125 protein-coding genes, 1 tRNA gene and 1 pseudogene (1 of these 127 running past the window's edge) are annotated in these 113858 nt (G+C 29.3%); 73 read left to right on the top strand and 54 right to left on the bottom strand.

Annotation, left to right across the window (positions count from 1 at the left end):
- Position 1: 1 nt before the first annotated feature.
- Genes metK through AC5SL3_RS06800 form a run of 7 tightly spaced genes read right to left on the bottom strand, consistent with a single transcriptional unit; the run spans position 2 to position 6319 of the window.
- Positions 2-1171 (bottom strand): methionine adenosyltransferase, encoded by a 1170-nt coding sequence (metK, locus tag AC5SL3_RS06830; RefSeq protein ID WP_494578098.1) that lies wholly within the window; start codon positions 1169-1171, stop codon positions 2-4.
- The gene (gene lnt, locus AC5SL3_RS06825) at positions 1164-2708 is read right to left on the bottom strand and encodes an apolipoprotein N-acyltransferase (protein WP_494578096.1); all 1545 of its coding nucleotides are present in this window, start codon (positions 2706-2708) and stop codon (positions 1164-1166) included. The genes metK and lnt overlap by 8 nt, the downstream gene beginning before the upstream one ends.
- Position 2709: 1 nt before the next feature.
- Positions 2710-3171, bottom strand: a complete 462-nt coding sequence (ybeY, locus tag AC5SL3_RS06820) for an rRNA maturation RNase YbeY (RefSeq protein ID WP_271563952.1) — start codon at positions 3169-3171, stop codon at positions 2710-2712.
- Positions 3164-4165, bottom strand: a complete 1002-nt coding sequence (locus AC5SL3_RS06815) for a PhoH family protein (protein WP_494578093.1) — start codon at positions 4163-4165, stop codon at positions 3164-3166. The genes ybeY and AC5SL3_RS06815 overlap by 8 nt, the downstream gene beginning before the upstream one ends.
- A gap of 2 nt (positions 4166-4167) precedes the next feature.
- The gene (miaB, locus tag AC5SL3_RS06810; RefSeq protein WP_020168990.1) at positions 4168-5535 is read right to left on the bottom strand and encodes a tRNA (N6-isopentenyl adenosine(37)-C2)-methylthiotransferase MiaB; all 1368 of its coding nucleotides are present in this window, start codon (positions 5533-5535) and stop codon (positions 4168-4170) included.
- Positions 5513-5923 (bottom strand): Fur family transcriptional regulator, encoded by a 411-nt coding sequence (locus tag AC5SL3_RS06805; protein ID WP_006997525.1) that lies wholly within the window; start codon positions 5921-5923, stop codon positions 5513-5515. The genes miaB and AC5SL3_RS06805 overlap by 23 nt, the downstream gene beginning before the upstream one ends.
- 9 nt (positions 5924-5932) lie before the next feature.
- The gene (locus tag AC5SL3_RS06800; protein ID WP_006997526.1) at positions 5933-6319 is read right to left on the bottom strand and encodes a peptidase M22; all 387 of its coding nucleotides are present in this window, start codon (positions 6317-6319) and stop codon (positions 5933-5935) included.
- A 7-nt stretch (positions 6320-6326) separates the two neighbouring features.
- Between AC5SL3_RS06800 and AC5SL3_RS06795 the strand changes: the two genes are divergently transcribed.
- The gene (locus tag AC5SL3_RS06795; RefSeq protein WP_494578090.1) at positions 6327-7325 is read left to right on the top strand and encodes a polysaccharide deacetylase family protein; all 999 of its coding nucleotides are present in this window, start codon (positions 6327-6329) and stop codon (positions 7323-7325) included.
- Here AC5SL3_RS06795 and AC5SL3_RS06790 read toward each other — a convergent pair.
- The 4 genes from AC5SL3_RS06790 to murJ are packed head-to-tail and all read right to left on the bottom strand — an operon-like array spanning position 7322 to position 11565.
- Entirely contained in the window at positions 7322-8437 is a 1116-nt protein-coding gene (locus AC5SL3_RS06790; protein WP_494578089.1) for a glucosaminidase domain-containing protein, read from the bottom strand. The genes AC5SL3_RS06795 and AC5SL3_RS06790 overlap by 4 nt on opposite strands.
- 2 nt (positions 8438-8439) lie before the next feature.
- On the bottom strand, positions 8440-8982 hold the full coding sequence (locus tag AC5SL3_RS06785; protein WP_494576907.1) for a NifU family protein: 543 nt from the start codon (positions 8980-8982) through the stop codon (positions 8440-8442).
- Positions 8983-9035: 53 nt separating this feature from the next.
- Complete coding sequence (trpS, locus tag AC5SL3_RS06780; protein WP_494578087.1) at positions 9036-10037, bottom strand: tryptophan--tRNA ligase; 1002 nt, start codon at positions 10035-10037, stop codon at positions 9036-9038.
- Position 10038: 1 nt separating this feature from the next.
- Entirely contained in the window at positions 10039-11565 is a 1527-nt protein-coding gene (murJ, locus tag AC5SL3_RS06775) for a murein biosynthesis integral membrane protein MurJ (protein ID WP_494578085.1), read from the bottom strand.
- Between the two features lie 50 nt (positions 11566-11615).
- Here murJ and AC5SL3_RS06770 point away from each other — a divergent pair, with 50 nt between their 5' ends.
- Positions 11616-13904, top strand: coding sequence for an NADP-dependent malic enzyme (locus AC5SL3_RS06770; RefSeq protein WP_494578083.1), 2289 nt, complete (start codon positions 11616-11618; stop codon positions 13902-13904).
- Here the strand turns inward: AC5SL3_RS06770 and AC5SL3_RS06765 are convergent.
- Together AC5SL3_RS06765 and rsmI are read right to left on the bottom strand one after the other, a co-directional pair.
- Positions 13901-14494: a BON domain-containing protein gene (locus AC5SL3_RS06765; protein ID WP_494578081.1), complete on the bottom strand. Its 594-nt coding sequence runs from the start codon at positions 14492-14494 to the stop codon at positions 13901-13903. The two genes, AC5SL3_RS06770 and AC5SL3_RS06765, sit on opposite strands and share 4 nt — an antisense overlap.
- A complete protein-coding gene (gene rsmI, locus AC5SL3_RS06760; RefSeq protein ID WP_494578079.1) occupies positions 14484-15347 on the bottom strand; it encodes a 16S rRNA (cytidine(1402)-2'-O)-methyltransferase in 864 nt (287 codons plus the stop codon). Before rsmI ends, AC5SL3_RS06765 begins: the two co-directional genes overlap by 11 nt.
- A gap of 32 nt (positions 15348-15379) precedes the next feature.
- Here rsmI and AC5SL3_RS06755 point away from each other — a divergent pair, with 32 nt between their 5' ends.
- Entirely contained in the window at positions 15380-16531 is a 1152-nt protein-coding gene (locus tag AC5SL3_RS06755; protein ID WP_494578077.1) for an ABC transporter substrate-binding protein, read from the top strand.
- On the opposite strand, the gene rdgB is transcribed toward AC5SL3_RS06755, so the two are convergent.
- The gene (gene rdgB / locus AC5SL3_RS06750) at positions 16515-17117 is read right to left on the bottom strand and encodes an RdgB/HAM1 family non-canonical purine NTP pyrophosphatase (protein ID WP_494578075.1); all 603 of its coding nucleotides are present in this window, start codon (positions 17115-17117) and stop codon (positions 16515-16517) included. The genes AC5SL3_RS06755 and rdgB overlap by 17 nt on opposite strands.
- Before the next feature lie 36 nt (positions 17118-17153).
- On the opposite strand from rdgB, the gene AC5SL3_RS06745 reads away from it, so the two are divergent.
- From AC5SL3_RS06745 to AC5SL3_RS06720, 6 genes are all read left to right on the top strand, one after another.
- Complete coding sequence (locus AC5SL3_RS06745; RefSeq protein ID WP_494578073.1) at positions 17154-17771, top strand: nucleotide exchange factor GrpE; 618 nt, start codon at positions 17154-17156, stop codon at positions 17769-17771.
- A gap of 80 nt (positions 17772-17851) precedes the next feature.
- Positions 17852-19795, top strand: a complete 1944-nt coding sequence (gene dnaK / locus AC5SL3_RS06740) for a molecular chaperone DnaK (RefSeq protein ID WP_494578071.1) — start codon at positions 17852-17854, stop codon at positions 19793-19795.
- Positions 19796-19827: 32 nt separating this feature from the next.
- Positions 19828-20958 (top strand): molecular chaperone DnaJ, encoded by a 1131-nt coding sequence (dnaJ, locus tag AC5SL3_RS06735; protein ID WP_271499210.1) that lies wholly within the window; start codon positions 19828-19830, stop codon positions 20956-20958.
- Between the two features lie 36 nt (positions 20959-20994).
- Entirely contained in the window at positions 20995-21771 is a 777-nt protein-coding gene (gene dapB / locus AC5SL3_RS06730; protein ID WP_494578069.1) for a 4-hydroxy-tetrahydrodipicolinate reductase, read from the top strand.
- Complete coding sequence (nth, locus tag AC5SL3_RS06725) at positions 21771-22424, top strand: endonuclease III (protein ID WP_494578068.1); 654 nt, start codon at positions 21771-21773, stop codon at positions 22422-22424. The genes dapB and nth overlap by 1 nt, the downstream gene beginning before the upstream one ends.
- A gap of 1 nt (position 22425) precedes the next feature.
- A complete protein-coding gene (locus tag AC5SL3_RS06720) occupies positions 22426-23355 on the top strand; it encodes an adenosine kinase (RefSeq protein WP_494578066.1) in 930 nt (309 codons plus the stop codon).
- Positions 23356-23361: 6 nt separating this feature from the next.
- Here AC5SL3_RS06720 and AC5SL3_RS06715 read toward each other — a convergent pair whose 3' ends face one another.
- Positions 23362-23943, bottom strand: coding sequence for a helix-turn-helix domain-containing protein (locus AC5SL3_RS06715; RefSeq protein ID WP_494578065.1), 582 nt, complete (start codon positions 23941-23943; stop codon positions 23362-23364).
- Between the two features lie 20 nt (positions 23944-23963).
- Here AC5SL3_RS06715 and AC5SL3_RS06710 point away from each other — a divergent pair, with 20 nt between their 5' ends.
- Positions 23964-24452 (top strand): L,D-transpeptidase family protein, encoded by a 489-nt coding sequence (locus AC5SL3_RS06710; RefSeq protein WP_494578063.1) that lies wholly within the window; start codon positions 23964-23966, stop codon positions 24450-24452.
- On the opposite strand, the gene AC5SL3_RS06705 is transcribed toward AC5SL3_RS06710, so the two are convergent.
- The gene (locus AC5SL3_RS06705) at positions 24449-25114 is read right to left on the bottom strand and encodes a YggS family pyridoxal phosphate-dependent enzyme (RefSeq protein WP_494578062.1); all 666 of its coding nucleotides are present in this window, start codon (positions 25112-25114) and stop codon (positions 24449-24451) included. The genes AC5SL3_RS06710 and AC5SL3_RS06705 overlap by 4 nt on opposite strands.
- Between AC5SL3_RS06705 and AC5SL3_RS06700 the strand changes: the two genes are divergently transcribed.
- Positions 25106-25654 (top strand): thiamine phosphate synthase, encoded by a 549-nt coding sequence (locus AC5SL3_RS06700; protein ID WP_494578061.1) that lies wholly within the window; start codon positions 25106-25108, stop codon positions 25652-25654. The genes AC5SL3_RS06705 and AC5SL3_RS06700 overlap by 9 nt on opposite strands.
- Positions 25651-27225 carry a tetratricopeptide repeat-containing sulfotransferase family protein gene (locus AC5SL3_RS06695; RefSeq protein ID WP_494578059.1) on the top strand — a complete coding sequence of 525 codons (1575 nt, stop codon included), beginning with the start codon at positions 25651-25653 and terminating at the stop codon, positions 27223-27225. Before AC5SL3_RS06700 ends, AC5SL3_RS06695 begins: the two co-directional genes overlap by 4 nt.
- Before the next feature lie 52 nt (positions 27226-27277).
- On the opposite strand, the gene AC5SL3_RS06690 is transcribed toward AC5SL3_RS06695, so the two are convergent.
- The gene (locus AC5SL3_RS06690) at positions 27278-28270 is read right to left on the bottom strand and encodes a porin (protein WP_494578058.1); all 993 of its coding nucleotides are present in this window, start codon (positions 28268-28270) and stop codon (positions 27278-27280) included.
- A gap of 229 nt (positions 28271-28499) precedes the next feature.
- Here AC5SL3_RS06690 and AC5SL3_RS06685 point away from each other — a divergent pair, with 229 nt between their 5' ends.
- The 4 genes and pseudogenes from AC5SL3_RS06685 (at position 28500) to holA (ending at position 33081) form a co-directional block, all read left to right on the top strand.
- The gene (locus AC5SL3_RS06685) at positions 28500-29039 is read left to right on the top strand and encodes a DUF3576 domain-containing protein (RefSeq protein WP_494578056.1); all 540 of its coding nucleotides are present in this window, start codon (positions 28500-28502) and stop codon (positions 29037-29039) included.
- A 45-nt stretch (positions 29040-29084) separates the two neighbouring features.
- A pseudogene (leuS, locus tag AC5SL3_RS06680) lies at positions 29085-31630 on the top strand (leucine--tRNA ligase).
- On the top strand, positions 31630-32082 hold the full coding sequence (locus tag AC5SL3_RS06675) for a hypothetical protein (RefSeq protein WP_494578054.1): 453 nt from the start codon (positions 31630-31632) through the stop codon (positions 32080-32082). The pseudogene leuS and the gene AC5SL3_RS06675 overlap by 1 nt, the downstream one beginning before the upstream one ends.
- A gap of 3 nt (positions 32083-32085) precedes the next feature.
- Positions 32086-33081: a DNA polymerase III subunit delta gene (gene holA, locus AC5SL3_RS06670; RefSeq protein ID WP_494578053.1), complete on the top strand. Its 996-nt coding sequence runs from the start codon at positions 32086-32088 to the stop codon at positions 33079-33081.
- On the opposite strand, the gene AC5SL3_RS06665 is transcribed toward holA, so the two are convergent.
- From AC5SL3_RS06665 to mnmE, 5 genes are all read right to left on the bottom strand, one after another.
- Positions 33071-33919, bottom strand: coding sequence for a ParB/RepB/Spo0J family partition protein (locus AC5SL3_RS06665; protein ID WP_494578052.1), 849 nt, complete (start codon positions 33917-33919; stop codon positions 33071-33073). The two genes, holA and AC5SL3_RS06665, sit on opposite strands and share 11 nt — an antisense overlap.
- The gene (locus AC5SL3_RS06660) at positions 33919-34713 is read right to left on the bottom strand and encodes a ParA family protein (RefSeq protein WP_494578050.1); all 795 of its coding nucleotides are present in this window, start codon (positions 34711-34713) and stop codon (positions 33919-33921) included. Before AC5SL3_RS06660 ends, AC5SL3_RS06665 begins: the two co-directional genes overlap by 1 nt.
- Positions 34714-34721: 8 nt before the next feature.
- Positions 34722-35363: a 16S rRNA (guanine(527)-N(7))-methyltransferase RsmG gene (locus AC5SL3_RS06655; RefSeq protein WP_494578049.1), complete on the bottom strand. Its 642-nt coding sequence runs from the start codon at positions 35361-35363 to the stop codon at positions 34722-34724.
- Positions 35363-37234: a tRNA uridine-5-carboxymethylaminomethyl(34) synthesis enzyme MnmG gene (gene mnmG, locus AC5SL3_RS06650; protein WP_494578047.1), complete on the bottom strand. Its 1872-nt coding sequence runs from the start codon at positions 37232-37234 to the stop codon at positions 35363-35365. The genes AC5SL3_RS06655 and mnmG overlap by 1 nt, the downstream gene beginning before the upstream one ends.
- A gap of 165 nt (positions 37235-37399) precedes the next feature.
- Positions 37400-38731: a tRNA uridine-5-carboxymethylaminomethyl(34) synthesis GTPase MnmE gene (gene mnmE, locus AC5SL3_RS06645; RefSeq protein ID WP_494578046.1), complete on the bottom strand. Its 1332-nt coding sequence runs from the start codon at positions 38729-38731 to the stop codon at positions 37400-37402.
- A gap of 90 nt (positions 38732-38821) precedes the next feature.
- Here mnmE and AC5SL3_RS06640 point away from each other — a divergent pair, with 90 nt between their 5' ends.
- Positions 38822-39655, top strand: a complete 834-nt coding sequence (locus AC5SL3_RS06640) for a sulfotransferase domain-containing protein (protein WP_494578044.1) — start codon at positions 38822-38824, stop codon at positions 39653-39655.
- Positions 39656-39659: 4 nt separating this feature from the next.
- On the opposite strand, the gene rho is transcribed toward AC5SL3_RS06640, so the two are convergent.
- The 4 genes from rho to hemE all read right to left on the bottom strand — a co-directional run bounded on the left by rho (position 39660) and on the right by hemE (position 43458).
- Positions 39660-40928 (bottom strand): transcription termination factor Rho, encoded by a 1269-nt coding sequence (gene rho / locus AC5SL3_RS06635; RefSeq protein WP_006997560.1) that lies wholly within the window; start codon positions 40926-40928, stop codon positions 39660-39662.
- A gap of 66 nt (positions 40929-40994) precedes the next feature.
- Positions 40995-41429 (bottom strand): protoporphyrinogen oxidase HemJ, encoded by a 435-nt coding sequence (gene hemJ / locus AC5SL3_RS06630; RefSeq protein WP_494578042.1) that lies wholly within the window; start codon positions 41427-41429, stop codon positions 40995-40997.
- Positions 41422-42456, bottom strand: a complete 1035-nt coding sequence (gene hemH, locus AC5SL3_RS06625) for a ferrochelatase (protein WP_494578040.1) — start codon at positions 42454-42456, stop codon at positions 41422-41424. The genes hemJ and hemH overlap by 8 nt, the downstream gene beginning before the upstream one ends.
- Positions 42457-43458 (bottom strand): uroporphyrinogen decarboxylase, encoded by a 1002-nt coding sequence (hemE, locus tag AC5SL3_RS06620; protein ID WP_494578039.1) that lies wholly within the window; start codon positions 43456-43458, stop codon positions 42457-42459. It lies immediately after the preceding gene.
- Between the two features lie 284 nt (positions 43459-43742).
- On the opposite strand from hemE, the gene AC5SL3_RS06615 reads away from it, so the two are divergent.
- From AC5SL3_RS06615 to dnaQ, 5 genes are read left to right on the top strand one after another with little or no spacing between them, the layout of a single operon-like run.
- Positions 43743-44567, top strand: a complete 825-nt coding sequence (locus tag AC5SL3_RS06615) for a pyruvate, water dikinase regulatory protein (RefSeq protein ID WP_271564388.1) — start codon at positions 43743-43745, stop codon at positions 44565-44567.
- Positions 44560-45147: a Maf family protein gene (locus AC5SL3_RS06610; RefSeq protein ID WP_494578037.1), complete on the top strand. Its 588-nt coding sequence runs from the start codon at positions 44560-44562 to the stop codon at positions 45145-45147. Before AC5SL3_RS06615 ends, AC5SL3_RS06610 begins: the two co-directional genes overlap by 8 nt.
- Positions 45144-45941 (top strand): shikimate dehydrogenase, encoded by a 798-nt coding sequence (aroE, locus tag AC5SL3_RS06605; protein WP_494578035.1) that lies wholly within the window; start codon positions 45144-45146, stop codon positions 45939-45941. Before AC5SL3_RS06610 ends, aroE begins: the two co-directional genes overlap by 4 nt.
- Positions 45938-46507 (top strand): dephospho-CoA kinase, encoded by a 570-nt coding sequence (gene coaE / locus AC5SL3_RS06600; RefSeq protein ID WP_494578034.1) that lies wholly within the window; start codon positions 45938-45940, stop codon positions 46505-46507. The genes aroE and coaE overlap by 4 nt, the downstream gene beginning before the upstream one ends.
- Before the next feature lies 1 nt (position 46508).
- A complete protein-coding gene (gene dnaQ, locus AC5SL3_RS06595) occupies positions 46509-47180 on the top strand; it encodes a DNA polymerase III subunit epsilon (RefSeq protein WP_494578033.1) in 672 nt (223 codons plus the stop codon).
- On the opposite strand, the gene AC5SL3_RS06590 is transcribed toward dnaQ, so the two are convergent.
- Entirely contained in the window at positions 47173-47595 is a 423-nt protein-coding gene (locus AC5SL3_RS06590; RefSeq protein WP_494578031.1) for a protein-export chaperone SecB, read from the bottom strand. The genes dnaQ and AC5SL3_RS06590 overlap by 8 nt on opposite strands.
- Entirely contained in the window at positions 47579-48001 is a 423-nt protein-coding gene (locus tag AC5SL3_RS06585; RefSeq protein ID WP_494578029.1) for an FxsA family protein, read from the bottom strand. The genes AC5SL3_RS06590 and AC5SL3_RS06585 overlap by 17 nt, the downstream gene beginning before the upstream one ends.
- Before the next feature lie 58 nt (positions 48002-48059).
- Between AC5SL3_RS06585 and AC5SL3_RS06580 the strand changes: the two genes are divergently transcribed.
- Positions 48060-48653 (top strand): Tim44/TimA family putative adaptor protein, encoded by a 594-nt coding sequence (locus AC5SL3_RS06580; protein ID WP_494578027.1) that lies wholly within the window; start codon positions 48060-48062, stop codon positions 48651-48653.
- Positions 48654-49175: a Smr/MutS family protein gene (locus AC5SL3_RS06575; protein ID WP_494578025.1), complete on the top strand. Its 522-nt coding sequence runs from the start codon at positions 48654-48656 to the stop codon at positions 49173-49175.
- Here the strand turns inward: AC5SL3_RS06575 and hslU are convergent.
- Both hslU and hslV read right to left on the bottom strand, forming a co-directional pair.
- Entirely contained in the window at positions 49165-50532 is a 1368-nt protein-coding gene (hslU, locus tag AC5SL3_RS06570; protein ID WP_494578023.1) for an ATP-dependent protease ATPase subunit HslU, read from the bottom strand. The genes AC5SL3_RS06575 and hslU overlap by 11 nt on opposite strands.
- Positions 50532-51047, bottom strand: a complete 516-nt coding sequence (gene hslV / locus AC5SL3_RS06565; protein WP_006997574.1) for an ATP-dependent protease subunit HslV — start codon at positions 51045-51047, stop codon at positions 50532-50534. The genes hslU and hslV overlap by 1 nt, the downstream gene beginning before the upstream one ends.
- Before the next feature lie 91 nt (positions 51048-51138).
- Between hslV and hisB the strand changes: the two genes are divergently transcribed.
- From hisB to AC5SL3_RS06530, 7 genes are read left to right on the top strand one after another with little or no spacing between them, the layout of a single operon-like run.
- Complete coding sequence (hisB, locus tag AC5SL3_RS06560; RefSeq protein WP_494578021.1) at positions 51139-51729, top strand: imidazoleglycerol-phosphate dehydratase HisB; 591 nt, start codon at positions 51139-51141, stop codon at positions 51727-51729.
- Positions 51730-51734: 5 nt separating this feature from the next.
- Positions 51735-52361 (top strand): imidazole glycerol phosphate synthase subunit HisH, encoded by a 627-nt coding sequence (gene hisH / locus AC5SL3_RS06555; protein ID WP_494578019.1) that lies wholly within the window; start codon positions 51735-51737, stop codon positions 52359-52361.
- A gap of 2 nt (positions 52362-52363) precedes the next feature.
- Positions 52364-53083 (top strand): 1-(5-phosphoribosyl)-5-[(5-phosphoribosylamino)methylideneamino]imidazole-4-carboxamide isomerase, encoded by a 720-nt coding sequence (gene hisA / locus AC5SL3_RS06550; protein ID WP_494578017.1) that lies wholly within the window; start codon positions 52364-52366, stop codon positions 53081-53083.
- Positions 53076-53831: an imidazole glycerol phosphate synthase subunit HisF gene (gene hisF / locus AC5SL3_RS06545; RefSeq protein ID WP_494578015.1), complete on the top strand. Its 756-nt coding sequence runs from the start codon at positions 53076-53078 to the stop codon at positions 53829-53831. Before hisA ends, hisF begins: the two co-directional genes overlap by 8 nt.
- Positions 53832-53833: 2 nt before the next feature.
- Positions 53834-54139 (top strand): phosphoribosyl-ATP diphosphatase, encoded by a 306-nt coding sequence (gene hisE / locus AC5SL3_RS06540; RefSeq protein ID WP_271564050.1) that lies wholly within the window; start codon positions 53834-53836, stop codon positions 54137-54139.
- Positions 54139-54504 (top strand): HIT domain-containing protein, encoded by a 366-nt coding sequence (locus AC5SL3_RS06535; RefSeq protein WP_494578013.1) that lies wholly within the window; start codon positions 54139-54141, stop codon positions 54502-54504. The genes hisE and AC5SL3_RS06535 overlap by 1 nt, the downstream gene beginning before the upstream one ends.
- Positions 54501-55004, top strand: coding sequence for a GNAT family N-acetyltransferase (locus AC5SL3_RS06530; RefSeq protein ID WP_494578012.1), 504 nt, complete (start codon positions 54501-54503; stop codon positions 55002-55004). The genes AC5SL3_RS06535 and AC5SL3_RS06530 overlap by 4 nt, the downstream gene beginning before the upstream one ends.
- On the opposite strand, the gene AC5SL3_RS06525 is transcribed toward AC5SL3_RS06530, so the two are convergent.
- Complete coding sequence (locus tag AC5SL3_RS06525; RefSeq protein ID WP_494578010.1) at positions 55005-55559, bottom strand: LolA family protein; 555 nt, start codon at positions 55557-55559, stop codon at positions 55005-55007.
- Complete coding sequence (locus tag AC5SL3_RS06520; protein ID WP_494578008.1) at positions 55559-57649, bottom strand: FtsK/SpoIIIE family DNA translocase; 2091 nt, start codon at positions 57647-57649, stop codon at positions 55559-55561. Before AC5SL3_RS06520 ends, AC5SL3_RS06525 begins: the two co-directional genes overlap by 1 nt.
- A gap of 64 nt (positions 57650-57713) precedes the next feature.
- Here AC5SL3_RS06520 and AC5SL3_RS06515 point away from each other — a divergent pair, with 64 nt between their 5' ends.
- Entirely contained in the window at positions 57714-58808 is a 1095-nt protein-coding gene (locus tag AC5SL3_RS06515; protein WP_494578006.1) for an FAD-dependent monooxygenase, read from the top strand.
- Between the two features lie 2 nt (positions 58809-58810).
- Here the strand turns inward: AC5SL3_RS06515 and AC5SL3_RS06510 are convergent, their stop codons facing one another.
- Positions 58811-59452, bottom strand: a complete 642-nt coding sequence (locus tag AC5SL3_RS06510; protein ID WP_494578005.1) for an LON peptidase substrate-binding domain-containing protein — start codon at positions 59450-59452, stop codon at positions 58811-58813.
- 97 nt (positions 59453-59549) lie between these two features.
- On the opposite strand from AC5SL3_RS06510, the gene AC5SL3_RS06505 reads away from it, so the two are divergent.
- Both AC5SL3_RS06505 and AC5SL3_RS06500 read left to right on the top strand, forming a co-directional pair.
- Positions 59550-59624, top strand: a tRNA-Gly gene (locus AC5SL3_RS06505).
- Between the two features lie 22 nt (positions 59625-59646).
- The gene (locus AC5SL3_RS06500) at positions 59647-59991 is read left to right on the top strand and encodes a 4a-hydroxytetrahydrobiopterin dehydratase (RefSeq protein ID WP_494578003.1); all 345 of its coding nucleotides are present in this window, start codon (positions 59647-59649) and stop codon (positions 59989-59991) included.
- On the opposite strand, the gene purH is transcribed toward AC5SL3_RS06500, so the two are convergent.
- From purH to AC5SL3_RS06470, 6 genes are all read right to left on the bottom strand, one after another.
- The gene (gene purH / locus AC5SL3_RS06495; protein WP_494578001.1) at positions 59981-61537 is read right to left on the bottom strand and encodes a bifunctional phosphoribosylaminoimidazolecarboxamide formyltransferase/IMP cyclohydrolase; all 1557 of its coding nucleotides are present in this window, start codon (positions 61535-61537) and stop codon (positions 59981-59983) included. The genes AC5SL3_RS06500 and purH overlap by 11 nt on opposite strands.
- Positions 61516-63126, bottom strand: coding sequence for a heparinase II/III family protein (locus AC5SL3_RS06490; protein WP_494577999.1), 1611 nt, complete (start codon positions 63124-63126; stop codon positions 61516-61518). Before AC5SL3_RS06490 ends, purH begins: the two co-directional genes overlap by 22 nt.
- Positions 63127-63130: 4 nt before the next feature.
- Positions 63131-63790, bottom strand: a complete 660-nt coding sequence (gene rpe / locus AC5SL3_RS06485; protein ID WP_018413669.1) for a ribulose-phosphate 3-epimerase — start codon at positions 63788-63790, stop codon at positions 63131-63133.
- A gap of 28 nt (positions 63791-63818) precedes the next feature.
- Positions 63819-64175, bottom strand: coding sequence for a hypothetical protein (locus AC5SL3_RS06480; protein ID WP_018413668.1), 357 nt, complete (start codon positions 64173-64175; stop codon positions 63819-63821).
- 75 nt (positions 64176-64250) lie between these two features.
- Positions 64251-66059, bottom strand: a complete 1809-nt coding sequence (locus tag AC5SL3_RS06475) for a sodium:solute symporter family protein (protein WP_018413667.1) — start codon at positions 66057-66059, stop codon at positions 64251-64253.
- Positions 66059-66319: a DUF4212 domain-containing protein gene (locus AC5SL3_RS06470; protein WP_018413666.1), complete on the bottom strand. Its 261-nt coding sequence runs from the start codon at positions 66317-66319 to the stop codon at positions 66059-66061. Before AC5SL3_RS06470 ends, AC5SL3_RS06475 begins: the two co-directional genes overlap by 1 nt.
- Positions 66320-66454: 135 nt before the next feature.
- Here AC5SL3_RS06470 and AC5SL3_RS06465 point away from each other — a divergent pair, with 135 nt between their 5' ends.
- Positions 66455-67078, top strand: coding sequence for an esterase (locus AC5SL3_RS06465; RefSeq protein ID WP_271480159.1), 624 nt, complete (start codon positions 66455-66457; stop codon positions 67076-67078).
- Here the strand turns inward: AC5SL3_RS06465 and acs are convergent.
- The 3 genes from acs to tsaD are packed head-to-tail and all read right to left on the bottom strand — an operon-like array spanning position 67075 to position 70620.
- Positions 67075-69120 (bottom strand): acetate--CoA ligase, encoded by a 2046-nt coding sequence (acs, locus tag AC5SL3_RS06460; RefSeq protein WP_494577997.1) that lies wholly within the window; start codon positions 69118-69120, stop codon positions 67075-67077. The two genes, AC5SL3_RS06465 and acs, sit on opposite strands and share 4 nt — an antisense overlap.
- A 13-nt stretch (positions 69121-69133) precedes the next feature.
- Positions 69134-69547 carry an EVE domain-containing protein gene (locus AC5SL3_RS06455; RefSeq protein ID WP_494577995.1) on the bottom strand — a complete coding sequence of 138 codons (414 nt, stop codon included), beginning with the start codon at positions 69545-69547 and terminating at the stop codon, positions 69134-69136.
- Positions 69547-70620, bottom strand: a complete 1074-nt coding sequence (tsaD, locus tag AC5SL3_RS06450) for a tRNA (adenosine(37)-N6)-threonylcarbamoyltransferase complex transferase subunit TsaD (RefSeq protein ID WP_494577994.1) — start codon at positions 70618-70620, stop codon at positions 69547-69549. Before tsaD ends, AC5SL3_RS06455 begins: the two co-directional genes overlap by 1 nt.
- Before the next feature lie 59 nt (positions 70621-70679).
- Between tsaD and hemC the strand changes: the two genes are divergently transcribed.
- From hemC to AC5SL3_RS06410, 8 genes are read left to right on the top strand one after another with little or no spacing between them, the layout of a single operon-like run.
- Positions 70680-71603 (top strand): hydroxymethylbilane synthase, encoded by a 924-nt coding sequence (hemC, locus tag AC5SL3_RS06445; protein WP_494577992.1) that lies wholly within the window; start codon positions 70680-70682, stop codon positions 71601-71603.
- 1 nt (position 71604) lies between these two features.
- Positions 71605-72303, top strand: coding sequence for a uroporphyrinogen-III synthase (locus AC5SL3_RS06440; protein ID WP_494577991.1), 699 nt, complete (start codon positions 71605-71607; stop codon positions 72301-72303).
- A gap of 2 nt (positions 72304-72305) precedes the next feature.
- Entirely contained in the window at positions 72306-73391 is a 1086-nt protein-coding gene (locus AC5SL3_RS06435; protein WP_006997600.1) for a mechanosensitive ion channel family protein, read from the top strand.
- A complete protein-coding gene (locus AC5SL3_RS06430; RefSeq protein WP_494577989.1) occupies positions 73388-73678 on the top strand; it encodes a YggT family protein in 291 nt (96 codons plus the stop codon). Before AC5SL3_RS06435 ends, AC5SL3_RS06430 begins: the two co-directional genes overlap by 4 nt.
- 8 nt (positions 73679-73686) lie before the next feature.
- On the top strand, positions 73687-74532 hold the full coding sequence (locus AC5SL3_RS06425; RefSeq protein ID WP_494577988.1) for a bifunctional 5,10-methylenetetrahydrofolate dehydrogenase/5,10-methenyltetrahydrofolate cyclohydrolase: 846 nt from the start codon (positions 73687-73689) through the stop codon (positions 74530-74532).
- Positions 74533-75207 (top strand): FkbM family methyltransferase, encoded by a 675-nt coding sequence (locus tag AC5SL3_RS06420; RefSeq protein ID WP_494577986.1) that lies wholly within the window; start codon positions 74533-74535, stop codon positions 75205-75207. It abuts the gene before it with no gap.
- A 16-nt stretch (positions 75208-75223) separates the two neighbouring features.
- Positions 75224-76279: an MBL fold metallo-hydrolase gene (locus AC5SL3_RS06415; protein WP_494577985.1), complete on the top strand. Its 1056-nt coding sequence runs from the start codon at positions 75224-75226 to the stop codon at positions 76277-76279.
- 44 nt (positions 76280-76323) lie between these two features.
- Positions 76324-77988 carry a tetratricopeptide repeat protein gene (locus AC5SL3_RS06410; protein WP_494577984.1) on the top strand — a complete coding sequence of 555 codons (1665 nt, stop codon included), beginning with the start codon at positions 76324-76326 and terminating at the stop codon, positions 77986-77988.
- A 52-nt stretch (positions 77989-78040) separates the two neighbouring features.
- Here the strand turns inward: AC5SL3_RS06410 and AC5SL3_RS06405 are convergent, their stop codons facing one another.
- Both AC5SL3_RS06405 and AC5SL3_RS06400 read right to left on the bottom strand, forming a co-directional pair.
- Positions 78041-79150: a PQQ-dependent sugar dehydrogenase gene (locus AC5SL3_RS06405; RefSeq protein ID WP_494577982.1), complete on the bottom strand. Its 1110-nt coding sequence runs from the start codon at positions 79148-79150 to the stop codon at positions 78041-78043.
- Positions 79125-79835 (bottom strand): SDR family NAD(P)-dependent oxidoreductase, encoded by a 711-nt coding sequence (locus AC5SL3_RS06400; protein WP_494577981.1) that lies wholly within the window; start codon positions 79833-79835, stop codon positions 79125-79127. The genes AC5SL3_RS06405 and AC5SL3_RS06400 overlap by 26 nt, the downstream gene beginning before the upstream one ends.
- 27 nt (positions 79836-79862) lie before the next feature.
- Here AC5SL3_RS06400 and AC5SL3_RS06395 point away from each other — a divergent pair, with 27 nt between their 5' ends.
- From AC5SL3_RS06395 to AC5SL3_RS06370, 6 genes are read left to right on the top strand one after another with little or no spacing between them, the layout of a single operon-like run.
- Positions 79863-81353 (top strand): cryptochrome/photolyase family protein, encoded by a 1491-nt coding sequence (locus AC5SL3_RS06395; RefSeq protein ID WP_494577980.1) that lies wholly within the window; start codon positions 79863-79865, stop codon positions 81351-81353.
- Entirely contained in the window at positions 81353-81475 is a 123-nt protein-coding gene (locus AC5SL3_RS06390; RefSeq protein WP_018413654.1) for a DUF2256 domain-containing protein, read from the top strand. The genes AC5SL3_RS06395 and AC5SL3_RS06390 overlap by 1 nt, the downstream gene beginning before the upstream one ends.
- Positions 81472-81885 (top strand): YqaA family protein, encoded by a 414-nt coding sequence (locus AC5SL3_RS06385; RefSeq protein ID WP_018413653.1) that lies wholly within the window; start codon positions 81472-81474, stop codon positions 81883-81885. Before AC5SL3_RS06390 ends, AC5SL3_RS06385 begins: the two co-directional genes overlap by 4 nt.
- A gap of 41 nt (positions 81886-81926) precedes the next feature.
- Positions 81927-82535, top strand: a complete 609-nt coding sequence (locus AC5SL3_RS06380; protein ID WP_018413652.1) for a MarC family protein — start codon at positions 81927-81929, stop codon at positions 82533-82535.
- Positions 82536-82578: 43 nt separating this feature from the next.
- Positions 82579-83298, top strand: a complete 720-nt coding sequence (locus tag AC5SL3_RS06375) for a type 1 glutamine amidotransferase (RefSeq protein WP_011281613.1) — start codon at positions 82579-82581, stop codon at positions 83296-83298.
- Entirely contained in the window at positions 83295-83516 is a 222-nt protein-coding gene (locus AC5SL3_RS06370) for a hypothetical protein (RefSeq protein ID WP_011281612.1), read from the top strand. The genes AC5SL3_RS06375 and AC5SL3_RS06370 overlap by 4 nt, the downstream gene beginning before the upstream one ends.
- Here the strand turns inward: AC5SL3_RS06370 and AC5SL3_RS06365 are convergent.
- From AC5SL3_RS06365 to AC5SL3_RS06335, 7 genes are read right to left on the bottom strand one after another with little or no spacing between them, the layout of a single operon-like run.
- The gene (locus AC5SL3_RS06365) at positions 83513-84655 is read right to left on the bottom strand and encodes an FAD-binding domain-containing protein (RefSeq protein ID WP_271616705.1); all 1143 of its coding nucleotides are present in this window, start codon (positions 84653-84655) and stop codon (positions 83513-83515) included. The two genes, AC5SL3_RS06370 and AC5SL3_RS06365, sit on opposite strands and share 4 nt — an antisense overlap.
- Before the next feature lie 6 nt (positions 84656-84661).
- Complete coding sequence (locus tag AC5SL3_RS06360) at positions 84662-85042, bottom strand: phosphate-starvation-inducible PsiE family protein (protein ID WP_011281610.1); 381 nt, start codon at positions 85040-85042, stop codon at positions 84662-84664.
- Positions 85042-85500 (bottom strand): membrane protein, encoded by a 459-nt coding sequence (locus AC5SL3_RS06355; protein WP_018413650.1) that lies wholly within the window; start codon positions 85498-85500, stop codon positions 85042-85044. Before AC5SL3_RS06355 ends, AC5SL3_RS06360 begins: the two co-directional genes overlap by 1 nt.
- Before the next feature lie 56 nt (positions 85501-85556).
- The gene (locus tag AC5SL3_RS06350; RefSeq protein ID WP_020168916.1) at positions 85557-86174 is read right to left on the bottom strand and encodes a DsbA family oxidoreductase; all 618 of its coding nucleotides are present in this window, start codon (positions 86172-86174) and stop codon (positions 85557-85559) included.
- A 4-nt stretch (positions 86175-86178) separates the two neighbouring features.
- Positions 86179-87366 (bottom strand): argininosuccinate synthase, encoded by a 1188-nt coding sequence (locus AC5SL3_RS06345; protein WP_018413648.1) that lies wholly within the window; start codon positions 87364-87366, stop codon positions 86179-86181.
- A gap of 4 nt (positions 87367-87370) precedes the next feature.
- Entirely contained in the window at positions 87371-87877 is a 507-nt protein-coding gene (locus tag AC5SL3_RS06340) for an invasion associated locus B family protein (protein WP_011281606.1), read from the bottom strand.
- The gene (locus tag AC5SL3_RS06335) at positions 87868-88905 is read right to left on the bottom strand and encodes an aldo/keto reductase (protein WP_011281605.1); all 1038 of its coding nucleotides are present in this window, start codon (positions 88903-88905) and stop codon (positions 87868-87870) included. Before AC5SL3_RS06335 ends, AC5SL3_RS06340 begins: the two co-directional genes overlap by 10 nt.
- A gap of 60 nt (positions 88906-88965) precedes the next feature.
- Here AC5SL3_RS06335 and AC5SL3_RS06330 point away from each other — a divergent pair, with 60 nt between their 5' ends.
- A complete protein-coding gene (locus tag AC5SL3_RS06330; RefSeq protein ID WP_018413646.1) occupies positions 88966-89727 on the top strand; it encodes a Bax inhibitor-1/YccA family protein in 762 nt (253 codons plus the stop codon).
- A 5-nt stretch (positions 89728-89732) separates the two neighbouring features.
- On the opposite strand, the gene AC5SL3_RS06325 is transcribed toward AC5SL3_RS06330, so the two are convergent.
- The gene (locus tag AC5SL3_RS06325; RefSeq protein ID WP_011281603.1) at positions 89733-90077 is read right to left on the bottom strand and encodes a DUF2794 domain-containing protein; all 345 of its coding nucleotides are present in this window, start codon (positions 90075-90077) and stop codon (positions 89733-89735) included.
- Entirely contained in the window at positions 90070-90621 is a 552-nt protein-coding gene (locus tag AC5SL3_RS06320) for a septation protein A (RefSeq protein WP_006997623.1), read from the bottom strand. Before AC5SL3_RS06320 ends, AC5SL3_RS06325 begins: the two co-directional genes overlap by 8 nt.
- 78 nt (positions 90622-90699) lie before the next feature.
- On the opposite strand from AC5SL3_RS06320, the gene hspQ reads away from it, so the two are divergent.
- From hspQ to AC5SL3_RS06245, 15 genes are all read left to right on the top strand, one after another.
- Positions 90700-91020 carry a heat shock protein HspQ gene (hspQ, locus tag AC5SL3_RS06315; protein WP_006997624.1) on the top strand — a complete coding sequence of 107 codons (321 nt, stop codon included), beginning with the start codon at positions 90700-90702 and terminating at the stop codon, positions 91018-91020.
- Positions 91021-91201: 181 nt separating this feature from the next.
- Positions 91202-91912, top strand: coding sequence for a heme ABC transporter permease CcmC (gene ccmC, locus AC5SL3_RS06310; protein WP_020168911.1), 711 nt, complete (start codon positions 91202-91204; stop codon positions 91910-91912).
- A complete protein-coding gene (locus AC5SL3_RS06305; RefSeq protein ID WP_011281601.1) occupies positions 91909-92136 on the top strand; it encodes a heme exporter protein CcmD in 228 nt (75 codons plus the stop codon). Before ccmC ends, AC5SL3_RS06305 begins: the two co-directional genes overlap by 4 nt.
- 10 nt (positions 92137-92146) lie before the next feature.
- The gene (ccmE, locus tag AC5SL3_RS06300; RefSeq protein ID WP_271481648.1) at positions 92147-92566 is read left to right on the top strand and encodes a cytochrome c maturation protein CcmE; all 420 of its coding nucleotides are present in this window, start codon (positions 92147-92149) and stop codon (positions 92564-92566) included.
- A 1-nt stretch (position 92567) separates the two neighbouring features.
- A complete protein-coding gene (locus AC5SL3_RS06295; protein ID WP_494577978.1) occupies positions 92568-94445 on the top strand; it encodes a heme lyase CcmF/NrfE family subunit in 1878 nt (625 codons plus the stop codon).
- Positions 94442-94963, top strand: a complete 522-nt coding sequence (locus AC5SL3_RS06290; protein WP_494577976.1) for a DsbE family thiol:disulfide interchange protein — start codon at positions 94442-94444, stop codon at positions 94961-94963. The genes AC5SL3_RS06295 and AC5SL3_RS06290 overlap by 4 nt, the downstream gene beginning before the upstream one ends.
- Positions 94960-95334, top strand: coding sequence for a cytochrome c-type biogenesis protein (locus AC5SL3_RS06285; protein ID WP_271486052.1), 375 nt, complete (start codon positions 94960-94962; stop codon positions 95332-95334). Before AC5SL3_RS06290 ends, AC5SL3_RS06285 begins: the two co-directional genes overlap by 4 nt.
- Positions 95324-95839, top strand: a complete 516-nt coding sequence (locus AC5SL3_RS06280; RefSeq protein ID WP_271486049.1) for an acyloxyacyl hydrolase — start codon at positions 95324-95326, stop codon at positions 95837-95839. Before AC5SL3_RS06285 ends, AC5SL3_RS06280 begins: the two co-directional genes overlap by 11 nt.
- 8 nt (positions 95840-95847) lie before the next feature.
- A complete protein-coding gene (locus tag AC5SL3_RS06275; protein ID WP_494577974.1) occupies positions 95848-96999 on the top strand; it encodes an alpha-hydroxy acid oxidase in 1152 nt (383 codons plus the stop codon).
- Between the two features lie 73 nt (positions 97000-97072).
- Complete coding sequence (locus AC5SL3_RS06270) at positions 97073-98236, top strand: pyridoxal phosphate-dependent aminotransferase (RefSeq protein ID WP_494577972.1); 1164 nt, start codon at positions 97073-97075, stop codon at positions 98234-98236.
- 5 nt (positions 98237-98241) lie between these two features.
- Entirely contained in the window at positions 98242-99738 is a 1497-nt protein-coding gene (locus tag AC5SL3_RS06265) for an FAD-linked oxidase C-terminal domain-containing protein (protein ID WP_011281593.1), read from the top strand.
- Positions 99704-100972, top strand: a complete 1269-nt coding sequence (locus AC5SL3_RS06260; RefSeq protein ID WP_020168906.1) for an FAD-binding protein — start codon at positions 99704-99706, stop codon at positions 100970-100972. Before AC5SL3_RS06265 ends, AC5SL3_RS06260 begins: the two co-directional genes overlap by 35 nt.
- Entirely contained in the window at positions 100972-102267 is a 1296-nt protein-coding gene (gene glcF, locus AC5SL3_RS06255; RefSeq protein WP_271626899.1) for a glycolate oxidase subunit GlcF, read from the top strand. The genes AC5SL3_RS06260 and glcF overlap by 1 nt, the downstream gene beginning before the upstream one ends.
- Before the next feature lie 2 nt (positions 102268-102269).
- The gene (locus AC5SL3_RS06250; protein ID WP_494577970.1) at positions 102270-103223 is read left to right on the top strand and encodes a 2-hydroxyacid dehydrogenase; all 954 of its coding nucleotides are present in this window, start codon (positions 102270-102272) and stop codon (positions 103221-103223) included.
- A 20-nt stretch (positions 103224-103243) separates the two neighbouring features.
- A complete protein-coding gene (locus AC5SL3_RS06245) occupies positions 103244-104461 on the top strand; it encodes an MFS transporter (protein WP_011281589.1) in 1218 nt (405 codons plus the stop codon).
- A gap of 2 nt (positions 104462-104463) precedes the next feature.
- Here the strand turns inward: AC5SL3_RS06245 and AC5SL3_RS06240 are convergent, their stop codons facing one another.
- Positions 104464-105546 carry a GAF domain-containing protein gene (locus tag AC5SL3_RS06240; RefSeq protein WP_494577969.1) on the bottom strand — a complete coding sequence of 361 codons (1083 nt, stop codon included), beginning with the start codon at positions 105544-105546 and terminating at the stop codon, positions 104464-104466.
- Between the two features lie 160 nt (positions 105547-105706).
- Between AC5SL3_RS06240 and AC5SL3_RS06235 the strand changes: the two genes are divergently transcribed.
- From AC5SL3_RS06235 to AC5SL3_RS06200, 8 genes are all read left to right on the top strand, one after another.
- A complete protein-coding gene (locus AC5SL3_RS06235) occupies positions 105707-106768 on the top strand; it encodes an NAD(P)-dependent alcohol dehydrogenase (RefSeq protein ID WP_011281587.1) in 1062 nt (353 codons plus the stop codon).
- A 21-nt stretch (positions 106769-106789) separates the two neighbouring features.
- The gene (locus AC5SL3_RS06230) at positions 106790-108325 is read left to right on the top strand and encodes a type 2 periplasmic-binding domain-containing protein (protein ID WP_271520219.1); all 1536 of its coding nucleotides are present in this window, start codon (positions 106790-106792) and stop codon (positions 108323-108325) included.
- A gap of 74 nt (positions 108326-108399) precedes the next feature.
- Complete coding sequence (locus tag AC5SL3_RS06225; RefSeq protein WP_011281585.1) at positions 108400-109260, top strand: carbohydrate ABC transporter permease; 861 nt, start codon at positions 108400-108402, stop codon at positions 109258-109260.
- A 2-nt stretch (positions 109261-109262) separates the two neighbouring features.
- A complete protein-coding gene (locus tag AC5SL3_RS06220) occupies positions 109263-110111 on the top strand; it encodes a carbohydrate ABC transporter permease (protein ID WP_168606993.1) in 849 nt (282 codons plus the stop codon).
- Positions 110111-111190: an ABC transporter ATP-binding protein gene (locus AC5SL3_RS06215; RefSeq protein WP_494577967.1), complete on the top strand. Its 1080-nt coding sequence runs from the start codon at positions 110111-110113 to the stop codon at positions 111188-111190. Before AC5SL3_RS06220 ends, AC5SL3_RS06215 begins: the two co-directional genes overlap by 1 nt.
- Positions 111183-112256 carry an ABC transporter ATP-binding protein gene (locus AC5SL3_RS06210; protein WP_494577965.1) on the top strand — a complete coding sequence of 358 codons (1074 nt, stop codon included), beginning with the start codon at positions 111183-111185 and terminating at the stop codon, positions 112254-112256. The genes AC5SL3_RS06215 and AC5SL3_RS06210 overlap by 8 nt, the downstream gene beginning before the upstream one ends.
- Positions 112257-112383: 127 nt before the next feature.
- Positions 112384-113541, top strand: a complete 1158-nt coding sequence (locus tag AC5SL3_RS06205; RefSeq protein WP_494576746.1) for a TRAP transporter substrate-binding protein — start codon at positions 112384-112386, stop codon at positions 113539-113541.
- A 92-nt stretch (positions 113542-113633) separates the two neighbouring features.
- Positions 113634-113858, top strand: partial view of a TRAP transporter small permease subunit gene (locus tag AC5SL3_RS06200; protein WP_494578795.1) — the 5' portion only. It continues 360 nt past the right edge of the window; only the first 225 of its 585 coding nucleotides appear in the window; its start codon is at positions 113634-113636; its stop codon lies beyond the right edge, outside the window.

Raw genomic sequence — 113858 nt, 5'->3', positions numbered from 1 at the left:
ACTATTTAGAAAAAACGTCTTTTTTATCAGTTTTTTCCCATGAAAATGAGCCGTTAGCTTCAGGCACTCTTCCAAAATGACCATAAGCTGCTGTTTTTTCATAAATAGGTTTATTTAAGCCAAGCATTTCTCTTATACCTCTTGGGCTTAAATCAAAATTTTCTGAGATCTTTTCTGTTACAAATTTATTTTTTTCTAAATCATTATCAAATAAATCTACATAAATTGATAAAGGTTTAGAAACTCCAATTGCGTATGCTAGTTGAATTAAACATTTTTCAGCAATGTTAGATGCAACAATGTTTTTAGCAATATATCTTGCTGCATAAGCAGCTGATCTATCAACTTTAGTTGGATCTTTACCAGAGAAAGCTCCTCCACCATGAGGTGCTGCTCCACCATAAGTATCTACAATAATTTTTCTACCTGTTAAACCACAATCACCATCTGGGCCACCAATTACAAAATTTCCAGTTGGATTTATATATAATTCCTCTTCATTAAAATCTTTCAAAAACTTTTCTGGAATTGATTTTAATAAATAAGGTTTTAATAATTCTCTAACTTTTGCTTGATCTACATCTGCTGAGTGTTGTGAAGATATAACAACTGATTTTACTTTGGTTGGTTTTCCATCTACATACTCAAACGTGACTTGACTTTTTGAATCTGGCTCAATATTTTTTAATTTTCCAGATTTTCGATCTTCCGCCATTAATCTCAAAATCTTATGAGAATAATGAATTGGTGCTGGCATTAATTCTTCAGTTTCGTTACAGGCATAACCAAACATTATTCCTTGGTCACCTGCTCCCTCATCTTTATTACTTGATGAGTCCACACCCATGGCTATATCAGCAGATTGTGCGTGAAGGTGGCTTTCTATTTTTGTAGCTTCTCTCCAAGAAAAACCATCTTGATCGTACCCAATATCCTTAATGCATTCTCTTACTTTTTGAATAAGATCTTCTTCTTTGATGCTCGGTCCTCTTACTTCTCCAGCTAAAACAACTTTATTTGTAGTGGTTAAAGTTTCACATGCTACTCTTGAAAAAGGATCACCTGAAAGAAAGCTATCCACAACCATATCAGAAATACGATCTGACACTTTGTCTGGATGTCCTTCAGAAACAGACTCGCTTGTAAATAAAAAATTTTTTAAATTACTCATGTGTAATTTTCTTAAATGAAAAAATTAAAAAAATATATAATAAAATAAGTATAAAAAATATCTTATCCCCATAATTCATATAAGGTGTAGATTTAAGGATTTTACTCTCTTTAAAATCAACATATCCAGTAGTGCCAAACTCAACTTTTTTTTCTATAATACCTATTGGATTAACAATGGCAGATATTCCATTGTTTGCTGATCTAATTACATATTTTCCACTTTCAATTGATCTAAAGATACTGTGTGCAAAATGTTGCTTTGGGCCAATAGAATTTCCAAACCACCCGTCTTCTGAAATATTAATTATATAATCAAAATTTTTGTCTTTAAATAGTCTATTTGAATAAATAATTTCATAACAAATTAAGGGAAGTAATTTTAATTCTATCTTGTCATTTTTTATTAAAAGTGCTTTTTGGTTCTCACCTTTTGAAAAAGATTGGTAATCATTGGTTACTGTTTTAAGTCCTATTAAACCAAGAAATGATTCAAATGGAGTAAACTCTCCAAATGGCACTAAATTAATTTTGTTATAACTATGAATTAAATCCAATTTATTGTTAAAAATCGCCATTGAATTAAAAAATAAATTTTCACTATTTTCAGTCTTTATACTATTTAAACCCATGATAATTAAATCATCACTCGAAAAGCTATTTGAAAATAATTCCTTATATATATCCATATCTCTTAAATAACTGTCTGGAATAATTCCTTCAGGCCATAAAAAAATCATTGGCTCTTTTTTTTCTGGATTACTCAAGGTAATTAATTCTTGTATTATCTTTAATTCATCCTGCTTTGAATAAAATCGATCTAAACTAATATTGGGTGATACAGCTCTTATTGTAAAATTATTTTTAATATCAGCTATAGTATTAAATTGATTATATTTTAAATTGCCAAAAACTAAAAAACCTACAGAAATTATTATAAAGAAAAAAAAGACAATAATTTCTTTTCTGGTTTTTCTTAAGATAAATACAGCTGGAACAGTAAACAAAGATATACAAATTAAATTGAAAGAATAAGTCCCAATTACTGAAAGAATTTGAATAAAATAAATACTTTCTGAAAAACTAAAAGCAATTAAATTCCATGGAAAACCAGTAAGAATGGACCCTCTAATAAATTCAATAGATCCAAATAAAATTGAAAAAATAAAAAATGTACTAACAACATCTCTAGAATAAAAAACAGAAAACAAATAAGTTATAAATCCATAAAATAATGCAAGAAAAGCAGGAAATAAAATTATAGCTATTGGTATTAAAAATTTAAAGCTTTCATCAAAAGTTAATGAAATTGCAATCCAATATAAACTACATAAAAAATAACCAAAACCAAAAAACCATCCATATTTAAAGAAAGACTTATTATTTTGATTAGTTTTTTTTTGTGTAAAAAGAAAAATAAAGAATAACGAAAAAGTAAAAAAATTAATTATAAAATAATTATAAGGTGGCAAGCTGTAAGAGCTGATCGCACCTAAAAAAAATACATATAATATATTTAAAAAATTTTTTTTAAGCAAGTTAAGCAACTTTTGTTTTAATGAATTTATAAATTAAATCTTCTTCTTTAATCATTTTTTTAAAGTCTTTTAGTTTTATATGATCGTGTCCTAATAAATGAAGAAATCCATGAATAAAAATTTTAATGACTTTTTGTTTAAACTCTAAAATGCTTATATTTTTTGGTTTATTCATAAACTCATAGCTAATTACTATATCACCAAGATAATTTGATTTTTTTGGGTTAAATTTTTTTTCAAATGGAAATGATAATACATCTGTAGGTTTATTTTTATTTCTAAAATCTTTATTTAGCTTTTTAATATTCTTATTATTTGAAAGTAAAATTGTAAGATTTATTTTTTTACCTATAAATTTATACTTTTTTGGAAAAAATTTTAGAATAGAATTAAAAAAAGTTTTATTTCTTTTGATTTTTTTGCTCCAGAGAGTGCACTCCGAAACTACATCAATTTTAATCATTTTCTTGGTCAGAGTACGCTTTTACAATCTTAGATACCAAAGGATGTCTCACCACATCTGAATGATCAAAATCTACAACTGAAATTTCTTTTAAGTGTCCAAGTAATTTCTTAGATCTACTTAGGCCTGACATGTTTTTATTTGGTAAATCTATTTGAGAAGGATCACCATTTATAACAATTTTAGAATTCTCACCTATACGTGTTAAAAACATCTTAATTTGAGTATCTGTTGCATTTTGGGCTTCATCTAAAATTGCAAAAGAATTCTTTAACGTTCTTCCTCTCATGAAAGCAAGTGGTGCTATTTCAATATCACCAATTTCAATCATTCTCTGTATTTTTTCAAAATCAAATAAATCATAGAGAGAATCATATAGAGGCCTTAAATAAGGATCTACTTTCTCCTTCATATCTCCTGGTAAAAAACCAAGTCTCTCACCAGCTTCTACTGCTGGTCTTGATAGAATAATTCTTTCAATCTTTTTATCAAGCAACATAGTTAATCCAACTGCTACTGCTAAAAAAGTTTTACCTGTCCCTGCAGGGCCTGCGGATATGACAATATCACTTTGTCTTAAAGCTCTAACATATTCTTTTTGCCTCTCTGATCTAGGGATAACAGATTTTTTTGGTGTTTTAATTATGTCAGAAACATTTTGATTTTTTACTTTTTCTTCAATCATAAATTTATCTATAGATGAGATTATATCTTTTTTCTCAATACTGCCATTATTAATAAATTGATTTGCAAGAAATTGAATAGCATTTTTTGTAATTTCGTTTTGTTCTGAGGTTGATTTTATTAAAATAGAATTTCCCCTTGAATAAAGATTTGTATTAGTAATTTTTTCAAGTTCTTTTAAATTTTCATTAAACTCACCAACAACTCCCATTAATAAATCATTATCATGAAAGATAACGCTTAAAGAGTTATTATCAGAGTATACAAATTTTAATGTTGAATTAATTTTTTTTGAAACTGTATTATTCAATTTTAAGCTACCTTTTTTTTAGAGCTTTCAGTTAATTTTCCAAAAAGACTATTTTGATTACTACTTGTTATTTCGACTTGCACAAGTTTTCCAATATTTTCTATATTGCCATCAAAAATTACTGATGTCATATATTCTGTTCTTCCAAATAACTTAATCCCGTCTTTCATTTTATTTTCTACTAGAACATTTAAAATTTTATTTTCTAGAGATTTATTTTTTTGTATTTGGTTATTAAATAATTTCTCCTGAATTATCTCTAATCTTTGTTTAGATTTTTTTTGATCCACGAGTGTTAAATTTGCAGCAACGGTTCCTGGTCTTGGGCTAAAAATAAACGAATAAGAGTTGATAAATTTTATTTTTTCAATTAGTTCCATTGTCATTTTAAAATCTTGCTCATCTTCTTCTGGGTATCCAATAATAAAGTCACTAGAAAACTCAATTTTTGGGTTAATTTTCCTAAGTTTTTCATAAACTAGCAGGTATTCTTCAATGGTGTGTTTTCTATTCATTAGATTTAAAATTTTATTTGATCCACTTTGTACTGGTAAATGTACAAGAGGCATCAGTTTAGATGATGTCTTATAAACGTTAATCAAATCATCTGTCATATCCTTAGGATGAGATGTTGTGTATCGAATTCTTTCAAGTTTATCAAAGCTATCAAGTTTGATTAGCAAATCTGATAGTCTATATTCTTTACCTTCCTCATCATAACTGTATGCGTTTACATTTTGACCTAACAAGATAATTTCTTTTGCACCACTTTGAACCAATTCTTTTGCTTCATTTATGATTTGGTCAAAAGGCCTGGAGTATTCTGGTCCACGAGTATAAGGCACTACACAAAAATGACAGAATTTATCACAACCTTCTTGGATTGTTAAAAATGAAGAGACTTTACTGTCTTTATTTTTAATCTGACTTAAATAATTAAATTTAGAAATTGTATCAAATTCTGTTTCTTCCTCTTTTTTTTTGTTTTTTAAATGATTTAATATTGCCTCATTTATTTTATGGTAAGACTGTGGACCAATTACAATATCAATATAAGGTTCTCTTTTTAACATTTCTTGATTTTCAGCTTGAGCGACACAACCAGCAACAATTACAATTGGTTTTTTTTTCTCTCTAAAAATTTTTTTGACTCTTCCTATTTCATGGTAAACCTTTTCTTTTGCTTTATCACGAATATGACAGGTGTTTAAAAGATAACAATTTGCATCCTCATATTTTTCAGTTTTTTCAAAGCCTATTTTTTTTACAGTATCAAATATACGATTTGAATCGTATTCATTCATTTGACAACCGAAAGTTTTAATAAAAATTTTTTTTAACATTGTGTTAGGATTTTTTTTTAACCCCATATAATTCTAATTTGTGATCAACCAATCGATAACCGTATTTATCAGCAATTTTTTCTTGTAGCTTTTCTATCTCTTCATCCACAAATTCAATAATTTCTCCTGATTTAACATCAATTAAATGATCATGATGTCCTTCATTTAATTCCTCGTATCTAGCTTTGCCTCCTTTAAAATCATGTTTAGCTAAAATTCCAGACTCCTCAAAAAGTTTTACTGTTCTATATACTGTGGCAATACTTATTTTTGGATCAATCTTTGAAACTCTATTATATAGTTCATCTACATCTGGATGGTCATTAGACTCTGACATTACTTTTGCGATAATTTTTCTTTGATCCGTTAGTTTAACTCCTTTAGCTAAACATTTTTGTTCAATATTTTCTGACATTTTTTAATTTTAACTTAAATAAATAGGATTAATCAAATTCTTTTTAATTTTAAATTTTTCACATAAACTAGGGACTTCTTCATACTTAACTTCTTTAAATCCTTTAAAATCTTCAAAACTAAAACAATAATAATTGATTTTTTTTGTTAGAAATAAAGCTTTAATTGTCGCTAATGAATTTCTAATTCCTGCAAAACTACCAGGTCCTCTATTAACATAAATAATATCAATTTGATCTAAAGTAGAGGAATTTACCTTTAAAAAATCATTAATTAAGATCATTAATTTTTCAAAATTAATTTTACTATTTTCATGAGTACAAGTATAAATATTTTCACTAACTATGAGTGTTAAAAAAATTTTATCTCTTGTGGCATCTACTATTAAATTTTTCATTATAATAATGTTATTTGCTATCAATTCTAAAGCAGAAGAAAATAATATCAAATATTATTCTGAAGATAGTGGCATTCTTTCTTTGATGTATCACCGATTTGATGAAAATAAGTATCCTTCAACAAATGTACAAATGGATATTTTCAAAGAACAAATGTCTATAATCAATACCTCAAATTATAAATTTTTTGATCCACAATATTTACAAAAAGAATTTAATTTTCCAAAAAATAAAAAAGAAATACTTATCACTGTAGATGATGCGTTCTTATCTTTTTATAAAATTGCGTGGCCATATTTGAAAAGAGAGAAAATTCCTTTTATTTTATTTGTTTCAACTGAAACCGTAGGTAAAACTGGCTATATGAGTTGGCAACAAATACAAGAAGTAGAAAAAGAGCCATATGCTTACATTGGCAATCATTCACATTCTCATAATTACCTAGTTGATCTAGAAACGAAAAATTTTTTGGCTGATATTAATACTTCAATTGAAATTTTTAATCAGAACTTAGGTTATAACCCAATTTTTTTTTCATACCCATTTGGTGAGTATAGCAAAACTATTAAAGATTTTATTTCCAAAAATTTTGATTTTGCTTTTGGACAACATTCTGGTGTCATTGATATTAATAAAGATCCCCATGAATTACCCAGATTCCCAATTAATGAGAAATATGGTGACTTAGAAAGATTCAAATTTTTAATTAATCTTGGTCCACTTCAGTACAAATCTTTAAACCCTGAAGACAAGTATATTATCAATAACAATCCACCAAAACTATCTGTTGAATTTTTTGAAAATCAAAAAAATATAGAAAATATTAATTGTTTCTCTGATGAAGGTAGTGGATGGGATAGGTCAAATATTACTTTTAATAAAAATATACTAAACATAAATTTTAGAGAAAAATTTACATTCAGAAGAGGTAGAGTTAATTGTTCACTTAATGATGATGGAATATGGAGATGGTTCGGCGTTCAATTTTCAGTGAATCAAAATTAAATTAAACTTTCTAAATCTTTGCTAGATGGTAATAACTTTGCATCATCAAAATCTGTTAAATCATTTTGTCTAATAATTTGTTGTAAAATTTTAACATACTCTTTTCCAGTCTCTGCATATTTGTCTAAGTATTCAGTAAGAAACATGCTGTCTAATTCTTTTCCTTCATCTCTCAATTCTGCTCTTGCACTTCTGAAATCTTTATAAGACGAGTGTGTGTTTAAATTTCTTTGATAAGCTTTTACGGACGCCTGCAAAACCTTAAATCTCATAACTTTATGTGTACTGTCATCTTCTGCATCGGCTGGTTTTATTCCTTTACCACTCCACGTCCACTGACCAAACAATGCATTTCCCTCTTGAGCAAACCTTGATGTTCCCCAACCAGTTTCCTTTGCAGCTTGTGCAATTGCCATTGAAACAGGCACTTCATCCATTCTAATTTTCAATGTTGATAAATCTTTATTTACAACTCCATATTGTTTAAATTTTATGTTTAACCACTCTTGTTCTGTCTTTGTGTTTTTGCTTTTATTTAAAATACTAAAGAGCTTTATTCTATCTAGTTTAATACTATTGTTTTCATCAATGATTAAAGGCAAAATTATCTGAATGAATAAGTCTTTTCTTTTTTTAGTATTTTCTATTTTTCCAATTTCTTTTGGTAATAGATCTAAATTTATAGGCTTTACTAATTTATTTTCTCTAACATCTTTTAAATTATAATCTGTTGATTTAAAAAGTTCTTCAATTGTTGCAGCACTTAATAGTATGGCTTCTGATGGCTGCTCATCGAATGTTAAAACATCTTCATATAAAAACTTTTTATTTAATTGCTCATCTAGTTTTGTTGTTTTATTTTCTAATAATTTTTTTAAATTATTCTTTGAATTATTTTCATAGTCCTTAGAAAATATCATTTTTTCTTTTGTAAGATTAATGACTAATGGAGCTATAAAAAAAATTGATATAATGATTAAACTTGATAAAAAAGTTCTTGAAAGATTATCTAGTCCACTTTTTTGTGCTTTTAGTTTATTTTTTTTTTTTAAATCTTTTGCAGTTTCAAAAAACGATGTAAGTTTTTTTCTAATAATTATTTTTTTTCTCATAACTATATTGCAACCACTTCTTTAACCTCAGGCAAATAGTGACACAAAAGATTTTGCACTCCTTGTTTTAAGGTCATTGTCGAGCTGGGACAGCCAGAACAGCTTCCTTGCAATTCTACCTTAACAATTCCATCTTTAAATTCTTTAAATTTAATATCACCACCATCTTTTGCAACAGCAGGTCTAATCTTTGATTCTAAGATACTTATAATTTGCTTTTCGATTTCAGTGTGTTCCTCTTTTTTTTCTCCAAGTAACTCATTGGCAATTACAAATTCTTTTCCTGTAGAATAAAAATCATTAATCAGTGAAATAGCTATATGTTTAATATCTTCCCAAATTACTTCTTCATTTTTATTTATAGATATAAAATCTTCTCCTAAAAATACGCCTGTTACCCCATTAATTGATAAAATATTTCTTACTAATTCGTTATCTGTTTCTTCTTTTTTTATCACTTCAAATGAGCCATTATTGGAAACTGTTTTTCCAGGCAAAAACTTTAGTGAATTAGGGTTTGGCGTTACTTCAGTTTGAATAAACATCTTTTTATATATAGTGATTACTGAGAAAATTTAAACTAATTAATATAATCTTATTAAAAACCTACTAAATCTTTAATTTCTTTTATTTTTTTTGAAGCAATTTTATTAGCTTTATTTGCGCCTTCTAAAAGAATTTTATCTAAATAACTTTCATCATTTAATAATTTTTTTATTTCTTTTGAAATTGGATCAATTGTTTCAATTAAAGTCTCTGATAACTTTTCCTTAAACTCTGAAAAATTTTTTCCTTTAAATTCGATAATAGATTTTTCTAAATTTTGATTTTTTAAACTTGAATAAATTCCTAATAAATTTTCAGCTTCTGGTCTTTCGTTTAAATCTTTAATATCTGAAGGAAGTGGCAAAGGATCCGTTTTTGCTTTTTTAATTTTATTTAATATCTCTTCGTTATTATCTGTAAGATTAATTCTGCTCAAATCTGAAGGATCTGATTTGCTCATTTTTTTTAAACCATCTTTAAGACTCATTATTCTAGAAAACTCTTTCTGTATTAAGGGCTCTGGAACTTTTAAAAAATCTGTTGCATTAAAATCGTTATTAAATTTTTGTGCTATATCTCTACAAAGTTCTAAGTGTTGTTTTTGATCATCACCAACAGGAACATGGGTTGCGTCATACAGCAGGATATCAGCAGCCATTAATACAGGATAGGAGTAAAGCCCAATGCTAGCTTTTTCCTTATCTTTTCCAGCTTTTTCCTTAAACTGAGTCATTCTATTAAGCCAACCAATTCTTGAAACACAACTTAATATCCATGCAGCTTCAGAGTGAGCTGGAACCATTGATTGATTAAAAATTATACTTTTGTTAGGATCTATTCCACTTGCAATAAATGTTGCTGCAGTTTCTCTTATATTCTTTTTTAGTTCCTTAGGATCTTGTTTTACCGTAATTGCATGAAGGTCAACTACACAAAAAATACACTCATTTTCTTTTTCATTTTGGAGTTTTACAAAATTTTTAATTGCTCCAAGATAGTTTCCTAAATGTAGGTTACCAGTAGGTTGTACTCCAGAAAAAATTTTTTTAATCATATCAATAGTTTAAATTAATATCTGTTCTTTTAAAAGCCTTGATTAAAACTGCAACGAAGAAATAAAATATAAGACCAGCAATAACAGCACCCAGCAAATAGATCACTTTAAAATTTTCTTGATAGGACAATTCATTATTAAAAAAATAAATTATATAATTAAAAAATATTCCCATAATCACTGATGTTGTTAAAATTTTAATTAATCTATCTATAAAGATAAGATTAAAATTGAAAAAACTTTCTTTTTTTAAAAAGATAAACAATAGCAATGCATTAAACCAAGATGAAATGGTAGTTGCGATTGGTATGATTATAAAACCAATTTGTTTAAAAAAGATAACACTTATAAATATATTTAATAAAACAGATAATAATGAAATATAAAATGGTATTTTTGTATTATGTCTCGCAAAAAAAAATGTCGAAAAAACTTTTATTAATGAAAAAGCAGGCAAACCAATTGCAAAATAAAATAGCGCTTTTGCTGAATTCTTAACACTTAACTCATCAAAGGAACCATAGCCAAATAATGAAGAAATAATCTCTTCTGAGGCAATTAATAATGCAACTGTCGCTGGGATACTCAGGAATAGACTAAGTTCTAAAGCTTTATTTTGAATTAAATTTATTTTATTTTTATTTTGACTTTTAACATATTTGGATAGTTGGGGTAAAATAACTGTACCAATTGCAATTCCAGCAATGGCTAAATTTATTTGATAAACTCTATCAGCATAATAAAGATATGAAACCGCACCAGCTTGAAAAGATGCAATAATTGTTCCTACTAAAATATTTATTTGAGTAACACCTGATGAAAAAATACTAGGTAACAGTTTTTTAAAAAAGTTTTTAATTTTTTTATCAATGTTAATTTTAAATTTAATCTTAGGTGAAAAATTTTTTTTTACAAAAAAGTATAGAAAAATAAATTGTACAACACCTGAAATGGTTACTGCATAAGATAAATAATAAACAAGATTATCGTCTAATATTTTTGCAAATAACAAAACTCCAATTAAAAGTATATTTAAAATAATTGGAGCGGCGGACGCTATTGCAAATTTATTATGTGAATTTAAAATTGCAGAAAAAAATGATGCCAAACTTATGAAAATTAAAAATGGTAAAGTAATTCTTGTTAAGGTTATAGCTAGTTCCATTTTTTCATAATCGCCTTCAAAACCTGGTGCAATTAGATAAACAAATAAAGGCATCAATATCTCTATAATCAGAACTAAAACTATTAGGCCTAGGGTGAGTAGATTAAAAATACTATTAGCAAAGTTTTGTGCTTTTTTTTTATTATTCAATAATGATGAGTAGCTTGGAACAAAAGCTGCATTAAATGTTCCTTCAGAAAATAATCTTCTAAAAGTATTAGGAATTCTAAACGCCACAAAGAAAGCATCTGCCAAAATTCCAGTTCCAAGGAATACTGCTATTAAAATATCTCTTAAATAGCCCAGTAACCTACTAATTATTGTAAAAAAGCTAAACGTGCTTGTTGACTTAATAAGGTTCATAAATCATATTAGTCTTAAATTTGCTCCATTTGTATATCTAATTAACATAAATGAAAAAAACTAAAATAGATCATTATACTGATAAAGAAGCTCTAGAATTCCACAGCTTAAATAAGCCAGGAAAAATAGAAATAAATTCTTCAAAACCAATGACAACTAAGAGGGATTTGGCATTAGCTTATTCTCCTGGTGTTGCAGTCCCAGTTCAAGCAATCGCTGACGATCCAGAGACAGCGTACGATTATACATCTAAAGGAAATTTAGTTGCAGTGATAAGTAATGGATCAGCTATTTTAGGAATGGGTAATTTAGGAGCACTTGCATCTAAACCTGTCATGGAGGGAAAGGCAGTTTTATTTAAAAGATTTGCTGATATAGATTCTATTGACTTAGAAATTAACTCTCAAGATTCCGATGAAATTATTAATAGTATTAAAAACTTTGCATGCAGTTTTGGTGGTATTAACTTAGAAGATATCGCATCTCCTGATTGTTTTATAATTGAAGAAAAATTAAAGGAAATTTTAGATATTCCAGTTTTTCATGATGATCAACATGGAACAGCAATTATAACTACAGCTGCATTAATTAACGCTCTAGATATTAGTGGTAAATCAATAAAAGACATTAAAGTTGTTGTAAATGGAGCAGGTGCATCAGCAATTGCTTGTACAAATTTATTTAAAAATAGTGGCGTACCTGGTGAAAATGTAATCATGCTTGACCGTAAAGGAGTGGTCTATAGAGGTAGAACTGAGGGAATGGACCAGTGGAAATCTGCCCATGCAGTAGAAACTAAAAAAAGAACTTTAGAAGAAGCTATAAATGGAGCTGACGTATTTTTAGGATTATCTGCCAAAGGAGCTTTGAAAAAAGAGTTAGTAAAAACTATGGCTAAGAACCCAATAATTTTTGCCTGCGCAAACCCTGATCCTGAAATAACACCTGAAGAAATAATGGAAGTTAGAGATGATGCCATTATTGCAACTGGAAGATCTGATTATCCCAATCAAGTAAACAATTTAATTGGTTTTCCTTATATTTTTAGAGGAGCATTAGACGTAAGAGCTACAACTATTAATGAAGAAATGAAGGTTGCAGCTGCAAACGCAATTGCAAAATTAGCAAGAGAAGATGTTCCAGATGAAGTTGTTGCCGCAATGGGAGGAGATCGTCCTAAATATGGAAAAGATTATATAATTCCATCCACGTTTGATCCAAGACTGATTAGTGTAATTCCTGCAGCAGTTGCAAAGGCTGCTATGGATAGTGGTGTTGCAAAAAAACCTATAAAAGATTTTGAGGCTTATAGAGACCAACTCAAACAAAGGCTAGATCCCTCAGTAACTATTATGCAAGGTATTAACTCTCATATCAAAAAAAATCAAAAGAGAATTGTTTTTGCGGATGGAGAAGACGAAAACACTCTTAAGGCGGCAATTGCATTTAAAAATTCTAAATTAGGTACACCAATTTTAATTGGTAAAAAAAATAAAATTAAAGAAAGAATAAAAGAAATTGGCTACAATAAAAATTTTGATATCGAAATAGTTAATTCTGAAGACACAACAAAAAGAGAGAAGTACGTAAACTTTTTATTTGAAAAATTGCAAAGAGAGAAAGGTCTTTTGGAAAGAGATTGTGATAGATTAGTTAGAAATGATAGGGTTGTATGGGCATCTTGTATGGTTGCTTGTGGTGATGCAGATGGTGCTGTCACTGGAAATACTAGAAGATTTGGAGCTTCTTTTGATAAAGTTACACAAGTTGTAGATGCTAGACCAGGTGAAATCATGTTTGGATTAAATATGGTTGTTGCTAAAGGAAAAACTATTTTTGTTGGAGACACGAGTGTAAATGAATATCCAAGTTCAGAGGAGCTTGCAGAAATTGCAATTTCATCAGCTAGAGTAGTTAAAATGTTTGGCTTTGTTCCAAAAGTTGCTTTTGTTTCTCACTCTACTTTTGGTCAACCTCTAACAAGTAGAACTAAACATATAAAAAAAGCTGTTGAAATTTTAAAAGATAAAAATGTAGATTTTGATTTTGATGGGGACATGCAGCCAGATGTTGCCTTAAATGAAGAATACAAAGAATTATATCCTTTCTCAAGTATTGTAGGAAATGCAAATATATTAATAATGCCGGGCCAACACAGTGCTGCTATCTCTTATAAAATGATGAAAAGCTTAGGTGATACAAAAGTTATTGGCCCTCTTTTAATTGGATTGGGTCAACCCATTGAAATAGCTCCTTTAAGGTCATCTACTTCAGAAATCATAAATTTAGCATCAGTAGCTGCCTACTCTGCTGATGTAATTGATTATAAAAAAAGTTAATTTTTTTGAATTCTTAAATCTTCAACCAAGACAATACTTGCAATAACATCTTCTACATCTAGTATTTCTTTTGCTTCATTTATTACTTTTTTTCTTTCTTCTGCGGTTAAAGAAATCCCATAAATAAATATTTTTTTCTTATAAGTATCAATTTGATAATTGGTTGCTTTAATTTTTTTGTTAAATATTAAAGCAGTACGAAGTTGGGATGTAATTAACAAATCTTTAGCTGATTGTTTAAAATTAAAATCTTCTTTTATTTTAATATCGTTTTTAACTGACCTAACACCTTTTGTTTCCCATGCAAGTTTAGTAATTTGAAGTTTTTCTTCAGGATCATCTACTTTTCCTGTTACAAAAATTTTTCCATCTAAAACTTTTGTGCTAACAGCTAAGATATAGCTCTTGTCTCTTAGGGCTAATCTTGCACCTAAACTTTTTTGCATCACAGAATCGTCTATTTGGGTTCCTAAAGATCTTGGATCAAACGCAATACTAACACCTGTTCCAAAAACTCCTTTTGAGCTAATCCCAACACATCCTGTTAAGATTAAAAAAATTAAACTTATTAAAAATATTTTATTTTTCATTTTTTATTTTTAGACAATAATTGTAAATTTCTTTTTTTGATACATTCGTATTTTGGCTAATTAAATCTGTAATATCTTTTATGCTTAGTTTTTTAATTAATTTTTGAATAATTATTTTATCAGATTCTTTTAATATTATCGATGAATTTTTTTCTTTTACCTTTTCAGAAATAACAATTGTTAACTCTCCTTTGGGATCAGATTTAAATGGTTCAAGTGTCTCCACATCTGTTCTTATATATTCCTCATAAAATTTCGTCATTTCTCTACAAACCAAAATTTTTCTATTTGAAAAGTAACGTTTTAAATCTTTTATCGATCTATTAAATTTTCGTGGAGAAATAAAAAAAACAATACAGCCCTCTAAATTTGCAAGCCTTTCGAAATCTTCTTTTAATTTGCTATTTTTATCTGGAAAAAAACCATAAAAAAAATATTTTTCATTAAATCCACTTATGGAAACTGCAGAAGAAACAGCTGACGCACCTGGAATTGGAAAGATATCTATTTCGTTAATAGCACATTCATTGACTAATATAGCTCCTGGATCTGAGATAGATGGAGTTCCAGCGTCAGAAATCAAAGAAACGACCGATCCTGATTTTAAAATATCAATTACTTTCGATAAATTTTTTTTTTCATTAAATTTATGATTTGCAATAAGTTTTGATTTAATTTCATACCGTTCTAATAAATTTTTTGAAATACGTGTATCCTCACACAGTACATAATCCGATTTTTTTAATACTTCTAGGGCTCTTAAAGTGATGTCGCTTAAATTCCCAATAGGAGTAGATACAATATAAAGTCCACTTTTAACTTTATTATTTATATTTTCAGTATGTAGAATCATCAAATTATAATAGTTATAATAATAACATTAAAATGAACAAAATTATTAAAATTATACTTTTTTTAGCTTTTGGTTTCTTAATTACTCCAGTAGCACTCTTGGCAAATGAGAAAATTAGGATTGGTCTTCTTGTCCCTTTAACTGGAAAGAACTCTGAAATAGGACAATCTATAATTAAATCTACACGTCTTGCAATTAACACAATAAACAATGCATCAATTGAGATTATACCAAAAGATACACAATCAAACCCTGAGGTAACTTTAGTGGCAGCCAAAGAGTTGGCTAATTCAGGAATAAAAATTGTTGTTGGTCCAGTTTTTAACGAAAATCTAATTTACCTAGGTGAGTTAAGTGAATTAACATTCTTGGCTCTAACGAATAAAAATGATAATTTTTCTAAAAACATTATTAACGCTGGAATTAATGCAACTTCACAACTAAATGCAATTAAGAAGTTTATAGAATTAAACGAAATAAAAAAAACTATCTTTCTTACTCCAGATATAAGTTTTAAAAATGAAATTGAAAAAGCTATTTCTAATTCTAAAATAAAAATATTAGAAAATTATATTTATAATACTGACCCAACTAAACTTACCAAACAAATTGAAAAAATTACACGTTATGAAATTAGAAAACAAAACCTTGAAGATGAAATAAATAGACTAGAGAAATCGGAACAAAGCAATAAAGAGCTCTTAATTGAAAGGTTAAAAAAGAGAGATACTCTTGGTAGTGTAAAATTTGACTCAGTGGTAATTTCTGATTTTGATGAAAGTTTAAAAAGTGTAACAACTTCCCTGCTTTATACGGATATAACTCCTAAAGAAAAATATTTTATTACTCTTAATCAATGGTTTGATGAATCTCTTTTAAAAGAGACAAGCTCACAACCCTTGTATTTTCCCTCTGCAAATAAAGATAATTATGATGAATTTTCTAATGAATATTTTGAAAAATATAATCAATACCCTAACCAATTGTCATTTTTAAGTTATGACTTGGTTGGGCTTGTATATTATTTAATTCTTCAAAACGAATCTGTTATTGATAAAAAAATGTTTACCAAAAAAACTTTGTTTAAAGGAAAGGTTGGAGTTTTTGAAATTAAAAACAATAAAATTAATCATATTTTAAATTTTTATAAAGCTGAAGATGGAGAGTTTAAAAAAGTTTTTTAATTTTTTTAAAAGCTTTAAATCTATGATCTATTTTATATTTCTGTGATGCTCTCATTTCAGCAAATGTAATTTTTTTTCCAAGTGGTATGAAAATAGGATCATAACCAAAACCATTTTTACCTTTTATAACTGGTGAAATAAAACCCTCAACCTTTCCAATAGAATTTATTATTTCTTTATTTTTATTATAAATGGTTAGAGCACAAATAAACCTGGCCTTAATTTTTTTCTCTCGCCAATTTTTGTCTTTTTTATCTAACTCCTTAAAAACTCTATACATTGCTTTTTTAAAATCACCTTTTTTACCTCCCCATCTAGCTGAATAAATTCCAGGATCTCCATCTAAAATATCTATTTCTAAACCTGAGTCATCAGACAGACATGTCATTTTTGATTTTTTAGAAAAAAATTTAGCTTTGATTAAAGAGTTTTCCTTAAATGTCTTGCCATTTTCAGGAGGGCTTTTTATTTTAAAGTCCTGTGGAGAGTATATTTCAACATTTTTAGGCAATAAATCCTTAATTTCTTTTAATTTTCCTTTATTATTAGTGCCTATCAACAATTTTATAATTTTATTCTTTAACATCTAGCAATTATCAAATTTCATACCATATAAGTTGTCATGGAAAAAGATCAAAACATTAATTCTGAAAACCAAAATGAAGAAATTAAAGAGAATGAAGCTGATGAGCAAAAACAAGTAGAACAAGAAATTTCAACTGATAAAACAGAAGAGGCAAAAGAGATTACACCTGAAGAAAAAATTAAGGAGTTAGAAGATAAGCTTACTAGAACTTTTGCTGAAATGGAAAATCAAAGAAGAAGATTTGAAAAAGAAAAAGATGATGCTTTTGATTATGGTGGATTTTCTTTTGCAAAAGAAGCTTTAAATTTAATTGATAATCTTGAGAGATCAAAACAAATTTTAGAAAGTGATGAAGTATTAAAAGATACCGAAGCTTTAAAAAAAACTTTAGAGCATTTTGAAATTATTAGTAAAGATATGGTATCAATTTTTTCAAAAAATGGAATTACACCTGTTGTTTCTATTGGTAAAAAATTGGATCCCAATCAACACCAAGCTATGATGGAAATTGATGATGATCAAAAAGAACCTGGAACAATAGTTCAAGAAATTCAAAAAGGTTTTATGATGAAAGATAGACTTTTAAGGCCAGCATTAGTTGGAGTTTCAAAAAAAACTAAAACTCCAGATGATCAAAAAAGCGAGGAAAATTAAGAAAATTCAGACAATTAATTATGATTGTAAGAACTTGTAGATTGAAAATTAACACTTATATGAAGGAAAGGAATTAAATTATGAGCAAAATTATAGGAATAGATTTAGGAACAACAAATTCATGCGTGTCTATCATGGAAGGTAGTCAGCCTAAGGTTTTAGAAAATGCTGAGGGTGCAAGAACAACTCCTTCAGTTGTAGCTTTTACTGAGGATGGGGAAAAACTCGTAGGTCAACCTGCAAAAAGACAAGCTGTTACTAACCCTGAAAATACTATTTTTGCCGTAAAAAGATTAATCGGAAGAAGCTTTGAAGACCCTACTGTAAAAAAAGATATTGCAGCTGCGCCTTTTAAAATTGTGAATTCAGAAAAAGGAGATGCTTGGATTGAGGCTAAAGGGGAAAAATATTCACCTTCTCAAATTTCAGCTTTTATTCTTCAAAAGATGAAAGAAACAGCTGAAAAATATTTAGGCCAAGAAGTAACGAAAGCTGTAATTACGGTTCCTGCATATTTTAATGATGCTCAAAGACAGGCAACAAAAGATGCTGGTAAAATTGCTGGCCTTGAAGTTTTAAGAATTATTAACGAACCAACAGCCGCTTCTCTTGCTTACGGTTTAGATAAAAAACAAAATAAAAAAATAGCTGTTTATGACTTAGGTGGTGGAACTTTTGATGTTTCTATCCTTGAGTTGGGTGATGGTGTATTTGAAGTTAAATCTACAAATGGAGATACATTTTTAGGTGGTGAAGACTTTGACAATACAATCGTTGATTATTTAATTGGTGAATTTAAAAAAGATTCTGGAATTGATTTAAGATCAGATAAATTGGCTCTTCAAAGATTAAAAGAGGCTGCTGAAAAAGCAAAAATTGAATTATCTTCTGCAGAGCAAACAGATGTTAATTTACCCTTTATAACAGCTGATAAAACTGGTCCAAAACATATCAATCTAAAAATGACTAGAGCAAAATTAGAAGCTTTGGTTGAAGATTTAATCTCAAGAACATTACCACCATGTAAAACCGCTCTTAAAGATGCAGGGCTTACTGCAAGTGAAATTGATGAAATTGTAATGGTTGGTGGAATGACAAGAATGCCTAAAGTTCTATCTGAAGTTAAGAGCTTTTTTGGTAAAGAACCCAATAAAAGTGTAAACCCTGATGAAGTTGTTGCAATGGGTGCTGCAATCCAAGCTGGTGTTCTTCAAGGAGACGTTAAAGATGTCCTTCTTTTAGATGTAACACCTTTATCGCTTGGAATTGAAACATTAGGTGGAGTTTCAACAAAATTAATTGAAAAAAATACAACAATACCAACAAAAAAAAGCCAAGTATTTTCAACAGCTGATGACAACCAACCTGCTGTATCAATCAGAGTGCTTCAAGGTGAAAGAGAAATGGCATCTGACAACAAAATGTTAGGAAATTTTGAGCTAGTTGGAATTGCACCTGCTCCAAGAGGAGTGCCTCAAATAGAAGTAACTTTTGATATTGATGCAAATGGAATTGTGAGTGTTTCTGCTAAAGATAAAGGAACTGGAAAAGAACAAAAAATCCAAATCCAGGCCTCTGGTGGCTTAAGTGATGAAGAGATTGAAAAAATGGTAAAAGATGCTGAAGCAAATAAAGAAGAGGACAAAAAGAAAAGAGAATCTGTTGATGTTAGAAATCAAGCAGACACTCTTTTACACTCTACTGAAAAAAATCTAAAAGAGCATGGGGCCAAAGTTTCTGATGCTGATAAAAAAGCAATTGAAGATGCCTCAACTGACTTAAAAGAAACTATTAAAGGAACTGATACCGAAGAAATTAAAAAGAAAACTGAAACTTTAGTTCAAGCCTCTATGAAATTAGGTGAAGCAATTTATAAATCTCAAGAAAAAAAAGAAGGCTCACCAAAAGAAGGTGATAAAAATGATGAAGGAAAAAAAGACGATAATGTAGTTGATGCTGACTTTGAAGAAGTTAAGGAAGAAAGCAAAGAAGGCAAAGAAGAAGATAAAGAAAAAAGCGCCTAAGACTTACAGCAACTATCATCTTAAAGTAACTTATGGCTAAAAGAGATTTTTATGACGTCTTAGGGGTTAGCAAAAGTGCAAGCCCTGAAGAATTAAAATCCGCTTATCGTAAATTAGCTGTAAAATATCACCCAGATAAAAACCCAGGTGATAAAGCCTCAGAAGATAAATTTAAAGAAGCTGGTGAAGCTTACGGTATCCTTTCAGATAAAGAAAAAAAACAAAACTATGATAACTTTGGCCACGCTGCCTTTGAGGGTGGTGGAGGTAGACAAGGAGGAGGCTTTGGTGGTGGTTTTGGTGGAGCTGATTTTTCAGATATATTTGAAGATTTTTTTGGAGATTTTGGTGGTGGACAATCAAGGGGAAGAAGAAAAACCAATAATAGAGGTTCTGATCTTCGATATGATTTATCTATTACCCTTGAAGAAGCATATGAGGGTAAAAAACAAGATATAAAATTCTCAACTACAGAAAAATGTAATACTTGTAGGGGTAATGGCTCTAAACCTGGTCATTCTCCAGACAGATGTACCGTTTGTGGTGGAAATGGTAAAGTAAGATCTAACCAAGGTTTTTTTACTGTTCAACAAACTTGTCCTCAATGTGCAGGCTCTGGTGAAGAAATAACAAACCCATGCACAGATTGTAATGGTCAAGGCAACAAACAGGCTTCAAAAAAAATATCAGTAACAATACCCAAAGGTGTTGATGATGGAACTAGAATTAGATTGGCTGGCAAAGGTGAAGCAGGATCCAAAGGTGGGGCAAGCGGTGATCTTTATCTTTTTGTAAATGTACATTCACATGATTTATTTAAAAGATCTGATGAAAACCTATTTTTTGAATTTCCAATATCCATTGCTGATGCAGCATTAGGAACCACAATAGAGATACCAACAATTGATGGTGGAAAAGCTAAAATTAAAATACCTGATGGAACTCAAAATGGAAAACAATTTAGATTAAAGGGTAAAGGCATGCCCTATATGAGAGGTAGTGGAAATGGAGACCTTTATGTCCAAGTAAATACTGAAGTTCCTATTTCTTTAAATAAAGAACAAAAAGCGTTACTTGAAAAATTTAGAGAAATTGAAAACGAAAAGTCCAATCCAAGTATCAAACAATTCTTTCAAAAAGCTAAGAGTTTTTGGAAAAACTAAAGACTAATTAAGTAAAAAAGGTTAATATTTTCCTAGATGAAAAAAATTAATTTAGCTATTTCTGGTTGTCTAGGGAGAATGGGTCAACAACTTATTAAGTCATCAAAAAAAAATAAAAACTTTAGATTAGTTTCTCTTACCGAAAATAAAGCCATCAGTAAAAAAATTGCTGGTATCAAAATTGATGTAAATACTGAAGAAGCTTTTAAAAAGACTGATGTAATAATAGATTTTACAGTTCCAAACTGTACTTTAGATATTTTAAAAATTGCATCTAAGTTAAAAAAAAGAGTAGTAATTGGAACAACTGGATTTACCCAAAAAGAAGAAGTTCTAATTAAAAAATTGTCTAAAAAAATCCCCATATTAAAAGCTGGTAATATGAGCCTTGGTGTTAATTTATTAATGTATTTAACTGAAATTGCCTCAAAATCATTAAATGATGAATATTTAAGCAAAGTTTTTGAAGTTCATCACAAACACAAAAAAGATTACCCATCAGGAACAGCTTTAATGCTGGGAAAAGGAATTGCAGATGGGAAAAATAAAAATCTTTATAACTTAATGGGTAAAAAATTTTTTAATAAAAAATCTTTTCCATATGGAAAAAAAATTAATTTTAATTCAATTAGAAAAGGTGAAATTATTGGTGAACATGAAGTTACATTTTCTAGTGGGAAAGAAATAATAAAATTAAATCATGAGGCTTTTGATAGAGCGCTTTATTCAGATGGGGCTCTAACTGCTGCAAAATGGTTGATTAACAAAAAACCAGGACTTTATTCAATGAGAGATTTATTGAACTTTAAATAATGGATGAAAAAGAAAAAGCTAAAAAAATACTAAAAATTTTAAATAAACTTTATCCAACAACCCCTATTCCACTAGATCATACTAGTAACTTTACCCTCTTAATGTCAGTTCTTTTATCAGCACAATGTACTGATCTAAATGTTAACAATGTAACTAGAAATATATATCCAAAATATAATAGACCAGAGCATTTTGTAAAATTAGGCAAAAAACGAATAGAAAAATTAATTAAAAGTATTGGTCTCTTTCGAGTTAAAGCAAAAAGCATCTATTTAATGTCTAAACAGCTTATAGAAAAACATGGAGGTAAAGTACCTAAAAGCTTTGAAGAGCTCGAAAAACTGCCTGGTGTAGGTCATAAAACTGCAAGTGTGGTTATGTCTCAAGGTTTTGGAATTCCAGCTTTTGCCGTTGATACTCACATACATCGATTAGCTCAAAGATGGGGTTTAACGAATGGCAAAAATGTGATTCAAACTGAAAAAGATTTAAAAAGAATATTTCCAGAAAAAACATGGAGTAAATTACACTTACAAATAATTTATTATGGAAGGGAATTTTGTAAAGCCAGGGAATGTTATGGTTTGACTTGTAAAATTTGTACGACTTGTTATCCTAATCGAAAAAATCCAGTTAAAATAAAAAAAGTTTAATATGAAAATAATAGGAATTGGTAATGCAATTGTGGATGTTATTTGCAAAGTTGACGATCAATATCTGGTAAATAATCAATTAACAAAAAGCACAATGAAATTAGTTGATGAAAGTGAGTTTAAAAAACTTTTATCAACTCTTAAAATTGAAGAAACAGTTTCTGGTGGATCTGTTGCAAATTCTATTGTTGGCCTGTCTCAATTGGGAAATGATGTTGGGTTTGTAGGTAAGATTAATGCTGATGAATTGGGAAAAAAATACGAAGAAGGTCTGACTAAAGAAAAAGTTCAATATTTTTATAATAAAAAAGAGGAAGTTTCACCAACTGGGACTTGTTTAATCTTGATCACGCCTGATGCAGAAAGAACTATGGTTACGTTTTTAGGAATTGCAGGAAAAATTAACCAAAATGATATTAATGAAAAAGCTGTAAAAGAAAGTGAAATGATATTTTTAGAAGGATATTTATGGGATGAGGGAGAACCGAAGACTGCCTTCAATAAGGCGATGTCACTCTCTAATACTAAAGCAATGTCTTTATCAGATCAATTTTGTGTGGAGAGACATAAAAGTGACTTTTTAGATTTAGTTAAAAATAAACTTGATATTACTTTTGCAAATGAACAAGAAATCAGAGCATTAATTGATGCTAAAAACTTTGAAGATGTTATTGAATTTGGAAAACAACTAGGAAAGCTTTTAATCGTCACGCGTGGTGAAAAAGGAAGCATTGCTATCAAAAATAAAGAAATTGCAGAGTGTCAAAGTAAACCTGATTTAAAAATTGTAGACTTAACAGGTGCAGGAGACCTCTTTGCAGCTGGTTTTCTTCATGGACTAATTAATGATGTTTCAACAAAAGAATGTCTCGAAAAAGGAACTGAGATGTCTTCAAAGATAATCCAAAAAGTTGGTGCTAGACTAGATTAAGCTATTTTAGTCAATAAAATAACCATTTTTATGGCTTAATATAAATTTTTCATCGTCAAATAAATCACTTATTTTTTTTCGCAATCTATATATATGTGTTTCTACAGTATGGGTTTCCATATCTGCTGAGTAACCCCATATATTTTTTTGTAAATCTACAACATTGTGTTTAATTTTTGTATTATTTAAATATAAAATAATTTCAATTTCTTTTTCTGTTAACTTTAAACTCAAGATACCTTTAGAAATAAATTTAGAATTTAAATTTAATTCATAGCCTTTAATAATAACATTAGACTGTTGATTGAATTTTAATTTGATTAATTTAATATTGATTACCTCTAATAATTTTTTTAAAGATAAGGGCAAATCATTTAAATCTAAAAAATTTTTATCAGTTATATTATCATTTAGTAATAATTTATGATCAGTTTTTGAAATTATCAAACAATCTATTTTATTTAGATCAAGTTTCTTTTTAAAATATTCTTTATTCTCAAATTTTATAATTTTAAAAGATAAATTTTCTTTTATCTCATCTAAAATTTCATATAGTGAATTAAAATTTATAATAAAAACATTTTGCATAATTATATTTAATATTACTTATGATAATTCATGTACCAAATAAAAACACTCTTATAATTGATGATTTTAAATTAAGGTGTTGTGTTGGTAAAAAAGGCATAAATTACAGCAAAAAAGAAGGTGATTACACAACTCCTAAAGGGTTATTTAAATTAAGAAAATTATATTTTAGAAAAGATCGTGTTGGTATTCCAAAGTGCAAAATCTATAAAAAAAATATAAAAATAAATATGGCTTGGTGTGATGATCCTACACACAAAAAATATAATGAAGAAATTCATACATCAAATAAAAAATCAAAAGAATTATTTTATAGGAAAGATCATACATATGATTATTTAATTACTATTAGTCACAATGAAAAAAAAATACCAGGCAAAGGAAGTGCTGTATTTATTCATTTAACAAAGAATTACAAACCCACAGCAGGATGTGTTGCTCTTAAAAAAAAAGATTTTGAAATATTATTAAAATTAATAGATAAAAATACTAAAATTAAAATAGGTTAATTTCTTTCTCCAAAAATTTTAGATCCTATTCTTAAAAAAGTTGACCCATATGTTAATGCTTTTAGATAATCACCTGACATGCCCATGCTGAGCTCTTTCATTTTAAATGTATTGGTTATGATCTTCATTTCATTAAAATAATGCGAGCTATCTTTATCACTTGGAGGTATACACATAAAACCTATTATATTAAGCTTTAAATTATTTATACAAAAATCATAGAAACTATTTAATTCATCAATAATTATTCCATTTTTTTGGTTTTCATTACCAATATTAATCTGAATAAATATTTTCGTCTTTTTATTTTGTTTAATTTCTTCATTAGCAATCGCTTCTGCCAACTTTATATTGTCCAATGAATGAATATAATCAAACAATTTTACAGCATATTTTACTTTATTTTTTTGAAGCTTGCCGATCATGTGAAGACTGATTTGATTTTGATTATTTTTTATTGTTTCCCATTTATTAACTGCTTCTTGAACTTTATTTTCTCCAAAATCAATATGACCACTATTAATGATAGGTAATATTTTATCTATTGAAAAAGTTTTGCTTACAGCAATTATTTTGGGTATCTTAATTGTGTTTTTTGTTTCACTTATTTTTAAATATATTTCTTGCTGTATTTTATTTAAGTTAATTAAACTATGATTCATATAAATGCTTTACAGGGATTTTATTTTATAGATGATTTTAATAGGGATCATTTAATTAAAATAGACTCTAATATTATTATTATCTACAGAAATTATAAAGAAAAAAATAATGAAAAAAAAATCTTTGAAATAAAAAAATTTTGTAAGAAAATAGGTAAAAAGTTTTTTTTAGCTAATAATGTAAATCTAACAATTAAATTACGACTTGATGGAGCTTATATACCTTCATTTAATAAAGATATATCAGTCAAAAAATTAAAAAATAAAGGGATACCAATTCTTGGTTCTGCACATAATTTAAAAGAAATTAATGAAAAGATAAAACAGGGTGTACAAATAATTTTTTTATCTCCCCTCTTTAAGGTTGAAAAAACAAATAAATTCTTAAATATCATTAAATTCAATATTCATTCTAAATTATTTCCTGGCGATGTTGTGGCACTAGGTGGAATTAGAAAAAATAATATTAATAGAATCAAAATTTTAAATTGCTTTGGATTTGCATCAATTTCTTATATTAAAACAAGTATAAAAAAATGAATCAAAACTTTGAAAAATTCAAAAAAAAAGTAGAACAGTTATTTAATCATTACAATGCTGGTAACTATCCTTTTGTAATACAACAAGTTAATTTACTTTTAAAAAAGCAACCAAAAAATATATTTATTTTAAATTTACTTGGTTCATCACATCATAAAATGGGTGATTTAAATGTTGCTGTAAAAGTTTTTTTACATGTTATTCAATTAGATGAAAATAATCTAGCTGGCATGAATAATTTAGCTAATGTTTATAAAGATCTTTCAAGATTTGAAGAAGCTAAAAATTTATATGAAAAAATTTTAAATAAAAATTCAAATTATATTAATGCAATTGTTAATTATGGAAGTTTAAAATTTCAATTAAATCAATTTGATGAGTCTATTGCTTTATATAAAAGAGGTTTAAAATTAAATAATAACTCATTAATCATTCATTATAATTTGGGTTTAGTCTATCAAAGTTTAGGGAATTTTAGTGAAGCTAAATCTGCCTTCGAAGAGGTTTTAAGAATTGATCCTAATATGCATATTGTTGATAGAATGATAAGCAGATTTATAAAATACGATCAAAATAATCCTCATTTAAAAAATATGTTAGAAAAAATTAAAGATCCTAATCTTAATGATGAGTCCGAAATAAATTTAAATTTCGCTCTTGGAAAAGCTTTTGAAGATTTAAAAGACTATAAAAAATCTTTTTTTTATCTTGAAAGTGGCAATAAATTAAAAAATAAAACACATAAATACAACACTGGTATTGACGATCAATTATTCACAAATATTTTAAATACTTTTAAAGATTTTAATTTTAAAAAAATTGAAGAAGAAAATAACAAAGAGAAACAAATCATTTTTATTGTCGGCTTACCTAGATCAGGCACAAGCTTAATTGAACAAATACTTTCTTCACATACAAGGGTTTATGGTGCTGGAGAATTAGATTTTTTAGAAAAACTAATGAGAAAAAGCTTTTATATTGAAGGTAAATTTAAATTACCCAATTTGGCTAGCTCCGGCAATATGGATTTATTCCAAAAAATATCTAAAGATTATTTAGCGCTAGTGAATGAATTTAAAACTCAAGAACAAATTGTAACTGACAAGGCTCCATTAAATTTTAGATGGATTGGTTTTATAAAAATATTTTTTCCTAATGCTAAAATTGTTCATTGTGAAAGGGAAGCTAAGGATAATTGTTTGTCATTATATAAAAATATTTTCGATGAAAATCAAAATTGGACCTACAACACAACCGACATTTTAAATTATTATAAGAACTACAAAAACTTAATGGATTTTTGGAAAAAGAAGCTTCCCAATTTCGTTTACAATTGTAGTTACGAAAATATTATCACTAATCCTGATATTGAAATAAAAAACTTAATTGAGTTTTGTGGCATTAAGTGGGAAAGTCAATGTTTAGAGTTTTATAAGTCAAAAAGAGCAATAAAGACAGTTAGTGTAGCTCAAGCAAGAAAGCCTCTTTATAAAACTTCTATATCCTCTAATGCAAATTATGCACCTTTTCTTATAGATTTTTTTGATAAACTAGATTCTTTATCATCATAAAAAAAACGGCCCCTAAAAATAGGGGCCGTTTCATAATTCTTAGCAATTCAAATTAGAATGATAATGCTAAACTAATTTCAGTTGTTTCATCATCAACAGATGCAACGAAGTTATCGTTTGATGATTCACTGTGATTAAATCTTACTGAAGCAGCACCCATTGTGTAAGCAGCGCTTAAACCAGTAACATCCTCAGCTACAGCTGCAGTTGCAGCAATAGCGTTTTGCTCATTTTCTTGCTCACCGTAAGATATAGCAAAGTTGTCATTTACGTTAAACGCAACAGACCAACCAGTAATCGAGTGGCTTGCAGCACCTGCAGTACCATCTTCTGATTCACCCATTCTGTAACCAGCTGATACCGGACCCATAGTATAAACAACATGAGCTACTGTATTGACTGTATCAGTTGAAGTTGTGCTTATGTCAGTTGCTGAATTAACAGCTTGACCTGCACCAATAGTTAGACCATCGATTGGGCTCATAGAAAGATAGACATCTCTTGTTGAACCGTGTGCACCTGCACCAGATGAAGCACTTTCACCAGTTGCTGTAGCACCTTCACCATTTGTGTAACCAGCTGATATGCTAACGCCAGCAAACGTATTTGAGTAACCAATTACGTTAGTTGAACCTACACCTGCGATACCTGAACCTGAAACACCAGTCCATGATTCTTCATATGCTGTTGGTAGTAAGTCATCATTGGCTGTAACACCAACTAAAGCACCACCAGTAGAATCGAATGAAAGTGTACCCATGTCACCCATGTCTAATGTTTGGAAAGCAGATCCCCAACCAGTATTAGTGTCGTTAATCGCTCTAGTCATTGATACAGTACCGAATCCAACATCTCCAGATCCTGTAAAAGTTAAACCACTGTTAGCACCAAATGAGTTACCAGTTACTTCATTTCCAGTAGTTCCACCTGTGTCTGTGTAAGTTAGTTCTACTGAACCGCTTACAGATATTTCAGCAGCATTTGCAGAAATCGCTACTAACGATCCAGCTAATGCAGATAAACCTATTTTTTTTAAGTTATTCATATTTTTCCTTTGTTTGTTATTTATTGATTAATCAATAAGCTTATTTACAGGGTGTGCTGTAAAATTCCTTTTAAATTGAATTCTTTCCCTAATTTTTTTTATTTTGTGATATTTATACAACATATCAATTTTTCATTGATTTTACTGATATTATTGACTGATATTTCTATATTTTACAGATTCTTATGTATATTTTTAGCAAAATTATGCTATTTCATTAAATTATACCATGAAAATCCTCAACAAAAGTCATTTCAATAAATTTTTCACCTTTTTTATTTTATTTTTCTTCATTGCTTCATGTGGTCCTTTAGCTTTTAAAAAAACTGATGCAAGAAAGAATCCAATAAATGTCAAAGATAAAGTAAAAAAAAATATTGAAGAGGGGCGTGGTGCTACTTTTAAATTCGGAGGTCCAAAATCTGGCAGTTTTGATTTTGCTTCATCAAATGAAATGTGGCGAGCAACTATGGAAGTATTGGATTTTGTTCCATTAGTTAATGCTGATTATGGTGGAGGAATTATAATTACAGATTGGTATTCTGAAGATACGACCCAAAATCAGTCAGTCAAAATTTCAGTTCAATTTTTATCAAATGAAATAAGACCAGATGGACTATCTGTTAAAGTTTATAAAAAGATTTGTGATACAAGTCAAAATTGTAAAATTTTAAAAACTGATACTGGTACAAGTCAAGAAATTAAAATTGCTATACTTAAAAAAGCAGCAGCTATTAAAAAAAATGTAGCTAAGAAAAAAGATGGTTAATTTTATATTACAATCCTCATAAAAAATCCCTGATAAGATTGACAAATGAGATATAATTTTAAAACTACAGAAAAAAAATGGCAAGATTATTGGGATCTTAATAAATCCTTTAAGGCCAAAATAGACCCTAATAAAAAAAAATTTTATTGCTTAGAAATGTTTCCTTATCCTTCTGGAAAGATTCATATGGGTCATGTTAGAAATTATACAATAGGTGATGTTCTAGCGCGATACAAAGCTCTTCAGGGGTTTAATGTATTACATCCAATGGGTTGGGACTCATTTGGTATGCCAGCAGAGAATGCAGCCCGTCAAAATAATTTAGATCCTAAAGATTGGACTGAAAAAAATATTTTAGCAATGAAAAATCAGCTTAAGAAATTAGGTCTTTCGATTGATTGGGATAGAGAAATATCTACCTGTTCCCCAGATTATTATAAACATCAACAACGATTTTTCTTAGAGCTCTATGATAAAGGTTTAGTTTACAGAAAAGAAAATTATGTTAACTGGGACCCAGTTGATCAAACAGTGCTTGCAAATGAACAAGTAATAGATGGAAAGGGCTGGAGATCGGGTGCCCCGGTTGAAAGGAAAAAGCTTAGTCAATGGTTTTTCAATATATCAAAATTTTCAGACGATCTACTTAAAGGTCTCGATCAGCTCGATGAATGGCCTAATAAAGTAAAAGTTATGCAAAAGAATTGGATTGGTAAATCTTTTGGTTGTGAAATAGATTTTAAAGTTGAGGGTAATCCAAACGTTAAAAGCATTAGCTGCTTTACAACTAGACCAGATACTTTATTTGGTTTTTCATTTTTAGCTGTATCAGTTGATCATCCAATATCAAAACTATATGAAAATAATGAAGAATTTATTAATTTTAAAGCCGCTTGTTCAAAAACAGGTACGACGGAAGAGTCTATCGCACAAGCTGAAAAAATTGGATTTAAAACTGATTTAACTGCAATAAACCCTCTTGATGATAATAAAAAAGTTCCCGTTTATTTTGCAAATTTTGTTTTAATGGATTATGGATTTGGTGCAGTATTTGGTTGTCCCGCTCATGACCAGAGAGATTTAGATTTTGCTTTAAAATATAATTTAGATGTCATTTCTGTAGTTAAACCTAATGATAAAGGAAATGATTTTAAAGTTTCAAAAGAAGCTTATACAGGGCCAGGGGTTATCTTTAACTCTAAATTTTTAGATGGCCTAAAAGTTCCTGAACAATCAATTATTGAAACTATTAAAATATTAGAGGAGAGAAAAATAGGAAAAAAAAAATAAATTTTAGATTAAAAGACTGGGGAGTTTCTAGACAGCGATATTGGGGTTGCCCTATTCCAATTGCTTACAAGAAAAATAATGAAATTATTAAAGTTCCTTTAGAAAAACTCCCAATTAAATTACCTGAAAACATAAACCTTAATACCAATGGCAATCCATTAGATCACCAAGAAAATTGGAGGAAAATTATTATTGATGGTGAGGAATGTATACTAGAGACGGATACGCTTGATACGTTTGTAGATTCCTCCTGGTATTTTTTAAGATTTTGTTCACCTAAAAATGAAGATTTAGGTTTTGATATAGATGAAGTTAATTATTGGATGCCTGTTGATCAGTACATAGGTGGAGTCGAACATGCTATATTGCATCTTTTATATTCACGATTTTTTACAAGAGCACTAGATTATAAAATTGATAAAATTAAAGTTAAAGAACCATTTAAAGGTTTATTTACTCAAGGAATGGTTTGCCATGAAACGTATAAAGATCAAAATAATAAATGGTTAAGCCCAGATGAAGTTTTTTCTGAAAATGGAAAAGATTTTTTTAGTAAAATAAATATATCAGAAAAAATAAAAGTTGGTCCCTCAGAATCAATGTCTAAATCCAAAAAAAATACCATTGATCCAGAGCAAATGATTAAAGATTATGGGGCAGATGCAGTTAGATTATTTATCCTATCTGACAGTCCACCAGAAAAGGATGTACAATGGTCAGACCAAGGAATGATTGCATCATACAAATTCATACAAAAATTTTGGATATTACATAAAAAAATAGTTCTTAGTTCTCAACAGTCGCAAAAAGAAGTTCAAACTTTTAGTGAATCTATAGAAGAGTTTACTAATCAAACAATAAATAAAATTAACGTTAGCTTAAATAAGTTTAGCTATAATGTTATCATCGCAAATTTACATGAAATCTATACTTTTTTTAATAAAATATTAGAGGGGAAGTCGTTTAATAAAAACTTAATGGTTAACTATATAAAAATTCTAACTATAATGCTTCCTATTACACCACATCTTGCAAGCGAATGTTTGGAAGAAATTACCACTAATAAAAATTACTTATGGCCTGAAATTAAAGATAAATATCTTCAAAGTAATCTATGCAAGATAGTTATACAAATTAATGGAAAAAAAAGAGGTTTAATTTTAATGAAAAAAAATATTAAAGAGTCAGATTTAATTGAAGAAATTAAAAAAACAAAAGAACTGCAAAGATTTATAGAAGAAAAAATTGTTATTAAAACTATCTTTATAAAGGATAAATTAATAAACTTAATTTTAAAATAATGTTAAAAAAAATTACTTTATTATTGTTACTTTGTTTTTTTTGGAGTTGCGGTTATGAGCCTCTTTATCTAAAAAAAAATGATTTAAAACAACAAATAAATGTCATCACTCTTAATGGAGATCAAAAAATAAATAAAATGATTGTGTCTTCTTTAGGAATCAAAGAGGATAAAAATTCAACGTCTGGATACGCCTTAATATTAAAAAGCTCAAAAAAGATAGATGTTATTTCAAAGGACAAAACTGGAAATCCCTCAGTCTATAGATCCTCTATTATAGTAAATTTTTCTCTTACCGATGATGACACAATCATTAAGCAAAAAGAATTTAATTCAAGTTTTACTTATAATAATACCCAAAGTAAATTTGATCTTTCTCAATACCAAAAAAATGTTGAAATAAATTTAATTAATGAAATATCAAAAAAGATTTTTATTTATTTAAGGACATAGGGGATGATTTTAAAATCATTTGAACTAAATAAATTAAAATTAGAAAATTATAATTTTTATCTTTTTTATGGAGATAATGAGGGTTTAAAAGAAGATACAATCAAAAATTTTTTTGAAAAAAAATATCAAAATAAGATTCATAGGTATGAGGAAAAAGAAATATTAGACAATATAGATGATTTTTATAATAATATTTTTACAAAGTCATTTTTTGATAACGAAAAGCTTATAATCATAAATAGAGTATCAGACAAAATTAGAGAAATCATTGAAGAGTTAATAGAAAAGAAAACTGAAGATATTCAATTTATTTTAAATTCAAAAAATCTAGAAAAAAAATCAACTTTACGAAAACTCTTCGAAAAACAAAAATCAATTGTATGTATCCCATTTTATGAAGATAACAACCAAACTTTAAATTCAATTATTAGTCTTTTTTTTAGAAACAAAAAAATTCCAATATCTCAGCAATTAATTAATGTCCTAATAGAAAGAAGCAGGGGTGACAGAAAAAATCTAAATAATGAATTAGAAAAAATTGAAAATTTTTCATTAAATAAAAAAAATTTAAACATTGAAGAAATAATTAAGCTAACTAACCTTGCAGACAATTATAGTGCTTCAGAACTCGTAGATCACTCGTTAGCTAAAAATACTAGGAAAACAGTCACTATTTTAGGTGAAAACAACTATTCAGACGAAGATAATATCATAATTATTAGAACATTATTAGCTAAACTAAAAAGACTAGTTAAAATTTATGAATTAGTTGATGAAAAAGATAATATTGAACAAGCAATTTCTGCTTGTAAACCACCAATTTTTTGGAAAGACAAACCTCTTGTCATTCAACAAATAAGATCTTGGAAAAAAGATGGATTAGAACAGTTAATTTATAAAACTAATGAAATTGAACTTTTAGTTAAAAAAAACTCAGCGCTTGCAAAAAATATATTGGCAGATTTTATAATTAATAATTCAAAAAAAACTAATAATTAGATTTTATAATTTCAATTATTTTATTCAACTGATCTAGATCTTTATATTCTAATAATAAAGATCCTGAATTATTTTTTTTATTTTTAATTAAAACATTAAGACCAATTTTTTCTCTAATTGAGTTCTCCAAGACTTGTAGGTTAATATCCTTAGATGTTTTAAGAGAGTGCTTTTTAGTTTTAAATATTTTAACAAAATTTTCTGACTGTCTAACTGAGAGATTTTTTTCAATTATTTTATTTGCAACAAACTCTGCATTATCCAGACCTACTAAAATTTTTGCATGTCCTGCTGATAATCTTTGCGTTTGAATTAACTTTAAAACTGCTTGTGGAAGGTTAAGTAATCTCAAGCAATTAGCAATATGGCTTCTACTTTTTCCAATAAATTGCGCTACTTTTCCTTGATCATATGAAAACTCTTCAATAAGACGCTGATAACCTTGTGCTTCTTCTATTGCATTTAAATCATTTCTTTGAACATTTTCAATAATTGCAAATTCTAAAGATTTTAAATCGTCTACGTTCGTTATAACCACTGGAACTTCGTGTAGCCCTGCTTTTTGTGCTGACAACCACCTTCTCTCACCTGCAATTATCTCATACTTTGAGTTATCTTCACTAGACTTTCTGACAATAATTGGCTGAATAATACCCCTCTCTTTTATTGAGTTAGTTAAATCCTGTAAACTTTCCTCATCAAATGTTTTTCTTGGCTGAAATTTATTACTTACGAGATCAGATATTGAAACTTTATTGATATTTATTTCTGCTTTTGTTTCACCTATTAAAGATGACAAACCTCTACCTAGGCCTTTTTTTATTTTATTTGCATCCATTATGCGGCGCTCCCTATTTTTTGTTCTTGATTAATAAATTCATCTGTAAAGTTAAAATATGATTTACTACCGGGACAAGATTTATCATACATTAAAACTGGCATGCCATGAGATGGTGCCTCAGACAGTCTAACATTTCTTGGAATCACTGTTAGATAAACTTTTTCATTAAAATAGTCTCTTGCTTCTTTTTCAACTTGTGTGGATAGCTTATTTCTTTTATCAAACATTGTTAAAAGTATGCCTCTAATTTTTAATTCAGGGTTTAAATTAACTTTTATCCGTTCTATAGTTTTCATTAGCTGCGTTAAACCCTCTAAAGCAAAAAATTCAGTCTGTAACGGCACTAATAGTGAGTGAGAAGACACTAGGGCCATAACCGTAAGCAAGCTTAACGACGGTGGACAGTCTATAAGTACATAATCGTAAGTAGCTCTAGAATCATTTAAATAAGCGGTTAATTCGCGTTTTAAAATGAAGGCTCTCATGCTATCATCAGCTGTCTCAACCTCAAGCCCAGATAAATCAACATTCGAAGTAATGATATCTAAATTTTTGAACTCCGTTTTCTTAATAACATCAGAAATCACCTTCGAACCATTCAACACTCCATAAATAGTTTCAGTTGAACTTTCTAAATTAGATAGACCCAGTCCAGTAGTAGCGTTTCCTTGTGGATCAAGGTCGATTACTAAAACTTTTTTCTCTTGTTGGGCTAAACCTGCTGCAAGATTAATTACTGTTGTTGTTTTTCCAACCCCACCCTTCTGATTTATGACAGAAATAATTTGCATTTAGTTTTTTAATTTTTTTTTTTAATGTTTTTTACATTTAATAAAAATGAATCTTCGCTCGTAATACTTTTTTTTTTTTCAAAATCAAAATCCCAATTCATTAAAGTTTCTTCTAAAATTTTTTCTCCGTTTTTTCCCATGAATACAATTAAATTTTTATAACTGCAAAAATTTTTATAAACTAAATCTAAAATTATTGGCAAAGGTTTAAAAGCTCTTGCCATTATTGTACCCGAGTCTAAATTTTGTGCCTCAAAAATATTTTCTTGCATAACTTCAGTATTTAATTTTAAATCTCTAGATACTTTTCTTAAAAAAGAACTTTTATGGTGACTTTTTTCATATAAATGAACTTTGGCTAAATTTTTTCGATTTTTGATCATAATTGATATAATTATACCTGGCATACCTCCACCTGAACCTATATCTGTTATAATATTACTATTTAAATCAACAAATTCAATAATTTGCGCTGAATCAATTATATGACGAGCTCTAATAACTTCATTTTTGGCAGTTTCTTTACTTATTATATTAATTTTATCATTTCCCAGCTGTAGCATGGATATAAATAGCTCAAACTCAATTAATGTTTCACGTGGAACATTTTGGTATTTTAGTAGTGAATATTTTTTAAAAATTTCTTCCATTAAGCTATTAGCTTAATAGACTTTCTTTTTACATGTGACAACAAAATATATACAGCTGCAGGAGTTATTCCATCAATTCTCAGTGCTTGTCCCATAGTTTTTGGTTTTATTTGTTTAAATTTGGCTTTTACCTCATTTGATAGTCCAGAAAGATCATCATAATTAACATTTTCAGGTATAACTAAGTTTTCGTCTCTTTTAAATGCTAATATATCTGCTTTTTGTTTTTTAAGATAACCTCTATAATGAGCATTTATTTCAATTTGCTCGTCTATTTTTTTATCAAAATAAGGAATTTCAGGCCAAATTTCTCTTATTTTTTTCATATTAACACCTTTTTGAGTTAATATTTCATTTGATTTCCTTATAATACCATCTTTTGCAATTTTAATATCAAAATTTTTTATTTTTGTTGGAGATATTGATGATTCAGACATTATTTTGGATATTATCCCTAATTTATGTTCTTTATCTTTAAAAATATCTTCTCTTTGTTTTGATATTAATCCAATTTCAATTCCTTTATTTGTTAACCTTTGATCGGCATTATCTGCTCTGAGACTTAATCTATATTCTGCTCTTGAAGTGAACATTCTGTAAGGCTCTGCAACACCCTTTGTTACCAAATCATCTATCATAACTCCAATGTATGCATCTGATCTATCTAAAATAAATGGTTCTTCTTTCTTAAATGATAACGCAGCATTAATTCCAGCAATTAATCCTTGAGCTGCAGCTTCTTCATAACCAGTCGTCCCATTTATTTGTCCAGCAAGATATAAATTTTGAATTTTTTTAGTTTCAAGAGTTAAAAATAGCTCCCTGGGGTCAATATAGTCATATTCTATGGCATATCCTGGTCTAATTATCTCAACATTTTCTAAACCATTGATATTATTACAAATTTCTCGCTGAACATCTTCAGGTAAAGATGTAGATATTCCATTAGGGTATATTGTGTGGTCATTTAGGCCCTCAGGCTCTAAATATATCTGATGACGATCCTTATCTGCAAACTTTACTATCTTATCCTCTATTGAAGGACAATATCGTGGACCAACCCCCTGTATGCTACCTGAATACATCGCGCTTCTTTTTAAATTTTTTTGGATTATCTTATGAACTTTTTCATTCGTATAAGTCATCCGACATGAAACTTGCTTATTTAAATTTTTTTTAGTTAAGAAAGAAAAAAAGTAAGGATCCTCATCTGCAAACTGTTCTTCTAAATTGTCATACTTAATTGTTCTGGCATCTAGTCTTGGTGGTGTTCCTGTCTTAAGTCTTCCTATTTTGAAATCATACTTTTCAAGTTGCTCACTTAATCCTGTTGAAGGCTTTTCATTAAACCTTCCAGCTGGTGTTCTCTCATCACCAATATGAATCAAACCATTTAAAAATGTGCCCGTTGTTAAGATTAGCTTGTTACATAAAATTTTTTTTCCTGACTTTGTTTCAAAACCACTTATAGTATTTTTATTAAAAATAAATCTTATTACGGGATCAGAAAAAATGCTTAAATTACAGTAGTTTAGTAATTTTTCTTGCATATATTTACGGTATAATGATCTGTCTGATTGCGTTCTAGGTCCTTGAACCGCTGGCCCTCTGCTTCTATTTAATAATCTAAATTGTATACCTGATTTATCAGCAACCTCTCCCATCACACCGTCTAGGGCATCTATCTCTCTAACAAGGTGACCTTTACCAAGACCACCTATCGCTGGGTTACAAGACATCTCTCCTATGGTCTCAATTTTGTGTGTAAATAGGGCAGTGTTAACACCAAGACGAGCAGACGCTGCAGCAGCTTCACAGCCAGCATGTCCTCCTCCAATAACTACTACCTCAAATGATAAATCATTTTTCATAAGTTAAATTTATAACTGATATAAATATTTACAAGCAGACAGTATTTTTTTAATAAATATTTCTTAAGTTAATTAAGACTACATTTTTATGATTAAAATTGAAGAATTAGTTATAGCTATCAACTAAAATAGAGAAAATAGGCTAAAAAACCCCTTAAATGTTGATTATTTGCCAATGCAAAAATCATTGAAAATACTACCTAATATCTCTTCAACATCTACTTTTCCAACTATCATTCCTAAGTGTCGTGTGGCTAAACGAAGATCTTCTGCAGCTTTATCAAAATCCTCTGCTTCATTTTTTTCTTCAAAGTTTTTCAAATAATTTAAGCTTTGTTCAAGATGTTGTCTGTGTCTTGCACGGGTAATTAAAATATCTTCACTGGTGATAAATTTATTTTTCAATTTATTTTTAATTTTTAAAATTAAACCTTCTACGTTGAGATTGTTTTTTACTGAAATTAAAACATGTTCATAATTTTTTATTTCAAAATTTAAATCTTCTTTTAAAAGATCAGATTTATTAACTACAAGAATTGCATTTTCATCCATTAATTCCTTCAAAACTCCTTTAAAATCAATGTTTTTAGCGTCTATAACGATCAACTTTAAGTCTGCATTTTCTGCTTTATCAAGTGCTAACTTTATTCCTTTTTTTTCTATTTCATTTTTAGAGTCTCTAATTCCTGCAGTATCAGAAACAACAACTGGATAACCATCAATATTTAAATGCGTCTCGATCACATCTCTTGTAGTTCCAGCAATTTCTGAAACGATTGCTACATCTCGATTAGAAAGGTGATTTAGTAAACTAGACTTTCCAGCGTTGGTTGGTCCTACGATTGCAATCTTAAAGCCTTCTCTAATTCTTTCACCAACTTTCTGATCATCTAAAATTTTTTTTATATTTAAAATTACTTCATTGGAAATTTTTTTAATATTTTTCAAAATATCTTCAGGCAGGTCTTCATCTGGAAAATCTATTTTTGCTTCAACGTGAGATAAAATTTTTAAAAGTTTTTCTCTTAAACTATTAAATTTATCTGCAGATTTTCCATTCATTATTTTCACCGCTTGTTGCCTTTGAATTTCAGTCTCTGCTGAAATTAAATCTGCTATACTTTCAGCTTTAAGCAAATTTATTTTTCCATTTTGAAATGCAAGCTTTGTGAACTCACCAGGTTCTGCTAAACGGCAATTTTCAATTTGAGAAATAGATGAGTGTAGAGCGTCAATTACAGCTTTACTACCATGTACATGGAATTCTGCCATATCCTCACCTGTGTAGCTCTCAGGCCCAGGAAACCATAATATTATACCTTCATCTATAAGTTCAGAAGTGTTAATTTTATTGATCTTTTTTAATGTGGCCACTCTTGCTTTTGGTAAACTCTCATTGGTCAATAACCTTATTATTTTTTTTGTATCTTCGCCTGAAACTCTAATTATGGCTATGCCTGAAATACCTGGACCGGTTGATAAAGCATAAATTGTCATATGAACTATTATAACTTTAATTTTGAATTTATGTAAAAATCTTAATTATAATTTTTATAATTTAAAATATTGTTATAAATAGTTAAAATCATGATTATATGGATTGCTTCATACCCGAAAAGTGGAAACACATTGCTGCGATCAATCTTGTGCTCTCTTATAGCCTCTGAAAATGGAGTTTTAGACGTGAAACACCTAAGTCTTATTCCAAACTTTTCACAAAAAAGATTTTTTGAGAATTTAACTACAGAAAGAATTGATGTCAAAGAGGTCAGTAAACACTGGATAGGGGCTCAAAGAAGATTATTAAAAAATGGAAAATTTAAGTTGCTCAAAACACATAACGCAAATTGTAGTGTTTATAATAACTTGTTTACTAATACAAAACTTACAGCTGGTGCAATTTATATAGTAAGAGACCCTAGAGATGTTCTTTGTAGCGCTTCAAAACACTTTGATTTGTCTATCGAGGAGACTAAAGATATCTTATTTAACAAGTATGCTCAAACAATTGCAAGAAAAAATATTGATAATGAAATAACGACTTTTTTGGGTTCTTGGTCGGACAATTATAACAGCTGGCTTAGTTTTAAAAAAAATATTCTATTAGTTAAATACGAAGATTTGGTCCTTAAAAAAAAAGAAACTACTTTAAGAATTATAAATTTTCTAAATAATTTTTTTCCACTAAACGTAAGCGAAGATCGTTTAAATAATTGTTTAGAGTCAACTTCTTTTAGGGATATGTCATCAGTAGAAAAGCAACGGGGTTTTCAAGAAAGCGTCAAAGCTAAAGATGGTAAAAGAATATTGTTTTTTAACAAGGGTCTTGTTGGTAATTGGAAGGACAGATTAAATGCGGAAACAGTTAGAAATATCGAAACTGAATTCAAAAAAGAAATGACTCAGTTGGGTTATATATAGTTTACTAAGCTGGTTTATTCATTGAGCTAAAGAAATCTGCATTACTTTTTGTTTCTTTAAGTTTTGAATTAATAAATTCAATAGCATCCATTGTTCCCATTGGACTAATAATTCTTCTTAGCACATTCATTTTTGAGAGGTCATCTTTATCAAAAAGTAATTCTTCTCTTCTTGTACCAGATTTTGTTATATCAATTGCAGGATAAATTCTTCTCTCGGCAATCTTTCTATCAAGAACTGTTTCACTATTTCCCGTTCCTTTAAATTCTTCGAAAATAACTTCGTCCATTCTTGATCCTGTATCAATTAGTGCAGTTGAGATGATTGTTAAAGATCCGCCTTCTTCAATATTTCTTGCAGCACCAAAAAATCTTTTGGGTCTTTGTAATGCATTTGCATCAACACCACCCGTTAATACTTTTCCAGAACTTGGTATCACAGCATTATAGGCTCTACCCAATCTTGTTATTGAGTCTAATAAAATTACTACGTCTTTTTTGTGCTCGGTTAATCTTTTTGCTTTTTCAATTACCATTTCAGCTACAGCAACGTGTCTTGATGCAGGCTCATCAAAAGTAGAACTGATAACCTCACCCTTAACCGTTCTTTTCATATCCGTTACTTCTTCTGGTCTTTCATCAATCAATAAAACCATCAAGTAACTTTCTGGATAGTTTTTTGCAATTGAGTTTGCAATACTTTGTAAAATCATTGTCTTACCCGCTTTAGGAGGAGATATAATTATTGATCTTTGACCTTTCCCAATTGGACTCACAAGGTCAATTAATCTTGGAGTTAAGTCTGGTTTTTTTTCAATCTTGGTTGTCTCAACCTCCATCACCATTTGTTTGTTTGGGTAGAGTGGAGTTAAATTGTCAAATGCAATTTTGTGACGAGCTTTTTCTGGTTCTTCAAAATTTATTTTTTCTACTTGTAATAATGCAAAATATCTTTCTCCCTCTTTAGGCGCTCTAACAGGACCCTCGACTGTGTCTCCTGTTCTTAAACCAAATTTTCTAATTTGACTTGGACTAACATAGATGTCGTCTGGTCCAGCTAAATAGTTTGATTCCATTGCTCTTAAAAAACCAAATCCATCTTGTAATAATTGTAAAACACCAGCTCCGGTTATCTCCTCTTTTTCTGCAACTTTTTTTAGTATCGCAAATAAAATTTCTTGTTTTCTAAGTGTGCTAGCATTTTCAATCCCCAGCTTTTCTGCTTGAGCTATTAATTGTTCAGATGATTTTAGTTTTAGTTCTTGAATATTCATGTTGAGGGATTGTGATTTAGGTTATTGGGTGGTTTGAATATATATGCTCTAACGAGTATTTCAAGTCTAGATCGGTTTAAATATAACAATAAAAACAACCAAAATAAGCAATATTGTTGGCACTTCATTAATTATTCTAAAAAATTTAGAGGATTTAGTATTTTGATCTAGTTTAAAATCATTGAGCAATTTACCTAAATAGAAATGATAAATTGTCAAAAAAGTTATTAATATTAATTTTAGTTTTAACCAAAGCGTTAAGATGGTCTCAAGTCCAATAACTGAGATTAATATTAATCCAAAGATCCAAGATAAAATCATTGCTGGCATCATGATGAAATAAAATAATTTTCTTTCCATTATTTTAAATATTGAGGATGAAATTTTATGATCAATATTTTCAACATGGTAAACAAAAATTCTTGGAAGATATAAAAGGCCAGCCATCCAAGAAATTACAGCTATCAGATGAAGACTTTTAAACAGTAAATAACTATTCATAATTTAAACAAGGACACTTTTTGAAATTTGAAGGACACTGAATTTTTGGAGGATAAAGATTTTCATTTAATTTATATTCATTTTTTTTTATTATTAATTCCGACATTGCTTTAATAAAATCCTCATTAGTGCCAAGAGCTGGAACACGTGTATAATTTTTGCATCCATTAGCATCTGCTATCTCCTTATATTCTATATCTAGTTCAACCAATGTTTCTGAGTGTTCAGAAACAAATGCGATAGGGACTAAAACAATGTGCTTGCCAAGTTTAGAATTTTCAACAATTATATCTTCTGTGGATGGTCCTATCCATTTCAGTGGACCAACTCTACTTTGATAACTTAATATCCAATCCAAGTTCTCAATGTTCAAATTCTCAACTATTTTTTTAACAGATTGTTCTACTTGCCATTGATATGGATCTCCTTTTTTAATGTTTTTTTCTGGCAGGCCATGAGCAGAAAATATTAGTTTAATATTTTTAAGATCCTTAATTTTTTTTACTATTTCTTTTGTGTGAGCGTTGATAAAATTTTGATCTGTAGGGTAACAACAAATTGTGCTTGTTTTAACTTTGTAGTTATTTTTTTTACAGACATCTTTCCATTCTTTAATTGAAGACCCGGAGGTTGCGGCAGAATATTGTGGATAAAGGGGCATTAAAATAACTTCTTCGGGATTAAATAATTGAACATCTTTGATCACATCATTTGCTCTAGGGTTCCAACACCTCATTACAATAAAACATTTATATTCATTATCGGTTTCGGTTTGGTTTAATTTTGTTTCAAGTGCTTCTGATTGTTCTTTGGTTAATTTTAGTATCGGTGAGGAACCACCAAGCTCTTCATAGATCTTTTTAGCAACGGGTGCTCTTCTGTTAGATATCAGTTTTGCCAAAGGGTATCTTAATATAGTTGGTAAATTTAAAATTGCAGGATCATTAAATAAGTTAAATAAAAACGGCTCTACATTTTCAATTTTATCAGGACCACCAAGGTTAAATAAAATTACTGCTTTTTTCATTTAATAATCTTTCACTGTTTTAACCAAATACTCTACCATATCTGGATTGGTTTCAGGCAACACCCCATGACCCAAATTAAATATATAGGGATGATCTTTAAAGGTGTTTAAATACTTCAAAGTCTCTTTTTTCAAATTTTCTTTATCCGTTAATAAAACTTTAGGATCAAGACCTCCTTGAACTGGTATTTTTATTTCTCTACATATTGAAACAGGATCAACATCATAGTCAATATTAACTGCATCAGGTTTAACAATATCACAATAATTTTTATAATTTTTTATTCCTCTTGGAAAACAAATTACAGGAATATTTAATGATTTAATATAATTCACTAAATTTAGTGTTGGCACATACACATAGTTTGGTAGGTCTTTTTCTTCTAAGAGACCAGCCCAACTGTCAAAAATTTGAATTACTGTAGCACCATTTTTAATTTGTTGGTCAATATGTAATTTCAAAAATTTTTCTAAAATTATTAAAATTCTATTTATTAAAAATTCATCTTTAAAAAAATCTTTTACTAATTCTTTTTTTGGGGAATGTTTATTAATCATATAAACTAACAGTGTCCATGGTGCACCCACAAATCCTATTAAATTTTTATTTTTTATTAAATTGTCTTCACTAACTTTTTTGATTGATTTATAAACTGGATATAATTTTTCTATAAAATCAATTTCATCAATCTTAGATATTTTTTTTAAATCTAATGAACCCAGTTTTGGACCAAAATTTTTTTCAAATTTTACCTCTTGGTTTAATCCATATGGAATCATTAAAATATCTGAAAAAATTATAGCAGCATCTAGATCGAATCTTTTAAGAGGTTGTAAGGTTATTTCTGAAGATAGGTTTTCATTTAAACATAAATTTATAAAATCTGGATTTAATTTTCTAATTTCTCTAAACTCTGGTAAATATCTACCTGCTTGTCTCATTAACCATATTGGAGAATTATTAGTTTTTTTGTTTATTATGGTTTCTTGGATGGGTGTCATAATAATAAGTAAATATTTAATTATAGTATTAGTTATATAGTATGTGAATAATGGTAATTAATTGTTTTTCAGTTTTTATACACGATTTATCAACAATTAATAATTTATAGAACTGTTATATAATTTTAAATCTAAGGGTTTATTTAATATTATTAGATAAAATGTATATTAATAATTAACATGTTTATTTATGTTTATAAAAGTAAGTTTTTACAGAGAAAAATAACAAAAAAGATTATTTTCAAAAATGATAAAAATAATACTTAATTACCAACATTTTATTCATGAGTAATACATATCAAATATACCTTATTTCTGACTCCACAGGTGAAACTCTAGATAGAGTTTTTCTAGCGATTAAAGCTCAATTCAAAAACATAGAATATGATGTTAAGTCTTATTTTTTTACAAGAACGGAAAATCAAGTTTCTAAAATAATGGATGAGGCAAAAAAAAACGATAATTCAATAATTTTATATACAATTGTTGATACTTCACTTGCAAAATTTTTAGCAAATAAGGGGAATGAAAAAAAGATTCCGTGCTTCAGTGTTTTGGGAAATTTAATTATGAACTTCTCCAAACTTTTAAATCAAAAAGCATCTCACGTTCCAAGCGGGCAACATGCTTTAAATGAAGAGTATTATGAAAGAATAGAGGCCATCCAATTTACCATGGCCCATGATGATGGGAACCTTGTTGAAGATGTAGATAAAGCAGATTTAATATTATTGGGAGTAAGCAGAACAAGTAAAACGCCAACATCAATTTATCTTGCTAACAGAGGTTATAAAACTTTAAATATTCCTTTGGTAAATGAGCAATCAATACCAGAAAGCTTAAAAAAGAATCCCAATCTTTCTTGTGTAGTTGGCCTAACAACAGAACCTCAGAGATTAGTTGATATCAGAAAAAATAGGATGAATGCGCTTAAAGAAAAAGAAAACACAAATTATACAAATATTAGCAAGATTGAAAAAGAAATTAACGAAGCTAAAAAAACATTTACCAAATATAAATGGCCAACAATTGATGTTACTAGAAAATCAGTAGAAGAAACTGCAGCATCAATAATTAAAATATATGAAATAAAAAAAAATAATGGTTAAAGAAATAATACTTGCATCTAAAAGTGGTGTGAGAAAAAAAATTTTAGAAGAAAATAATATTCAATTTAGGGTGGAGCCATCCAATGCGGATGAGGATAGCGTTAAAGAAAGTTTGTTAAAAGAAAAAGCAACTCCAACAATTATTTCAAAAAACTTAGCAGAATTAAAAGCTAATAAAATTAGCCAAAAATTTATAGAAGAAATAGTTCTTGGAGCAGATAGTGTAATAGATTTAGAAGGTGAAATAATATCAAAGCCAAACGATAGAGTAGAGGCCCTAGAAATACTTAAAAGGATGAATGGAAAAACTCATCAATTGATAAGTTCAGTTTGTATATCAAGGGGTGGATCGATGATATGGAATTACACCGATAAAGCTTCATTAACCATGAAAAATATGACTTTTTCAGAACTAGAGAAATACTTGAAAAAAATTTCTGATAAGGATCTCTATGCTTACAATGTTTATCAAATTGAAGGAGAAGGAAGAAATTTATTTTCAAAGATAGAAGGAGATGAAGATACAATCATGGGTCTTCCAGTCAAAAAAATTAAAGAATATCTTAAAATTATAAAATGAAAAAAACCTTTTTAGTTATAGGAAATCCAATTAATCATAGCTTGTCACCAAAACTACATAACTATTGGATAAAAAAATATAAAGTTAATGCAACCTATGAAAAAAAGCTTTTAAATAATAATGAGATAAAAGATTTAATTTTTAATATGAGAGAAGAAAAACTTCACGGAATAAATGTAACAGTACCATTTAAAAAAACGGTTATACCTTTTTTAGATGAATTAAGTGAAGAAGCAAAAATTTCTCAATCAGTGAACACAATCTATAAAAAAAATGATAAAATTTTAGGTGACAATACTGATATTGAAGGTTTTAAACTTAGTTTAGAAAAAACAGAACAAGGAACTAAAAATAAAAAAGCTCTAATACTTGGGGCGGGTGGGGTTGTTCCCTCAATTATTATTGCGCTTAAAAAAATGCAAATTGAAAAAATTTATTTAAGTAATCGAACAGAATTAAAAGCAAAAGTACTAAAAGAAAATTTTCCAGAAATAGAATTAATTAAATGGGGAGAAACTTTAGATTTTGATATAATCATAAACGCAACAAGCATTGGATTAAAAAAAGAAGATGAAATTAATATTAATTATCAACAAATAAGCAAAGATAAATTTTTTTATGATGTAATTTATAATCCACCAGAAACAAACTTTTTAAAAAATGCAAAAAAGTATGGCGGTATAACAAAAAATGGTAAAATGATGTTTGTTTATCAGGCTCAAAAAGCCTTTTTTATCTGGCATAAAGTTGTTCCAGAAGTAGACAATGAAACAATTAATCTTTTAGATGTATGATTAAAATTGCTGTTGTAGGAGATATTGGTTCTGGAAAAAGTCATATTGCTAAACTTTTTGGTTATCCAGTTTTTAATGCAGATCAAGAAGTAGCAAGCATATATAAAAAAAACAAAAATTGTTTTAGAAAATTAAAAAAATATTTACCTAAATATTTTTCAGTATTTCCAGCAAACAAAATACAAATTATAAAAGCAATAGAGGACAGTGAAAAAAATTTAAAAAAAATTACTAAAATTATTCATCCAGAAGTTAGAAAGAAATTAACTATCTTTTTAAAAAAAAATAAAAAAAGAAAAGCTATAATTTTAGATATTCCTCTTTTATTAGAAAATAAATTAAACCAAAAAACAGATATAATAGTTTTTGTTCAGTCAAAAAAAAGTGAAATTATAAAAAGATTAAAAAAAAGAGACAATTTTAATTTAAATTTATATAATCAATTTAAAAAAATACAGTTACCACTAAGTTATAAAAAGAAAAAAGCCAATCATGTTATTAAAAATAATTTTACCAATAAGCTTGTTAAGAAAAGTGTAAAAAAAATACTAAAAGAAATTATATAAAATGAAAGAAGTGATACTAGACACTGAAACAACAGGACTATCTGTTAGAGATGGACATAGAATTGTAGAAATTGGATGTATCGAGTTAGAAAATTTGATACCAACCAAAAATAGATTTCACTGCTATCTTAATCCTGAAAGAAAAGTTTCTGAAAAAGCCCTAGAAGTTCATGGTTATACAGATGAATTTTTATCTACTCACAAAAAGTTTGGAGATATAGTGGATGAGTTTTTGGGTTTCATAGAAAATAAGAGACTTGTAATACATAATGCCGAATTTGATTTATCTCACTTAAATAACGAATTAGCATTACTAGGTAAGGAAAAATTAGACAGTAAAAATGTTGTAGACACACTTGCTTTAGCTAGGGATAAATTTCCAGGCTCTCCTATAAGCCTTGATGCATTGTGCAAAAGATACAGAGTAGATAATTCAAAAAGAACACAACATACCGCTCTTATAGACTGTGATTTATTAGCCAAAGTTTATATTAATTTATTAGACCAAAAAGAGCCCACATTAAATTTTAAAAATGAAGATAATGAAAAAATGATAATAAATGCAAACAGTGTTAATCAGTATTATAAAAAAGTTATTAAGCCAACTGAGGAAGAGCTTAAGTTACATAAAGAATATCTAAAAAGCAGTTTGAAGAAAAATTTTTTTAATTAGCTCTTTGTTTGTATAGCTCTGTGAAATCTATTTTTTTATCTATGGTTACTTCTGGAAATCCAGAATTATGAATTAAATTTAGAAATGCCTTTTCCAGATTGGGGTAAATTTTATTTTGAACATCGCATAATATAATTTTTTCTAAATCTTTTTTATCATTTATAGCATCATCAATTTTAACGATAGAAGTGTAAATTATTTCGAAATAAGATTTTTTTTCACTTAATTCTTTATCATTGAATTTTAAAGTAGTGTTAACTTCTATCATTTTATTTTTTAATGGTTTGGAATTTATTTCAATGTTGAGGTGGTATTTTGAAATTTGCTCTTTAACAAAAATATAAGTTTCAATGTCAGCTGTTTCGCTTGAAATATCTTTTACAAACTCAGCTAATATTTTAAAGTTTTCTGTCATTTTCATCATCTATATCTTCAAATTCACCATTAATAAAATCTTGTTTTTTATTTATGGGCTTTTGTTTAATTGATACTTTTTTAAATATCAATTTTCTTGTTGGTGGAAATATTATTAATAAACCCAAGAAGTCTGTAGCAAAACCAGGTAAAATCAAAAGTAATGCTGCAAACGCTAAAGCTGCACCAGAAATAATTTCATAAACTGGCAATTCATTTTTTACCATTTGAGACATTCCAGACTTAAGAGTGTTAAAGCCCTCATATCTGGCGTAGACAACCCCAAAAAAAGCCGTAATAAAGATAAGTAAAATGGTGTTAAAAGCTCCAATTTGAGAACCCAGCTTGATAAACAAATAAATCTCAACGATCGGAATACCAACTAATAATAATAAAAATGTGTTCATTTGTCCTTAGTCTAAATTGCTAGTTGTAATTAATCAACATAGTAAATATTATTAAATTATGAGTTATAGTTTTGAGTACATTGATATTATTCTTTTAGCAATGATTGCTGGTTTTATTTTTCTTCGTCTAAGAGGAATACTTGGTAAAAAAACTGGTTTCGAAGGGAAAATTCCATCACAATTTGAAAAGGAATTTCAAAAAACAAACATAACTCCAAAACCAATTAGTGAAAATTTTGATGAAGCGTCACAAAAAGAATTTTTAAAAGGTGCAAAAATTGCTTATGAAACAATTATTACAGATTTTAGTGATAGTGATAATAAGCTGATAGCAAGTAAACCGCTTTTAAGTAAAAAAATTTATGATCAGTTTAAAGAGGCGCTTGAAGATAGAGCTAACAAAGGTCATTTTGCTGAAATAACTTTTATAGGGATTAAGTCAGCTGTAATTAAAACGCATAAAAAAATTGAAGATAGCTTAGAAGTTACGGTAGATTTTGTTAGTGAAATTATAACATGTATAAAAGATAAAGATAAAAATATTGTATCAGGGGATAGTGAGAAAATAAAAACTGTTTATGATACTTGGGTTTTTTCAAAAGACATTAAATCATCAAATCCAAATTGGTTATTAATTAATACTATTACCTAATTGATTAAGAAGATAACAGACAAAGATAAAGAAGATTGGGAAAATTTCCTAAGCAATAAAAAAAAAATTCTTAATAAAAATTCAGTAAAACAAAAAGATATAAATAACCCAGACAAAAATAAACAGGACTGGGAAAACTTTTTAAACACTAAAGAGAAAATTCCCAATAAAGATTTTATTCTTAAAAAAAATATAAGATATGAAAAGATAAAGAAAATAGATCTGCATGGTTACACTATTGAAGAAGCAAATAAGGCCACAGAACAATTTATTCAAAAATGTTTTGATGAAAATGTTACTAAAATAATAGTGATTACAGGCAAAGGACTAAGATCTAAAAATATAGAAAACCCTTATCTCTCAAAAGATTTGAGCATACTAAAGTATTCAGTTCCAGAGTTTATTGAAAAAAATAAAAGTTTAACTCAATTTATTATTGAAACAACAGATGCTAAAATTGAAGATGGTGGTAGTGGAGCTTTTTATATTTATCTTAAAAATAAAAACAAATTTAAAGAATAAATTTAGATAAATCTGTATCCTTAACAAGCTCATCTAGATTTTGTTTTACATAATTAGAATCTATTATAATTTTTTCACCAGCCCTATCTGTTGCAGTAAAACTAATATCATCTAATATTCTTTCTATAATAGTATGAAGTCTTCTAGCACCAATATTTTCTACAGTGTTATTAACTTCCGAAGCTATATTGGCAATTGCATCGATACCATCATCAGAAAATTCTAGCTCAACGTTTTCTGTTTTTAAAAGAGCAACATATTGTTTTATCAAACTATAGTCTGGTTCTTTAAGAATTCTTTTAAAGTCATCACTGGTTAAAGCTTCAAGTTCAACTCTTATTGGCAGTCTACCTTGTAATTCTGGAAGTAAGTCTGAAGGTTTAGCAAGCTGGAAGGCTCCAGATGCAATAAATAAGATATGATCAGTTTTAATTGTACCGTACTTTGTACTTACTGTTGTTCCTTCAATTAGAGGAAGTAAATCCCTTTGTACTCCTTCTCTAGAAACATCTCCACCAGATCTATCTGTTCTTCCTGAAATTTTATCTATTTCATCTAAAAAAACTATCCCATTATTTTCTGTTGAATCTTTTGCTGATTTTATAATTTTATCATCTTCTATTAGCTTGTCAGCTTCATCATTAATTAAAATTTCATGAGATTCTTTGACAGTCATTTTCTTCTTTTTCTGTTTATTACCAACAGATTTTCCCATCATCTCTCCAATATTTATCATTCCAATGTTTGCTCCAGGCATTCCAGGAATTTCAAATGCAGCTTGAGAGCCACTATTATTTACTTCAATTTCAATTTCGTTGTCATCTAAATCACCATTTCTTAATCTTTTTCTAAAACTTTCTCTAGTAGCAAGACTTGCTTTATTTCCAACTAGAGCATCCAAAACTTTTTCTTCTGCTAATTTTTGTGCCTTCGTATGAACTTCTTTTCTTTTTTTTACTTTCTCCATTGCAATTGCAATTTCAAGAAGATCTCTTATGATTTGTTCAACATCTCTTCCAACATATCCAACTTCAGTAAATCTTGTAGCCTCCACCTTTACAAAAGGAGCTTCAGCTAACTTAGATAGTCTTCTAGAAATTTCTGTCTTACCAACTCCAGTTGGCCCAATCATTAAAATATTTTTAGGTAAAACTTCATTCTTCATTTCACCTTTTAAAGCTTGTCTTCTCCACCTATTTCTTAAAGCAATAGCCACTGCCTTTTTAGCTTTATTTTGTCCAACAACATACCTGTCTAATTCAGAAACTATTTCTCTAGGTGATAAAGAACTGACTAAAGAGTTATCTTTCTTTTCAGTTTTTTCTTTTGGGAAAGGTGTAACGTTTGTGTCTTCCATTAAATTTTTTCAATTTTAATATTATTATTAGTGAATACACAAATTTCAGATGCAACTTGAATTGCTTTTTTAGCAACCTCTTCAGCACTCAAATCTGTATCTAATAAAACTTTAGCAGCAGCCAAAGCATAATTTCCACCTGATCCTATACCTATGGCATCACCCTCAGGTTCTAACACATCACCCGTTCCTGAGATTATAAAGCTATTCTCTTTATCGCCAATAGCCATTAAAGCTTCAAGTCTTCTCAAGTATTTGTCAGTTCTCCAGTCTTTTGCTAACTCAACAGCTGCTCTTGGAAGATTACCAGCATGTTTTTCAAGTTTTGCTTCTAGTCTTTCAAACAAAGTTAAAGCATCTGCAGTTGATCCAGCAAAACCAGCTATTACATTTCTTTTTTCAATTTTTCTAACTTTTGCAGCAGTACTTTTTATAACGGTATTGCCCATACTAACCTGGCCATCTCCTGCAACCACCACTTCATTGTTTTTTCTAATAAGTACTATTGTAGTCATAGATTATAAATGGATATTAATTCTTATTCTTCAAGTAGCAGATTGCAAATATTGATATAGTTAATTAATCCCTATATACATATTATATATTATGAACAGAATTGGAAAAGTTTCCAGAAAAACAAAAGAAACCAGCATTAGTGTTGAAATTAATATTGATGGAAAAGGTCAATATAAAATTGATACCGGGATAGGTTTTTTAGATCATATGCTTGAACAATTATCAAAGCATTCACTGATTGATTTAAAAGTTAAAGCAAAAGGTGACACTCATATAGATCTTCACCACACAACAGAAGATACTGGAATTGCTATAGGTGAAGCTTTAAAAAAAGCATTGAAAGATTTTAAAGGAATTAAAAGATACGCTCATGCAATGATTCCAATGGATGAAACATTAACAAGAGTTGCAATTGATGTTTCAAATAGACCTTATTTAATATGGAAAGTTAAATTAAAAGTAGAAAGACTTGGAGAGATGGACACAGAACTTTTTAAAGAATGGTTTCAAGCTTTCTCTCAATCAGCAGGAATAACTTTGCACATGGAAAATATTTATGGAGATAATAGTCATCATATAATTGAGTCTTGTTATAAGGCTCTAGCAAGGTCATTAAGAACAGCTTTAGAGATAGACCCTAGAAATAAGAAGAGCATTCCATCAACTAAAGGCTCATTATAAGTTTAATGAATGTCACAATTGTTGATTATAACTCAGGAAATATCAGCTCTGTAATAAATTCCTTTAAAGAAGTCGCTAAAGATAAAGTAAATATTGAGGTAACATCAGACTTAAATAAGATTAGATCAAGTGACAAGGTAGTATTGCCGGGACAGGGATCGTTTAAGAGCTGTGTTGATGCATTAAACAGCATAAACGGTCTAGTAGAGACACTAAATGAGTTTACAATCACTAATAAAAAACCTCTTCTTGGAATTTGTGTTGGTTTACAGATGTTTGCAGATCTTGGATATGAAGAAATTGAAACAAAAGGACTTGGTTGGATTTCAGGTAAAGTTTCAAAGATTAATAATCAAAATAATAAATTCAAACTTCCACACATTGGTTGGAATGAAATTAATATTGTTAAAAAAAGTAAGATTTTTGAGGATATAGAAAATAAGTCACATATGTATTTTGTACACAGCTACGAATTTATTCCAGATGATAAAAGTGTAATTTCATCAGCAACAAATTATTCATCAAATATTGTTTGTTCAGTTGAAAAAGAAAACATCTTTGGAACCCAGTTTCACCCTGAAAAGAGTGATAAATTAGGACTTAAAATTATAGAAAATTTTTTAAATTTATAAATATGAAAATATTTCCAGCTATAGATATTAAAGATAAGAAATGTGTAAGATTAATTAAAGGGGACTTTAATAATAAAACTGAATATGAAATATCACCAGTTGATCAAGCTAGTAAATACAAAGATCATGGCTTTAAAAATTTACACATTGTTGATTTAGATGGCGCCTTAACGGGAGAGACAGTTAACCTGGATATTATTAAAGAAATAGTTCATAAATTTGATTTAAAAATTGAAGTAGGTGGAGGTGTTAGAAGCATTGATAGTATTGAAAAATATATAAATGCAGGAGTTGAAAAAGTTATTTTAGGAAGCGCAGCTATAAAAGATAAAAATTTTTTAAAAGAAGCATGTCAAAAATTTCCAAACAAAATTGCCTTAGGTCTAGATGCTAAAGATGGATACTTGTCAGTCTCAGGATGGAAGGAAAATTCTAATCAATTGACTTTAGATTTTTTAAAAGAAGTAAACGATTATGGTGCAAGTAGATTAATCTATACAGACATAAATAGAGATGGCACTAAAGAAAGTCCTAATTTTGAAGAAACAACCAATATTGCAAATGTATCTAATTGCCCGGTAATTATTTCAGGAGGGGTGTCTTCAATTGACGACATTAAAAAAGCAAAAGGTTTAAGAAATATTGAAGGAATAATAGTTGGTAAGGCTATTTATGATGGTGATATTAAATTGGAAGAATTAGTAAAAGAATTAGATGCTTAAAAATAGAATTATACCCTGTTTAGATGTTAAAAATGGGAGAGTTGTTAAAGGAATTAACTTTGTAGATTTAAAGGATGCTGGTGATCCAGTTGAGCAAGCTAAAATTTATAGTGATGGTGGTGCTGATGAGATTTGTTTTTTAGACATTACTGCTTCCAATGAAAATAGAAACACAATATATGATGTGGTTGAAAGAACGTCTAAAAAATGTTTTGTGCCGTTAACGGTTGGGGGTGGGGTTAGAGGAGTTGAAGATATTAATAAATTATTAAATTGTGGCGCAGATAAAGTTTCAATCAATACTGCGGCAGTTCAAAACCCTGAAATGATAATTGAAAGTTCAAAAAAATTTGGATCACAGTGCATTGTTGTTGCAATAGATGCTAAAAAAAATGGTAATAAATGGGAAGTTTTTACTCATGGTGGTAGAAACAACACAAATATAGATGCAATAGAATTTGCAAAAAAAATGGAAGATAATGGTGCAGGAGAATTATTAGTTACTTCTATGGACAGAGATGGCACCCAAATTGGTTATGATAATGATTTAATGTTTAAAATATCTTCAACAGTTAATATACCAGTGATTGCTTCTGGCGGAGTAGGTAACCTGGATCACCTTGTAGATGGCATAAGGCTTGGCAATGCTAGCGCTGTACTAGCAGCTTCAATCTTTCATTACGGAACACATTCAATTAATGAAGCTAAACAATATTTGAATTCAAAAGGAATTCCCGTTAGGATTTAGAGATGTCAGAAAATCTATTAAATTTAGTAAATACAATTAGAGACAGAAAAAATAAGGATGAAGATAAATCTTATACTTCATCATTATTATCAGGTGGTCTTTCTAAATGTATAGATAAAATGGAAGAAGAATTTGATGAACTGAAAGAAGCCCTAAATGATAAATCTAATATAGTTCACGAAGCAGCAGATACAATATATCATATATTAGTTACACTTGAGGCAGCCAATATTAAATTTGAAGACGTCTTAAAAGAGTTGGAAGACAGAAAAAAACAATCAGGTATTGAAGAAAAGAATAATAGATAATGAGTTACGACAAAAATAATATTTTTGCAAAAATTTTGAGAAAAGAAATTCCTTGTAAAAAAATATTTGAAAATGAACATGTTCTTTCTTTTCATGATATAAATCCTCAAAAAAAAATACATGCACTAGTTATTCCAAAAGGTGAGTACATTAATTTAGATGATTTTAATGCTAGAGCCTCAGATCAAGAGATAGTTGCATTAAGCAAAGCTATTACAGAAGTTTCCAAAATATTAAGCATCTCAACAGACACAGGTAAAGGTTATAGAGCTTTAACAAATTTGAGTGAAGACGGCGGTCAAGAGGTTCCACATTTACACTTCCATTTATTTGGAGGAGAAAAAGTTGGAAAAATGGTTGAGTGACAGAAAAAATTTATCGAAGTTATTTAGAGATAAGATCTCTAGATGAATTAAAAGAAGTTAAGAGGCCCGCAGAGAATTATTCCGTAGAGCTTGTAGAACCAAAAGATTTTCAATTAAATAAATTTTTTTACAAATCTATTGGTAAGAATTGTCAATGGATTGATAGACTTATTTGGACAGACTTAAATTGGACAGATTATGTTTCTAATGATCAGTTATTTACATACATTCTTAAAGATAAAGGTGAAATAGCTGGTTATTTTGAATTGATATTTAACAAACAAAATAAAGAAGCCGAAATTGCTTATTTTGGAATTTTAGAAGAATATTTTGGAAAAAAATTAGGAGGATATTTATTAAGTGAGGCAATTAAGTGCTCATTTAATATGGGTGGTGTAAGAGTTTGGCTTCACACTTGTTCTCTAGATCACAAAAATGCGTTAAAAAATTACCTAGCTAGAGGTATGAAAAATTTTAAGTCTGAAACTTTAATTAGATGATTAATTATATTCAGGTAATTTAAAAATCTTTTCATCTATCTCTTGGTTTTTTTTAACAGAAGAAATAAATGTTATTGATAAATTTTGATAAATATCTTCAGTTTGCCATCCAATTAAATTTAAATCTTTCTTATCAAAAAAAATATTAATTTCATTATTATTCTCAAAAATTTTAAAATTTAAATACTTATTATCAATATCTCTTGGCTCAAGTTCTTCTATTTTAGAAATTAGATATTCTTTATCTAGTAAAAATTCTAAAGGAGTTTTGTTTAGAGGGTAACGATAATAACTTCCCTTGTTAATGGTTTTAATAACTAAAGATTTTCCATTTGATACTAAATTTTTTTTATTAGGATTACTGTACTTACAAAAAATTTTTTTAGGATATTCAATGATACATTTTCCAACTTCACTCTTATCATTAATGGTTTGTTTGAAATTAAAACTTAAATTATTAGTAAGTTTCATTTGAGAAATTATTTTATCTTTTGGGGATGAGTTTGCTGGAAGATAAAAATTGAAAAACAATAAGATGATTATTATTCTAAGCATTAAAGCACATCTCTTTTACCAACATGATTAGCTTTACTCACAACCCCGTCAGCTTCCATCATATCAATAATTCTTGCAGCTCTATTATACCCTATTTGTAATTTTCTTTGTAAAAACGAGGTAGATGCTTTGCCCTCAGATCTAATAATATCAAGTGCAGCCTGGTACAACTCATCTTTATCCCCTGAGCCAGAAGCTTCTCCACTCAATTCTTTCTCATCAGCAAAATTTAAGATTTCATCTATATAATCTGGCTCTGCTTGACTTCTTAAATAATTATTAACTTTTTCAATTTCACTTTCTGACACAAATGGAGCATGAATTCTAACTATTCGATTAGCAGAAGACATATAAAGCATATCTCCCTTTCCAAGTAATTGTTCGGCGCCCTGTTCACCTAAAATTGTTCTACTATCTATTTTTGAAGTTACTTGAAAAGATATTCTTGTTGGAAAATTTGCTTTAATAGTTCCCGTAATAACATCAACACTTGGTCTTTGAGTGGCCATTATAATGTGAATTCCAGCAGCTCTTGCCATTTGTGATAATTTTTGAATATAATTTTCTATCTCTTTACCAGCCACAAGCATTAGGTCAGACATTTCATCTACTACAACAACAATATAGGGCATAGCCAAAGTATGCTTAGCATTATAACCATCAATATTACGAACTCCTTCTTTGGTCATAAGTCGGTATCTATTTTCCATCTCTTTAACAACCCAACCCAAGACAGAAGCAGCTTTTTTTGCCTCAGTAATCACAGGACATAATAAGTGAGGTATGCCTTCATAGGTTGATAGTTCAAGCATTTTAGGATCGATGAGTATGAACTTACATTTGTCAGGTGTGTGCCTGTAGAGTAAAGACAAGATAATAGTATTTATACAAACAGATTTACCTGATCCAGTAGTTCCAGCAATTAATAAGTGAGGCATAGAAGCTAAGTCTCCAACAATAGGAACACCAGAGATGTTCTTGCCAAGTGCAATTGGTAATCGAATATCTTTTTTATTAAAATCAGAGTTAGAGAGTATTTCACTTAAATAAACATTCTCACGACTAGAATTTGGAAGCTCTATACCGATGGTGCTACGTCCTGGAATAGTAGCAATTCGTGCAGATTCAGAGCTAGTATTTCGAGCAATATCATCTGAGAGATTGATAATTTTTGATACTTTAACACCTGCTGCTGGCTCAAATTCATTGAGTGTTACTACAGGGCCATGACTAACCTTCTTTATATCCCCACTAACCCCAAAATCTAATAAGATTTTTTCTAAAAACTCACTATCAATATAATCTTCATCTTTTAGTTTTTCCCTATCTTTTTGTGTTGGGATTTTGAGTAAGTCGATAGTAGGTAGTTTAAAGCGAATTTTTTTACTTGGAGATTTATTTTCACTTTTTATAAAAGGTAAATCTTCTTGAATTAAATTTGTAATTTCTTCTTGTGGTATAAATTCATTAATTATCTCATTTTCATTAGTATAACTCTTTTCTTTTTTTATAAAGATTAATTTAAAAAGTTTTTTTATTAATTTATAAAAATAAATAACTTTAAAATGGATACTAATTAAAAATAAAATTAAAATAATTAAAATTAAAAAGTAATAAAAAATTTGAGAATTAATATTAATTAAAGAAGTTAAAAAAGTTGTTTCTAAATATTTTCCAATAAAACCACCATTTCCATTAATATAAAGGTTGAAGGCAGTAGGGTAAAAAAAAGAAAAAAATAGAGAACCAAATGAAGAATAAAGAACTGAATAAAAAATACTTTCAAAAATCAAAAAAATTTTCTTATTCAGAACTATATTTATGCCAGTAAATATGAGTGTAAATGGAATTAATAAAGAAATGAGTCCAAAGGTTTGAAAAAAAAGATCAGCTGTGTAACTTCCATTAAAACCAAGCAAATTTTTAATTTCTGTATTATCTGGGAAAATAAAATTAGGGTCATCGGGAGAAAAAGTTGCAAGGGAAACCAACAAAAGAAGACCAATTATAACAAAAGCAATTCCAGCAGTTTCTATAATTCTGTTTATACCGAAATTAATTGTATTGTTGGCTAATTTTTTAAATTCCATAAATAAATGAGTCTAATTAATCACTTTGTATCATCTAATTTTTATTGTTAAAATTAAAATTATTATGAATGTTTGTATTATTGGTGAAGGTCTAACTGCTCTATCTTTAGCTAAAAGCCTTATAAATAAAAAAATAAATGTTCATTATTATTATAAAAGTAGAAATAGTAATTTTTCCTCCAATAGAACAATAGGAATATCCAAAAGTAATTTTGAATTTTTCAAAGAAAAAATTTTTCAAATTTCAAAAAATAATTACTGGAAAATAAATAGAATAGAAATTTATACTGATAAAATTGAAACAGAAAATTTATTAAAATTTGAAAATGATAAAAATGATCTATTTTATATTATAAAAAATGATGAGCTTCTAAAATCGTTAAATAGTAACCTTATTAAAAATAAATTTTTTAAAAAAATAATATTAAGCAAAAATATAAATGAGGAGTTTTTAAATAAAAAAGGATATGATTTAATAATAAATTGTGATGCAAATAATTTTTTAGCTAAAAAGTACTTCACTAAAAAAATTAGTAAAAATTATTATAATCTTGCTTATACCACTATTTTAAAACATAAAAAAATAGAGAATAATACAGCAACTCAAATTTTTACAAAGCAAGGTCCAATTGCATTTTTGCCAATCTCTAACACCGAAACATCTGTAGTATATTCAATGGATATTAAGAATAAAAAATTTGATAATAGCGATGTAATAGATTTAATTAATAAAAATAACCCCAAATATCTAATTAATAAAATTGATAAATTAAATAGTTTCGATTTGAGTTCTTCAAATTTAAGAAACTATTATCATAAAAATATCTTAGCTTTTGGAGACATGCTTCACAGAGTGCACCCATTAGCAGGACAAGGATTTAATATGACTATACGAGATCTTAGAATTCTAACTAAAATTATTGAAGACAAAATTGAATTAGGTATGCAGTTAGATTCACGGATATTTGATGAATTTGAAAAAAAAACAAAAGATAAAAATTTTGTTTTTTCTAAAGCCATAGACTTAATTTATGAATCTTTTAATTTAGATAAAAAAGTTCAAAATAAAAGCTTTAGCAAAATTATTAAAAACATTGGAAAAAATAAAAATCTAAATAATTATTTTATTAAACTAGCTGATGCAGGAATAAATTTTTAAGTCTACTGAATAGTTGTATTGTGAAAATCATCAAAACTGTAAGTACTCAGTATTTCAGAAATTTTATCTTTTCTTGCTTCTAAATTTTTACTTTCTAATAAAATTTGTTTCTCTTCTAGTGAAAAAGGAGATGCCATTGCTAGAGCATTTATCGTTTCATTCAAATCTTGTTTCTCTAAAGATTTCCAATTTATAATATATCCTTTTTTTTCAAATAATAATTTTAAATCTTTAAATATTGGCTCTAGATCAGAAAATTTTAATTTCTTTTTTTCAGAAGTTAAATCTAGCTCAAAATTATCATAAGTAGTTTCGCAAATACGATAAGGTTTTGAACTTTTAATTTCTTTAGTTACTTCAAACCGCGTTATACCATTTAGATCAATCATATATCTGCCATCTGATGTATCTTTAAAATTGGTTATTTTACCTAAACAGCCAACCTTATGAAGACCAGGGATTGAACTATCATCATTATTTTTTGGTTGAATCAAACCAATCATCTTGTTTGTTTTCATACTATCATTAATCATTTCAATATATCTTGGTTCAAATATATTTAATGGAACTGTTGTATGAGGAAATATAATAAAGTTACTTAATGGAAATACAGGGATAGTTTTTGGTAAATCTTGTTTTTTCATTCTTTCTTTTAGCAAATTTTTGAAAATCTATATACCAATGAAACACTTTATTATTGATTGAACTAAAAAAACCATCTATTTATAGTGTCTTTTATAAGCGGGTCTAGCTCATTGGTAGAGCGAATCGTTGCCAACGATTAGGTAGAGGGTTCGATTCCCTTGACCCGCTCCAAAATTTTAAAACATATTAATCAATGAGTGATTTACTTAATAAGAAATGTGTACCATGTGAGGGTGGAATTTTACCTTTTGATATTAGTGAAATTCATAAATATCAAAAAAAAGTTGATGGTTGGGATGTTAAAAAAAATACAAAAGAAATATATTATTTAGAGAAAAATTTTACTTTTAAGAATTTTGTTAATAGTCAAAATTTTATAAATAAAGTTAGTGAAATATCGGAAAATGAAAATCATCATCCAGATATTTCTTTTGGTTGGGGATATGCTAAAATTGTAATTACTACTCATGCTATTGAAGGACTGTCAGAAAATGATTTTATTTTAGCAGCAAAAATTGATCAAATTTTTAATGTCTAAAATGTCTTGTTTTAGAGAAAACTAAAATAGTACCAGTTTGGTTTGCAAATTTTATTATCTCCTTATCTCTAATTGATCCAGAAGGCTGTATTACAGCTGAAACTCCTGATTGTACTAATTTTTCAATACCATCAACGAATGGAAAAAATGCGTCAGAAGCTGCCATAATATCTTCTTTTAAGTTTTGAAATTTATTCATTTTATCTATAGCAATTTGACAGCTATCAAGTCTACTAGGTTGCCCTGAGCCAATACCAACGGTTGCTTCTTGGCTTGCAAGAACAATTGCATTTGATTTTACATATCTACAAACATTAAATGCAAAAATTAAATTTTTTAATTGAGATTTATTTGGTCTTAGTTTTGAAACTACTTTGAAATCTTTAGGTTCAAAAACTTTTAAATCCTCAGATTGTGTTAATATAGATTCATTCACAGAGCCAAATCTAATTAAATCTTTCATCATAAATTCCGATGCATCAATAATTCTTATATTTTTTTTCTTTTTTAAAATTATTAAAGCATCAGCTTGAAAACCATTAGCAATGATAACCTCTAAGAAAATTTTATTAAGCTCCAATGCTAGAGTTTTATTTATTTTGAAATTACAAGAAACTATTCCTCCAAAAGCGCTAACTGGATCAGAAGCAAGAGCCAATTTATAACTTTTTAAACTATTTTTATTAATCGAAACACCACAAGGATTAGCGTGTTTAACTATAACGGTTCCGGAGTTTTTTGGTAAAGATTTTGATATTGTTAATGCAGAAAAAATATCATTATAATTATTATAACTTAACTGCTTACCATGAATTTGTTTAATATTAAGATTTTGAGATTTAGAATAAATTGCAGCTTCTTGATGTGGATTTTCACCATACCTTAATTTTTCAATTAAATTTCCATAAATAATTTTTTTTTTGGGAAAATTGTTTTTTTTAATTTTATTAAAATAGTTAGAAATTACAGCATCATAATAAGCTGTTTCAGAAAAGGCCTCTAAAGACATCTTTTCTCTAAATTCAATAGATGTTGATCCTTTATTATTTTCTAATTCATTAATTAGGGTTTCATATTGATCTGAGGATGTAATAACAGTAACATCGTTATAGTTTTTGGCAGCTGCCCTAACCATAGTGGGACCTCCAACATCAATATTCTCTATTATTTTTGAATGATTGGTTGTTTGATCTAAAGTTTTTTCAAAAGGATAAAAGTTAACAATAACAAGGTCAATTTCATCATATTGATTAGCTTTTAGTTCTTTAGTGTGAGATTTGTCGTTTCTTTTACTTAATATACCAGCATGAATTTTTGGGTGTAGTGTTTTAACTCTTCCACCAAGAATTTCTGGTGAACCAGTATACTCTGAAACTTCTTGGCATTTAAATTTAAGTTTCTTTATTTCTTTAAAGGTGCCTCCAGAGCTAATTAATTCAATTTTGTATTTCGCTAAAACTTTTAAAAGACTGCCTAAATCTTTTTTATCAGATACTGAAATAAGAGCTTTTTTTATTTTTTTCATTATAATTTTGTGATTTCCCATCTTATAGTTTGATTTTCTTCATTAGTCATTCCTGAAATAAATATATTTTGATTATTTGTAAAAGAATTTTTTTCTCCAAAATATAACCCTTCTTCAATATTTATTTTAGAATTTTCTGAGCTAAATTTCCAACCTTCTCCATCAAGATCAATAAGTATTGATTTTTCATCTTGAGTTTTCATTAATCGAATATTTGGCTCCAAGTGAAATCTAATATCAAATTTTAAGTTTTTAATACCCTTGTTAGAAATAATTTTATCATGGCCAATGAATTTTAATTGTTCTGGGTAAAATTCTATTTCTCGATCATGAACAATACCATGTGGTTTTAAATAGCCATCATGAGAAGCATTAATTTTCCAATAATTTTTTTCAAATACTACTTTTTTTTTTAATATTCTTAATTCTTGATTAATTTTAGGTTTTTTACCTCTTACTTTGCTAAAATTACAAGAGGACTTGTCATCTATAATTAGTGTGCTATGGACTGCGCTTGACTTAGATATCTCATTTAATTGATGATCAATTTTTTGAAAATAACCACAATTACTAATTAATTTTTTACTATTTGATATAATCTCAAAAGATAAAGCACCAGCTTGATAATCTGAAGATAATTTTTTATTTGGGCTCGATCCAACATCCATTATTAAAGAATTTTTTTTACTATTAAGGACCACATAGCCACCCAGCTCATTATTTTGATTTTTAAAATTATATCCAAGTCTTTTTAAATAAAGATCAAAATTATGATTATTTGTTTTATGATTACCATTAAAGAGAAAATCTATTTTATTGTTTTGCCAAATAAAAGCATAAGCCTGACCTAAATAATATATATTTTCATTTATAAAATCTGGTATTTCATTTTGAGATTCTTTGAACCATTCCCTAATTAATATAAAATATTTTAAGTAAAAACTTAACTGTCTAATATTTCTTGATTTTGGAAAGCCATCATTATCTAATGAATATTTGGCTAATTTTTTTAGTAAACTTAACCCAGTATTTAAATAATTATTATTTTGAGGGTACGATAGACCAGTTAAAATGATAGCTGCACACCCTATAATCTTATTATCGATTAATTCAGAGATTTCAATTTCATTAATAAGGTGATTGATCTGCTTCTTTATAGTGCCGTTAAACTTGTCTTTATAATGTATATTACCATCTTCATAGGTAAGCCTAGAATTTGAAATCCAGGCTATTATTCTTTTTCCAATTATATCAATTTTCCAATTTTTAGAGTTGTACCTGTCATTTGTATTAATCCATTGATTAATGACATTTTGAGTATCTTTTTTTGAAGATCTAAGATCTAGGCTAAATAGCCAAAAAAAACTGTTTAAATTTTGTTGGTCTTTTTCTTTTAAATTTGGATTATCCCAAATTTCATTTAACGAATAATTTTCTATGTTAATCTTTTTTTTATCATATTTTATAAGGCCATCTAACAAGTTAGGGCTTGGCTGATATTCTAGTAACTCAATAGAAGAGGGTGTAATTTTTTTATTATATAGATAGGAGTTTAAATAAAAGTGACGAATTTTTTTTTTAATAAGTCTAAATGAATTGTTTAAAATCATTATTCTAACTTGATTTTAAAAGGTCTATATTTTTTTTTATATCTCCATTGTTATTTTTAAATATAGTTGTCCCAGAAACTAAAATATTTGCACCAGCTTCTATTGCTAGTTTATTATTGTCAAAATTGATCCCACCATCAATCTCGATATCAAAATCTATATTCTTTTGATCTCTTATTTTTTTTAATTCTTTAATTTTTTCTAAAACTTCTGGCATAAACTTTTGTCCTCCAAATCCAGGGTTTACGCTCATAATTAGAACTAAATCTATCTCATTTAATAAGTCAGTTATTAAATTAATTTTACTTTCTGGATTTAAAGAAACCCCTACTTTTTTTCCTAAACTTTTAATATGGTCAATAGAGACTGCTAAATTTTCAGTTGCTTCTGGGTGTATAGTAATAATATCTGCACCTGCGTCTGCATAATCTTTAATATATTTATGCACGGGTGAAATCATTAAATGAACATCAAATGGTAGTTTTGTAAATTTTCTTAATGATTTTATGATAGGTGGACCCATGGTTAAATTAGGAACAAAATGACCATCCATCACATCCACATGGATCATATCTGCACCACCTTCTTCAAGTCTTTTTATTTCATTTCCTAATTGACTAAAGTCAGCAGATAAAATTGAAGGAGATATTTGTATTTTTTTCATTGATTGGTAATTCTACTAGTATCAATTTTTAAAATTTAATTGAATTAAATAATTGATAAATTTGCTTAGAAATTTCACTTTCTAGAGGAAATGATAACATTCCCATTACAGAATAACCTAAGACCCAGGGCATAAAGTAAAATCTAATCATATAAAAAAACCAAGCAACATATAATGGAATCAGAGGTCCTATGATGAAAGAAGGGGTTATTGGCTTAAAAATTTTTATTAATGGATTGGTATATTTTACAAATATCTTCATAAAAAAAAATTCAGAATCTTCTTTTTGAAAAATATTCATCGCAACTCTTCCTATTAAAGTCCACATGATAACTCCAAGTAGATAATCTATAAAATAAACTAGAGGATGAAAGTTGGCAGACATTTAGAAATTTATATTTGAAAACTTATTGAATTAAAAGGGGCGAAATTAATCGCCCCTAGAATCAAGATTTAAGCTCTATTTACCAGTGACAGTTTTACCACTTGGTATACGAACTTCATCAACCATTTTTTGGATTGAAGCATCAGGTGCAGAAGTCATTAAACTTACTACCACCATTGATACACAACTAACAGCTGCTCCGAAGATACCAAATGTTAACTGAGTAAGTCCTAAGAACCCACTTCCACCATTTCTTACCCATACAAGGTACCAAATAGCAGAACCAAGACCTAAAACCATACCAGCAACTGCACCTTCTTTGTTAGCTCTCTTCCACCATACACCTAGTACAAGTGGGAAGAACAAACCAGACATCGCAAAGTCAAAAGCCCAGATAACTGAACCTAAAATACCTTGGATCTCCATTGCAGCAATAGTTGCTCCAGCAAAACCAATTACTACAAGTAATACCCTTGCAACAAGTAGTCTTTTTGCAGTTTCCGCTTTTGGATCAATCATTTTGTAATAAACATCATGAGAGATCGCATTAGCAATTGCTAGAATCAAACCATCAGCTGTTGACATGGCAGCAGCCATACCTCCAGCAGCAACCAGTCCTGAGATTACATATGGTAATCCAGCTATTTCTGGAGTTGCTAACACAACAGCTTTACCGCCCATGAAAAACTCATTAAGTTCAAGAGTTCCATTGCCGTTAAAGTCGCTGATAAACATCAAGTTTGCACTATTCCAGTTTTGGAACCAATCTAAAGATTGAACTTCAGCAAATGATTTACCAATAATACCAGTTGGTAATGTCGGATCAATCAATGATAGTTTTGATAGCGTTGCTAACATTGGCGCAGAAGAATACAGAAGGAAGATAAAGAATAATGACCAACCAACTGATTTTCTAGCTGCTTTAACGCTTGGAGTAGTAAAGTATCTCATCATCACGTGTGGTAATGATGCTGTTCCCATCATCATCGCCAATGCTAATGAAATAAACGCCCAAGGCGTTGCATTTACTGCAGAGTGTGCTTTAGTTATTCCAGCTAACCCTTTAGGTACCGTTGCTAGATCAGCAGCAGAGTTTTTAATAAACCCAAACTGTTGTTCTAACTCACCAATTCTAGCTACCTCGTCAGCTAACATAAAGTGAGGGAAGAAACCCGCACCCATTTTGTTACTGATCCAAAAAATTGGAAGCATGTAAGCTATAATTAGCACGATATATTGTGCAACCTGTGTCCAAGTTACCGCTCTCATACCCCCTAACATTGAACAAAGTAAAATACTTATTAGTCCAATATATACAGCATATTTAAAGTCGATATCTAGAGCAACAGATGCAATAGTACCCGTAGCATTAATCTGAGCAGTCACATAAGTGAATGAAGCAACAGTCAAAACTACTACAGCACAGAACCTTGCTAAGTTACCACCGTATCTTGTACCCACAAAATCTGGAACTGTGTAACATCCAAATTTTCTTAAGTATGGTGCTAATAAAGTTGCAACTAATATGTAACCACCAGTCCAACCGACAAGTAGAGCCATATATCCATAGCCTTTGAAGTAAATACCACCTGCCATTGCAACGAATGAAGCACCAGACATCCAGTCTGCCGCCGTCGCCATTCCATTGAATACAGTGGGCACTTGTCTTCCAGCCACGTAATATGCGTCTGCTTGAGCTGTTCTTGATAGATAACCGATCAGTGCATAGATGAATATTGTAAAGGCTACAAAAGCAACACCTATTGCTTTAGCAGTCATACCCATCTGCTCACCAATTGCCATTAAGATTATGAAACCTATAAAACCTCCTGTATAGATTCCGTAAACTTTTGGCAAATTGTCTATAAATTTACCTTTAATCATTATTGATCTCCTTTTTCGTTGAAGCCGAATTCTTCATCGATTTTCTCTTGCCTATTAGCAAACCAGAAACATAAAATTACAAAAATTCCAAGAGATCCTTGACATGTAAACCAGTATGTCCATGGATAACCGAAAGGTCCTGTAACCTCATTCATTTCAGCTGCAAAAAGGAAGATGCCGATTGAGAAAACAAACCAAATAGCCAGTGTTACGAATAACAATGATCTAGTCTTTTCCCAGTGTTTTGTTGCGTTTGACATTTATACCTCTCTATTTTTAGTTATAACTACCCTAAACCATAACCATTCTGTAAGTTTTTAAAAGACTTAAAATTGTTCATATTAGGTGCTTATTTACCTACCTTTTTAAGGTATAATGAGCATATATGAATTTTTATGCAAAAATATAAACTCTCCTGGAAAGACATATCGTTTGATGATTTTAAAGTTTATTTGTTTGCCATGTTTAGGGCTTTTATTCCAAAGAAAAAAATTAAGAATTTAGATGAGCTTGAACACTTTATTCAAACAAAATCTGCTTGGGTAACACAAGTAACTTTATATAGTTATTTAAAAACCAGGATGGGAACAAGGTATGTTCTTCACTTTGATAATGATGTGTTCATGTCTTCCCTTAATATTGCCAAATGGAATATTTATTCTGTAGCCTTACAAGATTTGATGTTATTTACGTTTTCTTATTTAAAAGTTAACTTTAATTTTCAAAACGTTGACCAGTCTAAAGAGATTTTTTCTAAAATTTTAGATGATGAGATTTCTAATAAGATGCCACTTGATATTATTGAGGAAGCAAAAAAAACTTTTAATGAAAGACTTCAAAATATAAACTGGGAAATTTATTATAAAGATTTACCCTTTAATCCTAGTGCTTTGTCATTATACAAATGGGCACCAATAGCTGAAGAGCTTAAAATTTTAGATCGAAAAATCGTATTGAATTCTATGATATTGAAATGGGATATTATTAAAAAAGAATTTGAGAAATTAATAGAATTTTAAATATTTTTTCTATTATCAACTAAGCTTTGCACAACGCTTGGATCAGCTAAAGTTGTAGTATCCCCTAATTGGTCATGTTCATTAGCTGCAATTTTTCTTAAAATTCTTCTCATAATTTTTCCAGACCTTGTTTTTGGAAGACCAGGTGAGAAATGAATAATGTCAGGTGTCGCTAGTGCACCGATTTGTTTTCTTACCCAAAGCTTTAAATCTCTTTCAAGATCTAAATCTGATTTCTCTCCAACATTTAGAGTTACATAACAATATAGGCCGTTACCTTTAATATCATGTGGATATCCAACCACAGCAGCTTCAGCAACTTTTGGATGAGCAACAAAAGCGCTTTCTATTTCGGCAGTTCCAAGGTTATGACCAGAGACAATAATTACATCATCTACACGGCCGGTTATCCAGTAGTAGCCATCCTTATCTCTTTTAGCACCATCACCTGTGAAATATTTTCCATCGAACTGAGAAAAATAAGTATCAATAAATCTTTGATGATCACCATAAACAGTTCTCATTTGTCCAGGCCAAGATTGAGAAATGCACAACCTACCTTCACCAGCTCCTTTGATTTCTTTACCATCTTTATCAACTATAGAGGGCTTAATTCCATAAAAAGGTTTACTCGCAGAACCAGGTTTTAAATTCATAGCTCCTGTTTGAGGGCTAATTAAAATTCCACCGGTTTCGGTTTGCCACCATGTATCAACAATTGGACATTTAGAATTTCCAACTGTTTTATAATACCACATCCAAGCTTCAGGATTAATGGGTTCACCAACAGTTCCTAATAATTTTAAAGATTTTCTTGAGGTTTTCTTAACAGGCTTATCACCCTCTCTCATTAAAGCTCTAATAGCAGTGGGCGCTGTATAAAAAATATTAACTTTATATTTATCAATAATTTGCCACCACCTTGAGCTGTCTGGATAGGTTGGAATTCCTTCAAACATTATTGTTGTTGCGCCATTAGCAAGCGGTCCATAAACAATATAACTATGACCCGTTACCCAACCAATATCAGCAGTACACCAATAAACATCTTTTGGTTTATAGTTAAAAATATATTGATGGGTCATAGATGCATAAACCATATATCCACCTGTTGTATGCAAAACTCCTTTTGGTTTTCCAGTAGAACCAGATGTGTAGAGAATAAATAAAGGGTCTTCTGCATTCATTTCCTCAGGCTCACATTTAGTTGACATATCTTTAATTAAATCGTCAAACCAAACATCTCTTCCTTTAACCCAATCAACTTTATTTCCAGTTCTTTTTACAACAATACATTTTTTGACATTAGGACAACTTCTTAAAGCCTCATCTGTAATTTTTTTTAATGGAATAGTTTTTCCACCTCTAACTCCTTCATCAGCAGTTATTATGTATTCTGACTCACAGTCATTAACCCTGCCAGAAATAGAGTCTGCTGAAAAACCACCAAAAATAATAGAGTGAACCGCACCAATTCTAGCACAAGCAAGCATTGTTACCGCAAGTTCTGGTATCATAGTTAAATAAATCGTAACTCGATCACCTTTTTTAATTCCTAGTTTTCTTAAACCATTTGCAGCTTTAGAAACTTCATTATGTAATTGTTTGTACGAAATTTTTTTAGTATGTTTTGGATCATCACCCACCCAAATAATAGCGGTTTTATCTTTTTTATCTTTAAGGTGACGGTCTATACAATTGGCAGAAGCATTTAATGTGCCATCCTCATACCATTTAATTTTAACTTCTTTTTTACTGTATTTTATATTTTTAATTTTTTTGTATGGTTTAATCCAAGTAATTCTTTTCCCCTCATTCTTCCAAAAGTCATCATTTTTTTTAATCGAGTCTGAGTATTTTTTTTGATATTTCGCTTTATTTACTAGAGCACTTTTTACCCACTCAGGTTTAGTTTTTATGATTAATTCTTTTTCTTCGATTTTTTTTAAAACCTTTTTCTTAAAAGGCTTTACTTTTTTTTTAGCCTTAGTTTTTTTAGAAGTTTTTTTTTTCGCTTTCGATATTGATTTTTTTTTAGGCATGAATTTTTTTTATTTAAATACTACTCATGTTATTTAAAATTTTCCAGCTTTTAGAGTCTATGGGCATAACAGATAATCTGCTTTGTCTAATAAGTGATAAATGGCTAAGAGACTTGGTTTTTTTAACCTCTTCTAGAGTTACACTTTTCTTTAATTTTTCTTTAAACTTTACTTGAACAGCTACAAATCGTCCATCTTTGTCAGTTGCATCTAAAAAAGCTTCTTTAATAACCTCAACTATACCAACAATTTCTTTGCCTATATTTGAGTGATAAAAAAAACAAAGATCTCCCTTTTTCATTCCTTTTAAATTTTTAGCTGCCTGATAATTTCTTACTCCATCCCAAGGAGCACCTTTAGCGCCAGCTTTTTTTTGCTGATCAATTGACCAAACATCAGGTTCTGATTTCATTAACCAATACTGCATTACAATCTTACTCCAGCGCCCTTTAAAAAAGCAGCATCTGCATCTAGGGCCCATCTAGGTTTTGCAGGACTATCTAATTCACTAAACTGTTTTAACTTAAATTTTTCTAATCCAACCATTGCAATCATTGCCGCATTATCTCCACACAAATTAATAGGTGGAAATATTGCTTCAAATTCCTCTTCTTTGCAAAGATTAGTTAGAACTTCTCTAATTCTCTTGTTTGCAGCAACACCACCTGCAACTACAAATTTATTTTTAATTGTTGTGTTCATTTTTTTAAATTCTTCAAAAGCAATTTTACTTTTCTTATATAGTATTTCTTCAATTGTTTTTTGAAAAGATGCTGCAAGATCATATTTTTCTTGTTCAGTTTTTATTTGTTTTGATATTTTTAAAACAGCAGTCTTTAAACCCGCAAATGATAAATTACACCCTCCTTTATGAAAAATTGGCTTTGGTAGCTCATATTTATTGGGATCACCTTTTTTTGCATACACTTCAATTTGTGGCCCACCTGGAAATTCTATTCCTAATAATTTTGCTGTTTTATCAAAGGCTTCACCTACAGCATCATCAATAGTTGTTCCTAATCTTTTATAATTTCCTAAGCCTTGCACACTTAAAAATTGAGTGTGACCTCCAGAGATTAAAAGTAATAAATAAGGATAATTTAATTCAGAATTTAGTTTTGGGCTTAATGCATGTCCTTCTAAATGATTAACAGCTATAAAAGGTTTATTTAGCGAGGAGGCCATTGCTTTTCCAAAACTTAAACCAACAGACAGACAGACCATAAGACCAGGTCCTGCTGTGGCTGCTATTGCATCCAGTTCTTCCATTTTTACTCCACTTTCATCAAATACTTTTTTTGTGATTAAATCTATTTTTTCCATATGGGATCTTGCGGCAAGTTCTGGCACAACACCGCCAAACTCTTTATGAACATCCACCTGACTTGAAACAATACTTGATAAAATTGTTGGCATACCTTGCTCATTTTCAGTTATGATAGAGGCCGCTGTTTCATCACAGCTTGATTCAATTCCTAAGATTATGGGTTTTTTATTCATTAAATTAGTTTTTATTAATAATACATTCTCAATATAAGTATGAAGTATAAAGCAATTAAATGAAAAATAGAAAAATTATTATAGGCTCTAGAGGAAGCAAATTAGCACTAATCTATGCTGAAAAGGCTAGAGAAAAAATTCTCAAACATTCAAAAGATTTTGGAATTGAAGAAGTAATCATTAAAGAAATTGTAACTAAGGGTGATCAAGTTCAAGACAAAAGATTATCAGAAGTAGGGGGTAAGGGACTTTTCTCAAAAACTATAGAGTTTGAATTATTAGAAAAAAAAATAGATATAGCGGTACATGCATTAAAAGATATGCCTTCTGAAGAAACTAAAGGATTGTTAACAGATTGTTTTTTAGAAAGAAATGATCCAAGAGAAATTTTAATTAGCAAAGACAATAAACATCTAAAAGATTTAGCTTTAAATTCAATTATTGGAACATCCTCATATAGGAGAGAATTTCAGATTAAAAAAATAAGAGATGATCTTAATTGTAAATTAATTAGAGGAAACGTTGATACAAGGATAAGAAAACTTAACGAAAACTTATATGATGCAATTATCTTATCTTATGCTGGAATCGATTCTTTAGGATTAAATCAAAATATCTCTCAAACTTTTTCTACTTCAGAAATTATACCTTGTGCTGGACAAGGAGTTATTGCCTTGCAGTGTAGAGATAACGATGAAAGTTTAATTGAATTATTAAAACAAGTTGATCATCAATCAACACATAGCGCAATAAAAGCTGAAAGAAATGTTTTAAAGGTTTTAGAAGGAGATTGTGAAACAGCAGTAGGAGCATTTGCAAACATTGAGGGGAACAAAATTAATCTTGAAGTAGAGCTTTTTTCACTAGACGGCAGTAAAAGATTTTATTTAAAATCATCTGAAAGTGTAGATAAAGCAGAAGAATTGGGAATAGAGATGGGAAAAACTCTTAAAAAAATGTCTAATAATTCTTACAAAAAATAATATGCATATTTTATTCACAAGACCTCTAGAAGATTGTCATGAAATGATATTAAAATTTCAATCATTGGGTCATGAAATATCTCATTTACCTTTAATTAATATTGAAGGTTTAAAATACGAAGCACCAAACTATTTGGAGTTTAAAGCAATTATTTTTACCAGTACTAATGCTGTTAAATTTTTGGATATAAAGAACATTGATAAAAAATTAAAATGCTTTTGTGTTGGAAGTGCTACTGAAAAAAAAGCTAGAAGTGTTGGTTTTCAAAATGTTTTTGCAGCCGAAGGAAATGTTAGTAATCTTAAGGAATTAATCTTACAAAATTTTAAACCTTCTGATGGAAAGCTAATTTATATAAGTGGAGAAATAATCTCTAGTGATTTGGACAAAGAGCTTATTTCGAGTGGGTATACGATAGAACGATTAATTAATTACAGAGCTAACCCAATTGAAAAATACGATGAAAGCTTTATCGAAAAATTAAAATTAAAAATGCCTGAAATTACTTACATTTATTCGCAAAATAGTGCGATTAATTTTTTAAAAGTAATTAAAAGTTATCAGTTAGAAACCCTATGGATGAATACTAATTTAATGTGCATTGGAGAAAAAACCTCTTCAATTCTTAATGAAATAAAGTGGAAAAAAATTTTTCTTTTTAACCCTGGAGAAGAGGAATTTTTGCTATATAAAATTTAGCTATGGATATTTTTAACAATTTTAGTGACTTATTTTTTTCAGTTTGGTCAAAGGGAATTCACGGTATTGATATTTTTCAAATATTAATTGGAATTGGGATTTTTTTTATTTTTTTAATTTTTAGAGGAATTATCAGTAAAGTAATTATTAAAAGATTAGAAAGTATCTCTAAAAGAACAACCAATAAACTAGATGACACTTTCGTCCATGCAATGGTTGGGCCAGCAAGATTTCTTCCCATTGTTCTAGGTTTTTTTATTGCAAGTTATTACATGTCTTTTGGAGAAGATGGCAAAGTAGCTATTGATACAATTAATAGAACTTTAATAACTATTTTTATTTTTTGGGTGATACATCAAATTGTTGAACCCATCTCTTATATTTTAAGTGGTTTAGATAAAATGTTAACTAGAGAGTTAATTGGCTGGATTATTAAATCATTAAAAATTTTGATTTTCATTCTAGGTTTAGCGGCTGTTCTTGAACTTTGGGGAATAAAAATTGGACCAATTATTGCTGGACTGGGTTTATTTGGTGTTGCAGTTGCTTTAGGTGCGCAAGACTTATTTAAAAATTTAATATCAGGAATTTTAGTTTTAGTTGAAAAAAGATTTAAAATTGGAGATTGGATTTTAGTTGAAGGAACAATTGAAGGTATTGTTGAAAAAATTGGATTTAGATCAACAGTGATTAGAAAATTTGATAAATCTTTAGCAATAATTCCAAACTTTCAATTTGCTGAAAACTCAGTAGTTAATATTAGTGAAACAACCAATTGGAGAATAAGATGGTCCATTACTCTTCAATACGATACCACTGTTGCACAGTTAAAAAAAGTAAGAGAAGAAATAGAAAACTATATTAATAAAAGCGAGGACTTCAGTCAAAGTGTTGGTGTTGCGGTAAGAATTGAAAAGTTTTCTGATAGCTCAATAGATTTATTAGTTAGATGTTTTACGGCTAGCAACAGTTGGAGCGACTCTCTTTTAGTTAAAGAAAGATTAGCGATTGCAATTAAAGAAATAGTAGAAGGAAACAAAGCTTCATTTGCATTCCCAAGTCAGTCAATTTATATCGAGAAAAAATGATAGCAATTTTTTATTTGGTTCTTCAAATATTAAAGCTCTATTCTTATGTGGTAATTGCAAATGTAGTTACAAGTTGGCTTGTTGCATTTAATGTTTTAAATACTCAAAATAGATTTGTTTATTCTATTTTAGAGGTGACTTATCGATTAACAAATCCTGCACTTAATAAAATAAGAAGTTTTTTACCTAATTTAGGATCAATAGATATTTCACCAGTTATATTACTTTTATTGATTTGGTTTATAGAAATGTGTATGAAGTTGTACATTGCGCCAATGATTTTTTAAGGGAATACATGATTTTAATAGATGGAAAAAAAATAGCAGCCGAACTTAGAGAAGAATTAAGACAAGAGGTCGTAGAGCTAAAAGCTAAACACAACAAAATTCCAGGACTTACAGTTATTTTAATTGGGGATATGGCCCCTAGTCAAATTTATGTTCGTATGAAAGAAAAAGCTGCGAACGAAGTAGGGTTGAAATCTGAAGTAATTAGATACCCTGAAGCTGTGGAAGAAAAAACAGTATTAGATAAAATTGAAGAATTAAATAAAGATGAAAGTATTTCGGGAATTTTAGTTCAACTACCTTTACCAAAACATATTGATAAGCAAAAAGTGATTGAAACTATTTTACCAGGAAAAGATGTTGATGGGTTTCACCCAATGAATGTTGGAAATCTTTCATCAGGTTATGAGAGTTCAGTTCCTTGTACTCCTTTAGGATGTTATTTAATGATCAAAAAAATTGAACCAAATTTGAGTGGAAAAAAAGCTGTTATGATTGGTAGATCAAATTTAAACGGTAAACCAATGGCGCAGTTACTTTTAAAAGAAAATTGCACGGTAACAATTACTCATTCAAAGACTAAAGATTTAAAAGCAGAATGCTTGGAGGCAGATATTATCGTTGCTGCTGTCGGTATTCCAGAACTTGTGAAAGCTGATTGGGTTAAAAAAGATGCAATTGTAATAGATGTTGGGATCAATAAAACTGAAAACGGTATTGTTGGTGATGTTGCTTTTGAAGAAGTTTCAAAAGTTGCAAGAGCTTTAACACCCGTTCCAGGTGGAGTAGGACCAATGACTATTGCTTGTTTATTAAAAAATACTATTGAGTGCTTTAAAAGATCACAAAAATAAGTGTTAAAAAAAATATTCAAAAAACTTCATATACTTCACAGTATTTACATTAAGCATAAATTTTTTATTAAAAAAAAATCTTATGCAATGAATAATGAAGACACCGCTATTTTAAACTACTTTAAAGATAAAAAAAATGGTTTTTATGTAGATGTTGGTTGCTATCACCCTATACATAGAAATAATACTCACCTATTACATATGCAGAATTGGAGTGGAGTTAACATAGATACAAGTCAATTTTCTATTGACCTTTTTAACTTTATGAGACCAAAAGATCTTAACTATAATTGTGCAATTTCAGATAAAAATAAAAATATAAAACTATTTTATCAAAAAGAACTTAGTCAGTTAAGTACAATAGAAAAGGGGCAAGCAGAAAGTGTGTTCCAAGGCGAGATTAAAGAAAAAGAAATAGAAGCTTTTACTTTGGATGAAATACTGAGCAGAGATAAATATAAAGATTCTAAAATTGATCTTTTAGATATTGATGTAGAGGGGGCTGACCTAAAAGTTCTAAGGGGACTATCTTTTGATAAGTTTAAACCAGAATTAGTGTGTGTTGAAATTCACGCAAAAGAAATAGAAAAAAGTGATATCTATAATTTTTTAATTGATAAAAACTATAAATTATTATGGTCAGGAGTTTTTAGTCATATTTTTAAAAGATTGTAAAATTAAGAAAAGATAGATGAAAAAATTTTTAACTTTTCTAATTATAATTATAATTTATAACTCACCAATAATTACTATGGAAAAAAAACCTTATCATCATTTACCAGATGGAACTTTTAGAAATCCAGAAGGATCACCTGTTAGAACTAGTCAAGCGAAGTTTTCTTACACACAATTCATTAAATTAAAAAAGAAAATAGACATGACCGTCCCAAAAGAACATGTTGTTGATAAAGAAAAAGTTTTATCTGATTTAGAAAAGTATAAAAATGAAGATTATATTGCTTGGATTGGTCATGCTACTTACTTAATTAAACTTGGAGATACAACAATTATAACTGACCCAGTGTTTTCAAAAAATGCGGGACCTTTAATTTTTGGCCCAGACAGATTTACTGAGCCTGCCTTAAATTTAAATGAAATTCCAAAGACAGATTTATTATTATTAACACATAATCATTATGATCATCATGATATGGGCACCATTAGAAAATATCCGTTTAAGAATACGAAAGTTCTAGCACCACTAAATCTTGGAAAATACTTTACAACAAATAAATTTAACGATGTAAATGAAATGGATTGGTACGAAGAAATTAAAGTTAATGAAGATCTAAAAGTAACATTACTCCCAGCTGTCCATTGGTCTAAAAGAAGCCTAACGGATATGAATAAAACACTCTGGGGTAATTTCTTAATTGAATATAAGGGTAAAAAAATATTATTTGCTTGCGATACTGGCTATGGAAATATTTATAAAGAGTTAGGTAAAAAATATGGTCCAATTGATTTAACAATGATTAATATTGGAGCTTATGACTTTAAGCCAATGTTTGATAAATCAATTTATCACACAACACCAGAAGAAGCTTTAAATGTAGCACAAGATTTAAGAAGTAAAAAGGTTATGGGAACACACTGGGGAACTTTTGTTTTATCCCTGGAACCTATTATGGAACCACCAGTAAGATTTAAAGCTAGTGCAGAAAAATATGGTTTTAAAAAAGATGATGCAATTATTTTTAAAGTTGGAGAAATTCAACCTTTAGAGAGCTTACTATCTAAACAATAAAATTAGCTATACAAATATTATATATAAAATTATTATAAATTTTTATGTCTGGAACTGATGCAAAGAAATTTTTTTTAGAAGCCATAGAGCATTACAAAGAAAAAGATTTTTTTTTAGCAGAAGAAAAATTTGAAAAAGCCCTAGAACTTAGTCCAAATAGAATTTCAATTTTAGAAAACCTAGCAATAGTTTATTTTGAAAATAATAAGTATCTAAAATGTGAAGACACACTAAATAAAATAATTGATTTTGGAAAAGATTCTAAGCAGATTTTTATTTTAAAATTTAGAGCTTTAAAAAAATTAGATAAAACAAAAGAACTTAAATTATATATTAATGATAATTTTTACTCTAAAAATTTGTCACCAAAATATAAAATTATTAAAGATTTTCTTTATCCCCTTTTTTTTCAAGATCAAAATGATTTAGACAAAACGAGAAAAGAGTTTTCTAATTCTTTAAATGAATTAATAAAAGAAAGTGACATCAAGCTTACTTTGGATAAAGATACAATTAATCCACCAATCTTCTATTTATCCTATGATCAATATGAAAATATAGAATTAAATAAAAAAATTGTAGATTTATATAGAAAAACATATCCGGAGTTAAATCAAAGCTTTGTAAAAAAAAATAATAATGAAAAAATAAAAATAGGGTTTATTTCTGAATTTTTTAGCAATCACACAATTGGCAAATTATATCATGGAATTATTTTCAAGTTAGATCAATCTAAATTTGAAGTAAGTGTGTTTCATTCAAAGAACACAAAGAAATCAATCCTTTTTGACAACTTCAAAAACACACTTAATATAAAAAATATTATTTTGCCATCTAAATTTCAAGAAAAAATAGATATAATTAATAAAGAAAAATTAGACATTGCTTTTTTTCCAGATATAGGAATGTCCACAGAGTTTTATTTTCTTTCATATATTAGATTTGCAAAAGCACAATTTACTTCATGGGGACATCCAATTACAACAGGCAATGACTCGATAGATTATTTTTTATCATCCAAACTATTGGAAACTCAAAATGCTCAAAAAAGATTTTCAGAACAATTGATTTTATCAGATTATTTACCTATGTATTTTTATACACCCACATCCCCAAAAACTCTAATAGACAAGCAATTGAGCATAAAAAATAAATATTTTTGTTCTCAAAACTTAATAAAAGTTCACCCTCATTTTGATGAGGTAATTAGTAAAATACTCAAAGAAGATAAAAAAGCAGAGGTTATATTTATTAAAGATGCAGATGAGATAATAAGCAAAAAACTATTTAATAGATTTAAAAAAAATATTCCATCAAATTATGAGAGAATTACTTTTTTAAATAAAATGAGCCTTGAAAATTATATTAAATTGTGTGGAAGGTCTTCAGTATTGCTGGATACATTATATTTTGGAGCAGGAAATAGTTTTCATGAGTCCATGCTGTATGGAACCCCTACAGTTAGTATGCCATCTGAAAATCTTAAAAGTAGAATCGTATTAGGAGCATATAAACAAATGAAAATTAATGATCCACCCATAGTAACTTGTATAGATGATTACGTACAAAAGGCTGTAGAAATTGCAAATTTAGATGAAAAAAAAATGTTAGAAACTAAAAGATATTATTCAGAGAATGCAAAAATATTTTTATTTGAAAATGATGAAGCTGTTAAAGATTTAGAAAGAATCTTTCTTAAATTATTATAATTAATAATTAGCATATTCAGCAATAATTATTTACTGCACATTTTAATGTTTTTTATTTGACTTTATTTTGTTGATTCCTCTCCATTAACCATAAAGCATTTTCACTTAAGAAAAATATTTTACCATTAGACGGATGAACTTGAATATCTCTTATTCTTCCAACATTATCTTTAAATATAACATCTTCTTTCACATTAGTTGGATCATTAAATATTAGTTTTCTTAAAGATCTATCTTTTAAAGAAGTAACTAGTGCATGCCCATTCCACTCTTTAAACTCATTTCCTCTGTAAATTGTAATAGCACTTGTAGCTATGGAAGGTACCCAATATTGAATTGCTTTAGTAAAACCTGGCTTCCATTTTGGGCCAATAGGAATTCCAGAATAATTTTTTCCACCCCAGCCTAAAATTTTCCATCCATAATTTTCTCCTTTTTTTGCCTCTCCAAACCAATCACCACCTCTTGCTCCATGATTACTTAAATATATTTTTCCATCATAATCAGAGAGTGTTAAACCTTGTGGATTACGAACACCTATTTGATAAATTTCAGGCAACCAATCTGGTTTACCAGTAAACTTTGGGTTATCTTTGGGAATACGACCATCAGTATGAATTCTAATAATACTACCAGGATGTTTTGTGGGATCTTGGGCAATCATACCTTGGCCTCTTTCACCAGCTGATGCATAAATATAATTATCTTTAATCGCTAATCTTGAACCAAAATGATAACCAGAATCTATAGGAGGGTTTGCTTGAAAAATATTTTTAAAATTTAATTCTTGTTTGTTTAATTGTGCTTTTGCAATTGATGTGCTTGTTTTTAAATTTCCCCTATCTTCTGAATAAGAAATCCACAGAGCATTATCTTGATGAATAATATCTAATAACCCACCTTGGCCGACTTCTAAAAAATTAAGATTATGTTTAATCTCTGTAACTTCTTTTGAAATAATATTAACAATTTTAATTTTTCCACTTTTTTCAGTAATAATGATTTCATCATTGTTAATAAAGGATGATCCCCAAGGTTCATCTAACTCTATAATTTTAGTGAATGTATAATTATTGGAATAGCTTTTTGAAGCAAATAAAAGAAAAAAAATTACTAATAAAAAATATTTTTTCACTTTAAGAAAGTTTTGATCTACCACCATCAACAGCTATTATCTGTCCAGTAATCCAAGAACTCTCTTCAGTAATTAAAAATTTTGCAAGGGCTGCAGAATCTTTTCCTTCACCCAATCTTTTAAGAGGATGAGCTTTAGCAATTCCTTCTGCAATTGCAGGATTTTTTAACATTGGTTCTGCAATTTTAGATTTTGATAAACTGGGTGCAATACAATTTACCCGAATATGTGGAGCAAACTCAGCAGCTAGTGTAACAGTTAGTCCCTCAACTGCAGCCTTAGCAGAAGCAATAATTGTATGATTAGTAAAACCTCTTTGAGCAGCAACAGTTGAAAATAAAACAACTGAGCCTTTGTTCTTTTTTAAACTTTCTTGAAATCCTTTTATCGCTTCAATAGCTGAATAAAGGTTTAGTTTCATACATTTATTCATATCTGCTTCTGTAACCATCCTTAATGGTTTTAAATCAATAGATCCTACACAGTAAGCGATACCCTTAATTTCACTAATGTCTGATTTTACTTTTTCTATAAATCCTTCTTCTAAAACGTCAGCAACCGTATAAGTGCAGCCTAATCTTTCTGCAATAGTTTTAACTTCATTTTCATTTCTTGCTATTAGATGAATATCATTTCCTGAATTTTTCAATTGTTCAGCTAAGCTGGAACCCACAGAACCTGTCGCACCAAAGATAAGATATTTTTCTGACATATAATTTTTATTTAGTTATATTTAACTATGAAATTGTTTTTTATACTTGGCAATCAATTATTTCCATTAAAATACGTAGACCGCTTCAAAAAGGACCACTCTTTTTACATGGCAGAAGACTATGAACTATGTACTTATGAAAAGCATCATAAGCAAAAGATACTGCTATTTCTCTCTTCTATGAGGTCTTATGGAGATATGCTTAAAGCAAATAAATACAAACTTGAATATTCTAAAATTGAGGACAAAGGTTTTAAAGATACTTATTTTAAAAAATTAAAAATTATCATTAATCAAAAAAAAATTACTGAAATTTCAAGTTTTGAGGTTGAGGATAAATTTTTTGAAAAGAAAATTTCACAATTCTTAAAAAAAGAAAAAATAAACTGGAATATTATTAAAACTCCAATGTTTTTAAACTCAAGAGATGAGTTTAAAAATTATTTATTAAAATCAAAAAAGCCTTTTATGGCAACATTTTACAAAGAAGTTCGTAAAAAATCTGGAATATTAATGGGAGCAGATGGAAACCCTATTGGGGGCAAATGGAGCTTTGATGAAGATAACAGAAATAAATTACCAAAAGACATATCAATACCAAAATTTCCAAAAATTAACGAAACTAATCATACTAAAAAATTAAAACCAATTATTGAAAAATTATTTAAAGATCATCCTGGTAGCACAAATGATTTTTGGTTAGCAACAGAATACAATGATGTGGTCAAACTTTTAGATTTTTTTATTAAAGAAAAATCAAATTTATTTGGCGATTATGAAGATGCTGTTAATCAAAAAGACAATATTTTATTTCATAGCGCATTAAGCCCTTATATTAATTTAGGATTGATAACCCCTGAAATTATCATTCAAAAAATTTTAGAATTTCATAAAAAACACAAAATTAGAATGAACTCACTTGAAGGTTATATTCGTCAAATAATAGGCTGGAGAGAGTTCATGCGTGGAATTTATCAAGGTTACTCTGATGAAATGGAAACAAAAAATTTTTTCAACCATGAAAGAAAAATGAAAAAGTCTTGGTATGAAGGCACAACAGGTTTGCCTCCATTGGATCATGCAATTAAAAATGCGTTTAATCATGGCTGGTCTCACCATATTGAAAGATTGATGATTTTATCAAATATAATGAACCTTTGTGAGGTGAAACCAACAATTGTTTATAAGTGGTTTATGGAAATGTTTGTAGATTCTTCTGATTGGGTGATGGTTCCTAATGTTTATGGAATGGGCTTATTTAGTGATGGAGGTATTTTTGCAACTAAACCATACATTTGTGGATCAAGTTATTTTATGAAAATGATGGATTTTAAAAAAGGGGAATGGTGCAATACGATGGATGGTCTTTATTGGAGGTTTATAGATAAAAATAGAAAATTTTTTTTAAAGAACCCTAGATTGTCTATGATGGTTTATGTTTTTGATAAAATGAAAGATGAAAGAAAGAAAATGATTTTATCTGAAGCTGATAAATTTATTAAACAAAATACTATTTAATGAAAAAAGAAAATTTACCTTCAAAAGTTTGTCCCGTTTGTAAAAGACCTTTTGTTTGGCGTAAGAAATGGAAGCTTAATTGGGATAAGGTAAAGTATTGCTCCAAAAAGTGCTCTAAGTGATTTACTTATCTTTATTTGCTATATCTTTTTTAGCTGCAACAATTTTACCATTTTTATCTGAACTCACATTGGCAGGATTAATTGCAACATCAAATTTTGATAATTTATTATTGTTAATTGTTGCTAGCTTTGGGAATATTTTGGGATCAGTTGTTAACTGGGTCTTGGGATTTTATTCAAGAAATCTTACTACAAAAAAGTGGTTTCCGTTTAAAGACAAACAAATAGAAAACTCTTCAAAATGGTTTAGTAAATTTGGTAAATGGTCATTATTATTTGCTTGGGTTCCAATAATAGGTGATCCACTGACTTTAGTTGCAGGTTTATTAAGAGTTAGATTTTTAGATTTTATTATTTTAGTGGCAATTGGAAAAGTAAGTAGGTACGTCTTAATTTACTATTTGTTTTAATATTTGCTGAATTTATCCAGGTAACTATGCTAGAAAAGTGAATGCTTGAAATATTTATTCAAACTTTCTTTTTATATTTTATTGTTATTGATCCACTAGGAAATACACCATTATTCTTAGCAGTAACTCAAAATATGAGTAGCCAACAAAGAGTTAAAACTGCATTGAGTGCAACAATAATTGCATCAATCATATTGCTATTCTTTGCATTTCTTGGAAGCACTTTATTAAGTTATTTGAATATATCTTTTCCAGCATTTACAATTGGTGGAGGCATCATTTTATTAATAATTTCGATGGAAATGTTGTTTGATAAAAGACAACAACGAAAAGAAGATGACATTGATTTCAATTCTGAAAATGTAAGTGTGTTTCCTTTAGCAACACCGATTATAGCAGGACCGGCTGCAATCACATCTGTTATTGTTTCTGTTTCAGATATGGGAAGTAATTTTACAAACCAATCTGTCGGAATGATTGCTTTGGCTTCAGTTTTACTTTTAACTTTTATATTTTTTTTTACTGCTTCAAAATTTTCTCAGATAATAAATAAAAAAGTTATTAGTGTAATTTCAAGAGTAATAGCAATTATTCTAGTTGGATTAAGTGTTCAGTATATTTTAGACGGAATAAAAACCTTTTTAGCTTAAAGTATTGTTCAGTAGACTATTTTAAAATGCTATAAATATAGTAATGAACATAATTGTCTTACAGCATATAAAGATTGAAGACCCAGGCTATATCAAAGATTTAATGTTAGCTGATGGTTTTAACTTAACCACTATAGAGCTAGATGAAGGTGAAAAAATCCCAAGTGATCTAAGAAAATTTGATGGAATGTTTTGTATGGGTGGTCCAATGGATACTTTTATGGAACAAGAATATCCATGGCTAATTGAAGAAAAAAAAGCAATTAAAGAATTTGTTGTTAATTTAAAAAAACCTTATTTAGGTTTTTGTCTTGGGTGTCAGTTATTAGGTGAGGTAATAGGTGGTAAGGTAGTTAAATCAAATCCAGCAGAAATTGGAATAATGGATATAAATTTTACTAAAGAAAAAAAGGAGGATATTTTATTTTCAAAATTTCCAGATCAAATTAAAAGTTTGCAGTGGCATTCATATGAAGTGCAAGGAATAGATAATAATAAGGATGTAACTTTACTAGCATCATCTCCTATTACTAAATATCAAATTTTCAAATACCAAAATCACGCATATGCAATTCAATTTCATATAGAAATTAAAGACACAACAGTTAATGAGTGGGGGTGTGTGCCTGAATATAAAAAAGCTCTTGAAAGTCAATTAGGTGAGGGAGCTTTAGATAAATTTGATCAAGCTGCAAAAAATAATATGCCTGATATGAATAATTATTCTAAGATACTTTATGAGAATTTTAAAAGGCTATTATGAATAATAAATTTTTTGAATGGGCAGGAGTTATTACGGCAATCCTTTATTCTATGTTTGTAGCCTTAAACATTGGAATAGAGTTTTTAGGATTTTGTTTGTTACTGTTGTCTGCCATTTTAATTGGTATCTGGGCATATAGAGGAGGTCACAAGGGAATACTTGTGTTGCAATTTTTTTATGCAACAGCAGGTATAATTGGAATGATACGTTGGTTTTAATTAAAATTAGCAATAATTTTTGGAATATAATTTTTAAAATTAAAAAAACCCTTATTACAATATTGCCAAGAAAACTGATCCAACTTTCTATATAAAAATTTTATATTTTTTAATTGATTATTTTGAATAAAATTTAAATTTTCACCAACGGTTGGATAAAGCGCATAAACTTCTTCGGTAATATTTTTTAAATCATTAATGTTAATAGTTTCACAATTTATTGATTTTTGTTTCAATCTTATTTTATGATCCTCTAAAAGATTTGCTTTAAATTTCAACACCTTTTCACTTAATTTGATAGTTCTATCTGTATTATTTGAGACTAACAAAATTTTTTTAAACTTATGTTCTTTAAAATCAGACAATTCAAATGTCATATTATTTTCAAATATTAATAAAGTTTTATCTTCCAAAATCTCAGAATTTTTAAAGCTTTTGTTAATAACAGAATATATCTTATCATTGGATATAGGTTTGGCATTTTCATTTAGTTTTATGTTTTTAAATCTATTATTTGTAAATTTATTTATATTCCATTCACTTACGAGGTAATGCTTGCCTTGAGTTTGAATGCCAGCAACCCATCTCCAACCAAGGGTATTTGATGCAGCATCCCCATCATATAGATGTTGCATAAAAAACTCAGCCCCCAACTGCCATGGTAATTCTAGTGTAAAAATCCAAATGCTAGCAAACCACATTCTTGTGTGGTTATGAAGATAATTGCTTTCTTTAAGTTCAATTACCCATTGATTAAAACAATCTACATTTGTTTTTCCTTCAATTGCATCCAAATAACTTTGATTGTTTTTAAATTCTTTTTTAATTTTATCTAATTCTATTAAGTAATCTGACCAAACATCAGGTCTTAATTCTAGCCAACCTTTCCAATAAACACGCCAAAGAACTTCCTGAATAAATTTTTCATTTTTTGCAAATGAAAACTTTTTAAGAGATTTATTAATTACTTCTAATTCATTAATTATTCCGTGAGTTATATAGGGGGATAAACAAGAAACATTAGATCTATTACTAGGCCCAAAATCAAAATTTCTTAGTTTTGAATAATCTGAAAGATTTTGTTCAACAAAAGTATTTAATTTATCAACGGCTTTAGCCCTTGAAGCTTCAAAAATCATTTTAAACTATTTAGATTTTCTTTTCTTTAGACCCAATTTATCACTGTGTCTTAATCTTAAAATAACTATTGCAGATGCAATTAGAACTATAGCTATAGCTTCATAGACTAATGCTGATGGATCCATTTCTTTTCCTTGTAATATAATAAATCGTGCGAGAGCAGTGATGGCAATTAAAAGAGGTAAAGTTATACTGATTGATTGTTGATTCCAAAAAACACGAACCATTGCTAAGACCTCTAAATAAAGAAACATTAAAAGTAAATCTGCTAGCATTACAGATTGATTTAGAAACATATTATTAATTTCCATACCAACAGCAATTACAGTGCTCACTAAAATAATGCACATTAGTGCAAGCTGTAAAATTTTTGCTATTTTATCCATTACTTATCTTTACTAAATGGTAGCCATTTTTCAAACACTGATTTTACTGGTCCATCATATGGAATTGAATAAGAGCTAGGGTTTGGACTTGTTAAAATTTCTATTCCCTTAGAAAATACAAAGATGAATACAATTACAAAAACAATAACCATAATCTTAAATGGATCAAAGTTTTTAGTTTTGAATACACTGCTAGATTGCGCCTCTGCTTTATGAAAATGTTTGAATGTCATATAAACTGCAAATATCAATCCAATATGAGCAACGTATAAACCGGCCCAACCAAATACAAAAGTTGTATAAGAAAATATGTATAAACTAAAAACAGTTGTCCAAACGAAACTCAGAACTAATAAAATTTGTAATCTAACAGATCTTGGTAAAGACCTTAGATCATTTTTGCTATCATCAAATAAAATGTTAGCGGCATCTTTCATCCAATTTTTTAGTGCTTCCATATAGCTAGAATAGATATTTATATGTTAAAGGCAAAGGATAAAGTGTCCTTTAATTTTTAGCTTAAATTGGACTTTATTACACTTTCTAAATTTGCAGAGCTTTGGGCGCCTGAAATAAAATCTGTTCCTATTTCAAAGAAGGGTACTCCATTAATTTCTTTCTCTCTTGCGACTGAAATATATGAATTAACTTCTTCAATATTTTTTAAATTAAAAAAATTATTGATTGTATCTCCATTAATATTAAATTCTTTGCCAATATTAATTAAGATTTCTTTATCTCCAATATCAAGACCTTCAATAAAGTATGATTGATATATTTTTTCTTTAATTTCGTTGTGTACATTAGATTGTTCGGCTAATTTTATTAATAAGTGAGAAAATACAGTATTGGGTGTTTTCTTTATCTTATCTAGATTAAAATTAAGATTTTCTTTATTCGCCTCTTCTGTCATTCGATCATACATTGGTTGAGCAAAATCTTTTCCACCAAACTTTATTTCTAAGTACTTGTTTCTTTCAATTCCTTCTTTAGGCATGTCAGTATTTAGTTGAAATGGAACATGCTCTATCTCAAACTTAGTTTCAGGAAAATTTTTTAATGCTTTATTTAATCTTGTTTGACCAATAAAACACCACCCACAAATTGTGTCAGCAAATACTTTTATTTTCATTAATTTATGAACGAAGCTTTTGTTTATGAAAGTTAATAAATCTTTCTACATTTGATTTATTAAAGGTTTTATTTTCTTCAAAAGAAACTTTTTTCATTGAGTAAGCATTACTTTTTGTCTGTCTAGACATTATAGTGATATTGCCTTTGTATAATTTAAGCTTAACAGAGCCATTAACTTTATTCTTTTTAAGATCGACAATTTTTTGAAGTTTAAATCTTGCTTTTGAGTACCAGTAACCATTGTAAATAAGTTCAGCATATTTAGGCATAATTTCATCTTTTTTATGCATAGTTTCTTTGTCCAAAGTAACAGACTCAATTGCTCTGTGCGCTGACATTAAAAGTGTTCCACCAGGCGTTTCATAAACACCTCTAGATTTAATCCCAATAAATCTGTTTTCAACTAAATCAACTCTACCTATTCCATTTTTGCCGGCAACATTATTAAGTTTTTCTAACAAATTTCCAGGCGATAGTTTTTTACCATTAACAGTTATGGGGTCTCCATTTTTAAATCCTATAGTTACAAATGAAGCTTTGTTAGGTGCTTTTTCAGGAGATACTGTTCTTTGAAAAAGAAACTCAGGAGCTGAATTTTTTGGGTTTTCTAAAACCTTACCCTCAGTTGATGTGTGGTATAAATTATCATCAATAGAGAAAGGAGGAGCACCTTTTTTATCTGTTGGAATTGGAATATTGTTTTTTTTTGCATATTTAATTAAATCTGTTCTAGAGTTTAATTTCCATATTCTCCATGGTGCAATAATTTTTACTTTTGGACCAAAGTAATGATATCCTAATTCAAATCTCACTTGATCATTTCCTTTGCCAGTTGAACCATGAGAAACTGCATAAGCTCCAAATTTTTTAGCGGCAGCAATTTGACGTTTTGCAATTAAAGGTCTTGCAATTGAAGTACCCAATAAATAAACACCTTCATAAATTGCATGCCCTCTAATCATTGGAAAGACATAGTCTTTTACAAATGTATCTTTTAAATCTTCAATAATGATATTTTTAACACCTAGTCTTTTGGCATTTTTTATAATTTTTTTTCTATCAATTTCTTGCCCAACATCTGCAGTATAACAAATAACTTCTGCATCATAATTTTCTTGAAGCCATTTTAAAATAATAGAAGTGTCTAGTCCGCCAGAATATGCGAGTACAATTTTCTTTTTAGATTTCATTTAATTAACTGCAGCTAGTTTTTGCAGCATTATAGGCTTTCGTAAATCCTAACAATGAATAATGGTCTATAGTTTGAGAGCCTTTTTGATTATGACCAGTGATCATAATTCTTGATCCTTTCTTCATGGTCTTAATCATTTTGTTTTCAAGTTTGTTATCAGCAATCCAAGCAAAACCTTCTTGAGCAATATCAAATTTGTATTTAGATTTACCTGAAGTAGCTATAATTGAGTTTTGATTATTAAATTCATAGCCACCAGTAACGCTTATTTCATCATTTATTTTTTCGGCAGGTCTAAATGAAACAAACATTCTTGCTTCTCTAGGGTTAGATTTTGGGGCCTGCAACACAGGAACTGATTGAGCAAAACAAACTTTACCGGTTTGTTCAGTTATAATAATTGTTTCCCAGTCTTTAAATTTACCAACTTTTTTTACTTCTTGTGAATTTACGCTAACAGCAAATAAGCTTACAAGAATTAGAATTATAAAATTTTTAATTATGGACATGGGTTAGGGTAAATTTTTTGTACTTCATTTATTTCTTTAATTACGTCTTCACTTAAATCTATACCTATACTTTCTATATTAGTTTTCAACTGTTCCATTGTCGTTGCACCAATGATAACCGATGTTACAAACGGCTGAATTTCTAAAAATTTTAAAGACATTTGAGCTAAATCCAGATTGTGTTTCTTTGATATTTCATAATATAATTCAATAGCTTTTTCAGCATTTTGATTATTATATCTAGACCAAAAATCACCATCTCTTTCCATTCTAGAATTTTTTGGCAATTGTTTATTTCTGTATTTTCCAGATAAATAACCACACGCGAGAGGAGAGTAAGCTAGCAATCCGGCTTGCTCCCTAATAGACATTTCTGCAAGTCCAATTTCATAAGTTCTATTTAATAAATTATAAGGATTTTGAACTGAAAGCATTCTTGGTAAATTTTTATCTTTTGAAAGCTCTAAATATTTAGATAATCCCCACGGTGTTTCATTCGATACACCAACGTATTTAATTTTTCCTTGATCAATAAATTTTTTTAAATTTCCTAGAATATCTTCAAACCTAGTCCACTCATTGCTATCATCATGTTCATAACCTAGTTTGCCAAAAAAATTTGTTTTTCTTTCTGGCCAATGTAATTGGTACAAATCAATACAATCCGTTTTTAATCTTTTTAAACTTCCTTCAAGTGCTTCTGTAATATTCTTTTCTCCAAATTGATTTCCACCACCTCTTACATACTCTCTCATTGGGCCACAAACTTTTGAAGCTAAAATTACTTTGTCTCTCTTTTTTGTTTTTTCAAACCAATTACCAATAATAGTCTCAGTATGACCAAACGTTTCTTGTCTTGGTGGAACAGAATAAATTTCCGCAGTGTCCCAAAAGTTTACACCCTGATCTAAAGCATAATCCATCTGCTCAAAACCTTCATTTTGGGTATTTTGTTCACCCCAAGTCATAGTACCGAGACAAATAGTGCTTACTTTTAAATCTGTATTTCCTAATTTTTTATAATTCATAATTATTTAATCTTATTAAGACATCTTGAAATAATAGTAAAAGGCTATTATATATGTGTCATGGAATTCAATAAGCAAAACATATTAAATAAAGTAAAAGAAGCTCAGCAATCAACAGTAGTAATGGATGAGGGCTTAAGAGCCTACATGCTAAAAGTCTACAACTACATGGCTTCTGGTATTTTGTTAACAGGACTTATATCTTTAATATTTTTCAAACTATCTGTAGTAACAGATGCTAATGGATCAATTACAGCATTAACAAGCTTAGGAAATACAATATTTCTTTCAGGTTTTAAATGGATTGTAATGCTTGCTCCACTTGGAGTAGTTTTTTACATGAGTGCTAGAATTAATAAAATGACAGCTTCAACTGCTCAAACAACTTTTTGGGTTTTTGCGTCTTTAATGGGGTTATCACTATCCTCAATATTCTTAGTTTATACTGGAGCGAGTATCACTAGAGTATTCTTTATTACCTCTATTACTTTTGGTGCAATGAGTTTGTATGGTTACACAACTAAAAGAGATCTTACAAAATTAGGATCATTTTTAATGATGGGCTTAATTGGAATTATTGTTGCATCAGTTGTTAACATGTTCTTAAAATCTTCAATGATGGATTTTGTAATCTCAATTCTAGGTGTTTTAATTTTTGTAGGTCTTACTGCTTATGACACTCAAAAAATTAAAAACATGTATGTATCAAGCGATACGGGTGAGTTGATGGGTAAAAAAGCTGTAATGGGTGCTTTAACTCTTTACCTAGACTTTATAAATTTGTTTATAATGTTGTTAAGATTATTTGGTCAAAGACGATAGTCTTTTTATTTCTTAAGGTTCTTCCAATTAGTATTTTTAAGTAAAATTTCTAGATCAAAGGAATTTTTTAAAACTTTCCCATTAGAATCTGTAATTAAATACTTTAAATTTTTATTGCTAGGTTTAAAGTTTTTACAAATTTTATACAAAGCATTCTCTGCTGCATTTTTAAAGACACTAAAACTAACCTGCCTGTTAGAAATGTTTAGACCATAGTCTTTCCATGATCCTTCAGAGACCATTTTTGCATATAGATCTAAAATGATTTTAAGTTCATTTTTTTCAAAAAATTGTCTTTCTTCTATTTGTTTGTGAGGATTATTTACAACTAGCTTTAAGTTTCTATTCATCAAGCTTGTATTTATTAATCAATGATATTTGAAATGCTGTAAAGACAAGGGTTATTGGTAACATGCCCCATACCTTAAAATTAACCCAAAACTCTTCTGTTTGCGTTCTCCAGACACATTCATTAAGGATTGCAAGGAAGAAGAAAAAGTACATCCATCTTTTGTTTAATAATTCCCAACCCATATCAGTTAGAGCAATTGACTTACCCATAATCTTTTTAAGGACAGGTTCTTTTGTAAAATATTTTCCAAAATATAAAGCAAGGGCAAATAAAATATTAATGATCGTTGGCTTTACATAAATAAAAACTGGATCATCAAAATAAATTGTTAGACCCCCAAAAAATGTAATTAAGATACCACTTATTAATGGCATCATAGGTATTTTTTTTTCAAAAAACCAAACAACAGCTAGCGCAGTTAATGTTGCAACTATGAGTGGAGGAATCGCAACTGCTAGATTCTTATCATTATTATAATAATAATAAAAAAAAATGGCTAAAGGCCCAAAGTCAGTTGCAAATTTAAGAAAAGATTTATTCACTTGACAGATATTAACATAATAAAAAAAATATAAATGTTTTTTATTGATTTTTGTTCTTAAACCCCCATATTAATAGTAATGGCAATTCAAAAAGCAAAATTTTCAATAGGAGACATTGTAAAACATAAACACTTTGAGTTCAGAGGTGTAATTTATGATGTTGATTTCGAATTTAATAATTCTGAAGAATGGTATCAATCTATTCCAAAGAATGTTCGTCCTAGAAAAGATCAGCCTTTTTATCATTTGTTAGCCGAAAATGATGAAATTACATATGAAGCATATGTTTCAGAACAAAATCTATTAATGGACGACTCAGAAGATCCAATTAAACATCCTTTAATTGAAGAGATTTTTTCTGGCAAAAGAGGCTCTAGCTACTTTAAGCCCTCTAATTAATTCTTTTTTTAAACACAATTAATTCAAATCTTCGACATATATAGTTGCTATCTATATTTATGTTCTGATCAAGAGTGTTAAATAACGTTTTTATCATTATTGACTCCCTCTGCATTCTTGATCAGGATGATCTTCCATAAAAAAAATTAAATTATCTTTTTTTAATATATATAATTTAAAAATGTTTAAATATTTTGAACCTAATAAAATTTTTGCAATAACCTCTAAAGCACCAAAGTACGTTTTATTTTTATTTATTATTGTCTTAACAATCGGTTTAACAGAAGCGCTTATACTTTCACCTGAAGATTATAAACAAAGTGATGCAGTAAGAATTATGTATGTTCATGTGCCAGCTGCATGGATATCACTTGGAATATTTACAAGTTTAGCTTTTTTGTCTGTTGGAAGTTTTGTTTTTAAAAATAAAAATTTTGCATTAATTGCTAAAAGTTTAGCACCTTCTGGATTCATCTTTAATATTATAGCATTAGTTACAGGATCAATTTGGGGAAAACCAACTTGGGGTACTTGGTGGGCTTGGGATGCAAGAATAACTTCTATGTTAATTTTAGCTTTGTTTTATGGAATGTATTTATTGGCTTGGAGAATTTATGAGGACAAAGAACAAGTAATAAAGGTTACGTCTTTAATTGCAATTTTAGGAGTGGTAAATGTTCCCATCATTAAATTTTCTGTAGACTGGTGGAACACGTTACATCAACCAGCTTCAATTAATATTTTATCAACCAACACAGCAATTCACCCATCAATGTTAGTCCCATTGGGTATTATGACTGCGGCATTTGCTCTTTTTTCATTACTCATTTTTTTGATGAAATATAATACCGAACTGATAAAAGTTAAAAATAAAGGATTAGATAGATTATGATAAATGAAATAATTTCAATGAATGGATATGGAGCTTACGTTTGGTCAGCTTTTTCATTTACATTGATTAGTTTTACAGCCCTGTACTTTGTAACTAAATTACAACTTTCAAAAGAGCAAAAAAGATTTGCTTCTAAATTTGGTTCTCTAAATGTTGAGAAAGCTAGAGCTGCAAGATCACAAAATATTAATAGAGAAATATTATCCAATACATCAAATATTTAACTAATAAACCATGTATGGTAAAAAGGTTAAATTACGATTTATATTCTTAGCTTTAATCTTAGCCTCAGTAATTTTAACAGTTTTTTTAGTTTTACAATCATTAAAAGAAAACGTTGTATATTTTCAGTCTCCGTCTGAAATAAAATCTTTAATAGAATTAAATAAAAAAAAAATAAGAGTGGGTGGGATGGTTAAAGAACAATCAATTTTTATAGATTCTGATAAAGTTAATTTTGTTATTACTGACTTTCAAAATGAAATTAATGTTGTCTATACAGGGGCAGTCCCCAATTTATTTGCCGAAGGAAAAGGAGTAGTTGCTGAAGGTTTTTTAAAAGATAAGAATTATTTTACAGCTACTAAAATTTTAGCAAAACATGATGAAAATTATATGCCCCCAGAAGTTAAAGAAGCCTTAGGAGATAAATAAATTGCTAGCTAATCAGATAGGTTATTATTCTTTAATTTTAGGGTTGTTACTTTCGGTATTGCTTTGTGGAGTTTCGATTAAAGACTTTAATAAAACTAATAAGCAAATTAACCAAACTATATTATCTCTATCATTTCTACAGTTAGTTTTTGTAATTGTGAGTTTTTTGAGTTTGATTATATCTTTTATAAATTCAGATTTTAGTAATGAGACAGTTTTTAATAATTCTCACACAACTAAACCATTATTCTATAAAATCTCAGGAACTTGGGGAAACCATGAGGGAAGTTTATTGTTATGGTTGTTAGTATTAACTTTGTTTATTTTTTTGTTTTTAATTAAATCAAGAGAGCAGCCTAAAAAATATAGAATTTTAACTTTATTATTTCAGCAAATAATAATTATTGGGTTTTTCTTATTTGTATTAATGACATCTAATCCTTTTAATTATTTATTTCCAATTCCCAATGAAGGTCTTGGTCTTAACCCAATTTTACAAGATCCAGCTTTGGCAATTCATCCCCCAATTTTATATTTAGGGTATGTTGGTACCTCTATAATATTTTCATCATCCCTTGCTGCAGTTACACAAAATTATGTCACCAAAGAATGGGGGCAGCATATTAAAAAATGGGTTTTAGTTTCTTGGATTTTTCTAACTATTGGAATTATGCTTGGATCAATTTGGGCATATTACGAACTAGGATGGGGAGGTTTTTGGTTTTGGGACCCAGTTGAAAATGTTTCTTTAATGCCATGGCTAACACTAACAGCATTGTTGCATTGCATTGTAGTGTTAGAAAGAAGAGCATCACTAACATCTTGGGTGGTTATACTGTCTATTACAACATTTACCCTAAGTATGTGTGGAACTTTTTTAGTAAGATCCGGAATATTAAATTCTGTACATACATTTGCTAATGACCCTGCAAGAGGTATTTTTATATTAATATTTCTATTTGCACTAATTGTCTTATCGTTAGGAATATTTTTTATATTTCACAAAGAAAATAATAAAAGCTCAAATAATTTTTTTTGGCTTAGTAGAGAAACTTCTATCTTAATAAACAATTGGTTTATGATGTATTTTTTAGCTGTTGTTTTAATAGGTACGGTATATCCAATTTTTCTAGATGTAATATCTAGTGAAAAAATATCAGTAGGGCCTCCTTTTTATCATAAATTAATTGTTCCTTTTTTAATACCATTTCTATTATTCATGTCTCTTGGACCAAGACTTAAATGGATTAAATCAAAAATTGAAAATAAGAACTCACTAATTATCACATTTATAATTTCAGTAATGTTAACCTTTTTTATTATAAAAAATTTAACTGCTGACTTACTTTTTTATACAGTTTTAATTTCAGCTGCTTTTTTTCTTTTCTTTACAACTTTAAAAGAATTATTTATTAAAAAATTTAATAATATTTCTCAAACTGTTTCACACTTTGGTTTTAGTTTATTAATATTAAGCATTCTATTTAATAGTATTTTATCCTCAGAAATTATAACCAACATAAAAATTGGTGAAAGATATGATTATAATAAAGGTGAAATTTTTTTTAAAAAGGTAGAAGAAAGAAAAGAAAGTAATTTTAACTCCATCATTGCCTCTTTTGAAATAAAAGACAAAAATGGCAAAACTATAGAATTAAAACCTGAGATTAGAATTTATAATCAGCCTATAATTATTACTAGTGAAGCAGATATAAGAACAACACTATTAGAGGATAAGTTTTTAGTAATGAACCTTGTAAAGGGTAATGAATATTTTAATATTAGATATCAAATAAAACCATTTATGGTTTGGATATGGGTATCAGTTTTATTGTTAAGTCTTGGTGGATTAATGAGTTTATTTAAAAAGGAGATATGAAAAATAAGTTTAGCTTATTTGTTGTAGTTATTTTTTTAAGCTTTTGTTTTGTTATTTTTTATAAAGGATTAAATACTCCAAATAACTACACACCCAAGGTTAATGAGAAAAAAAATATCCCAACCTTTAAAGCAAAAGACTTTTATTCAAACAATTATGTAAATTCAGAGAAAATTTTTGAAGAGAACATCTTTTATATTGTAAATATTTGGGCTTCCTGGTGTGTACCTTGCAGAACAGAACACCCCTTATTAATGCAACTAAGTAAAAACCAATCAATTAAACTAATTGGATTAAATTATAGGGACAATTTTAATAATGCAAAAAAATTTATCAATGACCTTGGCAATCCATATTCAAGAATTTTAATTGATAAAGATGGAACTCTAGGAGTTGAATTTGGAGCTTATGGAGTTCCAGAAACTTTTTTAATAGATAAAAATAAAAATATAATCAAAAAATTTATTGGTCCAATCAATCAAGAAATTGTTAATGAAATTAAATTAATTATTAAATGAAAGTATTAAAAATATTTATAATCTTATTTGTAGTTGCAAACTTTTCAGAGTTAAAATCAGCTGAAACAAATGATATTTTAAAAAATAAAATTTTAAAGAATATTCGTTGTTTAATTTGTCAAGGTCAGTCAGTATACGATTCTGAATCTGAGTTTGCTTCTAGTATTAAATTAATTGTTGATAGAAAAATTAACGAAGGATTAAAAGAAAAACAAATATATCAATTTTTAAGAGAAAAGTATGGTGATTGGGTGATTTTTGATCCTCAATTAAACAAAAACACTTATGTTTTATGGTTATTACCATTATTGTTATTTTTCTTTGGTGGTGCGATACTGTATAAAAAAATTCAAAAAAAAAATGAAAAATAACTTTTATATTAAAATTTTATCAGCAGTAATTTTAACACTATTTTCTTTGACTGTTAGTGCTGAGGAAAATGTTAGTGAGCATCAATATAATTTTTATACTGGCAATTTTGATTTCAGTGATGATAAACAAAAAGCTATCCTTGTTGGGTTTCAACACCAAAATGAAAATTTAGAAAGAAATACTTTCCTTGGAAATGCATCTCCTATTACGGGAGGATTTATAACTGAAAACTCAGCTGCTTATGTGTATACAGGCGTTGAATGGAACTACGCAATGGGAGACAAAATTAAATTTACTCCAAGTTTTGCTCCAGGATTTTACCATGAAGGTGATGGTAAGGACTTAGGTCATGCTTTAGAGTTTAAAACTGAGGTGCAATTGTCTTATGCAATTTCAGAAAGTACAAATTTCGGAATGTCATATAATCATATATCAAATGCAAGTTTAGGAGATAAAAATCCTGGTGCCAATAGTTATATGTTTAATCTTCTTAAGAATTTTTAATTTTAGTTATGAACTTAAAGAATTGTCATAATTTTAATGACTTTCGAAAATTAGCAAAAAAAAGATTACCTTCTCCAATTTTTCACTACATTGATGGCGGTGCAGATGATGAAAAAACCTTAAAAAGAAATACAGATTCTTTCGATGATTGTGATTTAATTCCAAATATTCTTGCTAGTGTTGGTAAACCAGATCTTTCAACGACTGTTTTTGGAAAAAAAATTGATATGCCAATCTTTCTTTCACCAACTGCAATGCAAAGACTCTACCATCATGAAGGTGACAAAGCCTCAGCAAGAGCTGCTGAAAAATTTGGGACCTTTTATAGTATGTCTTCAATGGCCAATAATACTATTGAAGAAGTTGCTGATATTTCAAATGGACCAAAGTTATTTCAATTATATGTTCACAAAGATCAATCAATTACTGACGATCTAATAGATAGATGCAAAGTGTCTGGTTTTAATGGTATGTGTTTGACAGTTGATACATTAGTTGCTGGAAACAGAGAAAGAGATCACAGAACTGGTTTTACTACTCCTCCAAAATTGACACTTCAAAGCTTAATGAGTTTTGCCATGCGACCTGAATGGGTATTTAATTATTTTACTCATAAAAAATTTGAATTATCCAATGTTAAAAATAAAACAGATAAAGGAACCAATATTTCAAAATCAGTCATCGAATATATTAATGAACAATATGATCCGGCCATGAATTGGAAGGATGCAGAATATTGTGTAAAAAGATGGAATGGCCCATTTGCACTTAAAGGTGTGATGTCAATTGAAGATGCAAAAAGAGCAATAGATATAGGCTGTACGGCTATTATGATTTCAAATCATGGGGGCAGACAATTAGATGGCTCAAGATCACCCTTTGATCAAGTTAATGCAATTAGAGAAGCTGTAGGGGATAAATTAGAAATTATTTTAGATGGCGGAGTAAGACGTGGAACTCATGTTTTAAAAGCTTTAGCAGCTGGTGCAACAGCATGCAGCTTTGGGAAAATGTTTTTATTTGCTTTAAGTGCTGGGGGTCAACCAGGTGTGGAACGTCTATTGCAAAACATGCATGATGAAATCAATAGAAATATGGTATTAATGGGTTGTAAGACCTTGAAAGAATTAGACGCGTCAAAATTAGTTTATAGAAAATAGTTTTTACTTATCAAAATTATATATATAAAAAATAAATTAAATTATAAATTATTAACACTAGAATTTAATTATTATGAAATTAGCAAAAAATTTACAAAGACTAGGAACAGAATCTGCATTTAGTGTTTTAGCTGAAGCAAAAAAATTAGAAGCACAAGGCAAACCAATGATCCACTTAGGTTTAGGTCAGCCTGATTTTAAGACACCCCAACACGTAGTAGATGCTGCAAAAAAAGCATTAGATGAAGGTCATCATGGATATGTTTTATCAAATGGAATTTTAGAGTGCAGACAAGCTGTTACTAAAAAAATTAAAAAACTTTACAATAAGGATATTGATCCTGAAAGAGTATTGATAATGCCAGGTGGGAAACCAACAATGTATTATGCTATACAATGTTTTGGTGAACCAGGTGCGGAAATTATACATCCAACACCAGCATTCCCAATATATGAGTCAATGATTAATTATACAGGTTCAACAGCAGTTCCTTATGACTTAACAGAAGATAAAGATTTAAAATTTGATCCAGAAAAAATTCTATCTTTAATTACAGATAAAACTAGATTGCTAATATTAATTAACCCGAATAATCCAACGGGAAGTTTTGTTGAAAAATCTGCAATAGATGTTTTAGCAGAAGGGTTAAAAAAACATCCTCATGTAGCAATCCTTAGCGATGAAATTTATAGTAGACAAATTTATGATGGAAAGGAAATGCCAACATTTTTTAATTACCCCGATCTGCAAGATAGATTAATCGTTTTAGATGGTTGGAGCAAAGCTTACGCCATGACGGGTTGGAGAATGGGATGGAGTGTGTGGCCAGAAGAATTAATACCACATGTAAACAGACTAATTATTAATAGTGTTTCATGTGTTAATGCTCCCTCACAGTTTGCAGGAATTGCAGCTTTAGATGGACCAGATGATGCAATCCATGAAATGATGGTAAAATTTGATCAAAGAAGGAAATTGATTTACGAAGGTTTAAATAGTTTACCAGGTGTGGAATGCAGTTTACCAGGAGGAGCCTTTTATGCATTTCCTAAAGTTATTGGAACAGGAATGAATGGTTCAGAATTTGCAAAAAAATGTATGCATGAAGCAGGGGTAGCAATAGTTCCAGGAACAGCTTTTGGTAAAACTTGCCAAGATTACGTAAGATTTAGCTATGCAGCTTCACAAGACAACATATCTAACGCATTGGAAAATATCAAAAAAATGCTAGGCTAAGACTAATGAGTGAATTAGTTCTGCCAAAGATTGACAAAGCAACGATTAATAAAAAAGAATATATTTTTAAAAATCTTGCAAAAATTATCAATCCAGAAAATGTTTTAAGTCATGCAGATGATATTAAACCATATGAAACTGATGCATTAGCAGCTTACACACAGACACCATTGGCTGTTGTGATGCCAGAAAACACTGAAGAAGTAAGTAATATTTTAAAATTTTGTCATAAAGAAAATATTAAAGTTGTACCAAGAGGGGCCGGCACTGGTCTTTCAGGAGGAGCCCTACCTTTAAATGATGCAATTTTATTAAGTCTTGGAAAATTTAATAAAATTATAGAAATTGATTTTGAAAATAAATGTGTAGTAACCCAACCTGGTGTAACAAATTTAGGAATAACACATGCTGTACAGCATAAAAATTTTTACTATGCGCCAGATCCATCAAGTCAGCTTGCATGCTCAATAGGAGGCAATGTTGCTGAAAATTCTGGAGGCGTCCATTCTCTAAAATATGGAACGACAACTAATAATATTTTAGGTGTTGAAATGGTAATGATGGATGGAACAGTTTGTAGAGTTGGTGGAAAAACTCTTGATCAAGAAGGGTATGATCTAATGGGATTAATTTGTGGTTCAGAAGGATTATTAGGAGTGATTACTGAAGTGACAGTAAAAATTTTAAAAAATCCTCAAGTCGTTAAAGCAGCACTAATAGGCTTTCCAACAATTGAAGAAGGTGGAAATGCAGCATCGGAAATAATTTCAAGTGGAATTGTTCCAGCAGGTATGGAAATAATGGATAAAGCTTTGATAGAGGCAACAGATAATTTTAGTAAAGCAGGATATCCAAGAGATGCAGAACTTTTATTGATTGTAGAATTAGATGGAACCGAATCTGAGGTAGATGAATTATTAAAACAAGTCAGAAGTATTTGTGAAAAAAATAATTGCTCAAGTTTAAAATTGAGTAAAAATGAAAAAGAAAGACTATCATTTTGGGCAGGTAGAAAAGCAGCATTTCCAGCATGTGGAGCTATGGCACCAGATTATTATTGTATGGACGGATCCATACCAAGAGGAAAACTTGCGGAAGCTTTACTTGAAATAAAAAGACTTTCTGAAAAATACAAATTACCTGTAGCAAATTGTTTTCATGCAGGAGATGGAAATTTACATCCATTAATAATGTTTGATGGAAGTGATAAAGAACAACTGCGAAAAACAGAGGAATTTGGAGCTGAGATACTAAAGACGTGCGTTAGATTAGGGGGAGTGATCACTGGAGAGCATGGGGTAGGAGTAGAAAAAAGAGAACTAATGTGTGAGATGTTTAATAATACAGATATTCAACAACAATTAGATATTAAAAAATCGCTTGATGAAAAAAATTTACTAAACCCAGGAAAAGTTTATCCAATATTAAGAAAATGTGCAGAGGAAGGAAGGGTACATGTCCACAGAAATGAAGAAAAATTCCCAGATCTTCCAAGATTCTAATAATACTTATTATCCAGAAGATGAGCTGCAAGTTTCAAATCTAGTTCAGGAACTTTACAAAAAAAACCAACCAACAGAAATAATTGGCACAGGTTCAAAAAATTTTATTGGTAACAACATTCAATCTGCAAAAAAACTATCTATGTCTAAGTTGTCAGGTGTAATTGAGTATTTGCCTGAAGAACTATATATTAAGGTTAAAGCTAACACGCCATTAGAGTTAGTTGAAAAGGAGTTAGAAAAAAACAATCAAGAACTAGCTTTTGAGCCTATTGATTTTGGATTTATTGAAAATGGAAAATCAAATAAGGGCACCATTGCAGGCCATTTAGCTTGTAACTTTGCTGGCTCTCGAAGATTTAAAGTAGGAAGTTTAAGAGATCACATATTAGGTTTTAGAGGTGTGAATGGTAAAGGAGATATAATTAAATCAGGTGGGACAGTTGTAAAAAATGTTACAGGTTATGACCTATCAAAACTAGTAACAGGATCTTTTGGAACTTTAGTTGCTTTAACTGAAATAACATTGAAGGTTCTACCTAAAAAAAAATTATCTAATACAATTACTATACATACTGATGATAAAAAATTAGTTAAAAATTTATTTGATAAGATATCTAGTTCAAGTAGCGAAGTCTCTGGAGCTGTTTATATTCCTGAAGAACCCAAAGATGAAAATTATGACCAAAACAAAGAGATGGTCTTTAAATTTAATGACTTAAAATACAAAGGTTCATTTTTAGCACTAAGAATAGAAGGAGATAAAATTTCAATAGATGAAAAATTAAAAGCTTTAACAAATGAACTGGAGCTTAGTAAGCTGAATACAACAGTTTTAGATGTTCATCAATCAACACCTTTTTGGAAAAAAATAAATAATCTTGAAATATTCAAATCAACAAAGAATAACCTTTTAAGAGTAGTAGTGCCTCCTTCGAAAGGCCCTAAGTTGATGCAATTCTTAGGTAATAAGTATAAATATTACATTGATTGGTGTGGCTCATTATATTGGATAGAGGTTCAATCAAAAAAGAACTCTAAGGTTAGTGATATTAAAAAATTGACCAAAGAATTAGGTGGTTATTTAACTATCATAAAGACATCGGATGAATATGATTACGAAGAAACAATTTTTACAGTAGACGATATAAGACTTTTAATATCAGAAAAGATCAAAAAAAGTTTTGATCCTAAAAGAATTTTTAATCCTGGAAAAATGTATAGAGGAATTTAATGCAAACAAACTTTACTGAAAAACAATTAAAAGACAGTGACAACGCTGCAACAGAAAAAATTTTTAAAAAGTGTGTTCATTGTGGTTTTTGTAATGCAACTTGTCCAACCCATCAAATATTTGGTGACGAATTAGATGGACCGCGAGGAAGAATTTATTTGATTAAAGATATGTTGGAAAATCAAAAAAAGCCAACAGCAAAAACTGTAAAACATATAGATAGATGTTTGTCTTGCTATAGCTGCATGACCACTTGTCCTGCTGGAGTAAATTATATGCACATCATTGATCATGGTAAAAAATATATTGAAAAAAACTATGAAAGATCTTTTTTTGATAGAACAATTAGAAATTTTTTATCAGTAGTGTTACCAAACACAGGATACTTTAGATTAGCAAGTTATATGGTTAAATTAGCTAAACCTTTTAAATTTTTAATGCCATTAAAAATAAAAGATATGATGAATTTGATGCCGACAAGTTTTCCAAAAAAAACTATAAAACAAAAAGAAATTTATTCTGTAAGTGGGAAAAATAAAATTGCAAGAGTTGCTCTTTTAACTGGATGTGTTCAAAAAGAAATTTCTCCTCAAATTAATGAGGCAACAATCAGACTTTTAAATAGACATGGAGTTGAAGTGGTTGTGCCTAAAAAGATCAGATGTTGTGGATCATTAAATCATCATTTGGGAAAAGAAGATGACGCGCACCAAGATTTTAGAAATAATATTAATACTTGGTATGACGAACATCAAAAAGGAAATTTAGACGCTATTTTATCAAATACTTCTGGCTGTGGAACTACCATGAAAGACTATGGTTTCATTTTTAAAGATGATGAAGAAATGAAAAAGAAAGCAAAAGTGATTTCTGATTTAACAAAAGATGTTTCTGAATATTTAGATACTAATTTAAAATTAAATTTTAAAGTAAAAGATAAGAAGTACAAAATTGCTTATCATTCTGCATGTTCAATGCAACATGGACAAAAAGTACACAGTCAACCCATGTCATTACTTTCAAAAACAAATAATGAAATTATGGAAATTCCAGAAGGCCACATCTGCTGTGGATCTGCTGGAACTTATAATATTTTGCAAACTGAAATTGCCAAAGAATTATTAAGTAAAAAAGTAAAAAATATTGAAAGTTTGAAACCAGATTTTATATCAACTGGAAATATTGGTTGTATTACTCAAATTTCTAATGGAACGAAAACTCCAATTTTACATACCATTGAGATATTAGATTGGTATACTGGTGGTCCAAAACCAAAAATATTACAAAAAAATTAACTATGAAAAAAATTCTAATTACACGAAGATTGTTAAAAGAATCTGAAGACAAAGCTTCAAAAATATTTGATGCAAAATTTAATGGCAATGATGAATTATATTCTCAATCAAAGCTTATCGAATTAAGTGAAGGTCATGATGCAATATTAACTTCTTTAACTGATAAAATGGATGAAGAGACCATAAACAAACTTCCAGACAGTATTAAGGTAATTTCTAATTTTGCAGTTGGATTTGGGAACATTGATTTAGAAGCAGCAAAAAAAAGAGGAATAGCTGTAACTAATACACCAGAAGTTTTATCTGATGCCACAGCTGAGATTGGAATTTTATTAATTCTTGGAGCATGTAGAAGAGTTCCAGAGGGTGTTCAGGCTGCAAAAGAAAGTAGCTGGAAATGGTCTGCAGATTATTTGATAGGAAAACAGTTAACTGGTACGAGGCTTGGAATTTTAGGAATGGGGAGAATAGGTCAAAAGATTGCAAAAATTGCAAAATCTTTAGGAATGATTATTCACTATCACAACAGATCAAAACTAAGTGACGAAAAAGAACAAGGTGCCATTTATCATGATAGCATTAAAAGTCTTTTTGGAGTTTCAGATGTATTGTCAATTTGTTGCCCCGCAACAAAAGAAACAGAAAATTTAATTAATAAAGAAACATTAGAATATTTTCCAACAGGTGCGGTTATAACAAATGTGGCTCGTGGAGACATTGTTGAAGATGAAGCTTTAATAGATGCATTAAACAGAAGAAAAATTTATGCAGCAGGACTTGATGTTTATAAGGGTGAACCAAATTTAAATCCAGGCTATCTGAAGATTAAAAGTGTTTTTATTTTGCCTCACCTTGGAAGTGCCACTAAGCACACAAGAATTGCTATGGCCAATCTAGCCATAGACAATATTGATGAGTTTTTCAAAACAGGAAATTGCAAAAATAAAGTAAATTAATTTCTTTATAATTTTTAATTATGAATAAAGTTATTTTACCAAAACAAAAAGCGATAACTATATTTTTAGTATTTGCTCTCAGTTATTATATCTCTAATTTACTAAGAGCAATCACTGCAACTATTTCACCTAATCTTATATCAGAGTTTGATTTATCAGCTGGTGACTTAGGACTTTTGGGAGGTGGATATTTTTTAGGTTTTGCTGCTGTTCAAATTCCATTAGGTTATTTATTAGATAATAAGGGACCAAAAAAAATAGTATCATATTTTTTACTTATAGCTGTATTGGGTATGATTTCATTTTCTTTATCAGAAAATTTTATTACTCTTTTAATATCAAGAATTTTAATTGGAATAGGCGTAGGCGCTTGTTTGATGGGGCCGCTTACTGCATATAGAATTTGGTATCAAGATGAAACGCAACAAAGAGCAAATTCATGGATGTTAATGGTGGGCGCAATTGGAATGCTCTCTTCTAGTTTGCCTGTACAATTTTTTTTACCGATAATTGGATGGAGAATGATTTTTATCACTTTAGCTCTATTAACCATATTTTGTATTATCTTAATTATTTTTTTTATACCTAATTGGAATAAAGCAAATATTCAAAGTAACTCAAATGATAATGGTTCTTTAAAAGAAATTTGGAACAATAGTTTTTTTAAAAGCTTAGTTCCAATGGGATTTTTTAATTATGGTGGATTGTTTGCTATTCAGACACTTTGGGCAGGACCATGGATGATTAAAGTTTCAGGATATACACCCGAACAAAGTGCAAATGGTCTTTTCTTAATTTATTTTTCTCTCTTAATATCATTCCTATCTTGGGGCTATTTAGTTCCTAAAATTTCAAAAAATGTTTCAGATGCGATAAGATTATTGAAGTTTGGTGCACCGTTAAATTTAATTGTTCTGGCTTTTATAATTTATCTTGGACCTAAAGCAGGAGCATATCACTGGGCTTTTTTTGCTGTAAGTTCTGTTTTTTTATCCTTAACCCAACCAGCAGTAGGTATGGCTTTTTCACTTTCAAATGCAGGAAAAGCACTGACATCATTTAATCTGCTTCTTTTTATTGGAGCATTTGCGCTTCAATGGATCATTGGTGTTATTATTGATCTCACAATGAACTTAGGCTATTCAGAAATTTCAGGCTTTAGATTTGCTATGATATTTTTTTTATTAACTTCTTTCTTTTCCTACCTATTTTTCTTAATAAGAAATTATAAAAATTAATTTTATTTTAGATGTTTGTAAATTGTGGTTCTTGATACACCAAGTTTTCTGGAAGCTGCACTAATATTTCCAGTTTCTATAAATGCAGATTTAATTAAAACACATCTTTCTTCCTTAAACTTAGAACCTTGACAGTTATTGCACGCATAAGTTTTTATTCCTGTTTCTTTGGATATTTTTTTCTTAAAATTTTGACTTTTTATTATAAAGACAGACGAACCTAAATGATCAGAAATTTTTAGGATTTTATTTTGTAAAAGTTCATTTGCTATTGAAGAAAATGAAGTTGTAAAAATATTATTAAAATTCTCATTCTTTAATGGTGCTAGTCCATGTAGCATTATTCGTGCGTTTGAATTAGAACCAACAACAAATCCATCACCATTAATTGCAAGCAAACCAACACTATTAGTACTAAGATATTCTTGGCGTGGATGGAAAGATAAAATTAATTCATCTCTAAATTGATTTATGAATAATTTTGTTTCGATGCTTTTTGTAGCAAGCTTAACTAGCGCTAGTGTGTGCTGCTCTCTTGAATGCACATCAGTAGAAGCATCTATTATACCTATTGTTTTACCTTCATGATTTAGTATTGGACTTGCAAAGCAAGATAATTTTCCATGTGACTCAAAAAAATGCTCTTTACCTGAAACTATGGAGTCTTTATTGAGAGTTACAACCTGTCCTAATCCATTAGTACCTCCAATTTCTTCTCTCCAAATTGAACCTGGTATTACAATTTTTCCAACATCAGTTTTAAGACAGGTTTTATCGTAAATAGTATCCATAACTGAGCCAGTGCTGTCAGAATATGCTACCATAAAGTTTGTTCCAGCTATTTGTGAATATAGAAGTTCAAGCTCAGGGTTTATCAGTCTTCTAATATATTCATTTTTTTCTTTAAGCTCATCAAGCTCTTTAGAAGAAAGAATGGTTCTCTTTGGTTTTTTAAGCGGATCCAATCCTGTTGAAATACATCTCTTCCAGCTATCAGCTATATCTTTATCAATCAAAGAAGATAAAAAACCTCTTTTCTTAGTGAGGTTAGAGAATTCTTTTTCAACAGATGTTAAATTTGGCATTTCTTATTTTAGGACATAATTAAAAATGAACAACCAACCAGAAGTTGTATTTTGTTAACTTTTTGAACACTTTTTTGTGCAGTTGACTCTTAGTTGACCTGAATATTGGATAGGGTTTGTTATTAAAAAAATTAACTAACAAAAAAAATAGAGAGTAATTATGAAAGCACAAGTTCTACATAAATATAATCCAAAAATGGATGAAAAAGTTTGGGTGACCGAGCAAGAAATGCCAGATCCAAAATTAGAAAAATCGTCAGATGTTATTGTTAAAATTGGTGCTGCAGGAGTTTGTAGAACTGATTTACACATTATCGAAGGTGTATGGGAACATATTCAAGATCCTAAAGGAGATTTATTACCCATGGTTATGGGTCATGAAAATGCAGGTTGGGTTGAAGAAGTGGGCAAGGATGTCGTTGGATTTAAAAAGGGTGATCCAGTAATTTTGCACCCAATCATTTCTGGAACAGATGGAACTTGTTTAAGCTGTCGTAGAGGCTTAGATCAGCATGCCGAAGAAGGTGCCTTTCCAGGACTAAACATTAAAGAAGGTGGATATGCTGAACTGCTTAAAACTAGTGTTCGTAACTTAATTAAACTACCAACAATATTAGCGCCAAAAGATGTTGCACCATTTTCTGATGCAGGGCTTACCGCTTATAGAGTTGTTAAAAAAGCTACTAGACATTTATTACCAGGTCAGACTTGTGTAATTATTGGAGCTGGTGGACTGGGTCATATAGCAATTCAATGTTTGAAAGCAATGTGTGCTGCAAATATTATTATTGTTGAAAAATCTGCTGAAGCATTAAAACATGCGATGTCACTTGGTGGTGATGAAGGAGTTTTGATTGATGGCAATGAAGTTGAAAGAGTTTTAGAACTTACCAAAGGTAAAGGTGGTGAAGCTGTAATCGATTTTGTTGGTGAAAAAGGATCCACTGCAATGGGTATCAAAATGACAGCAGGAAGTGGATACTATTATATCGTTGGCTATGGTGAAGAAATCAGAGTTCTAGCTGTCGATGTAATTATTTCAGAAAAAACAATTGTTGGAAATTTAGTGGGAACGTGGTCTGAGTTATATGAACTGATGGAGTTAGCTAACAAAGGGTTAGTTACGCTTTCTATGCAAGAGTATAAATTAGGCGATGCTAATAAAGCACTTCATGATCTTAACGAGGGTAAAGTTAAGGGAAGAGCTGTTTTAGTTCCATAATAATAAAAAAAGGAGAGAGTAATGAAAATAATAAAAACTTGCTTAAGTGCTATGATATCAGGAATTCTGATATTTAGTCCAGCTTATGCAGATAAGTGGAGTGATCAATTTCCACATATCAAAGCAACAGGAGATATTTCTGGTGACTGTTCTTATGAAGAGATTTCAAAAAAGAACTACAAAGGAAAAACTCTAAAAATAAATACGCACGCAGTTCCAGTAATTGGACAGCCTACAGCTCTTCATGCTGAACAGTTTGCAAAACTAACAGGCGCAACAGTTGATGTAACACATACACCTGCAGGTGATTTGTATGCAAAAGCTATGGTTCCTTTTAAAGCTGGTCAAGCTCCATACGATATCGTATTTGGCTTTTCTAACTTTATAAATGACTGGAGACAATATTTAGCACCAGTTCCAAAAAAATACATGAACACAAAAGAGATGAAAGACGTTACAAAATCTCATGTGGGTGTTTCTTCTTGGGATGGAACTATGTACCAATATCCAGTTGATGGAGACAGACATTATCTAAAATACAGAAAAGACGTAATAGATAATCCTGAAATGCAAAAAAAATACAAAGCAGACACTGGTAAAGAGTTAAAAGTTCCTACAACTTGGAAAGAATATGGCGAAATGGCCAAATACTTTAACGGTTGGGACTGGGATGGAGATGGAGAAAAAGAATACGGTTCAGCTGAAGTTATGAAAAAAGACGACTTAATGTTTGCAGCTTTTTTCAGTAGATCAGTGGCGTATGCTAAAAACCCTAGAACTCCAGGTGGTTTCTTTTTTGATTTAGAAACTATGAAACCAAATGTTAACAATCCAGGGTTTGTTGAAGCTTTAACTGACTGGGTAGAAGCTACTAAGTATGTTCCTCCAGGAGGAATTAACTTTGGACTAGGTGATGAAATTGGATCATTTGGTGGTGGACAAACTCTATTTAGTTTTTCATGGGATGATGCTTTTATTGCAGCGATGCAAGATGACAGTCCTATTAAAAATAAAGTAGGTACAGCTCCCCTTCCAGGCGCAGATAAAGTTTGGAACAGAGTATCTGGAAAATGGGATAACAAATATAACCAAGCACCGTACATCGTATGGGGTTGGGCAGTAGGTGTTGCTAAGAAAAGTAAAGTACAAGAGATGGCGTTTGACTATCTATGTTTCTTTTCTAACGGAGCAAACCACCAAGCTGACTTAGCTATTGGTAACTTTGGAGTAAATCCATTTAAAAACTCTGATTTTGATCCAAAACTTTACACAGAGACTATGGGTTGGGATAAAGAGATTGCGGAATCATACACTAAAACACTTAAAGACATGGAAAAAAGTAAAAATAGAGTTTTCCCTTTAAGAGTTCGTGGTGTGTTTGAATTCACTAGTGCAGTTGCAACTGGAACTTCTAAGGCTTTAGCTGGTCAGCTATCTCCTCAAGAAGCTTTGGATGAAGTTGCTAAAGAGTGGGAAGCAATTGTCAAAAGAGTTGGTAAATCAGCAGTACAAGAGGATTATGCTGTTGGTGTCAAAATGGAAGACAACAAGTTATAAAAATAAATTTATATGGCCACTTTTAATTAAGTGGCCATATACTCATACTTACAATACAATCAAAATTCAAAGTCATGAACTTTAAACATAAATACATTTTTCTATTTCCTGGTTTATTTGTTCTTATAGGTATCTTAATTTTCCCGATAATATTTGTAGTTCGTTTAAGTTTATCAGGGTGGAATAGTTATAATGGTTTAAATTTTATAGGCCTTGAAAACTATATAAGATTATTTACAGATGACCCAAGGTTCTGGGAATCATTTTTTAGATTAAGTTTTTTGTCAGTAACAACTGTTGTTCTTCAATATGTAATTGGTTTTGCATTAGCACACATGGTCTGGAAGGAAATTAAGTTTCAAAGGTTTTTTAGAGTATTATTTTTAATACCTATGATGACCACACCAGTTATCATGACTGTTATTTGGAGAACTTTTTTTCATGAATCTCTAGGTCCTGTAAATGATATTCTGGGTAACTTTGGTCTTTCACCAAAATGGCTCACAGACCCTACTTTAGCTAAATTTACTGTAATTATTGTTGAGGTTTGGCAGTGGACACCTTTTATGTTTTTACTATTGTTAGCAGGCCTTTTATCACTTCCAAAGGAACCATTTTTAGCAGCTGCAATTGATGGAGCTAGCCCAGTCAGAAAATTTATCTATGTAACATTTCCATTAATGGCACCTATATCTATCGGTGCAATTATTATTAGATTGATTGAAGCCTCAAAGATAATGGATACAGTTTATGTGTTAACCTCAGGTGGACCTGGGACATCAACTGAAACATCAAGTTTCTATATTTTTATTAAAGGCTTGAGAGAGTTTCAAATGGGCTATGCGGCCTCCATGTCATTCACTTATCTAATAATAATGATCATAAGTTTAACTGTTATAGCAAAAGTATTAACCAAATTATTACTCAAAGATTAGATATGGGAAAATTATACACATTTTTAAAATATTTTTTTATAACTATTTGGACAGTATTTGTGGTGGCGCCTTTTCTTTGGGCACTTACAACTTCTTTCAAAGATTTTAATTCAGTTAATGGAGGTGTTACTTATATTCCATGGGTTGATTTTGAACCAAACCTAGAAGGTTGGAGAGTTTTAATTAAATCACCAGCACAAGGAGGAGTAGATATCGTTGAGCCGTATTTTAATAGCTTGTTTGTAACGTGTACTGCAAGTTTAATTAGTATAATACTTGGAACATTATCTGCCTATGCTCTCTCAAGATATACTTTTAAAGCAGGTCCAATAAAAAATAACGACATTACTTTCTTTTTTATTTCTCAAAGAATTATGCCACCAATTGTTTTATCAATACCTTTCTTCTTATTTTTAGGAGCGGTCAATTTATTAGATAGTCTAATTGGGCTGATAGTTGTTTATATCGTTTTGTTAATGCCTATAGCAGTTTGGATTATGGTTGATTTCTTTAATAAGGTACCGAGAGAAATAGATGAAACAGCATTAATAGATGGATGTAATCCTTACCAAGCATTTTTTAAAGTTGTATTACCAAATTCAATACCAGGTTTAATTGTTGCTGGAATGTTTTGTATAATATTTGGATGGATCGATTTCTTCTTTGCATTTATTCTAACTTTTACTGAAGTACAATTATTACCAGTTAAAATAGTTGCCTTAAATTCTTCAATTACACCATGGTGGAGTTTATCTGCTTCAGCATTAGTTTCTGTTGCACCATTAATTGTAGTTGCATTTATTGTTGAAAGATATTTGTCAAAAGGAAATTTGTCTGGAGCAATTAAATAATGAATTTAGTTGGAGAAAATTTATCATACAAATTAACTGAAGAGCTACAGTTAAGAAAAATCTCTTTTAACTTTGAAAAGGGAAAATTATATACGATTTTAGGAAGAACACTTTCTGGGAAAACGACCTTATTAAAAACAATAGCTGGACTACTTATGCCAGATAGTGGAACAATTAAATTTGAAGGTAAGAATTTTTTAGAGATACCAGTATGGGAAAGAAATATTGCTATGGTTTATCAGCAATTCATTAACTACCCTCACTTAAATGTTTTTGAAAATATAGCCTTTCCATTAAAACAGAGAGGTTTAGATTCTCAAAAGATTAATGATGAAGTTTTTAATTCTTTAAAATTAGTAGGATTAGAAGGCTATGAAAAAAGAAAAATTCAAGAATTATCAGGTGGTCAACAACAAAGAGTTTCAGTTGCAAGATCACTGGTAAAAAATGCTAAAATTTTATTATTAGATGAACCATTAGTTAATTTAGATTACAAGTTAAGAGAGCAGTTGCGTGAAGAGTTTAAAAACATATTCATTAATGGCCTATCAGAAGAGAGTATTGTAGTTTTTTCAACAACGGATCCTAGAGAAGCAATGGAACTTAATGGTGAAGTCATTGTTCTTGATGAGGGTAGAGTGCTCCAAGTGGGCGCTGCAAAAGAAATATTTGAAAACCCTAAAAATCTAAAGGTTGCAGCTATTTCAAATGACCCACCAATGAACATTTTAAAAGCTGACATAGATTCTAATAAAATAAAATTTGAAGATATTGAAATAGATATTCCACATCATCTATCTAAAATAAAAGATAAAAATTTTAATTTTGGTATAAGAGCATCAGATGTTGAATTAAATGATAATGGGTTTGAGTTTGAAGTAGAGCTTGCAGAAATTAGTGGTTCAGAAACTTTACTCCATCTTACTAGAGGAAATGCAAAAATTATAACCAGTATAGAAAAAGTTATGGATTTTAAAATCCACGATAAAGTTAAAATTAATTTTAGATCAAACAAAGCTTACGCATTTGATGAAACTGGAAATTTAGCTTCATCTCCATTTGGAGGTAGTAGTGTCTAAAATTAATTTAAATAAGATATCCCATTCATATAATCCAAACGATGCTAACCCAACTTATGCACTAAACCCTTTTTCAATGACTTGGGAAGATGGAAAGAGATATGCAATTTTAGGCCCATCTGGATGCGGTAAAACAACAATGTTAAATATTGTATCAGGCCTAGTAAGGCCTTCATCTGGCAAAATATTATTTGACGACAAAGATGTTACAGATCTTAAAACCGAAAGTAGAAATATTGCTCAAGTTTTTCAATTTCCAGTGATCTACAATACTATGACAGTATATGATAATTTAGCTTTTCCACTTAGATGTAGAGATTTTTCTAAAGAAATAGTTGAGGAAAGAGTTAATTCTGTTGCAGAAACATTAAATTTAAAATCTTTCTTAAATTTGCCTGCTAGAAAACTTACTGCCGATCAAAAACAATTAATTTCTCTTGGTAGAGGACTTGTAAGAGAAGATGTAGCAGCAGTTTTAATGGACGAGCCATTAACAGTTATAGATCCTGATTTAAAATTTAAATTAAGAAGAAATCTTAAAGAAATAAATGAGCAATATAAAACAACTTTAGTTTATGTAACCCATGATCAAAATGAAGCGATGACTTTTGCAGATAATATAATAGTTATGAGTGAAGGTGAAGTGGTTCAAACAGGAACTCCCAAAGAATTGTTTGAAAGACCAAATACTACTTTTGTTGGATACTTTATAGGATCTCCTGCAATGAATTTATTTGAAACAGAAGTATCATCTAATAATAGTGTTAAAATTAATGATACTTTAATTAAAACAACAACAGATCTAACAAAGTTAAAAAATAAAAATGTTAAATTGGGAATAAGATCCGAATATATAAAATTAGCAGAAAAACAAAAAGACAATGTGTTATCTGCAAAGGTGGATAAAGTAGAAGATCTTGGAAATTATAAACTTCTAACGGCTAAAGCTGGAAATCTTACAATCAAATCTAAAATCAATAGAGAAACTGAAGTACCTTCAGACAGTATAAGCTTACATATTCCTGCTGAAAGATGTTGTGTATATGAAGATGAAAAATTGATTTAAATTTAGCATTATTTTTCTATCTCAGATTGTAAAATGATATTAAAGCGTCATTTTCTCCCTAGACTCCTAAGCTCAATTATAATTAAGTTCACATTGTTAATTAACAAATACTAATAGAGGAGAAATAATGATTAAAGATAAAAAATCTTTGAAGGCTACAACACCTTCAAGACGTAAGTTCTTTAAAGCAGCAGCAGTTACAGGTGCAGCAGCAGCAACAGCTGTAGCAATGCCTAATATTGCAACTGCAGACGGACACGTTACATTAAAGATGCAAGCTGCTTGGCCTTCAGGCGCAAACATCTTTTTTGAAATGGCGCAAGACTACTGTAACATGGTTAGCGATATGTCAGGTGGATCACTTAAAATTGATCTTCAGCCTGTAAACGCAATCGTTAAAACTTCAGAAATCGGAGCAGCGGTAAGTGATGGAATCGTTGATATGGGTCACTGGGTGACTGCATATTGGTACGGTAAAAACGCTGCAGCTTCACTTTTTGGAACTGGTCCTTCATACGGAATGTCATCTCAAGAAGTTATGGGATGGATGGAGTATGGTGGAGGAAGAAAACTATATGAAGAAGCAGTAGCTAGTGTTGGATTTAACTACACAGGTTTCTTTCATATGCCTATGCCAGCACAACCTTTTGGTTGGTTCAAAAAGAACGTAACTAAAGTATCTGATGTTAAAGGTATGAAGTATAGAACAGTTGGTCTAGCGACTAACGTTTTAACTGCTATGGGAATGGTCGTAAGACAATTACCAGGTGGTGAGATTCAACCAGCAATGAAAACTGGTTTGATTGATGCTGCTGAGTTTAACAACCCAACATCAGACTCACAGTTTGGAATGCAAGATGTCTCTAAACACTATCACTTAGGAAGTTTCCACCAATCTCAAGAGATGTTTGAAATTCCTATGAACACGAAGAGACTGAACAGCCTTTCACCTGCTCATCAAGCTATCTTAAAAAACGCTGCTTATGCTGCGAATACGGATAACTACTTCAAAGCGCTTGTTAGATATTCTGACAGTTTAGCTGATTTGATGAACACACATAAGGTTAACGTTTACCAAACGTCTGATGCCATTTTAGCTGAACAGTTAAAAGGTTGGGATAAAATTGTTGGAGAATTCTCTGCAAAAGATGCATTCTTCAAGAAGGTAATCGACTCTCAAAAAGCATATGCTAAGAAAGTAATGAAGTACTTGCTGATGAATCAGCCTAATTACAAACTAGCTTATGAAAATGAGTTTGGTCCAATTGGAAAAGTTAAAATCTAATTAACCTTTTAATATTTTAAAAAGGGGGTCTCGGCCCCCTTTTTTTTATAGTACAGTTTTTAACAAAATTAGAGTATCCTATTTAAACCATGATGAGAGCCTACATAAAATTAGCTGACACTTTAAGCACTTCAATAGGTAAGGCTTTTTCTTGGTGTATTGTTATCTTGATGGGTGGAACTTGTTATGAAGTTATGATGGCCTACGTATTTAATAAGCCAACACTTTGGAATTTTGACTTTAGTATGCAGATGTACGGCGCAATATTGATGATGTCAGGCGCTTATTGTTTAGCAACAGAATCTCATGTTAGAGGG

The organism is Candidatus Pelagibacter sp. PS_34 (assembly GCF_059417845.1).
The sequence above is the reverse complement of the archived record's forward strand: the minus strand, read 5'-3'. Positions and strand labels throughout refer to the sequence as shown.

Coding starts and splice junctions, on each gene's coding strand:
- AC5SL3_RS06700 (WP_494578061.1), top strand. CDS start 25,106: ATGATTCATATAAATGCTTTACAGGGATTTTATTTTATAGATGATTTT.
- AC5SL3_RS06375 (WP_011281613.1), top strand. CDS start 82,579: ATGAACATAATTGTCTTACAGCATATAAAGATTGAAGACCCAGGCTAT.
- AC5SL3_RS06510 (WP_494578005.1), bottom strand. CDS start 59,452: ATGAAAAAACAAGATTTACCAAAAACTATCCCTGTATTTCCATTAAGT.
- AC5SL3_RS06360 (WP_011281610.1), bottom strand. CDS start 85,042: ATGGATAAAATAGCAAAAATTTTACAGCTTGCACTAATGTGCATTATT.
- AC5SL3_RS06685 (WP_494578056.1), top strand. CDS start 28,500: ATGAAAATCCTCAACAAAAGTCATTTCAATAAATTTTTCACCTTTTTT.
- AC5SL3_RS06465 (WP_271480159.1), top strand. CDS start 66,455: ATGCAAAAATATAAACTCTCCTGGAAAGACATATCGTTTGATGATTTT.
- AC5SL3_RS06795 (WP_494578090.1), top strand. CDS start 6,327: ATGTTATTTGCTATCAATTCTAAAGCAGAAGAAAATAATATCAAATAT.
- rdgB (WP_494578075.1), bottom strand. CDS start 17,117: ATGTTAAAGAATAAAATTATAAAATTGTTGATAGGCACTAATAATAAA.
- AC5SL3_RS06715 (WP_494578065.1), bottom strand. CDS start 23,943: ATGCAAAATGTTTTTATTATAAATTTTAATTCACTATATGAAATTTTA.
- AC5SL3_RS06325 (WP_011281603.1), bottom strand. CDS start 90,077: ATGAATAGAAACTTAAAGCTAGTTGTAAATAATCCTCACAAACAAATA.
- AC5SL3_RS06425 (WP_494577988.1), top strand. CDS start 73,687: ATGATTTTAATAGATGGAAAAAAAATAGCAGCCGAACTTAGAGAAGAA.
- AC5SL3_RS06370 (WP_011281612.1), top strand. CDS start 83,295: ATGAATAATAAATTTTTTGAATGGGCAGGAGTTATTACGGCAATCCTT.
- AC5SL3_RS06355 (WP_018413650.1), bottom strand. CDS start 85,500: ATGGAAGCACTAAAAAATTGGATGAAAGATGCCGCTAACATTTTATTT.
- AC5SL3_RS06800 (WP_006997526.1), bottom strand. CDS start 6,319: ATGAAAAATTTAATAGTAGATGCCACAAGAGATAAAATTTTTTTAACA.
- AC5SL3_RS06365 (WP_271616705.1), bottom strand. CDS start 84,655: ATGATTTTTGAAGCTTCAAGGGCTAAAGCCGTTGATAAATTAAATACT.
- ybeY (WP_271563952.1), bottom strand. CDS start 3,171: ATGATTAAAATTGATGTAGTTTCGGAGTGCACTCTCTGGAGCAAAAAA.
- AC5SL3_RS06580 (WP_494578027.1), top strand. CDS start 48,060: ATGAGTTATAGTTTTGAGTACATTGATATTATTCTTTTAGCAATGATT.
- AC5SL3_RS06400 (WP_494577981.1), bottom strand. CDS start 79,835: ATGTCAGAAAAATATCTTATCTTTGGTGCGACAGGTTCTGTGGGTTCC.
- AC5SL3_RS06765 (WP_494578081.1), bottom strand. CDS start 14,494: ATGAAAAATAAAATATTTTTAATAAGTTTAATTTTTTTAATCTTAACA.
- AC5SL3_RS06405 (WP_494577982.1), bottom strand. CDS start 79,150: ATGGTGGTAGATCAAAACTTTCTTAAAGTGAAAAAATATTTTTTATTA.
- AC5SL3_RS06260 (WP_020168906.1), top strand. CDS start 99,704: ATGAAGAAAAATTCCCAGATCTTCCAAGATTCTAATAATACTTATTAT.
- hspQ (WP_006997624.1), top strand. CDS start 90,700: ATGGCAATTCAAAAAGCAAAATTTTCAATAGGAGACATTGTAAAACAT.
- AC5SL3_RS06640 (WP_494578044.1), top strand. CDS start 38,822: ATGATTATATGGATTGCTTCATACCCGAAAAGTGGAAACACATTGCTG.
- AC5SL3_RS06745 (WP_494578073.1), top strand. CDS start 17,154: ATGGAAAAAGATCAAAACATTAATTCTGAAAACCAAAATGAAGAAATT.
- AC5SL3_RS06705 (WP_494578062.1), bottom strand. CDS start 25,114: ATGAATCATAGTTTAATTAACTTAAATAAAATACAGCAAGAAATATAT.
- AC5SL3_RS06230 (WP_271520219.1), top strand. CDS start 106,790: ATGAAAATAATAAAAACTTGCTTAAGTGCTATGATATCAGGAATTCTG.
- ccmE (WP_271481648.1), top strand. CDS start 92,147: ATGTATGGTAAAAAGGTTAAATTACGATTTATATTCTTAGCTTTAATC.
- nth (WP_494578068.1), top strand. CDS start 21,771: ATGGATGAAAAAGAAAAAGCTAAAAAAATACTAAAAATTTTAAATAAA.
- AC5SL3_RS06720 (WP_494578066.1), top strand. CDS start 22,426: ATGAAAATAATAGGAATTGGTAATGCAATTGTGGATGTTATTTGCAAA.
- AC5SL3_RS06285 (WP_271486052.1), top strand. CDS start 94,960: ATGAAAGTATTAAAAATATTTATAATCTTATTTGTAGTTGCAAACTTT.
- AC5SL3_RS06220 (WP_168606993.1), top strand. CDS start 109,263: ATGGGAAAATTATACACATTTTTAAAATATTTTTTTATAACTATTTGG.
- trpS (WP_494578087.1), bottom strand. CDS start 10,037: ATGATTAAAAAAATTTTTTCTGGAGTACAACCTACTGGTAACCTACAT.
- AC5SL3_RS06490 (WP_494577999.1), bottom strand. CDS start 63,126: ATGATTTTAAACAATTCATTTAGACTTATTAAAAAAAAAATTCGTCAC.
- AC5SL3_RS06415 (WP_494577985.1), top strand. CDS start 75,224: ATGAAAAAATTTTTAACTTTTCTAATTATAATTATAATTTATAACTCA.
- mnmE (WP_494578046.1), bottom strand. CDS start 38,731: ATGACAATTTATGCTTTATCAACCGGTCCAGGTATTTCAGGCATAGCC.
- metK (WP_494578098.1), bottom strand. CDS start 1,171: ATGAGTAATTTAAAAAATTTTTTATTTACAAGCGAGTCTGTTTCTGAA.
- hisH (WP_494578019.1), top strand. CDS start 51,735: ATGAATGTCACAATTGTTGATTATAACTCAGGAAATATCAGCTCTGTA.
- AC5SL3_RS06805 (WP_006997525.1), bottom strand. CDS start 5,923: ATGTCAGAAAATATTGAACAAAAATGTTTAGCTAAAGGAGTTAAACTA.
- dnaK (WP_494578071.1), top strand. CDS start 17,852: ATGAGCAAAATTATAGGAATAGATTTAGGAACAACAAATTCATGCGTG.
- AC5SL3_RS06390 (WP_018413654.1), top strand. CDS start 81,353: ATGAAAAAAGAAAATTTACCTTCAAAAGTTTGTCCCGTTTGTAAAAGA.
- AC5SL3_RS06440 (WP_494577991.1), top strand. CDS start 71,605: ATGCATATTTTATTCACAAGACCTCTAGAAGATTGTCATGAAATGATA.
- AC5SL3_RS06280 (WP_271486049.1), top strand. CDS start 95,324: ATGAAAAATAACTTTTATATTAAAATTTTATCAGCAGTAATTTTAACA.
- AC5SL3_RS06585 (WP_494578029.1), bottom strand. CDS start 48,001: ATGAACACATTTTTATTATTATTAGTTGGTATTCCGATCGTTGAGATT.
- AC5SL3_RS06305 (WP_011281601.1), top strand. CDS start 91,909: ATGATAAATGAAATAATTTCAATGAATGGATATGGAGCTTACGTTTGG.
- ccmC (WP_020168911.1), top strand. CDS start 91,202: ATGTTTAAATATTTTGAACCTAATAAAATTTTTGCAATAACCTCTAAA.
- AC5SL3_RS06235 (WP_011281587.1), top strand. CDS start 105,707: ATGAAAGCACAAGTTCTACATAAATATAATCCAAAAATGGATGAAAAA.
- AC5SL3_RS06790 (WP_494578089.1), bottom strand. CDS start 8,437: ATGAGAAAAAAAATAATTATTAGAAAAAAACTTACATCGTTTTTTGAA.
- acs (WP_494577997.1), bottom strand. CDS start 69,120: ATGCCTAAAAAAAAATCAATATCGAAAGCGAAAAAAAAAACTTCTAAA.
- AC5SL3_RS06590 (WP_494578031.1), bottom strand. CDS start 47,595: ATGACAGAAAACTTTAAAATATTAGCTGAGTTTGTAAAAGATATTTCA.
- aroE (WP_494578035.1), top strand. CDS start 45,144: ATGAAAAAAACCTTTTTAGTTATAGGAAATCCAATTAATCATAGCTTG.
- hemH (WP_494578040.1), bottom strand. CDS start 42,456: ATGAAAAAAGCAGTAATTTTATTTAACCTTGGTGGTCCTGATAAAATT.
- AC5SL3_RS06225 (WP_011281585.1), top strand. CDS start 108,400: ATGAACTTTAAACATAAATACATTTTTCTATTTCCTGGTTTATTTGTT.
- AC5SL3_RS06660 (WP_494578050.1), bottom strand. CDS start 34,713: ATGCAAATTATTTCTGTCATAAATCAGAAGGGTGGGGTTGGAAAAACA.
- miaB (WP_020168990.1), bottom strand. CDS start 5,535: ATGGGGTTAAAAAAAAATCCTAACACAATGTTAAAAAAAATTTTTATT.
- glcF (WP_271626899.1), top strand. CDS start 100,972: ATGCAAACAAACTTTACTGAAAAACAATTAAAAGACAGTGACAACGCT.
- AC5SL3_RS06245 (WP_011281589.1), top strand. CDS start 103,244: ATGAATAAAGTTATTTTACCAAAACAAAAAGCGATAACTATATTTTTA.
- AC5SL3_RS06675 (WP_494578054.1), top strand. CDS start 31,630: ATGTTAAAAAAAATTACTTTATTATTGTTACTTTGTTTTTTTTGGAGT.
- AC5SL3_RS06410 (WP_494577984.1), top strand. CDS start 76,324: ATGTCTGGAACTGATGCAAAGAAATTTTTTTTAGAAGCCATAGAGCAT.
- hemJ (WP_494578042.1), bottom strand. CDS start 41,429: ATGAATAGTTATTTACTGTTTAAAAGTCTTCATCTGATAGCTGTAATT.
- AC5SL3_RS06770 (WP_494578083.1), top strand. CDS start 11,616: ATGAAAAAAACTAAAATAGATCATTATACTGATAAAGAAGCTCTAGAA.
- AC5SL3_RS06655 (WP_494578049.1), bottom strand. CDS start 35,363: ATGGAAGAAATTTTTAAAAAATATTCACTACTAAAATACCAAAATGTT.
- AC5SL3_RS06380 (WP_018413652.1), top strand. CDS start 81,927: ATGCTTGAAATATTTATTCAAACTTTCTTTTTATATTTTATTGTTATT.
- AC5SL3_RS06215 (WP_494577967.1), top strand. CDS start 110,111: ATGAATTTAGTTGGAGAAAATTTATCATACAAATTAACTGAAGAGCTA.
- AC5SL3_RS06755 (WP_494578077.1), top strand. CDS start 15,380: ATGAACAAAATTATTAAAATTATACTTTTTTTAGCTTTTGGTTTCTTA.
- AC5SL3_RS06395 (WP_494577980.1), top strand. CDS start 79,863: ATGAAATTGTTTTTTATACTTGGCAATCAATTATTTCCATTAAAATAC.
- hisF (WP_494578015.1), top strand. CDS start 53,076: ATGCTTAAAAATAGAATTATACCCTGTTTAGATGTTAAAAATGGGAGA.
- AC5SL3_RS06535 (WP_494578013.1), top strand. CDS start 54,139: ATGAGTTACGACAAAAATAATATTTTTGCAAAAATTTTGAGAAAAGAA.
- tsaD (WP_494577994.1), bottom strand. CDS start 70,620: ATGAATAAAAAACCCATAATCTTAGGAATTGAATCAAGCTGTGATGAA.
- hisE (WP_271564050.1), top strand. CDS start 53,834: ATGTCAGAAAATCTATTAAATTTAGTAAATACAATTAGAGACAGAAAA.
- rpe (WP_018413669.1), bottom strand. CDS start 63,790: ATGAAAAAAATACAAATATCTCCTTCAATTTTATCTGCTGACTTTAGT.
- AC5SL3_RS06330 (WP_018413646.1), top strand. CDS start 88,966: ATGGAATTCAATAAGCAAAACATATTAAATAAAGTAAAAGAAGCTCAG.
- hslU (WP_494578023.1), bottom strand. CDS start 50,532: ATGGAAGACACAAACGTTACACCTTTCCCAAAAGAAAAAACTGAAAAG.
- AC5SL3_RS06665 (WP_494578052.1), bottom strand. CDS start 33,919: ATGGATGCAAATAAAATAAAAAAAGGCCTAGGTAGAGGTTTGTCATCT.
- AC5SL3_RS06435 (WP_006997600.1), top strand. CDS start 72,306: ATGGATATTTTTAACAATTTTAGTGACTTATTTTTTTCAGTTTGGTCA.
- dapB (WP_494578069.1), top strand. CDS start 20,995: ATGAAAAAAATTAATTTAGCTATTTCTGGTTGTCTAGGGAGAATGGGT.
- mnmG (WP_494578047.1), bottom strand. CDS start 37,234: ATGAAAAATGATTTATCATTTGAGGTAGTAGTTATTGGAGGAGGACAT.
- AC5SL3_RS06430 (WP_494577989.1), top strand. CDS start 73,388: ATGATAGCAATTTTTTATTTGGTTCTTCAAATATTAAAGCTCTATTCT.
- AC5SL3_RS06275 (WP_494577974.1), top strand. CDS start 95,848: ATGAACTTAAAGAATTGTCATAATTTTAATGACTTTCGAAAATTAGCA.
- AC5SL3_RS06250 (WP_494577970.1), top strand. CDS start 102,270: ATGAAAAAAATTCTAATTACACGAAGATTGTTAAAAGAATCTGAAGAC.
- AC5SL3_RS06270 (WP_494577972.1), top strand. CDS start 97,073: ATGAAATTAGCAAAAAATTTACAAAGACTAGGAACAGAATCTGCATTT.
- dnaQ (WP_494578033.1), top strand. CDS start 46,509: ATGAAAGAAGTGATACTAGACACTGAAACAACAGGACTATCTGTTAGA.
- AC5SL3_RS06515 (WP_494578006.1), top strand. CDS start 57,714: ATGAATGTTTGTATTATTGGTGAAGGTCTAACTGCTCTATCTTTAGCT.
- hisB (WP_494578021.1), top strand. CDS start 51,139: ATGAACAGAATTGGAAAAGTTTCCAGAAAAACAAAAGAAACCAGCATT.
- AC5SL3_RS06525 (WP_494578010.1), bottom strand. CDS start 55,559: ATGCTTAGAATAATAATCATCTTATTGTTTTTCAATTTTTATCTTCCA.
- murJ (WP_494578085.1), bottom strand. CDS start 11,565: ATGAACCTTATTAAGTCAACAAGCACGTTTAGCTTTTTTACAATAATT.
- AC5SL3_RS06690 (WP_494578058.1), bottom strand. CDS start 28,270: ATGAATAACTTAAAAAAAATAGGTTTATCTGCATTAGCTGGATCGTTA.
- AC5SL3_RS06290 (WP_494577976.1), top strand. CDS start 94,442: ATGAAAAATAAGTTTAGCTTATTTGTTGTAGTTATTTTTTTAAGCTTT.
- AC5SL3_RS06205 (WP_494576746.1), top strand. CDS start 112,384: ATGATTAAAGATAAAAAATCTTTGAAGGCTACAACACCTTCAAGACGT.
- AC5SL3_RS06710 (WP_494578063.1), top strand. CDS start 23,964: ATGATAATTCATGTACCAAATAAAAACACTCTTATAATTGATGATTTT.
- dnaJ (WP_271499210.1), top strand. CDS start 19,828: ATGGCTAAAAGAGATTTTTATGACGTCTTAGGGGTTAGCAAAAGTGCA.
- AC5SL3_RS06480 (WP_018413668.1), bottom strand. CDS start 64,175: ATGTCTGCCAACTTTCATCCTCTAGTTTATTTTATAGATTATCTACTT.
- AC5SL3_RS06455 (WP_494577995.1), bottom strand. CDS start 69,547: ATGCAGTATTGGTTAATGAAATCAGAACCTGATGTTTGGTCAATTGAT.
- holA (WP_494578053.1), top strand. CDS start 32,086: ATGATTTTAAAATCATTTGAACTAAATAAATTAAAATTAGAAAATTAT.
- AC5SL3_RS06240 (WP_494577969.1), bottom strand. CDS start 105,546: ATGCCAAATTTAACATCTGTTGAAAAAGAATTCTCTAACCTCACTAAG.
- AC5SL3_RS06335 (WP_011281605.1), bottom strand. CDS start 88,905: ATGAATTATAAAAAATTAGGAAATACAGATTTAAAAGTAAGCACTATT.
- AC5SL3_RS06350 (WP_020168916.1), bottom strand. CDS start 86,174: ATGAAAATAAAAGTATTTGCTGACACAATTTGTGGGTGGTGTTTTATT.
- hemE (WP_494578039.1), bottom strand. CDS start 43,458: ATGACACCCATCCAAGAAACCATAATAAACAAAAAAACTAATAATTCT.
- coaE (WP_494578034.1), top strand. CDS start 45,938: ATGATTAAAATTGCTGTTGTAGGAGATATTGGTTCTGGAAAAAGTCAT.
- AC5SL3_RS06785 (WP_494576907.1), bottom strand. CDS start 8,982: ATGTTTATTCAAACTGAAGTAACGCCAAACCCTAATTCACTAAAGTTT.
- hslV (WP_006997574.1), bottom strand. CDS start 51,047: ATGACTACAATAGTACTTATTAGAAAAAACAATGAAGTGGTGGTTGCA.
- AC5SL3_RS06610 (WP_494578037.1), top strand. CDS start 44,560: ATGGTTAAAGAAATAATACTTGCATCTAAAAGTGGTGTGAGAAAAAAA.
- AC5SL3_RS06265 (WP_011281593.1), top strand. CDS start 98,242: ATGAGTGAATTAGTTCTGCCAAAGATTGACAAAGCAACGATTAATAAA.
- AC5SL3_RS06475 (WP_018413667.1), bottom strand. CDS start 66,059: ATGATTAAAGGTAAATTTATAGACAATTTGCCAAAAGTTTACGGAATC.
- AC5SL3_RS06615 (WP_271564388.1), top strand. CDS start 43,743: ATGAGTAATACATATCAAATATACCTTATTTCTGACTCCACAGGTGAA.
- rho (WP_006997560.1), bottom strand. CDS start 40,928: ATGAATATTCAAGAACTAAAACTAAAATCATCTGAACAATTAATAGCT.
- purH (WP_494578001.1), bottom strand. CDS start 61,537: ATGGGAAATCACAAAATTATAATGAAAAAAATAAAAAAAGCTCTTATT.
- AC5SL3_RS06520 (WP_494578008.1), bottom strand. CDS start 57,649: ATGGAATTTAAAAAATTAGCCAACAATACAATTAATTTCGGTATAAAC.
- AC5SL3_RS06695 (WP_494578059.1), top strand. CDS start 25,651: ATGAATCAAAACTTTGAAAAATTCAAAAAAAAAGTAGAACAGTTATTT.
- AC5SL3_RS06470 (WP_018413666.1), bottom strand. CDS start 66,319: ATGTCAAACGCAACAAAACACTGGGAAAAGACTAGATCATTGTTATTC.
- rsmI (WP_494578079.1), bottom strand. CDS start 15,347: ATGATTCTACATACTGAAAATATAAATAATAAAGTTAAAAGTGGACTT.
- AC5SL3_RS06340 (WP_011281606.1), bottom strand. CDS start 87,877: ATGTCCATAATTAAAAATTTTATAATTCTAATTCTTGTAAGCTTATTT.
- hemC (WP_494577992.1), top strand. CDS start 70,680: ATGAAAAATAGAAAAATTATTATAGGCTCTAGAGGAAGCAAATTAGCA.
- hisA (WP_494578017.1), top strand. CDS start 52,364: ATGAAAATATTTCCAGCTATAGATATTAAAGATAAGAAATGTGTAAGA.
- AC5SL3_RS06500 (WP_494578003.1), top strand. CDS start 59,647: ATGAGTGATTTACTTAATAAGAAATGTGTACCATGTGAGGGTGGAATT.
- AC5SL3_RS06345 (WP_018413648.1), bottom strand. CDS start 87,366: ATGAAATCTAAAAAGAAAATTGTACTCGCATATTCTGGCGGACTAGAC.